Raw genomic sequence first — 88994 nt, forward strand, 5'->3', positions numbered from 1 at the left:
TACTAACGAAAAAATAAGAAATCATTTTCCGGATCCATTTTCAATCTAAAAAAAGAGGAGCGTTTAAACGCACCTAAATCCAAAATATACTATAACTACAAAAATCTACGAACAATTTTCCAAAAGGATGGGGCTGAACACGCCGCCAAAACAAGTACGATCCACCACATTATATCAGGTATTCTATTTTTAATAACTTCTACCGGGTAAGGAACTTGTATTTCTTTTTGTTTAAATTTTAGCAGCGAATCGTATTTAGCTTTTAAACATGAATAATCCCTTGTAAGTTCTTTGTAAGAATCACGATACCGGTAAAGTTCAGTACGCAACACGTTACCTTTATCATCAACGATTATAACAGTAGAATCTTTCAAAACGATCGAATCCTTAATGCTCGCTTTTTCTTTTATTACAACGGAATCCCTCTTTATAACCGAATCTCTTGTTATAACGTTATTCTCAACCGGGATATATTTTACCCGACCGCAGGCAACAAAGAGTAAACAAATGCAGAATAATAACAAGTAATTTTTCATAATCCTATCCAAAATAATTTATCTTTTTACCGTTCAAATAGTCATAAATATCCAGATGTACCCAACTCACGCCACGCTCTATGCGTATTGGATAAGGCAACAAACACATATTTGCAGCTATTTTTGTTCGTACCTCCTCGGCTGTCATTCCTTTTACTTCAAAATCAACTCCGGCTCCATTACAATGCGCAGATAGATATATCTCTCCTCTTTCTGTTTTATCTTTAACCAGTTTACAGATATTACACCTTAATCCTCGTTGCGAAGACGACCCTCCCGAATCCCAGTTATTCACATATACTGGAACTTTAAGAATATCTCTCCGGACAATTAGAAGAGTAAGGAGCAATTCGGTATCTAAGAATTGCCAACTATTTTCTACAAATTTTCTATAAGTATGTGGGCAAACAAGCTCCCGGATATCAAAGAACCGTTTTAGTTCATTAATTATATCACTTCGATTCATCCGAAACCTCCTTTCCCAAATAATTATTCAAACCCGGAATTTTTTTTGCGAATTCGATACTCAAAACATCATACAGGAAAGCTATTGCTCTACTATTCGGAAATAATAATTTCAAATTACGAAGCATGTTCACCCCGTAAAAATAAAACACGGAATAACTCACGAAACTAACACATTGCAAAGCTCCATCTATATTACCTTTCTGCTTACCAATAAAAAAGATAGCACAAACAAGCAAAAAGAATATCGTCGCCTCGGAAACACAGCGAAAGGCTTTTTTAAATTTAAATTCCTCGTCATTCACAATTATTGCGGCTAACAAACCAAAACAAAAGTTCAACAAAAAAATTACTAACATAGAAATCAAATCTCCCGATATTGGGTTTAAATATGCCATAAGCCCCGTGAAAACACAAACAACTAACGCTTTAAAATTTTCCATTTTGCACCTCCTTATCTTAAATTTATACTTTACCGCGATACTTTAAGAATGCAAGGAATCTTCGTGAATTAAGATAAAGAAGGTTATTTTCATTCCTATACGCTTCCTTCTCGAAACTTATGTTTTCATAAGCGATTTTGGCATCACGAGAGATAATTAAGCGCATAATAAATTCTATTCCATATAGGATATAATAAAGAATAGGAACAAAAAACAGGAACCACCACGAGAAATAATCAGTTACATGCAATAACAGACACACAACAATACCCAAGATTATACACTCGATCCATTGCCGAACATGAATCCGTTCATGATAAATTTCTTCCGTGTTTAAATAATCCTCCTTTGTAAAACAAAAACCCAATAGCATAATACGATTACATCTCGAAACTAAAATATTTTTAGCCAACCAATTGTTGTAAAACACTTTCATATCTTTATAATTTTAAAAGTTCAATAAAGTTTATACCAAAATATTTCGACTTCTCGGACCAGATTTTGATTAACAACTTACCATCAGTCACGGCAATATTTGTAAATTCAAACCAATTCACCGAGTTGTTCGTTAGCGAGAAAGCCGGAGTCGGCAGGGTTTGCTCCACGCCGTTTATCGCGACATGACCGTTCGCGCTCGATTCGTCCCTTGAAGTAGAAGATAAAATTTTAATTCGATAAGTTCCGTTAGGAACTTTAAGCCCATACACGGGATAAGTTGTTCCGTTATACTTGTAAGCGTGTTGATAGAATTTAAAATACTCTATATCGTACGGTAAACCGGTAACTCCTGTCAGATCAGGCCCGAAATTTTGAGTAAAATTTTGGTACGCTTCCCCGGTAGCGGCGGCCCTCTCCTCTTTTGTCATGATTGAAAAATCGGTAAGAAGATTCCCTCCTGAATCGTACAATTCTGTTTGTCCTCCCACGGTGACCCCGTTCACGTTACCGGCGTTAATCGTTTTTCCTGTAACGGAATCCGCTTCGCATGTTCCGCCTCCAACTAACGTGTTTCGCATAGCGATGAGAATTTCAACACTCCCTATAACCGAACCAGCTGGTTTAACCTGAACGGATTTTGTGGCGACAACGGCAGAGTTCGCAAGAGAACGAGCCGTTATGGTTACATTTCCTTCCGCGACACCTCGAACGAGTCCCGTGTTATCTATCGTTGCGAATGCGATATTAGAAGAACTCCAAACTATTTCTCTCTGGGTCGTGTCGGTGGGGGTGTAGGCTACAGACAGTTGCAAGTCTTCCCCTGTCTTCACGTTTGCATTTCCGGTTATGTTTAGAGCCGTCACTGGAACTTCACCTGCAGGAGTTTCTATGTACTCGATTGTATCGGACACGATAGAACTTTCCCCGATGGAATTTTTAACCTGGACATATACAGTTTTAATCCCGAATCCGGATGAAAGAGAGTAGGAAATGTTCCCGGTATACGTTATCCAGTTTGCCGTTGACAAATCCGCCATTTCGCCTATCCTGTAATGCGATGGTGTTCCTGTTAAAGCTAATGTCATCGTAACGTTCTGATTCATTGTCGTGGGATTTCCGGCGTTAATCATGGCAGATGTTAGAGCAACCGGATCCGGTTGTTTATTTATCCGGTTTAAAAACGATTCCTTTAATTCCGGCTTAAGCTGATTAACGAAATACAGGGCGTTTGTTTTATCCCAGTTGTCCTGGCTTCCTTCAAATTTGGCCGTAAATTCTTCGGCATATTGAAGTAGGTTAGAATTACAGTTAAGATTTAACAATAATTTCCCGGCGTTGATAGCGTGAGAAACACCCTTTACAACATCATTAACAACGATATTCACGATATTAGAAACATTTGTTATTCCGGACAATAATAGACTGAAATCCGGGTAATAAAAATACTGTCCGGAGGGAATATACATGTCTAAATGTAACGTGCTGCCCGTTACAGATTTTCGTATAACGGAATTTGTTCGAATGTAATAGTACTCGTAAAATTCGTCCGGGGTGCAAAACCAAACGGAATCGTCCCCGTCTTTACCGTACATGTCGTTCATCCATTTTAACCATTCGACCCAATCCGTATTTGTTCTATGTGCTCCAACGGTACACCACTTACGAGCCTCTAAAGCGGCATTACGAATCCCTGTAACGTAAGTTTTTAAAGTCGGTATGTCAGCCGGGAACAAGCGATGTATATTTTTCTTGTATAGACTTCCCGCGAAAGTAGCCGGAAAAAATTGATTGTCGGCATTTCCACCTTCCGAAAGTACAAGTAAAAAAGGATCAAATCGTTTTGCCGCCTCGACATAATTATCATTCCCGTCAGGCCTATACATAATTTTCATCCCCCGATTTGCTAAACGATTTATACATGTCGTTTCGTCTTCCTCGTAGCCACTCATAATGTTGCTAATCGAATTTATATCCCACTTGTCGGCATTTATGTTATGTTGTCCAACACTACAACCAAACTTTAGCATCGGCTTGATATCATCCCAAACCATTGCGGGCTGCATGAAACGATATTTGTTGGTCGTGTTTCCCTGGTCTACAACAATTTTCGTGTCCATGTTCGGAACCCCGTTTTTTCCCACGTTTGGCCAAATAGCAATAGCATGGGCGAACCTTCGCTCGTTTCCGGCTCCGTCCGTGTAGCCTAACGTTTTTCCCGTCCGGGGTAGAGCGGATTGAGGAAAATCGTTTGCAGCTGCTTGGGCTGCATGGTAGAAGTCTTCCGTGCAGACGGGTAAATCGTTTATAGCCGCAAAAGTGGCACAGTAAGAACTTGCATTCGCGTCGTCCGTGATCAATGAGACAAGCATGCTTTTGTTATATTTCAACTTTGGAAATTCGACCTGAACCGCGTTAGGATCCACGCCCCCGGCAAGTTCAATATCTACCGAAACTCGTTCCCCGAAGTATTTAACGTACTCTATTAATACCGTGGCGTTTAAGTCCAGAGTAGTTGTCTCCTTGCATTTTATAACAATCCTTGTCGAGAAATCAGGGGCGACAAATACTTTAACAACATCGTATAGATTGTAAAAGAATTCCGAATCGATCTTCGTGTTAGTGCTTACTACAAAGGCCGAGATATTTAAATACATGTTGTTACCGAGAGGTTCGGTAGACAGAATAAACTCTTTTGTGGCCCCGGTATTTTTTGGTAAACTCGAAATTTTTGCGGTCCGTTGAAAAATTTGGGAATCGATAATCCCGGCCTCGTTCGAGTATCCCAGACGCCCGATTCGTTTTTCTTTAGTAGAAATAACGAGAGGATTCGTTATAGCATCTTGCACCTCGGCGGCGACGAGATTCTTTATCGTCCCTTTTAATTTTTCTGTTTCGTTCGTTACATATTGTTCTAACGCAGGGATTCGATCGTTAACGTTATTTTCAACGTACGTTTTCCAAACCGACATGGGGACAATATATGTTTTACCGTTTATAACCGCTAAAACCTTTTCTTCTCCTGTTACGGGAGAAGATGATACCGGTAAATCTGGAATTCTTATTTCTGGCATAAATTATCAATTTTATAAAAAAGACTTTTATTTAACCCGGTTACGCATTTTTGCTCGTCCGCGAAACGTATAACAACATTCTTTAATGTCGTCGATTCGATGTCAACAAGCTCGATTTCTTTCTCGAAATCTTTTTCCTTGTTATAAAGTTTTCCTTTTTTGTAAATATCTGCCTGTTGTATTTCCAGATTGGAAAATTCGATTTTAGGGAGAAGATTATCTAAAACTTTACGTTCCTGCAATCCAGATTCTCCAACTTCTAAAATTTTTAAGAGATTAATTCTCTCCATCACGTTCAATTTTAATTTTTCCATGATATTCATTTTTTATTTTTTGTAAAATATTTTTCTATACTGGTTATTACCGACATGTTGTATAATTAAAAATGAATCGGCATTTGTTAGTTCATAAGCACTACTTCCAGCATAAACTACCGGGTTACTCGAGTCAAGATTCGAGAAGAAATAAACGTGTCCTTCTTTTACTCCAGCGTTAGGAACGTAATAGTTTCTTGATCCCGAATCTCCCAATCCAAGTTGAAAATAAACCACGGAAACATCCTTTGGTATTGGCCGACTATCATTTATTATCGCAGAATAGCCAAGCGAGAGGATATCCGTTTTAAGCCCCCCGATCGCGCGCATTCCGAAATGTCTACTTTCGTCTATATTAAAGCAGGATCCCCCGATTCCAACAATGCCAGCCACGTCTGTTGTCCGTCCCGTGAAAAGTGCTTCCCCTATAATTGTTCCGTACACGGGAGAAGTGATACAAGCATCTGCAGAAACAACTTGTTCCGGATTGTTTGAAAATATCTTGATACAATTAGGTTTGATACCGCACTCGCTTATTATAGAAGAGGACCCCGCGGGATTCTTTATTTTTAATATTCCTTCCTGTATTTCGAGGATTCCAATCGTTCCGGAAAGAGCGTCTATGCTCCCCCGAAATGACCCATCCTCGGCAACCATTCTGCCATCGATATCGACCAAGAATTTTCCGTTATTAATATTGAAAACCTCCCCGACGGTACCAAAAAAATCGACCTGCATTCCGGCTTTATTACGAATTATAGTGTTCCCGTTTATCTCGATTCGATCGGCATCGAGACGAAGTTTCGAGCCGTTAAGGGTTTCTGCCGAGGCATTAATGGAGGCAATTATATTGTCTTTTTTTACAGTTAAATCCAGTTCGGCAGTTGCATTCGTTACTCGTTGCGAAATGGACGATATCGACACCGTGACACTATCCGAGAAAGCATCGTATTCTGTTTTAGAGACAGTTAATCTTAAGCTTGCTTCAGTATTCGAAACTCGTTGAATTATAGAAGAAATACTTTCAGAAGCGATCTGAGAGAAAGAATTAAAATCTGTTTGCGAAACGGTAAGGTTTAACACACTCTCGGCATTCGATACCCGCTGTGAGATAGAAGCAACACTCTCGGATATCTTTTTGTTAAAAACATCGTATTCACCCCTCGAAACAGTTAAATTTACCGCTGCTTCCGCTTCTGTAACCCTCGTGGAAATCTCTACAAGGGAAACACTAATTCCGTCGATCTCGCTTTTAACGTTTTTGCCATTACGAAGATAAAAGTCCCCGACCAAATAGACATTTTCCCCGTATAAACCGGCCCCGGACATTCTTCCTACAACGGGAGAGATAAGACCGCTTAAATCGCCCATTTGCACCCGGATATTTTCGAAAGCGATATCTTTTCCAGTTACATTATCGAGCACCCGGATATACTTGTTAATTCCGTCAGCATAGATTGATCCCTGACGTGTCGTGTCGGTCGTGTTACCTTGCCGTGCAAGGGTCATAAATCTTTTGGGGCCGCCCGGAACATTAACGAGCAAGTAATCGCCATTCTCCGTCACGTATAAATTTCCCTCCGGATCCGCCAAACTAGCTTCCGATTCTCCAGCATAGATCGATCTTAAATACACGTTCCCGGCATCGATACTCTCGACCTCGAAGAATACCGAATCGAACCCGTTTGCGGTATCGAAATTTCCCCGTAGCACGTCCCCGGCTCGAAAAGGAACTTCGATAATATCCTTTTCTTGTTTAAGCGTTACCCGGAAAAGATTACCGGAAACAGATTCTACACTATCTATTACCCCGCCTGCCGAGAACCAAAATTCGTCCGACATTATAAGGATTTTATTTTTAATAATTTCAGGCGTGTAGAGATATTCCCTAAGGCGTAAACCGGTTAGTTCGCCATAACCATTTTCGAACTTAAATCCAGATCCTAACAACCCGGATGAAAAGTCTGGAGAAGATATCGATGGCGTGTATAAATCTTCTTTAACCCTTACAATATTAAAACTAACATCATCCCCGGTTCTAAGTGGCTGATCTATATAATCTGTAAATCTTTTGCCATTCCACAAAACCGAGTCCTCTGCTTTATCAGCGTAACCGGCAGAGATTTTTTTATCAAGAAATTTTAAATATAAATCTTCACGTACGAGTTCTGTTTTTTTCCAGTAGTTTGTTAGGTCGATTACCGTCTCTATATTATCAATAGCATACCCTAAAACATACCGAGTTATTGCATCGACGGAAATTCGACGCCAAGTATTTTCGAAGGCATACTGAACTGGTAATACAAGATCGTCAGCTATCGCGGCAAGAGGAAACTCGTTCAGCCGGGGGGCTAAAAAAAAAAGTTCGTCAGCAACGGGGAATTCTAACAGTTCAGGAAGAGGTTCCCGGTTCCGTATAATATTATTATATTTTGTCTCTTTAGCGTACCGGAACTCGAACTCGTAAGCGTTAAGATTATCCGTTTCAAATTTATTTTCCGATTCTTCTATAAAAATTCTTCGGGCTGAATCCGCCACGTGGAAACGTTGCGGAGAAACAAAAAAATCACGTAGCCACTCGGCGTAATCTTTAGAAGGCAAAAATCCCGTGTTTTGCATATAGACGCAAGACATATCTATATCGCTATCCGTCGTCTCGTCTTTTATCGTGCTTAGATTACCTTCCGTTTTTAAAATGGCAGAAAATAACCCGGAAAACAAAACCGTATCAATTCCCCCGACTGAGTTCTGAAATAAATAAATTTGCTGATTATCTTGTTTAGGAGACAGCACGTAACGTTGTATATAGCTTAACCGGTTTCCGGCCGGATCTTCCACCCAAACATCGTAGTATAGAACTTGTTTAGAAAAATAACCATTTACGATACCCCAATTGAGATTAAAGGTGTAAAATTTAGAACCCTCCAGAACAATTGTATGAATATCGGATGTTTTGTCAGAAAAATAACCTTTTATCTTTAAATTACCGGACGATTGAGTATAGTAAGACAAAAACTCGGGCAGAGTGGAAGTCAAAAATTTTTGTTGTGGCTGCCATGTCAAAAAGTTACTCTTAAGAAAAACAGGAGAAGATTCTAAGGCAGAAAATCCCCCCTTTATGACGGTAAAAGTTATTGTTTGTGTATCAACCAGAGCGGAAAATGTTTTAACCGCATTCGTTTGCTCATAAGTGACAATATCAAAATTCGGTATGGAAATCTTCAACAATTCATCAATTACCAATTTCACCGGTATTTCTACTTTTCCGCCAATAGGTTCATAGTTTTCTCTTAAAATCTCGACAGCATCGCACGTTAAAACAAATTCAACGCTTTCAGTTAATCCCGAAAGAATAAAATTTTTAACGTTTCCAGATAGGCTTAATGATTCCGGCTGCTGTATAATCTCCATAGTTCAATTTTTCCGAAAAGTAATAGACGAGTACACGATTATAAAGGACAAACTATAACGGATAACCACGATACACGAACTCCACGACATTATCTTTGCCGAGTTTTATCTCGACCTCTTTCGTTACATATTTTTGCCCCGATATCACGACTGCACGACACAGTAGATCCTTAACGCTTCTTATGTACTCGATTTTCCTTTGTACCTTAATTTCGTGCAAAATCCGACTTTTAACAAGAAAGTTAACTTTGTCTCTATGTAGCGTCGAAAGACCACGCACCCAAGTTAAATTAATAGGAGTAGATTCATCCCACTCCGGCTCGGGTGACATGTACGGCTCCGTGCTTGCCGGCAAACCATTTCTTTTATAATAACCTCGATATACCGCGAGACGGAATTCCGAAACAACACTTTTATCAAAAAGCGGGTAGACGTTCACGTTACTATAATTTATAATCGCGATATTGTTCTGGTTCGCTCCTCGATTAATTCCATCATGAATGGTATTAACAGGAGTAGAAATGCAATCAATTTGTTTAAAATCTCCTTCCCCCACCTCCCATTCAAGCGAACTTTTAATACTATCGAGTGTCGAATCCGAAATGTCTTTATCTTTAAACCTGTAACCCGTTTTATTATCATCATCGAATTTTTTATCAACACCATCCTCGACAAGAATAGAAAAAGGTTCGCCTGTTAAGATGCTATTAAAATTCTCTATCGATATCTCTTTCCGGTTTACATCTACCCAGAAGACGAGATTAAACTTTTTTTCAATATCGGCGAAAAAGTCCTTCACGGAAATGTAAGGTAAACAATGTCTAAAATTAAACAGTCTGGGTTTCGGGTTCATGCCTGATCTGTTTACTATAAGTATATCTTGAAAACCTTCTATATAATTTAAACAATTCTTTCCAACACGATAACCGAACCACTTTATTAGTTCTTCTATAACAAATTTTAGTCGCATAAACGGGAGATACACGCATGTTTTACCATCAAGTACAAAGGAAAATTGTTTTGTATTTATATTATATGGATTAAATACCTTCTGAAATAAAGCCTCGGCAGGCGGCAATAACGTCGTTTCAGTAAAGTTTTCATCAAAAAGCGGGCAGGTAACGTAATTTTTCTCTCCCTGCAGGGATCTGTTCATAGCCATTACCGCCTCGGTCTCGTTCGCGAAATCCTCGGAACCTATATTACAATCACGGACCATTATGTTAGTCGCTTTTCGCCAAAACGACATCTTAGCGGTACTGATATACAATTCGACCTCCTTCGATGTTATATCTGTTATTGTTGCGAATCCTCTAAGAAGCTCGTAAGGACCGAATAACACGACAGAGGGGAACTCGGGATTAAAAGAATTCTGCACGATCCGATCAATATCCCCGAATATATTTCTATTTACCTTTAACGGGATCGTGAACGGGTACGTTACATCATCGTTTTTATCTTCCAATAAGCTATTTTGGAATTTTAAAACCAATTCTACATCGAGAGGCAACGCAACATCCAAACCCGAAATGACAACACGCAAATTCATCTTCCTATACTTGTATTTTTATCGTACATATTCGATTTATCTAACTTTTCTTTAAATCCCCCGGACCCATACCATTTAAAAACGATCTCTTTGTTCGCGAGAATTTTCATCATCCGGATATTCTCTTGAAGAAGTTGTCTAATCTCCGGATCCGAACCGACCACCATGATATCAGAAGAAACCGAAGACGTTGCTGTCGGATATTTCCCATCATCATATTGCGGGACCCGGCCGTGAGATATATCCATAATACTCTTGTATATCAGCGGGTAATCAAAAATAAGTTTTCGTGTTGTGGCTCCATCCACCACCATTTCCGGTTCCTTTTCCGAAAACAATCCTAATGTCGCTTTCTCGTACACCCCGGTTTTCAAATTGTCCCCGGCATATTCTGCCTGGTACAACCTCCCATCATCATCACCGACAACCGGGTATTTACCTTTCGCATACTGTGCTGCCTGAATTGTCGCAATCTGAACCGCACCCATTGCAGCAACCAAAGCGGCCATAATAGGACCGACAATCGGACCTAACTCCCACGCTTTTGCAATACCAACTGCCGTACTTAAAATTGTAGAAAAAAGTGCTTGTTTCCTCTCCCTTTCTGCCTGCTTTTGTTGTAATTCCTCCCTCTTGGTATCTAAATCCGCATCCAACTGAGACACTCGAGCATTGTATTGTTCCTGTGAAATCTGTCCCGAATCCAACTGGGCATTAAGAGCAGCCTTTTCTTTTTTTGTTTTCGTCTCGTATTGTTTCAGTTCCTTCTTTCCCTGCTCATTCCGGAGTTTATTGTAAGTGTCCCAAGCATTAGAAAGAGCATTTGCGGCAAACTCCAAATCATTTATTCCTATCTTGCCTTTTTCTAAGTTAGAAAAAAACTCTTCCCATTTACTTGAAGTCATACCAAGCAAATCAAAATCCGTTCGCCCCGAAGCCGTCAAGTCTTTAACCTCGACACCCATTTCTGCCAAAGTAGCTTTCAGCGTATCTATACGTCTTTGAAGCTGCAATTTCTCTTCATCGGTAAGTATTTTTTTACCAAGATCAAATTCTTTTTCTCCTAAATCAACAAAAATACCGGACACGAGGTCCATCATCTCATTCACCTGACTTTCAGTTAGAGCAATCGCTTCAAGTTGATACCGTTTTTGCAACTCTTTTCTTTGAAATAAGGTTCCGGAAAAATTCGACAGTTCCTCGTTTTGCTGCACCTTCAACTGTGCCATCTCGATCGAATGTGCTGTCTCAAGATTCTTTATTTTGATATTAACCTCCTTCATGTAATCATCAGATCGCTTCTTTCGTGTATCCTTGTCGATTTTTTTCAAATTTTCCTGATGTTCCTTCTCCATGATCTCAAGAGCCTTCAACTCCTTATCGGTTAGTTTTTCCCTATTCTTCCCGTATATCCCGGCCTGACGTAACCGGTTATTGAAAGCTTTATTCTCTTTAAACACGGCAGATTCAGCGGAAGCAAGTACCGTATCCACGTATTCTTTTTGAGTACTCGTTTCTACTTTTTTCTGTTTTGTCGCAATCTCTACCATTTTATCTGCAATCTGTCCCCGAAGTTTTACCCGATCTGCTTCCGTTTGAGCCTCGTTTGCCAACCGGTAGCGAAGATGCTCCAACTCTAATTTATCAAGCTGCTCCTCGTATGCTTTTTTATCAATCAACTGCTTCGCATATTTTTCTTTCAGCAACACAATCTCTTCATCAAGATTCCGAGGCTTTACTTCTTTAGTATTTCCACCGCCTTTCCCACCACTTTTATCAACAGGGGAAGTAAAAAGTTCTTTTATTCGAGCCATCTCCTGCTCGTAAATTTTTCTAGCGTCCCGAATCTCCTTTATACCATCCTCTAACCCGGCAGTTTTAATCACAAGTTTCATATGCTCAGAAAATTCGCCACCACTATCCAATTGTTTACGTAATTCTTCAAAAGCCCCCTCCGGATTCAAGTATCTAGCCTGATGCGATAAAGCCCTTTTAATCTTCTCAAGATTTTTCAATTCTGTATCAATAAGAGATTCCACTGCTTTTTCCCTCGCTTGAGACAAAGCCTTATCCATTGCCGCATCCTTTATCGACTTCGACAATGCCCTATAAGCTTTCTCTGCATCATCCAATGTACTTATTTCTAAATTCAGATTTTCCAGATATCCCCCGTATTTATCCGTTATTTCCCTCCGGGCACGTTCCCACTCTTTTGTTCCCTCTTTCGCATTCTGGAGATTTCCAAACAAATCATCCAGCGTCCTCTGTTCCATTGCAACTTCCTTGTTAAACTCCTTCTCTATAGCGATAATCCTCTCCATAGACTTTTGCCACTCCGTCTTTCTCTTCACTAAAGTAGCAATAGCGAATCCCAAAGCCACGATTCCGGCAATAAGTAAAGCATAAGGATTCGTCCCAATTACCCGGTTAAAGGCTTTCCAGGCTATCATTGCCCTTTGTACTTTCCCGATAAGTAACGCCTGTGCCGCAATGAGCAAATACGTTGCAGCTGTCTTTGCTTTCGTCCAAAAAACGGATAACTCATCAAGAATAATCTTCGCCGATATCGCCGTACCCTCCGCCTTCGTCCACTTTACAGACAACTTTTGAACCGCTAAATAAGAAAGATAAATCACAGTTAATTTCACAAGCGTTGAGCCATATTTCGAGAAGAACGACAACAAGGCTCCCAACACTTTCACCAAAATACTCATCGCATTCATCCCGCTAATCATCAACGGTTGCAATTTCTCTCCAAGGAGTTTTATTCTCTCGTTCAACTGATTCTTCGCTTTCTCTCTTATCGCTGCCAGGTTATTATTTTTAATATTAAACTCTTCAGTCAACGATATCCCTTCAACAAAAGACTTATTAGCCAATGCTTGTTGCTCCCGGAGTAATTTCGTATTATTCGCCAACGCTCCCATGACCGACACAGCCCTCACGTTGTCCATCCCGATATTACCCATGTTTGCGACCAACTTCTGCATCTCCGAATTGTTACCTTTCAGGCCATCAAACAAACGTATCAGAGCCTCATTCGCATCCATTTTCATCAAATTGGAAAAATCCGTCACGGACATACCGGCTACTTTCGCATACTCTGCCGTGTTCTTAAACATCCCGGATACTAACTTCGAGAAAACGGTACTGCTCACCTCCGCAGTCTGTCCCAACTGATCCAACGTCGCAGCTAATCCCATTACCTGATCTACCGATATCCCGATTGACGGGGCAACTCCCGCTACTCGTTTCGTGAACTCGACAAGGTATCCCTCGTTCGCCGTACTCGCCGCCCCTAACTCGTTTATCACGCTACCAACCTTCAACAATGCCTGCTCTATACCGAAATCATCTTTCAATTTAAAAATATCCACAAGTTTACCCACCTGCCGGATAGATTCCTCCACGTCACCACCGAGATCCTCTTTCAATGCGATATTAATTTTATCGGCAGCCCTCACGAATCCTTCAAGGTTCTCCTTACCTTCAATTCCCAACTTTCCCCCAATCCGGGCAAGCCCCATTAACTCCTCCTGACTCGATCTCGTGTCAATCTTCCGGAGAGCATCATTCAACTGCAACACCCCCGTTTCCGTCAAACCGGTTGTTTTTCGCACATCTGCCAATACATCGGTAAACTCTACGTACTTGTTTATCGCACTTTTTATTCCCAGAAACACACCGGTCAGAGAAGCCAAACCGGATACCACGAAATTCCAATATTTATTTATACCATCAGCCATCCGGCATAGAATGCTTTGCGTACTCTTCCCCTGCCGAGTCACTTCTGCCAATCGCTTCTGCACTTTCACGAGTTGGGCATCAAAATTTTTCCACTGCTCCGTTCCGGGACCGGCAGTATTCCTCAATCTTGTCAAACGGGTTATCTCCCTCCTCAAATCGGTTACACTCATTTTCGTTATATCCATTCCCTTCCGGATATTTTCCATACGTTGCTTTGCCGTATCGATCGCCCTCGAATTACTATCAAATGAATTTTGCAACTGATTTAATTCCACTCGCAAATCCTTATACTCGACACTATTACCCTTGCCAGCACGTTGCAAATCATCCATCTTCTGCTTTACACTCGCCATTTTATTAGCCAATCCCTCGTTGGCAACGTTTAAATCCTTTATTGAACGTTCCAGTTTCAGCAGTTCCGATTTACCCTTATCACCGTTGATAATAATATTGAGGACCATATCCTCGTCCACGATCCTTTTAGCCATGTCCTTCCGTATTTAATTCGTTCCTAATGCCCTCCCTTAATTCATCGGTAAGGTCATTCATTAGCCTCATGGCAATCGCATGATAAGTCCCGTAAGTAAAACGATTGTGAATATTGTACCCTTTTCTTGTTCTATCTTCCCCTCGTTTATTCTTGACCTTGCGTTTCATATCAAGGAATCGTTCATAGTCAACATGTTTAAATGTCAACTCCCCATCCATGGTATCTCCATCCCGCACGGAAATACCCCGGCTATTACGCAGAACTCCCTCCCGGAACGTCAAACGCTTGTACAAGATCGTTCCTTGGTTCCGGATCAGTCGCTCTCCTTCCTCATGAAGAACCTTACCGACAAATTTCTTTTTAATTAAATCCATGGTTTGAAATTACCATGGCAATGGACAAAAGGAAAGGACAAAAAAAGGCGCAACCCCACAGTTACGCCCTATATAGTCACATAAATCTACCTATAAAAAACCTTTTTTCTGTTTGTCTTCCCGGACTTCTCTCCGGATTCTCATCGTCGTTTCGATGTAACGTTCCAGATCCACCGGATTCTTGTAATTATCTTTCACGGCATCACGGATCGTTTGTTCAAACTCCTTATCATACTTGTCATAATTAATCTTTCCGGTTCCATTATCCTTTGAACGGAAGAATATCACGATGATAAAAACTAATATGGCAACTCCGATAAAAAACATACTTTGATTTTCAACAAATATACAACTATTTTTCCTCTTTTTCAACTCGTGGCGGTACGATATCCAGCTCTAAGGATCACTCCCACCAATCGCTTCAGTTCCACCTCGGTCAAATCTGTATTATTTGTTTGAGTAAAGTATCGAAACGAGCTTTACGAAGTTCCATATTCTTAATTTCACATTGCCAAATAATAAAATCCAATTCATTATTATTTTTTGAAGCTAAATACCAATGAATAACCATTATACCCCCCCGCAATATTCCATTCCGGTTCAACCTCCAAACTTCCTCTTTCCAATTCTCGGAGCAATGGATGATTTTCGTCAGCATCAGCGATCAGTTTCGATTTAATACCATCAATTACCTCCAGCAAACGCTCGTACATTTTAAACTCCATTTTCTCCGTCATTCCGGATTTCGTCCCATTTTCCAACACGTAAAGCAAACAAATATTCTCATCCACCGTGTTATCTGCCGATCCTGTACCCATGGCAGAAGGGTAAACCAAAGCCATAATTGTACCTGCTTTACCTTGCAATTTTTTTCTGAGATGTTCTTCCATTACCACCATTAAGAAACACAATCCCATTTCGTCTGCCAACACCTCGAAATACCGCTTAAAATCATTCAGTTTTACCATTTCTATTATTCTTTTGCTCCATTCGTTTATGTTCCAAATGCCAATGATAGAGCTTTAACAAAACCGTGTATAAGTTTGTCCGATTCACGTCCTCCAACGTCCCGAACGTCCCAGACTCCGCAACGCTCATCAATACTCCGGTCAAACCAAGATCCTTCTCCCCCAATTCATCACCTCCAGACTGTTTAAAAAGTCCCCGGAACGAGATCCGATTACCGTCCACCTCAATATCCCCGGTTTTAAAAAAGTTATCACACGCCGCAAACCATGAATAAATAATAAATCTATCCACTAACGCAACCCGTCTCCACCATCTTGCCCTCCGGACACATTCATTTGCATTAAATTCTACTCGGATATCGTTATCCATTTTTCCCTTTCGCCTCGCCCTGTAAAGCACAGCACACAACTTATTCAAATCATTCTCGTCCTTGTGTTCCACGTAACGCCGGAAGAAATCGAACGCCACAATGTACTCCCCGAATGTAATATTAAACAAGGCTTCCGATGGACCGTACACTCGCTTCATGCCCCTCCGGATTACCGGTATCACGTTTCCTATCCTGTTATACTCAAAAAGCTGCTGTCCACTCTGTTCCTGAAACATGAAATTTATCGTGTCTGCCGCCATAACCACATTCAAATACTTTTGCGCAAGTTGCTCCTCCGTCAACATTCTTTCCTTTCTCTCATGCCTCTTTTTACGCTTTATCCCGGTTAGAAAATACAACACCCGAATCTTAAATTCGGTCATACCAATATTACCCCCTATTAGCCGGAGGACTTGCCTAAAAATAAAACGGATCTGCTCCCGGTTACACTCGTCCCATGACGCCGGATACGCCACCTTTTTTCTTATCTCCGGGATCTCGATCGTGTTCATATCGAAAAGAATTTTTCCCGGCGATAATCCGTATCCTTCTTCTTGTAACTCGATGCTGGATTCCGAGATGCGATATACCCCTGCAAATCGACAGCCAACGCCTCGGCGTCTGCCTCGTAAGACATCGATACAAACCTAATCATTTCCATCGTTGCCGGGGTACTCGCTTTCAACGTCTGCCTTTCGGACGTGAATTTCGTCACCACGCCATCCGGCAACACCTGCACGGGAAAACGCTTCACAGCCTTCGCCATAACTCTTAAAGGAATTATCTGCCGGCAAAGCTCCACGATCTTCCGATCATCCGCCTCCGGCTCCCCTTGTATTATACTTTCCTTTATAGATTTATACCGATCATTTCCAAGGTAAGATATCAAGTTCCGATCCTCCAGCTTCACCATGGGCAACACACGCAAGTAAAATACCCGGCTATTATCAATCGGCACAACCTCGTTAAACTCCTTTGCGTTTTTCACGAACAAGGAATTTATATCCTTCCTCTGCTCGCTATCTTTCCATTCCGGAACACTATCAATCTGTTTATCCAGGTAAGAAATCAAACGATCTATCGCTTTGTTTGCTTTCTTCCGGAGGGCAGCATCATCTCTCGCTATTTGCCATTCCCACGGCAGGCTCTCGGAATCCTTGTCGAGTTTCACCTTCCGACCGGACTCCTCATGGCTCACATCCGTATTTTCCGCATACGATAGATAGGCTAAAAGCCCGATCGCACGCTGAAAAAACGGAATTAACCCCACATACACGCCCTCGCTTTCTCCATCCACGTAAGCTTTACTAACTTTTTTATAAATTTCATCTCCCACGATCTCGATCAACTCCTCGGTTGCAATTTCGACATCAGACAACAAGTTATTAAAATCTGCCGTGGCATAAAGAAAACTAACGTGTTTTCTAAGTTCCCCTGTACTCTTAAACAAAATATCCATACTAAATATTATTTATCGTTCGCTTACCCGGTGCAACTTCTTCCTCCCGGAGAACCACTTTATGGTAAAAGCCTATCCGCCATTCCGTCTCCGGAAAATTAATCTTAATCGCTTGATTTATCGACTGCAAAATAATCTCTTCCGGAATCGACGTGTCCGAAGCCAGATAAAGCTTCAGTGCATACAACATTTCAGATCCGGACGAAAGCTTTCCATCCACCATAATATTACTAAGAGCCGGATGCAACCCGATCCCCGAAGTTGTTGCGCTATCCGCCTTCTCGCTCACCTTCAACTGTGCCTCTATATAATCCCGGATTTTTTGGTCGATCGGAGTAACTTTCCACTCCCACGCTTTCCCGTCATCATCCCGCATTGTGATCGTGTGAAAAAACTTCCCGACATTCCGCTTCCCGGACAAAGCCTCTGCCAACTTTCGCATAACCTCGTCTTTGTGATCTTCCAACATATCGGAATGGTACTCGACATTCTCCCTCGTGCATTTCTCTTTCAGTCTCTCCTCCCACGTGTCCCAATATTGCTGCGGAGACTCGATATGAAACGCTACATTGATCGAATTATCAGTAATATGTTTCAGTATTACCGGCACGTCAGAGCTGCGCCGGATCCAGTTCAACGAGCCATAAAACGAGGGTATTGAATAAAGATTCCTTGCGTACGAGTAGCTATTATGATATGCCATTGATACCGGGTACCGGAATGGGGCACGCACATTGAACACGGAATAAGAAGTAATCCCTTTCACGCACTCGTTCTCGAAATCTCCTACATGTATCTGTCTAACATCCTCCAATTTACGGGATTCTACCCACCCCAAACGGGCATCAATTCCCGGTACGATTTCAAGTTTAGCAATACGAGCAGCCCTCCCGATCCGTGCCCCCTTGGTTAAAAATATCTTATCAAAATACCCGTGCAAATACTTGTACTCGACCATCGCCATTTCGATATATCGTAATACATCCCAAGAGTTAAGCCAATTCCATATCTCCCGATCGTAGCCCCATTCCCGTGTTACATCCCCACCTTCGTATTTCTTCCGGTACAATTCAGGTCCCTGCCCGTATAACAACCCCTTCTCACGTTCCAGAATACCAGGGGCAAGATTATTTTCGTCCATTATATTCCGGATCTCCACCGGCAGGTTATTCCCCACCCCATACGGCACAACCTCTTTACCGCACACGATTTGCGGATCAGCCTCCCATACTTTCGCATCAGGAACACCCGAAGCCCCCCAAGAAGACATTCCAACATACATACCGGTACCCACTCCAGGAATACCGACTAACCTCGACTTACCCACTCTTTCAATAGAAACACCACTCATCTCATCGTTATTTTTTCACCGTTAAAATTCAGCAAACAAGGCAAATAGAACTGTCTCGCCTTGCAAATATCATAGTCATAATAAGGTATTAACACATCTGCATTACGGTAGGATTTAGCGTCCGCTTTCTTTCGCAATACAGCTTTATGCACGAACACGACTCCCTCCGTCGTGTTCGTGCTGCTATTGTAACTCATAAAGGAGAAACTAAACGCCCGCCCCTGGGCTGTCTGCTTTCTCATCCTCGCTATTGCTTCGTATAGTTTCATACACAATAATACTTTTTATCCTATCCCATGGAAAGGACAAAAGATAATCTCACGGCTACACACGAAAAGGTATCCGACAAAAAGTCGGCTGTCTGGTTAGAAAAATCACCCCACTCCCGGAAAAGCGGTAAACCAATGTTTTATTTTGCCGCACCGCCCCCATCGGGGGCTGTCATATATCAACTTTCATATAGGCATTTGCGATCGCAAATTAAGTTGAGGGCGGTCGGGGTCTTCTTTGTGTTATTTGCGTTTTGTTTCTTCAAAAAAACGCAAAATATTGATTTTCAATACATAATTTACACACATTCTAAATAACGGCTTCATTATTTGCCTTTAGAGAAACTCAATACACCCGAAATAACAAAAAAGAGTAAAAAAATTTATTAAGCATTTTATCACGGTCTTTGGTATATTTTCGCCCACATTTACACGCAATTCACTAAATATCAATTCATTATCATCATAAATCACTTGCTTAGAATATCATTTTTTCGTATATTTGTATAGTGAAAGTCACTCACTAACAGAGTTTTAATATTAAAAATTTAAGTCATGGAAAAGAAAAATGAAAAAAAGGAAGAAGCTAAAAATTTAGCTGTTGTAAAAGTTGAAAACCAAAAGGCAGAAACCCCGAAAAAGGAATTTACAACTGAGGAGATTAAAAAAATTATTGCCGAAAACGAAGCGTTAAAAAAGAAAGCAAGTAATGAACCGCAGAACTTTGAAGAAAAAATCGAATATTTTCTTGACAAAAAGGAAAAAATTTACCAGTTAAGCAAATTAGACACTACGCATTTGAAATTAACCGAGCATTTAGATGAAATTCAAGGGCTTACGACAGAGGATGAATTTACATGTCGCGAGTACATTTTAAGTGTAGCGAAACCAAACGCTTACCGCAACGACGAAGACGTTTTCAAAATGAATAATCCTGTGATTATCGGTGACGTGATTAAATTCGTTTTGAGCCGTATCGAGGAAAAACAAGAAACTTTAAAAGCTGCAATCGCTTTATAATAAAAAAGGGGGATGAAGTCACCATCCCCCCTTACAGAGTTTTAACTTAAATAATTAAGTCATGAGCAAAGGTAAACAATTTCTTGAAACAAGAAAAAAACTAATTGAAGCTTCACGCTTAGCGCAGAAAATAAGAAACGAAAGAGAGTTAGAAATGACTATTAATCAAATATTATTAGAAATCATTTACGACACGGACGGAGCAATAGAATTTAATACATTCAACCAGTGGCAAAAAAAAGGCTACACGGTGATTAAAGGTATGACATCATACAAGGTTTGGGGGCAACCTCTCAACAAACAAGAACAAGAAAAAAAGAAACAACAAGAAAAGGAACAGGGAAAAGAAAATGACGAAGGTGAATTTATGTTTTTTCCCGTCTGTTATTTGTTTTCAGACAAGCAAGTGCACAAGTTAGATAAATCTCCCAAGGAAGAAAAAGAACCCGAAAATAATGTCAAAGAAGTCGAATTTTTAGAACTATAACACGCACACCCTGCGAAGGCGGGGTATTCGTGTGTCCGTGCTACTTTTTATTATTCAGATGCCATAACAAAAAGTAGCAAAAACTAAGCTTCTAACCCTGCATAAAAAAATCATCCGGCTCCCACCACGGAACCACCTTGCCGCACCTTCGTGTACTTCAGCCATTTTTTTCTCATCACCAAATATTTAAAGGAATCAGAGAAGTTTGTTGATTCATACAGCAAACGGCTAACAGGCAATCCCTCCGATCGTTTGTCTTTACTAATCCGTTTCTTACCCTTGTATTCTACAATTTTCACAGGAGCGATTTCCAGAGAACATTTTAGCGGTTTCGCATGATACATATCAATCAACACACGAGGTAGATTCGGGTTATTCCCGGAGAATAGTTCCATCATAAAGTCATACTCGTCCCAAGTGTAGATTGTCCCTTGGTTACGGCTCTCCAAAATCACAGTCCACCCCGTCGATTTATCGTTCCGGTCTTTCTCGATCGCTTGCTTTACTTTAGCCGCCAGATCCTGTTTTACTTTCTCGTATTGATTACCGGCACGATCGTAATACAAACGCAATTCTTTTTTCTCGTGAAGCTTAAAATAAGCCAAGAAGTTATCAGCCAATTCACGGATCCACTCCGGGGGTAAAGTATGCAAACACTTCAAAACACGATAATCTTTACCTTGCTCCTGCCCAAACGTCATGGATATCATGTTTCCAAAGTCCATCCCTGCTTCAATGGGTTCATCCATCCGGAGATATTTCAATATCCTGCAATCCTCCCGGTCACGCACACCAAATTCAGCACTGTATTTCTCCGTAGATCCGTCAGAGTAATAGTTTTCCGATTTTATCGCCGGATAAAATTTATTACCCTGGCTAAGGCGGGGTTTCGTCGAAAGTATAGCTGTCAACACGTCTTCAAGATCGCCCTCGAATTCGTCCTCGAAATATTCGGGGCGAAGGATTGCCGCATTAATGTAAGAGGACGCCACGTAGAAAAAAGTTGATTTCTGCCGGATGGCATTATATCTCTCTTTCCAACGATCATAAAGCCGTTGTTTGTTCCGAATCTCTTTTTCATCCCCGGACTCCTTTGCTATAATTAGTTCTTCTGTCACCTCGTTCATCACAAACGCCACCCGAAGGATATCCATTACCTGCTTTTTATCCATTCGCTTGGCTTGCTTTAATATCCAGTCGTACTCGTAGGCGTTATTTGGGTTCGGCATATCCGTAATAAAGGTCTGTCCCCGGTAATAGACGCTTTTTCCATACTTCACGTAATATCCGCGTAAAGCCTTAGTGAGCTTTGCGATCTTCGCTTCCTGGAAATACTTTGATTCGTCACCGAACACGTGTACAAACGAGTTTCCGGCAGCGGCAGAAGGACGATCCAAGCTTATAAAAGTTATATTTAAACCAGTGAAGAAAATCATCCTGTGCTTCCATGACAATATTCTGTTATACGGTTTCCAAAATTGCTCCCGAAGATGCTCCGGACACGCCTTGAGCATTTCGGGGGTAACCTCCGGAGGCTCCTGCTCGACGACGTAATGAACACCCTCTCTAAACCCCTTCCGATCCAAGCCATCCAAGAGTATCGGAAGAATGTTTTTTGTCAGATTATTATACGTGTCTGACACCAGAGCTACCGGGGCACCAGGCAACTCGTAAATCATATCAATCAGACGCTCTGTAAAAAAATCATTCGTTTTCCCGGATCCACGACCAGCAATCAAAAACAAATTCCTCGGTTTGATTAGCGCAACTAACTGTGCTAACCAGTTTGAGTACAATATTCCAACCCGCTTACTTTTTATATCAAGCTTCTTCTTCGTTGCCATATAGCATTTCTTCAAATGGTATAATATCCTCAATGTTAGCCTCCCGCTTTGCTTTTTCTTTCTCGGCTTCAGTCACCCCTTTTATACTATCAATCTGCCGGGCTAGGACAAGACGATCCGGACGATCAATCCCGATCTTTTCCGGTTCAAGGGTATAAACTTGGTAAGGACGGTCATAAGTTCCCTTGGGTACCTCCACCGGATCCGGAAGATGTAATTGTCGAATATCTGCGGATAATTTTATTAATTTCGCATATACCTCGTAATCCGAAGGTTCTTTTGCTACCCGGAGAACCATATCGGCCGCATCTTCCAATTGTTGCGCTTTCAGCTCCCGCATAGCTTTCTTCTCGACCTTAGAATCCACGTAAAAGAGATTTATCGAGTGTTCATACATAGCCCTTGCCTGGCTATAATTTAAACTAAAAGGAGACTTACAGAAAAATTTTATTGTTTTCACTCGTCCGTATTTCCGGCGCATACCGTTCATCAACGCCAACAACTCGATATAAAGTGCCTCGTCCGGATGCAGATTAGAAAGTGAACCTTTTTCCACGTAAGCTTCCAGACGATGATACAACCCCTCGTCAATCTCGTCATTCAACAATATATCTTTACGTGCCGCATTAAAATCTTTTCGGTACCGGATCTTACTTAGAGCCTGTATCGCTTGCACGTTCCCCCCCTCTGCACTACTCATTACTCCCATTTGTTCACGTGCTTGGTTAATCAGAATTCCCCTCCGGATATGATAATTTATTTTTGACGCAGGATCTGCAGCGATTTCAATAAATCGTTCGATATTCACATCAAAATACATCGCCATTTCCGATTCACCGTACCCCAAAGCCGCCAGGCGTTCAAGTTCCTCAAGCTTTTCCTCCGTCAAAACAATCGCGTCTAAACTCATAAACCTTTCTGCTATTTAAAAATATATATTGTTCATTCGCCGCATTCTCCGAGAAGTTCCCGGATCCCTCGACCACGAAATAATTAACCCCGCTTTTTAATAACTGCACCTTGGAATGATTCCACGCGTAAATTATCTCGATTTGCCGTTGCTTTGCTTGTTCTTCAAGTAAAGTTACCACGTCCGGCATTCGATATTTTATCGAGTCGGCTATGTAGATCGTAACCGACAGAATGACCCCCTTATCATACCACCGGATAAGTGCCTCGACTATCCTGGAATTAATTGAATAAGTTGAAAAGCATAATTCCTCTATCAACCCGGAATACTTTATCACGTAGGGGATAAAAGTAAAGGTATTAAAGCTTTTACAAGCCCATAAAAAGAATATCTCATTCCCGGAGGGCAATTCCCCGCACAAGTTTTTAATATTCTCTATTCGCCGCAAATGAGCTTCCTCGAAACGAATACTTTTCGCTCGACTTTTATCGATCGGTGTAGGATCTTTCGCTTTCTCCAGTTCCGATAATGAAAATAAATTACTCATTCAATCTTTTTTCAACCATTGCCAGTTCGTCCAGTTTTTCTTGCAAACGTTGCTCCCGATAAGAGAGTAAATGCGGCTTATCGCCTTTTGCAATTTCCGCTTTGATCCGCCATATATTTTCACGAAGTTGCCGTTCTTTCCGGAACAACTCCTTCACGCCCATGGAGCGAACCCTCTCGATAGCCTTCAACCGTTCAAAAATCCGATGTTCTCCGAGTATTCCCTTGTGCTGCTTGTAGTAATCAAGTTCACGTTTTATCGTTTGATCTTCAATAAACGCATTTACCAGTTCCCGAACAACCAAAAGACATTCCTCGTTTTTGTGGCAGGAAAATAATTTCTCATGCAGTTCCACGCACGTCCAGTAAGTCGTAATTTTATCACTCGCAAGGATTTTAAGTTCTGCCGGACAATCTCGATCAGCCAGAAAGGGGTACATCTTTCTGAATTTATCCCCCTCTTTTTCTCGTCCCGTCCCGGAATAATCCGAGATTTCAACTTCGGCGAAACGAGCCAAAAGCAATTTCAAGCGTCGTTGATATATAACCGGATGAAGAGATAACAACGCTTTAAAACGACGGTTTTCACCATGCTTTAAATAGAGTGCAACACCTTGCTCGATGTTGCACGCCCCTTTAAACCATTCAAGTATCTCTTCCTCGCGAGTCATTTCAACCTATCTTCAATAATTTTCTGTAAATCTTCACTCCAACCCATTACCGAGTTATACACCCAAATCTTGCGAGGAATTAATTCTTTCAATCTCCGTAAATTTGCATCCGGACGACATACTCCCACCTTAAAATTATCATACTCCAGGTGATGAACAAGAGGAACACGACCGGGGAAATAAGTATTAAAATACAACGAGGTAATCAAATACGCCTCGGTATCCATATTGTACTTCTCGAATAGCGCAAGCAATTTTTCTATTTCGAGGAATACAGGTGTATGAGTTCCATAATCATACAAAGATTTTTCTTCTTTTTTGAGCAAATCAACCGTGCGTTCTCTATTCGTGGAATAAAGTCTATCCGTATTTTTCCTATCTGTCAACAAACCATCCACCCGGAGTAGTTCCACCTCCGTTAAAGTAAAATCATTCACCGGATAAATATCATCATTTGTCAAAATAATACTTTCAACCTGGGGAAAATGTAGTATAACCTCACGTAGTTTCGACACGATATCCAATGGAGGATTATCAATTATGCACTCGTGCGGTACATGAATAACATCTTTCGGCAAATACTCCTCGTTATCCCCTACAACAACGATCTGGAAATCTTCCTTAAAGTGTTTTTTCCAGCCTTTCACGGCCAACTCCAATTCGTTTCCCTGAACTTCCTCTTTGCGATAAGGAATCACAACGAGCAAAGGCTGTGCCACTTCGTTCAACATCGCCTTGTATTCATCCCGGAGTTCCACGGCAACTTTAAAATCCTCCAGAAGCTTTTTATTTTCCGCTTTCAACTCTTTAATTTCTTTTTCGGAAGTTTGTTTAGCTATTACCACGGGATCCTCCCGGATAATTTCATTCTTTGTTTTCTTTATTGTCATATTCTTACTTGATTATAATCAATAAAAATCAACATTCATCAAGTATTATTCAAGGACAAAAAAAGTCGGCCAAACGACCGACTTCCACTTTAACAAGCCATACTACACACCTTCTCCACCGGATCCGACTACCGCTTCACCTTGCACCGGAGGTAAAGCTGCCTCGTAAAAACAAGCTCGCCGACCTCTCAGTGATTGCGTTAAAGTTAATTTATTAACATCACCCTCGTTATTGTCAGTCGTTTCGACCGCCATTTGGAGAGGATTATACCTGCTACCGAATAGCTTTTTCACGTTCTGTTCCGGGTACTGCACGATCGCAAAAAGGTCTTCATTCAGATTATTCTCGACAAAAGCCTCAAATTCCGGCTCCAAGCTGCCCGGGCGAGAAACCTCAATCGCGGGAATTGAACCTTTGTTATCCGGATCACCTTCCGTCGGCTGAGAAATACTTATACTCGCAGCCGTCACCTCGATAGCCACCATTGATTTACCCGCAACCATTCCAATCGGTTGCGAGATAATAATACCCTTTTTATCCGGAACCGGAAAAGTTACCACATCTCGAATCCTACCGATCAAAATTCGCGGATCCTTTACTTTCGTCCGTCCACCGTTCGATTCTTTTGGAATCGATACTGGGGAATATACCTCTTCATTTGCCATATAACTCAATATTAAAAATTAAACACCTTCTTCTGACCCGGATCCGGAACCAACCACGTCAACAGGAGGCACGTATCCAAATAATAACTCTGCAATTGCAAAACCAGTCGCTTCCCACCATTCCGCAAAAATCTTCACGTCATAGTTTTCTCCCTGCATCCAAATTTTCGTCGTTCCCTTATTTTTAGAAAGCAAGTGAATAAAATTATCTTTCGGGGTAATGAAAAAACAACCGGTACCAACCATCCCATCCAAAGGAATAAACTCGAAATTCGTGTGTTGCAAACGACGTTTCCCCTCGTCCTCGTTTTTCGAGTTCGGAAATTTATCATCACGAGCGAGATCATACGTGTTCAACAAATCCGGATCTATGAAAAACGACAATTTCTTTGTCCGGTACTTTTTCGGGATTTGTTTATAGATCTCATCGAACTGATTGTAGATATTTGCCCTGGTCAACTTCACATCCTTCAACAGGCGGACCATCTTACACGCCGCATTACCATGCAGACTCTTCAAAACCGTAACATACCCATCCATGGAGCCGCCTTCATCGCCCTCGTCTCCATCTTTTTTATTCTTGTTTTTCGTTTCGTCGTACACGCCGATAGCGATTTGCTCGTCACGTTCTTCCTCCACTTTCGGCTTCAGTAACACGTCTATAATGTAGCGAACAATTGGCATATCTTTCGGCTGTAATCCTTCATCGTACAGATAACCGATAACGTCCTCCATGATCTCTGCCGGTTTCACCGGTAAATTAATCTTGTGTTTCCGATTTTTGATAACGATCGGGGTAAACTTAACCTGTCCGGAGGGAGTCCAATACGGGGTAAACTTTTGCATCAAATTTGTAATATGCGATTGAATCGCCTGCCACTCCGTCTTTTCTGTCATTTTAGTGGTCATGTATTGCGTTGCTTGCAATTTCCCAAAAAGCAACGTGATGATCTCGTAACGCATATCGGAAACATATTTCCCGAACTCCGTTTTCAATTCATCCGTCACAATAGTATCGGCAGCCATAGCTTGCAGACCGTCCCCGTTTGCAACATTATCCAAAACTTTGTTATGAAGAAACCCCATGTTCAAAGAAAATTTCGGCTTACTTCCTCCGGAAGATAAACTCTCGGCACCCCGATCATCTTCCGCTGATCCGCTCAACGTTTCAATCAAACCGTTAAGATTTTTTTCTTTCTCCTCCGCAGAAGCTTTGTACTCCTCAAACTTTGTTTTCAAATCATTGTACTTCTGTTGTTGTCCCTCCAGCGTCGCTCTCAAATTAGCAACATCTTCCCCGGAGGCATCGCCTCCCCCTTTCTCGAAAGTTTCGAGATCTTTCACAAATTGCTCAACGAATTTCTCCCCGTACTTTCCTGTCAGAGTCGCACGCTGTTCCTCCGTTAGCGTAGATTTTCCGTCCTTTTTCTCTAAAGCGGAAATACCGAGTATTGAATACACGGCCGATAAAACATTTTTAAAATTCATAGGCTAAGAATTTATATAATTATTAATTGTATTCTCTGCTTCAAGCTTTTTCGCCATGGAGACAGCTTTAGACAAAGTACCGATATCATCGATAAGACCATACTCCAAAGCTTGTTTGGCGTAAAACATTTTACCCGATAAAATACCCGGAATCTCAGCGTTTACCCCCGGTCTATTCGCTTTTACCGTTTCCTGAAACTGTATTGCCAAGGGATTCAGACTCTCTTTCCGAATCTTGTCATACTCGCCCTTCAATGCAAGGTTAAAAGCTTCGTTTTTATCACCCGACGGATCCGCATAAATCTCGTGGAAAACATAACCCATTTTTTCATAAACAGGACGCACATCGGCGAAACTACACATCACCCCGATCGATCCGAAACTACTACTGATATTATTATCGGCAATAATTCGATCACAAGCCGTCGCGATCCAATATGCTGCGCTTGCCGCCATATCACACGATGCAACGACAGGCTTACCCGTTCCTCTGGTATCCTCGATCGCTTGCACAAGAACCGCAACGGAATCACAAGCACCTCCACCGGAATCAATACTCAGAACAATAGAAGAAATATTCTCGCAATTACTCGCCTGCCGGATAATTGCAGCAATTTCATCCGCACCGTAACTGCACCAGGTGCCATACTTGATCATAGTACCATGAATAGGAATTATTGCGGTACTTCCCCTGGGGGCTTTATCGTACTTATCTGAATCCAACCCATAAACAGACTGTGTAATAGGTTTCGACTCGGATAAGATTTTGGAATACTTTTCATTGCTAAAACCTCCATCCAAAAGTTTATGCACAAGCACGTGACCTGCCATGATGTCTTCCGGACGGAGGAACCAATTTCCGCGAAGTATTTGAGATAGTAAATGTGGATACATCTTGTTTTTTATGCCAAGATATGACCAAGATCACCATTTCAAAAGGACGAAAAAAAAGCGGAACCATTATCGATCCCACCCTATCTATCAGCTTGATTTATCCACTTTTATTGGAGTTATACCTACATTTTCCTCTATCTCTTTCACAAGCTTATCAAGATTCTCCCTGGAGATATTCTTAAACAAATAAACAACCACGTAATTACTATTCTCTTCCATAATGTACCTCCATTTCTATCAAATGACCATACAAACCGGTAAGCGAGGAATAAGTTTCCTCCAGATGTTGCGATAACTCGTATACTTCCCGATCCATCTCTTCATCAATCTCCGGGAGAATACTTTCGTCAAAACATTCTTTCAAAAACAAACGGATCTTCACGTTATCAACGAGTAAATCGTTGACAAATTTTTTATCCGACTGAATAGCGGACATGATTTCCTCTTTCGAGGGTGTTTCTTTCTTTTTCATATGTGTAATTTTTGAACATATAGGTACAAAATACAAAAACGGTGTACCTGTCCCGTTGTTCAAAGTCTTACACAAGGCTCGCCAATACAATTACGATATTGGCACGGGGGTATACACCGCATATCTTTATATTTTCTTCACTGATAGATATAAAAAATCCACTCTTGTGAATCCAAGGGTGGTCTATCTCCACCTTGCATAATAACTTTGAACACTGCGAAGATGAGAATTTATTCCGAGAAAACAAAATAAAAGCGGGAAAACTCCCGTTTTACCACTATTCAAATTTACTATCCAACAACTTCCAATTATTTATATCATTCCATTCTTTCCCGTTCCACTCCAATTTAAGTTTATAATGAGTACGTATTGTAGCCCCTAATGAATTCTGAGCATCCACATACGACAATGCAGTATAGACGTTCGGCTCCACTTCCTCCACAACGCAATCACTACAAAAATCAGCCGTTTTAGGTGATTTCAATTGTCTTTTTACAAAATTCTCTGCAATGATTGAAACTCTTGTTCTCATTTGTCCTTCAATCTTCTTGGACTTACTAATTACTGTTTTAATATATTGTTTTTCATGACGAGGCTTATATGTAGCCACGGTACCAAACATAATTACACCATATTCTTCTCCATGTTCAATATAATTAGGTATATGAAAATAAACAACCTTTTTGTCTATTTTTAATGAATCTGCAACCAATTGTAAATACCTTCTATTCAAAGTATCAGAAGTCAATATTCTTACATATTTTTCTGATCGCTTATAAATACTACAAGTAATTCCATTAATACTAACTTCCGCTTTAGATTCACTTACAATGCTTTCTTTTGATTGTGTTTTAACTTTATTTTCACACGCTACAAACATACATCCCAACCATATAATCATAATCATAAATAAGACTTTCATCACAACTCTCATCTTTTAATTAAACATAGATAACCTTTCCAAACATACAACGATTTGCTAACAATTCAAAAAAAACATCAATAAAAAAGCCCCGGTAACTATTCCAGGGCTTTTCACGTGTGATAAACTTGCTTTACATTCCGGTAAAGCGTATATTACTCAATTCTACTGCAAATTCTTTCAATCCGTTTTCGATTCTCTCTTTTACTTTTCTACCCGGCTTTTTTATACCGGCAACATATTGCCGCATCAAACTTTCATTAATTCCTGCAATTCGAGCCAAAAGACTTTGATTCAAAGTACCGTTAAAACTATCAATCAAAGCGGAAATATCCTCAAAAATAAAATTAAATGAATACTCCTCACTCATCCAGTCCTGACGTTCCTCTTCGTACAATCCCTCAAAATGAAACTCTAAACCGGAACGCAAATCCCTTTTAAGTTTATCGAAAGAAGGGCGAGAAATCACAAAACCATCCACATCCCGCAAATGAGCCGATACAGATTTTTCATTCTTACATACTATTACGTCCAATACTTTCATAATACCAAATTTAATTTATAGTGTGTGCGTGCGATTACGCGGATTTTACTCCGCGTAATCTTTAAACTTGATCCCAGCTTGTTTTTCCATGCTTTTTAAATTATTCATGGAAACATCTTCCGATAATTTACCATCGACAGTAACAGTCCTCCTAATAGTCGGATGTTTAAACTGCCTATGGCTAGTACCGTTTTGTCTGGCGAGGTACCAACCTAAAGAGGTCAGGATTTTAATCACCTCCCTGATCGTAAACAATCTTTTCATAGAACTAAGTTTATCACACATCACAAAGGTAACTATTTTCGTTACCTTTCCAAAATAATTTGACATTATTTTTCGACTAATTTCAATAATCGGTGTATTGTTTTACAGACAAATTCGAATTTATAAACCGAACTATTATCAATATTTATGTTTGCAGTAAGGAATACGGGAAACACCGATGTTCCCATGATCTCAATTTCCCCGGTAGAATACTCTATCTTCACGATCAAACGAGAGCATTCAAGGTTATTAATCAATTTATTATTAGACTCTTGAACGGTTACATTACAAGACAATTTCTGCTCGTAACTTGTTCCGGATTCACTATTTTCCGATTTCTCTGAAAATTTAATTGTTTTTAAAGTCGGCTTCAACTCATAAAACGACTCATCCGGTAGCAATTCGATCCATACCGAGGATCCACTGACTTGGAACAAATTTATTGCCCGAAAAGCGACTACTGAAATCCCAATTATTTGCCTTAACATTGTAAATTATTTGTCTTTTAGTTACTATAAAACAATTCGAAATTCATTATTTCTTTCCCAAAAGCTGAAATTAATCATAACTCCATATCAATCAACAATTTTAATATCATCAAATATGATTTTTCTTGTTTTTTTCTTGTAACGGTAGTCGGATTTTTTCACTGCTTCATAACTTACAGCCGTATTCTTAATATTATAAGCATCCAGAATAGCTTCAATGATCTCCTTTTGCGTGTATTTTTTCCGGTACCCCGCCTCAAACAATAATCGCATCCTCTGGTTAAACTCCGTCTCAATATAATCCTTAATTTTCTCTTCTCCCCATCGAGAAACATACAAAAATCTCGAAACGAGCGTATAACGATTTGCCGCTGTCACCGGGATAACGAATGCCACGGCATTTGCCATGCTATTCGATCTAACCGGCAAGTCAGAAACTAACATGTGAGAATAAATGTGCTTTCCGATATCGTGCCCCCGTTTCAAAATTACACGTCCTTGCTTATCACAGCCCAACTCGTGCCGACAATAGTCAGATAAATGAGCAGGCAAATTCACGATCAAAATTGTTTCTCTTTTCATATCCCAACTTTTTCTCAAAAATATACTTTTTGACATGAAAGTCAAATTATTCACATTTAAAAGTTATATTATTAATTCATTTGATTGATTTTTCAACAAAGAACAAGAAAATTTGACGGAATAAGTATTCAAACACACTTAATTATCTGTTTACCAACACTGTAAATCTCCGTCAAACTCCGTCAAAGTTCAAATACACGAATTTACAAATCTAACGGAGCAAAAAAAACAGAACTACAAATAATTATAAATCAAATAATTGAATCATTTTTTTACTCCGTCAGAATATAAGACTACTAAAACTCAATCCGTCAAAGCAAATATATTGACGGAATTTTGACGGAGCATTTGACGGAGATTAACAACCTGATTATCTTTTATTTATTATTTACTCCGTCAACTCCGTCAAATAAAATGAAAAAATAATATCATAAATAAATAGTATATGGAAGGCGCAAAAAAAAAGCTGTATCAAAACGGCGTATCCGGTTCTTCAATTTCAATCCGTGAACCGTCAATTTTTTGCTCTTTTTTATCGTTTTTTTGGGGGTGTGGGGAATTTCGTTTAACAAGACGGACATGGAAACAATAAACATCCTTCCCGTCCCGGTACTCGCGTATATCGTCTCGCTTTCTTTCCGTTTCGGTCTTAAATAGATCCACAGGATTAAAAATGTATTCCTTCTCTTTATTAGATGCAAATCGACAATACAAGCGCAAACGTTCTTTAAATGTATTCATCTTCAAACTACCGCGGAATTTCTCCGGCATTGTTTGCTGATAGGCATCATAAGCAACCTGTTTGTCCTGGTTACAATTCAATCGCTCCGGAGTGAACCATTCTTCGGCCCACCAGATGAACTCGTCCGTGATCTCTCTTTGGATAGTTCTCTTCTCTATCGATTCCATGGGCGGATTGATTCGACAACGAAATTTCAAATACACGTGGAGACATTGCGCCATAAAATTATAGAACTTATTCATTTCGTCTGTAGTGTAATCCGTCAATAAGTTCTTTCCAAATTCCGTATACGGACTACGCTCCATTATCCCCATGGTGCGGTCCTCCGGATGATAATAGTCCGAAAACGCACTGAACCAGGTGCGTCTCCGGAGGGAGCTATCAAACTTCTTAATTCCGTGGTTAGACGTAAAACTAAGCTTCGGGGCTTCATCAAACGGTATGATCTGCGTGTCACTATACAACGAACGGACCTCGAAATCTCCTGTGACTTTCGGCATGAACCGGTGCAGATCTACCGTCTCCTTCACGTCATCGATGTACACCTGTTCCGTTCTCCCTTTCTGTACACCGTCAAAAAGTTTTTCAACGTCGTCCATGGCCTTGCTCTGACCATCTCGGACATACTGCGCTCGCACCTTCCCCAGCGTCTTCATGGACAAAGATTTTCCCGTACCTCCAAGATGCTTCCCCTCCTGACTGATCTCCGTTTCCATACAATAAACCATGTACGCCTTACCTTCTTCCTTGTATCGAAACATCAAATACCCTAACGCCGCAACCTTTGAAATAAAATGCAGATCCTGCTCCTGTCGTTCATCCTCCGAAAGCGGCTTTCCGGCTTCTTCTTTTTTCCAATACACTCGGCCGGTATTATAAAAATACTTCAGCATGGAAAAATCCCGATCGTGAATTGTCAAGCTATATTTTTCAGCCTCCGGAAGACCGTCAATTTGTTCTTTCAATTCCTTGTACACGGGGGAAGCAGGGGGGCACTTAGCGAGCTTCTTTTGCAGATTCTGGTACTTGTCAGAATACTCGACATCAAACGATGGACTCTCAAGAATGAAATTATGCTCTATTATTTTCTGATCCAGCACGTATTTGCCAATCTTCTCCAGAGCCACTTTCTCGAATCCCTCCCTTGTAACCCGCACGGCCGTGTTCTGAAAAAACAAAAAATCGAAGTCTGGCCCGTAAGTTTTAAAATCAAGATTAATGACCTTGATTCGATCAAGACTAGACAGCTTCACCTGGTTACTCCGGTGAATGGCATTCAGGAGATTTATATCATAATAGTCCGGATTCTTTTTCACCCAACGAATCAAGAAATCATTCACGTACTTCACGAAATCATCCTCCGCGATAATTCGCACGATATTATCCTGTATCTGGATGTACGTTATTTTTCTCCGTCCGGAAGGCATATCAAGACAATAAAATCCGTTCGCCTGGAGAAAGCCGTAAAGACACTCGTTATTAATATCAAAACCCGTGAAATTACCTTTCTTATCGAACTTTTTGTTCCAAAATCTTAGCGGTTGAGATATCTTCACGATATTTTTGAACGCCTTTCTGGGATCACGCACCTCACCATTGCGATAAAACATGAAGAAATCCTTAACATCTTTACTTGGCTTACCTTTAGAAGTTCTAAATCTTGCAAGATCCTCCGGCAATGCTATCACGTAAATATCCAAATAACGAAGTGCAATTCTATACATGGCTTGCAAACCCGTGTAATCTTGATCGTAAAGAATGTATAGATTTTTTGCAATCTTCGACAATATCCTGTACGTGGATAAATTTAACGGCTCCGTTTCCGAATTTAGCCAACAAACAGCAAACCCGGAAGCGTAAACATTCAACGCATCAGATCCTCCGGAACAGATCACTAGATCCTGTATTCTCTCATCAATTCCCCGATCTTCATCCACCTCCGGATATTTCCCGGACCTGGCATTCAAGATTAACTTTTCAACCTTCCGATCCGCAAAAACAAAATCTTCCGGTTTCTGTTTATAATACATGAAACGAACATCACCGAACGGCTGGTAAATCTTTCCCCAATCCTTGTAATCCCAAAAGAAAATAGGATAATTTTCGGTCGCCGAAATAATCCAGGATTCCCCCTTGTCATTTCTAGCCGTGATATAATAATCAAGCGGACACAATCCCATGTTATCACAATCTTCTTGTGTGATCTTATACCCTAAACAACGTAGCTCAACATCGGTGAATTTACCTCCTTTCCGAAGTCCGATCTGAATCTCTTCTGACGATTGTGGAGCCTTCGAGATTTCCGGCTGCCTTAAATTCTTTTTTTCTGAACTTTCTTTTATCAGCTCCGAGGCAAATCTTTCAGCGATCCATCGAATTGCAGAAACAAAATCAAGTTGGTATTCAGTGATTACAAGCTGTACCGCATTTTTAGCTGTCGTGTCGGTCCCTCCCTTGTCCTGGAGCAACCAATATTTTCCACTTTTATGCTTAAAAACCGAGCACGAAGGAGATTTATCTTCTGATTCCGGACGGATCCGAAAGTTTCGTTTTTTCTCAAATCCAATTTTTGATTCCGGGTACAGCTGCTCGATCACAACTCGACCGCCGTCAGTAGCCAACCACAATTCTTCAAGTTCGATTCTATTTTCACTCATAATTCTATCGTTAAAACCTTTTCATCCTGGGAGAAAAGATCTACATGCACAAAGCCTGTCCTTAAAAATAATTTTTTGTTAAAGTACCGGGCAACGCGTTGTATTTCATCGATATCCGGAGACAACTCTCCTTTCATCAATAATCCCCATCTCTTCTGCTTTATTCCAATCGATCCATAAAACTTTCTGGTTAAGACAACCTCTCCACCTCCAACGGCAGCCGTAACAAATACACGAAAAAAAAGTGGGGAAATCAAGCCCGGCTTGGGACGATTCGGTCCTCTAAGTTTTACTTTTTTTATTATTACCCTATCATTCATTTTACTTTACATTTACGTAACAGTAATAATTCTATTTCTGAATCTTCCCGCAAACAAGGAAATTTGTTCATCAAAGCCTGAATCAACCTCTCTTTACTCATCCCGTAAGCCCAATAACAATTACTTTCCGGAAGTTCCTTTAATGTATACACGAACATATCTAACAACTCAGCATAAATCTCATTCTCCCCGTCATTTGCCAACTTGTAAAGTTCTCCTTCCCGTCCATTAACCAACCGACATCGAATCGCATAATTACCTCGTGCCGGCAGAACAATCGCAAAACAAGAATGTTTTGGGATACTATGTTTTACCGTAATAATATCCATACTATTAATTTACTGAATATAAGTCTGCACGACAAAATTAAACTCCGTTAGAAGTTGTCTAATCTGGAGTATCTCATATGGATTTTTTCCGAACGGATAAAAGATAGTCCGTTCCCTAGTTATGCATCGTATACCATTTTTTCGTAAACGGTATAGGATATTACTTTTTCGCTTGTATTTCTTTGCATCCATGCTCCAAGTTGTTTTCTTTCAGTTATTTCAAATAAGTTAGTAATTCAATAATACATTCGGGGACCTCAGATAATTGTATCTCTGGTATATACTTAAAACAGAAAGCATTATTTGTATGAATTTCTATCTCAGACAAGCGAGATCCCGACGGAGAACCATTCCCAAAATCCCATTCAGAATTGTAATCGACGCATAAGCAATGTTTTTCATCCTTTGTAAAAAAATAGGTTTGATCACCCGGTTTACGAGTTAAACAATGTACCTTAATTTTTAATTGTTGTTCTTCCATGCTTCAAATTGTTTTCGATTAGTTTTTATTTATTTGTCCTCTCTTTGTTCTATAACATGTTGAACTGTAAGTTGATTAACGATGTAACTAAATTCTAATAGTGTTTTTTTATCGCCTGTTATTTGATTGTACATGTTACAGGTGGCCATATTTATAGCTGTAAAAAATTCGGTTACATGCTCTTCCCAGTCTTCCAGATGGTTCATACATTCTTCATCTTGTAGCATTTCAGACAGTTGCGTCTGTATAGCAGCCGCATATTGAATTTTCTTACAATTTTTTTTGTTCATATCTCAATAGTTAAAGTTTTGTATTGTCTAAATCAAATTCATACTCAGTATCAGGATATCCCACCTGCTCGTACCACACAGCATAATTCTCACGATCCGGGGCAATTGTTAGGACGTCATTATTTACTATACGCTGGAATTGTAATCCTTCAACATAATCGCATTCGTTAACCATCACATTGTAAGCTACTTCTTTTGCAAGGTTCAAATACGGGTAATTATTTTCATCGATACGATCAAGTTCCTCTAAACAAAGCTCATCAGGCTCCCCTGTAATGTCGTTCATGTGTTTAGACCAAGCTTTTATAAACTTATTATCTATTTTATTTTCGTCAAGCTCAATCGTGTAGGTTTGTTCTCGTTTTACTGTAATTGTAATTTTTTTCATAGTTCAAATCGTTTTCAACTTAATTTATCCATAAAACTTTCGTAATCCGGACACGTGCCCCGGCAAACCATATCATACTGCCTTGATAATTTGCACATGACGCTTTCCTTGTTCATTTTATCACAAAACGCCTTGGATGCTTTATCTTTTACTTCCTCGTTCGCTCTGTTATGCCCAGCTCTATATGCATTAGTTACCAGTTTAAGAACATCCATGCGGTCAATGCAATTAGGCTGCGAATCGCATATTCTCTTTGCATAAGCTAACGCCAATATTGTCACAGTTTTCTTTTTCATATTCTTATTGTTTTCTAATTAACTTTTAATGTTTTAGATATATGTACTGGGTACCAAACTTTAGCTTTTGTAACTGTGTCAATGCCATTAAACCAAATCTTTCCTTTTTCTACCGTTTGAAACGATGTTATTTTTGCAAGTTTTATATTGCCTTTTGCGTTTCGATAAGGAACTACATCACCTATTTTGTAGTCATTTTCCATACTTTAAATCGTTTTCAATTAATCATTTAACTTTTCAATTAATTCTGTTCCACATGTCATAATACCATCATATAACTTATACATCAATTCCGGTTCCCCCCCCAAACCTGATAAACATAGACTTTTTTACCAGCTCCCTTCATCCATCCTGCTTCTGAATGTGCAGAACGTCCACAGGGTAGAAGCAATATGCAAACGTCTGCCCATTTCATCGCATCAAAATCAGACTTAAAACCAGCCTCTGCAATCGGATGTTTTAAAGCATTCTTAAATTCAGAAGTTTTCCATTGTTGCCAATTTTCATCAATACTCGACCATTGAAACCCGCCATTCCCGTGAGGAGGATTTTTAAAGTCATATACTTCATGTCCATTTTCACGAAGGAAATAAATCATATCCCGATGATATTGATTCCTCCAACTACTTGCTACATATATTTTTGCCATACTTCAAATTATTTAAACTATCAATTAAAAACTTCTTGCGCACACAATTCCAAATTATTCAAAACATCATTCAAAGCCGATACGTCTGAAATTAAAACAGGTCGAGCATTTACACCTGCTCTCGGTCCAACAATACCGCATTCTTCCATTAAATCGAGAAGCCGATTCGGAATTTTATTTGAATACCTGCCGTCCTTGCGCTTTGCTTTGTTACAACAAATTCGGAGATTGCTTTAAAAAGAGAATCATTTATTACTTTCATATTCAAATTGTTAATATTAAATCAAAATCCTTCGCACGAGATCCTTGAACGAAAGCTCGTCCAATACAATCCCAAGTAACAAAAATCCTAAAACATTCTGTTTCAACTATTCCACTTACTCTATCCACGAATAACGATTTTGCTTGATACCTAAACTCTGAAAACAAACATTTAAAACCTCGTTCTTTTGTTTTCAATGATGCCTCCTCATACTCATGAACCCGATGCATTGCATGTACAATGGGCTTCTCTAATTGTTTTTCATCTTTTTTCATACTCTCTTATTTTTAAGTTGGGGTGCGGAGAGAACGGGATTCGAACCCGCATGAGCGACTTCTGTTAGCACGTACCGGCATGACCTCGCTCTCACATTTTACTTAAACCGATCAGATCCTCTCCAGTACCGGGCTTTATTCTTCCCGGCATTTATGTAATGGCTGAATACCCAAAACGACAGCTTTTGCCGCTAAAGCAGCTCCATTCGATGCTGAAAGTTTTTCTTTTAGTCTCTCCACTCTACTTTTTACGGCCGCTTTAGACAAACTAAGATGATCTGCAATTTGTTTAACTGGATAACCAGCAACAAACTCATGTAAAGTTTCCACATCACGACTCTTTAATCCGGAAGATTGTCCACAAAAAATGCCACGCCCAGGACAGTTTATTTTTAAACAAGCAGAATTATATTGATCCGGAGTAATTCTTCCGTCAATACAATCGGGATCTCCATCGAGCGATCCGAACTTACAAAACAACCATCTTTTAAAACCACTTTCAAAACCCGTTATACCTAATATATCACGGATAAAACGCTGTCCCTCTTTATCCATGATATATTGATCTACAAACAGTCTTTTTTCCATACTTGGTAAATTTTGAAAAAGTAAACATTGCCCCTGATGCATTGCATAAATTTCATAACCTTTCACAAAGACTTCCGTCCCCGTAAATAAGCCAGCAGGAAATTTGTTATTTCCTTCATCAATAACTACATTTGTTCCCATAATCGTAAAGATTAGGATCCCGCTGTAAGTTTTCCAGACCTGAAGCGGGATCTTTTGTTTAACTTATTTTGTTAGATACTCAGCAAGAGCCAAACGGACAACAACCGATTCTTTCATATTATCCTTTTTAGCTCTCTTCTTTATTTCTTCTTTCATCTGCTTAGAGATCAACACATACAATCTTTCCGTCGATTGCATAAATGCCAAATTCATACTTTTTACCGTTTTTTCTTCCATATATTCTACGTATATTTATACCACAAATATAAATATATAACTTTTAAAAAGGCAAATATTTTACATGAAAAAGTCAGAAAATTGCAATATTTCTTCTATATATGTGAAAATAAAAGAGTTACTTAAGACAAAAAAAGTTACATATAATGAACTCGCCGACATGGTAGGGTTTACTCGTCCAACAGTTGCGAATTGGTTTAAAGGGACCTCGAAAATTGATGTGGACACGTTACCTATCATTGCTCAAAAATTAAATGTTCCTGTATCCTATTTCTATGACAATAGCGAAAATAATACAATACCTAATTCCACTTCTGACAGGGAGCAACTTTTAAAAGAACTTGTCAAAGAAAAGGATGCGCGCATAATTCTATTGGAGGAAAAAATAAAAATGTTAGAACTAATAGGCAAAAAAACGTCTGTCCCTCCGGAAGAAGATGTAGAATGTGCAGATGCCGTTGGATAGGTGAAATGAAGAAAATTATTAAATATTAAAATGATCATTATGGACAAATTGCCCAGCCCTATAAATAGATAATAATCAATCAATTGTTCATCTTTCGCAGCTTCCCTGCTGCTCCACAAAAACATTGATTACCTACAAAAAACACTCAATTCCTCTTTTGTGAAAATAGAGTTGAGTGTTTTTTATTCGAAATGATTATTTTATAACTTTGTAATAAATATAATATTAAAAAGCAGGAAACAAGAATTTATGAACATCGAAGAATTCCGAGAAGTTTGCCTCTCCTTTCCCCACACGACAGAAGAGTTTCCATTTGATGAAACCACTCTGGTGTTTAAGGTATTTAACAAAATGTTCGCCTGTACCGACATTCTACCTTTTGAATGGATCGCTTTAAAGTGCCATCCAGAAAAAGCGATTATTTTAAGGGAAGAATATAACGAAATTGTCCCGGGATATCATTTCAACAAGAAACACTGGAACACCATATATATGCACGGTTCGTTATCGGACAAATTGATCGAGGAACTGATCGAACACTCCTACCGGGAAGTTATTCTAAAGCTACCCAAAAGCTTTATAAAAGAACATTTTAAGGAATTTTCATTGACGGAATCCAATCGAAAAAAATAGGGTAGCCTTTTAAAACTACCCATCTTTTATTATGTTATTACCCATCCATCAAACATTTTGGGGTTTTCGAACATAATGCGGCATTTCAAAAGGTATCTCTAAGGAAAATTCTACCAATCCCCGGTATTCTCCGTTTTCATACCAAGGAGTCTGGTAGATCAATTTCTTAACCCCATTTTTTTCAATTGTATAAGCATTTGTAGAACGATTCTCCATTAAACCGAGCAATTTCGTTCTGGCCGGCTCCGGATGACAATCCAACACGTTTTGTCCAACCAGATCCCCATGATTTGTTTTTTGAGATTTATCATTCATCATTAAGATGTTTCCGTCTTTATCACATACCGTGACAGCCACGTTTAACTCTTTCATATAATCCATAGCTATTCTTTTTTATTTGTGCCACAAATCTACAACATTTCAATAGGATTTCATTTATTTCATTCACCTGATTATAAAAATAATCCTTTTGAAACTCCCGCTCCTGTTGATTTTTTCAAATTATTTCTTCCAAAATATTTTGCAAGAACCAAACAAATCCATATATTTGCATCGCTTTTGAGAAAATTCCTTAGTAGCTCAGTTGGTTAGAGCGGCGGACTGTTAATCCGTAGGTCGTAGGTTCAAGTCCTACCTGAGGAGCTCTAAAAAAGCCTTACAAAGTTTGTAAGGCTTTTTTTTATTACCCTTTTCCGGGTATTAATCCTCTTTCGGATCCTATCGTCAAGAGAGATGTTTCTTCAAAATAGAGTGTATCGTCACCGATTTTATGGGTTTACTTATAAAATCCGTACATCCTGCCTCCCAACATTTTTCCCGATCTACATCGAAAGCGTAAGCCGTTTGAACAATAATAGGGATCTCAGAAAATTTACGAATCTCTATCATCGCTTCCAAACCATCCATACGAGGCATTTTCAAATCCATCAAGATAGCATCGTACTTATTCTTCTTAAACATTTCCACGGCCTCTATTCCATCCCGGGCCCGATCTAACATATAATCTTTTTTCAACAATGCTTTTAACAACAGATAGTTGCTATCCGTATCTTCGGCTATTAAAATATGCTTCTTATCATCATTTACTACGACAGACAACTCTTCCGGCTCATTAGAGATTCCAAAAACAAAATGTCCCTTCTCTTTATCCGAATAGACAGGTATACGAAAATAAAAAGTCGTACCTTTCCCCCATTCCGATTCGACACGAATATCTCCTCCCAACAAATTCATAATAGCTTTACAAATAGACAATCCCAAGCCCGTCCCCGGCTTAAATTCATTCACTCTATAAAATCTATCGAAAATATAGGGCAAACTCTCTTCCGGAATTCCTTCTCCCGTATCCGCAACAGAAAACTCCAACCACTCCCGATCTTCCGATATCCGGGCTCCCAAAGTAATTTTCCCTTGTAAAGTAAACTTCTTTGCGTTATTAATAAGATTCGCAAAGACCTGTGTAAGTTTCACCCTATCTGTTTTTACCCGTAAACCTACCGGAGTCTCCCCTTTTAGCAAAACAATCTGTTCAGGCATCATAAACCGATGAGTTTCAAAAACAGAATTAACCATTTCATTCACATCGCACTCTTCTACCTGACATCCGACCGAATTGGACTCAATACGGGAAAGATTTAATATATCATCCAGCAAGGACAAAAGCAACTTACTATTTTTATTAATAGCAGCACAGAAGGTCTGTTTTTCTTCGTCGGAATAATCCTTTTCACATATCAGGTTTGCAAAACCGACAATTCCATTGAGAGGGGTCCGTATTTCATGAGAGATATTCGCCAAAAAGGCCGACTTCAAACGATCGGATTCTTCGGCTTTCTTCATGGCATGTTTCAATTCCTCCTCTATTCGCTTATGCTGTTCTATATTGATATCTAATCCGTATAAATACTTTATTTTCTTATCTCTACCTAAATCGATCGTTTGGACAACACCCCGGCATTCCCACCAACTGTATTGACCGTTTCCCTTGTAATCCACACGGTAAGCCGCCGTAAATTCGCCGCTATCCTGTTTCTGTACCCTTTCGAAGAACTCACTAAACCCGGCACGATCCTCAGGATGAACATAGAGAACAAATTTCTCCAATGTATCAAAAGGCTCTTTTTGAGCTCCCGTCTCCCCGAATCCCTCTCCGTATTCAAAAACTTGTTTATCGATATTAAATACCCAGGTATAAAAACGCAATACCCCTATCGAAATTTTCAGGAATCGCTGTTGTTGTAACTCGTCGGTCATATCTCTGAAAATCAACACAGCCCCGACAACACCATGCAAACTATCGAACAAAGGAGATATGCTTCCCGTCACATGCTTTACTTCCCCTTGTGTAGGAATCAATAATGCATCCGTATTCAACACCTGTCTCTCTCCTTTCTCCATGACTTTCCGTATAACACGTTGCATATATTTTTCATCCCCATCCGCACAAATAGTACATACCTCATTCAAACGTTTCCCGATTTCATCTTGTCGGCATCCCAGATTTTTACAGGCAATACAATTCATTTCCAACACTTCCATCTCCCGATTCACGACCACAATACCCTCCTCCATCGAAGAGAGAGTATGGGACAGGACTTCCGTTTTCCGTTCCAGATTTTTTGCCATTCCTTTAGCCGCCGCTTCCAGCTTTTGACTCCGGTGGAACATTTTTCGGTAACGTAAATAGAAAAAAAGAAATAATACCAACAACGTCACGAGAAGAACAAGGAAAACAAGGAAAGAGAATATATAATTCCGGTAAGTCACAAACACGGACTCCGGTTCATTCATAATAATACTCCCTGATGGCAAACTCTCCCGCTCTACCCGTCTGCGTTTCAATTGTACATCATCGAACATAAAAACACCCCTTGCCGTATCAACGGGTATGGTCCGGACATCTTCTCCTTTCAACACCCTTACGGCTAATTTCCCAGTCCGTGTCCCCTGATCTTCTGCTCGAAGCAAATACCCACCTAAAATACCGTTTCCCATGGCAAAATCCAGCGAAGACAATATAGGGGCGGGAGCCTCTTTTGAGAAAACGGGATAATAGATTTCAGCAGACCGATACATTCCCCGTTGATCTCGTTGCCAAGTCGAAAGAATAATAAAAGAGAGAGGATCAAAATCTTCCATCCTTTTTATTAAATCATCTACCGTCGCCTCGTGTTCTCCTACATATTCTATCGAAATATCAGCTTCATACTTCGACAACTGTTTTTGAGCCAACATTTTATGCATTCTTCCAGGTTCCGTACTATCCGATATCACATATACCTTATGTGCCTCCGGAAACAATCTTAGCCCGACTAAAAAGATTTTTTCATAATCCAATATACTAACCACTCCCGTCACGTTTTCCCACCCCTCCTGCTTTCTATAATCAGATACAGCTACTGCACAAAAGACAACCGGAATCTTTTTTATCATCGGAATATCCAATGAAAAAAAGATTTGATTGGCCTCCTTATCCGAAACAATAATCAAATCCTGCCTTCCCCGAATCTCACTCAACGTCCGATGTAGGATTTCGCCTTGCTTATCTTTATCTTTTGTCCTTTTAGAATCCAAATGAATAATTCTCAGGTCAACCTTCAATCCGGCATCCTTCAATTGCCGTTTTACCGCTCTAATGATATTTCTCGTCCATATTTGTTCTTCATGATAGGAACTGATAAACAAAACCTGTTTCACCGAATCTGCCATAGGGAATACCCCCGTTTCCGCTTTAACTGAAACAATACCAATCATCATCCACACTAACAGTATCCCCCATTCTTTCCCTAAATAAGCTATTTTCTTCACTTTACAATGAATTTTAACTGAAATTTGAGATAAAGATATAGCTTTTATTTAAAATAATCTCTTCTTGTAAGCATTAATAAAAAATAATTTAAAACTTAAATCTAATATTACCTCATATAAATATTCATCTTTTTCCACGAAAGAAATAAAAACTTACGCCATCACGATATTTAGTCTTTTTTAAAGAAACGATTCAAAATATCACATTTCTTATATGAAAGATAATCACACATTTATAATAGGCTTATAAAGAAAATAGCATTAAAAAAAGGGTGTCTGGATTAAAAACACGATTATTTATTTTTAAGTGGATAATAATCAAAAATTAATTACTTTTGGGGTCATTAAAACAAACAAAAAATTTAGCTATATGTACGGAAAATTTCAAGACTTTTTAAAGACTGAAATCCAGTCAATAAAAGATGCCGGCTTATACAAAAGCGAAAGAATTATCGTTACACCGCAAGGTGCAGAAATCAAACTTGCCACGGGTGAGACAGTATTAAACTTTTGCGCAAACAACTATTTGGGTCTCTCTTCTCATCCTGCCGTAATCGAAGGAGCGAAAAAGGCTTTAGACAGTCACGGTTACGGGATGTCATCTGTTCGTTTTATCTGCGGAACTCAAGATATTCACAAAGAGTTGGAAGCCAAAATCTCCAAATTCTTTGGAACCGAAGACACCATTCTTTACGCGGCTTGCTTTGACGCAAACGGAGGTGTATTCGAACCCCTGTTTGGACAAGAAGATGCCATCATCTCCGACGAACTGAACCATGCTTCTATCATTGACGGTGTTCGTCTGTGTAAAGCCGTTCGTTACAGATACAAACACGCCAACATGGCCGATCTGGAAGAGCAATTGAAGATCTCCCAGGCTCAACGTTACCGCATCGTCGTTACCGACGGAGTGTTCTCCATGGACGGAGATATCGCTAAAATGAACGAAATCTGCGATTTAGCTGAAAAATATAACGCTCTGGTTATGGTTGACGACAGCCACGCTGCCGGATTTATCGGCAAAACAGGTCGCGGTTCTGCCGAACATCACCATTGCATGGACCGGGTAGACATCTTCACCGGAACCCTCGGTAAAGCCTTGGGAGGAGCTATGGGAGGATATACCACCGGTAAAAAAGAGGTGATCGAAATGCTGCGTCAACGTTCCAGACCTTACCTGTTCTCCAACTCTTTGTCTCCGGCAATCTGCGGTGCTTCCATCGCCGTATTCGATATGCTGAGCAAGAGTACCGAATTAAGAGACCGGGTGATGGATAACGCGAACTATTTCCGGGCGAAACTGACGGAAGCCGGATTTGACCTGAAACCATCCGAATCCGCCATTTGCGCCTTGATGCTTTACGACGCAGTTCTCTCGCAGGAATTTGCTGCCGAATTACAAAAAGAAAACATCTACGTTACCGGTTTCTATTATCCGGTTGTACCGAAAGGACAAGCTCGTATTCGCATCCAACTCTCCGCCGCTCACACGCGCGAACAATTGGATCGCGCTTTGGCTGCCTTTATCAAAATCGGTAAAAAACTAAACGTGATTAAATAAAACACTTGCCATAAAAAAATCTCTCTTACCCTGTGTGGCTAAGAGAGATTTTTTTAAAATTGATATTTTGTTCATTTTCCAATACAACACCGACATTGAAAAGGAATGTTACAAGGTATAGCTCTTTATTTACCAAAATACTCATCCATTTCCTTATAGTTCTACTGAAAAACAGTAATATCCCTAATCACGCCAAAAGCCAACACAATTTTCGATGTAAAATCAATTTACATTCATAAAAACTACAAGCCAAACTGTATTCATCCGTTTCTATTTTAGAATAAAGGCCCCCAAACCTATATCATCGCCCCAAAGACATGGAGACATTAAACAGGAAACCGCGATTATACATTTTTCCTCCCGAATAGTCGGAAATATTATGTAACCCCCAATTATATCCGATTTCAAATCCGAAAGAAGACAATTGCAAGTTTACCGACAATTTGGTTCCATAATCCCATTTGCTCGTCTTAAACCATTCGTCCGGATAAAGCTTCTTCCCGTTTTTCAATTTCTCTCCGACACGTATGGCTCCGTAAGGAATTAAATTCAATGAAGCGAACCAATTATTCATGGGTTGCCAGAATATCCAACCCGCCTTAACCGGCAATTCCAGGTAATTCTGCCTCAAGGTGATATCCTTATGATCTCCTCCTCGGGAAACAAATAGAAGTCCCGGGGCAAAATAGAAACGACGCGTTTCATAAGCCAACGCAAGCCCGAGTTCGTAGCCGACCCGATAACCGAAGTCAACTCCCGACAAAGCACCTGAAGTCTTTAGGGTCATCACGTTTATTCCGCTATTTATATTTAATTTCCACAGGGCAACGTGTTGCTTATAGAGCAAACGATCGACCTCCCGAACTTTAAAAGTAACATCTTTTTCAGGCATAATCGCCAAGCCCGAGGATTGCACGGTATCCGTATGCAAAAATGCCATAAAAGCCAGAGAATCCATATATCCGGCCTTTTTATTCACGATGACCTCCTGCGGCGTGACGATTACGAAATAAGGGATTACGCTATTTCGATTATAATAGCGCATGCAAAGCAAACGATCCTGAGCATTATCTACGTTGAAATAACCTATTACAAAATTCTCCCGAACAAACTCGATAACCCGAGGATGCTGAAAAGTCGTTTGTGCCATCTGATGACAAGGGCCACAATTATCCGAAGAAAAATACAGAAGCATAGGTTTATTCTCCTGTTTAGCTTGAGCTACAATCCGGGTATAATCCGTCCGATCCCGAAACAATTGCGCCTTAATCGCTTCTTCATTCTCCTTCTCTATGGGAAGAAGAGCCCGAATCGGTTTTACGTTCGGATCGAGAGCCAAAAACTTCATCATCCCATTAAATGAAAGCGCCCCGCTTTTTTCTTTCAGTACCTTTTCCTCCGGAGTCAATATACACATGTAAGGAACAACTCCTGAATTATTTCCACGAATCCTTGCATACAATAATGAATTCTCTCGAAAATCTATATCCAAATGAACAGCCACGTAGTGTTCATCCACGTATTTTATCACCTTCTCCTTCGGGAAAACAATCTTTTCCATCAACTGGCAAGGTCCGCACCAACTTGCCGAAAAACATACAAAAAGATTTTTATTTTCAGCTTTAGCCTTTTGCAAAGCGGCCTCGTAAGTTCCGTCAAAGAAATGAATCGCTTTTCCATGTAAAGAGAGAAAAAGACATAAAATCAGAAAGGAATATTTTTTCATAACACATTTTTCTACAAATTTATTTATATATTTTATTTATAAAACAATCAGGCCTTTTATTTTATCAACTCCCTCCCTTTTTTTGCTGATAAAAAGTACAATATCGGTTTAAAACACATTCGTCACAGAACGGGTTCTTTTTTCGACAAACAAAGGCGGCATAATCCAATATAGCCCAATTTAATTCCTTACAACGTCTGACCTCTATAATATCATTCGCCAATTCCTGAATCTCTTTATCAAAACGAACATCTATAAACTCTCCCGGTTTAAAATAACGTTTCAACAAACGGGACATATTTACGTCCAAGAGAGGCTTTCGATTAGACAAAACGAACAGTTCATAGGCATTTGTCACGTACAATCCGATAAAACCGGAATCAGCCAACTGGTTGGAATCCTCCGGCAACTTTCCTTGTTTTTGCTTGAGATCCTGTCCCAATTTATACAAACGTTTCGCCCGGTGATGATACAAGCCTAAAGGATGCATGATCTCCTCCAACTCTTCCAGAGTCGCATTCGACAAAGCCTCCCAATCCGGGTATTTGGAAAAGAACGTATCGTAGTAGGCGGCAACCGTCTCGGCCTTCGTTCGCTGTAACAATATCTCCGAGAGTATCTGTTGGTATTTCGTCGCACCCGGCTCCCGCCAGGGAAACGAACGTCGATTCCGATCGAACCACTCCAACAGCCTTCGCTGTAAATATTGTACCATTACCTCTTTCATTATTCATTTACGTCCTAAAAACCGCCTTTCATGAAAAAAAACATAAGACAAAACTAACAAAAAATTCTTCTTGATATACCTGAACCCGTCGGAGGAATAAAACCAATTCATCAATCTCCACTACAATATTTGCTATTTATATTGCATTATTAGAATAAAATCTTATATTTACACAAAACACCGAGAAGAATTTTAGTTTACAGGGAAACCGAGAAACCGTTGAATTGGTAGATGTTACTTTATTAAAGACAAGAATAAGTTCCCACGATTTTTTTTCAGGCACTAATTTTCGCAATTGATACATCAGAAGTACAATATATTATAAAGAATAAAACTATGAAAACGATCATCGACATTATTCAATTTCTAAAAAGACCTGATTTTGAAGCCACTCAGGATAAATCATGGAATAAAATAAAACTATTCTTCGTCATATTTTTATGGTTATTATTGATTGTGTATGTGGCAAATCTACTGGCAGCCATATTAGAGTCCTTTATTTTTAATCATCCTATGATACCTAACACAGCCCTCTATCAAATTTACCCGGACAATGGACTATATCTATTCCAAATGGTCCTATTGGGTCCTATCATAGAAGAATTTAGTTACCACTATGCGCTCGGTCGATTTAATCTCACTAAAATTAAAATCTCGTTAAGCCTGATCATCTCGTTTTATATCTCTTATTTTCTATACGTGTATAAATTCAGAGAGCTTTGTGGATCAAGTTATATCTGCCATTTTCTTGCTCTATACGGCACTATTCTTTCAATCGCAACCATTCTTTTCTTTACCATGAGTCTATTGAACAAGCAACTCGCCTTATTCGAAAGCAAATGGGATAAGTATTATACCGTCATTTTTTATTTATCGGCAATTCTTTTTGCTATTTACCATTTCAATATGCCAACCCGGTTTTTGTTTGCCTTTTTTGCCGTAGCTTTACTATTCGGATATACAAGAACCCGTTTGGGATTCGGTTACGTTATCGCACTCCACATGTTGTGGAATACGTTAACCGCACTCGGCTTCTTGGCATATAGCACTTGGGGACGGGGCTAAAGTGCTAAATTTAGCATTTCAATAATGAAAAAAGCCCTCAAAGAGACTATACACGAGGAGTCGACAAAACTTTCAAATAACTTTGCCCACTTCTCAACAGAGTATTTTCAAGTTACTAACAGCCAACCCTGTTTTTTTCTACTTCTAAAACACAAACCTTCAAAATAATTCAACAAAAATCAATCCTCTGGTTTATAAATTTATTAACTTTAAGGCCGACGAGCAGAAAGAATAGCAGAAAAATATCTTTAATTAAATATAATCATTCTGTATAATGAGATTCGCAAAAGATTTTGTTGGAAATATTTCATTTATACCTTAAAACGATATAAATTTGACAAATCAATGCGAATGTGTTAAATATTTAACAAAACAATATAAAATGCTTCCTATGGATAAATTCATTTCAATCGAAGAAGCCGTATCTAAAGTAAAAGACGGTATGACCATCATGGTAGGTGGTTTTTTGGCCAACGGAACCCCCAACAAAATTGTTGATGCATTGGCGAAATCAGGAGTTAAAAATTTGACGTTGATTTGCAACGACACGGCATACCCGGATAAAGGAGTAGGTCAGTTAATTGCCAATAAACAAGTAAGTAAATTGTACGTTTCTCACATCGGGACGAACCCGTGTACCAGCGAACAAATGAATAGCGGAGAGCTGAAAATAGAGTTCTGTCCCCAGGGAAGTCTCGCCGAAAGAGTTCGTGCCGGAGGTAACGGACTGGGAGGTATTTTAACCCAGACAGGCTTAGGAACGATCGTAGCAGAAGGAAAAGAGATCATTCGGGTAGACGGGAAAGAGTATTTGTTGGAAAAACCTTTACGTGCCGACGTGGCTTTGATTGGAGCGAGTTTAGGAGACAAATCCGGCAACTTGGTTTACAGAGGTACTTCCCAAAACTTCAACCCATTAATGGCTGCTGCCGCCGACTTGGTCATTGCAGAAGTTGCAGAGTTAGTTGAAGTAGGTAAAATTGCAGCAGAGAACATAAAGACCCCGGCCATCATGGTCGATTTTATGATAAAATAAAACAAAGCATACATACCTTAACTCTAACAAATTAATAAAAAAGATATGGAAAAAACAATGATACGTTTAAGAATGAGTGCCAAAGACGCTCATTACGGTGGAAATTTAGTAGATGGAGCTCATATGGTACATTTGTTCGGCGACGTGGCTACGGAATTATTGATCATGCATGACGGTGACGAAGGACTGTTCGTGGCTTATGACAACGTAGAGTTCCTTGCTCCTGTTTACGCCGGAGATTATATCGAGGCTACCGGAGAGATCGTGAAAGTAGGAAACTCTTCCCGGAAGATGGTTTTCGAGGCAAAGAAAGTCGTCGCTGCCAGACCTGATATTTCTGCTTCGGCAGCAGACGTGTTAGCGGAACCGATCGTGGTTTGTCGTGCAAGCGGAACCTGCGTGGTGAAAAAAGAAGATCAACGAAAAAATCAATAATCACATGGAGAAATTAATTATCACAGCAGCCATTTGCGGGGCAGAAGTAACCAAAGAACAAAACCCCGCTGTTCCTTATACAGTAGAAGAAATCGTCAGAGAAGCTAAATCTGCTGTAGATGCAGGTGCGGCTATTGTTCACCTTCATGTCCGTGAAGACGACGGTACTCCGACCCAGAGCAAAGCACGTTTCAAAGAGTGTATTGATGCTATTTACAAGGTATGTCCCGATGTAATTATTATCCCCTCTACCGGTGGAGCCGTGGGAATGACTGCAGAAGAGCGTCTTCAGCCGACAGAGCTATTCCCTGAAATGGCGACCCTCGATTGTGGTACTTGTAACTTTGGAGACGATGTATTTGAAAACACGATGCCCATGATGAGAGATTTCGGGAAAAGGATGTTAGAAAACAATATCAAACCGGAATACGAATGTTTTGAAATGGGACATTTAGACACGGTACTAAACATGGCCAAGAAAGGTCAGGTTCCCGGTGCTCCCATGCAGTTCAATTTCGTTCTCGGCGTTCCCGGATGTACCCCTGCCACGGTACCGAATCTTTGTTGGCTTGTAAACGCAATCCCCGCTGGTTCTACCTGGACAGCAACCGGTATTGGCCGCCATGCGTTCACCCTTGCTGCTCCTGCTATTGTCATGGGTGGTAACGTGAGAGTCGGTTTTGAAGACAATCTCTACCTGGAAAGAGGCGTACTTGCCAAATCCAACGGCGAATTAGTAGCTAAAGTCGTTCGTCTGGCGAAAGAATTAGGCAGAGAGGTTGCAACCTCGGAAGAAGCAAGAAGAATTTTAAATTTAAAACCATTAAAATAAAAGTTTTATGCAGAAAAAAGGAAATAAATACGGAACACACCGCGTGATCGAACCGAAAGGGGTTCTGCCACAACCGGCCAACAAAATCGACAACAACATGGATGAAATCTACGACAACGAGATTTTAATCGATGTTCAAACTTTAAATATCGATTCTGCCAGCTTCACTCAAATCGAAGAACAAGCCGGTGGCGACAAAAAGAAAATTGCCGAAATCATGATGGGTATTGTTGAAAAACAAGGAAAACATCGGAATCCGGTAACCGGTTCAGGCGGAATGTTACTTGGAACTGTAGAGAAAATCGGCGATGCTTTAAAAGGCAAAATCGATTTGAAAGAGGGAGATAAAATCGCAACCTTGGTTTCTCTTTCTTTAACTCCGCTTCGCATTGACAAGATCAAAGATATTCGTCCGGATATCGATCAAGTAGACATCGACGGTAAAGCTATCCTGTTCGAAAGTGGCATCTATGCTAAAATTCCGGCTGACCTTCCCGAGAACTTAGCACTTTCTGCCTTGGATGTTGCCGGAGCTCCGGCACAAACGGCTAAATTGGTAAAACCGGGAGATACGGTATTGATCATCGGAGCCGGTGGTAAATCAGGAATGCTGTGCTGCTACGAGGCTAAAAAGCGTGCAGGAGTAACCGGTAAGGTAATCGGTCTTTGCCACAGCCCCAAAAGTACGGAACGTTTACAGAAACTCGGATTCTGTGACTACGTATTCTCTGCCGACGCCACACAACCGGTTCCGGTAATGGAAAAAATCAGCGAGTTGACTAACGGAGAAATGTGTGATGTTACCATCAACAACGTAAACATCACCGATACCGAAATGACCAGTATTCTTTGTACGAAAAATACCGGTATCGTATACTTCTTCTCTATGGCTACCAGCTTCACGAAAGCAGCCTTGGGAGCAGAAGGTGTTGGTAGCGATGTAACCATGATCGTCGGAAACGGATATACCAAAGGACATGCCGAAATTACTCTTCAAGAGTTAAGAGAGTGTGAAGCTCTAAGAAAAATCTTTACTGAACTTTACGCTTAAAAATAATGAAACTGTGGTCTGCAAGGTTTTTTCCATTGCAGATCACAGTACTTTTACTATAATCAAAGACTCGATGAAAAAAGGATGTAGATACGGGACACATAGGGTAATTACCCCGGAAGGGACTCTACCCCAACCGGCCTTAAAATTGGACAACACGATGGAGATATACGACAATGAAGTCCTCATTGACGTACAAACTTTAAATATCGATTCCGCCAGTTACACACAAATCAAACAAGTATGTAACGGAGAGGCTTCCCGGATGGAGGAGATGATCCTCTCGATCGTAAAGGAGAGAGGAAAAATGCAAAACCCGGTGACGGGCTCCGGAGGGATGCTTATCGGTACCGTGAAAGAGATAGGGCCAAACTTTCCGGACAAAAGCCTGAAGGTAGGCGATAAAATTGCTACTCTTGTCTCCTTATCTTTAACTCCTTTAAAGATTCATCGCATAAAAAAATTAGATCCGGCATCCGACCAAGTGGACGTCGATGCGGAAGCTATTTTGTTTGAAAGCGGGTTGTATGCCATACTACCCCATGACATCCCGGAGAAATTGGCATTAGCCCTTCTGGATGTTGCCGGAGCTCCGGCACAAGTGGCCCGCCTTGTAAAAGAAGGAGATACGGTTTGTATCATCGGAGGCGGTGGTAAATCCGGTATTCTGTGCTGTTACCAGGCCATGAAAAACGTGGGACCTTACGGAAAGGTCATTGTCGTGGAATTCTCTGAAGAAAATGCACGACGGATAAAAGAGATGAATTTAGCCACTCACGTGATTGTCGCCGATGCGACAAAAGTGATGGACGTATATAAAAAGGTGACGGAAATTGCCGGAGAGAGAGGATGCGAGGTAACCATCAACAATGTCAATGTTCCCTCAACCGAAATGACCTCTATCCTAATCACCAAAGGACAAGGATGCGTTTACTTCTTCTCTATGGCAACCAGTTTTACCAAAGCAGCTTTGGGAGCCGAGGGAGTGGGCAAAGATATAAGCTTAATCGTGGGAAACGGTTATGCAAAAGGACATGCGGAACTAACCCTGAATATCGTTCGGGAGTCAGCATGCATCCGGGAGTTATTTGAAAAACTGTACGTGAAATAATTTTAGGAGCGAATTTTTCAATCCATTATATAGAATCAAACTAAAACTAAAATAAAAAAGTGATGTCAGAAAGCAGACGAAAAGAATTTTTTCCGGAAGTTACCGATGAGCAATGGAATGACTGGAAATGGCAAGTGAAAAACAGAATCGAGACTGTCGATCAATTGAAAAAATATCTCGAATTAACCCCGGAGGAAGAAGAGGGCATTCGTGAATCATTAAAGACGTTAAGAATGGCGATTACTCCTTATTATTTGAGCCTAATCGACAAGAACGATCCTTATTGTCCGATCCGTAAACAATCCGTACCTTCTGTTCTGGAACTACACAAGGCTGCTGCGGATCTGGAAGATCCCTTACACGAGGATAGTGATTCTCCCGTTCCCGGACTGACCCATCGTTACCCGGACCGGGTATTATTCCTGATCACCGACCAATGCTCCATGTATTGCCGTCACTGTACCCGCAGACGTTTTGCCGGTCAGCACGACTGCGCTTCTCCGACTGAAAGAATAGACAAGTGTATCGACTATATCGCCAGAACACCACAAGTAAGAGACGTCCTATTGTCGGGAGGAGATGCTCTCCTGGTAAGCGATGATCGTTTGGAATACATTATTAGTAAACTAAGAGCCATTCCGCACGTGGAAATTATCCGTATCGGTAGCCGTACTCCGGTCGTTTGCCCTCAACGTATTACTCCGGAATTGGTAAATATGTTAAAAAAATACCATCCGGTTTGGCTGAATACTCACTTCAATCATCCCAATGAGATTACGCAGGAATCAGCAGCAGCATGCGCTCGTTTGGCTGACGCCGGAATTCCATTAGGAAACCAAACCGTATTATTAAGAGGCATAAACGACTGTACTTACGTGATGAAAAAACTAATGCATGGTCTGGTGAAAATGCGTGTTCGTCCTTACTATATCTATCAATGCGACCTCTCCACGGGTATTGAACATTTCCGTACCCCGGTATCCAAAGGTATTGAAATCATAGAAAATTTACGCGGTCATACCTCCGGTTATGCTGTTCCGACCTTTGTTGTGGACGCTCCCGGTGGAGGAGGTAAAACTCCGGTAATGCCTAATTATGTTCTTTCTCAATCTCCGAAGCGGGTAGTATTAAGAAATTATGAAGGCGTTATCACGACCTATACGGAACCGACAGATTATCAAGAAGAGTGTCATTGTCCGGAATGTGAAAAAGCTCGCAGAGAAGGTATTGCGGCTCTTTTGCATGGAGATCAACTCTCTATTGAACCGAAAGTTCTGGCTCGTCACGAAAGAAATAAACACTAATACTATTTAAATCGACGATGATGAAGAATATTCTTCATCATCGTCGATAATAATAATAATCGCCTTGCCTTTTATTGAAGAGATATTAAAATATAACAGTATTTCTATCGTCGGGTTGGCAAAAAATGCCGGAAAGACGGAATGCTTAAACTATATTCTTAATCGAGTTAAGAATACAGGAAAGCGATTTGCCCTAACTTCCATAGGCATTGACGGAGAAGACCGGGATCAGGTTTGTCAAACTCCCAAACCGGAGATCGAATTGTATGAAGGCATGCTCTTTATCACCTCTGAAAAACACTACAGGGAAAAGAGGCTGATAGCTGAAATCATGGATGTAAGCAATCGTCAGACCTCTTTAGGCCGCCTGATCACAGCCAAAGCTGTTTCACAGGGAAAAGTATTGTTATCCGGTCCTCCGGATACGGCTTCCTTACGACACCTCATCGAAGGGATGAAACGCTTTAACGTGGATACGACGATCGTGGACGGAGCTTTATCGCGTCTCAGTCTCAGCTCTCCGGCTGTAACGGAGGCCATGATATTGGCAACGGGAGCCGCTCTTTCTTGTAATATTCCTCAATTGGTCAGGAAAACAAAGTACGTGTACGACCTCATCTGTCTGGATACTGTAAATGCAACGACTGCACGTCAATTGGCAGACATTGAAAACGGAGTCTGGTCCATAGATGAAGCGGGAATCATTCACGATTTGAATATTCCCTCTGTTTTTATGTTGGAACAACATAAAGAAGATATTTTCCGTCACGGAAACACTCTTTTCGTTGCCGGAGCAATTAGTGATAAATTATTACAGTTTCTGAGAATACAAAAGCAAATTAAAGATATAACGCTGATTATTAAAGATTTCACTCGGGTATTTGCATCCATGGAATCTTATTACGCCTTCGTGAAAAGAGGAGGACAATTGAAAGTATTGCAGAAAAGTAAGTTACTTGCCGTATGTATCAATCCCCTATCTCCCGATGGTTATTGTTTAGATCCGGAGGAGTTAAGGCTTGCTATGCAGGAAAGTCTGCAAATACCGGTATATAATGTAAAAAGAATTTGAAACGAATATGTTTTTATTAAGGAATGCCATAGAAGAAGTGAACGGATTCAGGTTTATGATCGACCAGCTGGAAATACAATCCGGTCTGGCGAAACGGGTTCTCTATGCAACTCCCTATCGGCAACACCCGGAGGAAATTATTAGTGAACTAAACCGGGTAGAACGGATGTGCTTTTACCTTCGGGACACCCAGTATGCTGACAGCTTTTCCAAGATCGGCATAAAACTGATGCAAATAAAAGACATTCGGGGTACGGTTTCCCGGCTGGAAGAACACCAGGGACTGGATGATATAGAACTATTCGAACTAAAAAACTTCTCCTTGCTGGCTACGGATATCCGTTCCTTATTAGAGGCGGCGAAAATCGATATCATTCGTATTCCTGATCTCGAACCCGTCATTGATATCCTTGATCCGGATAAGATGCGTATTCCTTACTTTTATATATACGACACTTACTCTCCCGAGCTGGCTGGTTTACGAAATGAAATAAAAAAACTGAAACAATCGGGGAAAGCAGATGAGAAACAAATAGAAAAAATATATTTCCAAAGTGTCTCGCTGGAGGATGAAATACGGGAAAAACTTTCCGGACAATTACAGAGCTTTGTTCTCTCTGTTGCGGAGGCTCTAACGGGTATTGCAACGTTGGATATCCTTATCGCCAAAGCCAAACAGTCCATCAGTATGCATCTCTGTAAGCCTGAACTTTCAGAATATACCACTTGTTACCGGGGCATTTTTAATCCCCAAGTCAAGAAAGTTTTGGAAAGTGAACAAAAAACATATCAACCGATTGATATCGAAATGGAAAAAGGAGCCTGTCTGATCACAGGAGCCAATATGGCCGGAAAAAGCGTCATTCTTAAAACCGTTGCTTTGGCCCAAACCCTTTTTCAATTCGGATTTTTCGTACCGGCTGTTCAAGCCGGGATCGCTCCGGTCGATGAAGTTCTACTATGTATCGGAGACGAACAATGTGAACTCAACGGATTATCCTCGTTTGCTTCCGAGATGCTCCGGATCAACCGAATCATCCAAGATATAAAAGCAGGTAAAAACGCCCTTATTCTCATCGACGAACTGGCACGTACGACTAATCCCACGGAGGGAAAAGCGATAGTGAATGCCGTACTCGATTTTCTCACGGAAAATAAAGTCCGTTCCCTGATTACCACTCATTATAGTGGTATCCAAGCTTCTTGCCGGAAATTAAGGGTAAAAGGATTTATTAAAGAGAAAGTAAAAGGAACATTAACCATAAATAATATAAACGAATACATTGATTACTCCTTGATAGAAGATAACGACACATCCGTTCCGCAGGAAGCGATGCGTATAGCTCGTATATTAGGAGTAGACGAGAATTTGCTGGATCGGGCAGAAAGTTATCTGCACCGGGAATAGAAAAGAAAATATTAAATTAAAATAAAGTTCGAATACGGGGAAATAAAGAGAAGAAATCAAGATCAAGGCAAGAGAGTCTTTTTTCCTCTCTCCCGGAAAACGGACATGAAATTATAACAAAAAGACTATGCAGAACAGTAAATTAGGGCTGGATTTTAACAAAGTGGCACACGCGAAAAAAGTGTCCAAGAAAATAGCCGAAGACGTACAAAAATTCGTGGAACATTACTCCACTGTTGCCGTAGAACGGACTCTCTGCCGTCTATTAGGTATCGATGGTGTGGATGCAAACACCGTCCCCCTTCCCAATGTTTTGGTAGACGAGCTCAAGGAACAAGGGGTATTGAATCAAGGTATTCTTTTCTTCCTCGGTAATTCGATTGTCGAAACAGGCATGACGCCCCAGGAAATTGCAGAGAAGGTAGCTGATGGTCAATTGGATATGACAAAACTTCCCGTCCATGCGAACGAAGAGATTCACTTGGCCTTAAAGCCTTATGTAGAAGCCAGTATCAAACGCATCAGTGATCGTCGTGCAAAGAAAGAGCACTATCTAAAAACGATAGGTGAAGGTCCGAAACCTTACCTTTATGTTATTGTTGCGACCGGAAACATTTATGAAGACGTAGTACAAGCCCAAGCAGCCGCACGTCAGGGAGCCGATATCATCGCCGTTATCCGTACGACCGGACAAAGTCTTTTGGACTACGTTCCTTACGGGGCAACGACAGAAGGCTTCGGAGGAACTTTTGCCACTCAGGAGAACTTTCGGATCATGCGGAAAGCTCTGGATGAGGTAGGCGAAGAAGTAGGCCGGTATATCCGGTTATGTAACTACTGCTCCGGATTGTGTATGCCCGAGATTGCAGCCATGGGAGCACTGGAAGGACTGGACGTGATGTTAAACGATGCCCTTTACGGTATTCTTTTCCGTGACATCAATATGCAACGTACCCTGGTCGATCAATTCATGTCACGCGTTATTAACGGTTTTGCCGGTGTTATCATCAACACGGGAGAAGACAACTATTTAACTACCGCAGATGCGATTGAACAAGCTCATACGGTATTAGCTTCCGACTTGATCAATGAGCAACTAGCACTCATTGCCGGACTTCCGGAAGAACAAATGGGCTTGGGACACGCTTTCGAAATGGATCCGATGCAGGAAAACGGTTTCTTGTTCGAGTTGGCACAAGCCCAGATGACCCGCGAAATTTTCCCGAACGCCCCGCTAAAATACATGCCTCCGACCAAATTCATGACTGGTAATATTTTCCGCGGCCATATTCAGGACGCTCTATTTAACATGATCGGTATCTGGACGTCACAGGGCATTCAGTTATTAGGAATGCCGACAGAAGCTATCCATACTCCTTTCATGTCGGACCGTTACCTCTCTATTGAAAATGCAAAATACATTTTCGGTAATATGAAAAATATCGGAGATGAGGTAGAATTTAAGACGGACGGAATTATTCAAAGCCGGGCAAAAGAGGTCTTGGATAAAGCTACCGCTCTCGTGGAAAGTATCGAGAAAGAGGGGCTATTTACCGCTCTGGAAAAGGGAATTTTTGCGGATATCAAACGTCCGAAGAACGGAGGAAAAGGATTGGATGGAGTGGTAGAAAAAGGCAAAAACTATTACAATCCGTTCATTGAGCTGATGCTCAAAAAAAATTGAAATTCGAGGACCAGATATTATTTCAAATCCCAAAGTTTCAATGAACGTGTAAATTAAATAATAACAACAAATGATCTATTGAACCAGTTCAATTTTTCATTTTCAATTTTCAATTCGTATGAGTGGTGGATTATATTCAACGGAAAAAAATGATTTTGATCAGACCTTAGATCTGAAAAAAATAAAACCATATGGCGATACAATGAACGACGGTAAAACACAATTAAGTTTTACCTTACCCGTTCCTGCCGGAGAAGAGGCCATCGAGGCCGCAAAACAACTACTGAAGAGAATGGGGTTTGAAAACCCCCAGATTGTATTCAGTAAGGAATTAACCGAAGGTTATACCTTCTTTAATTGTTACGGAAGTTGCACACACACGGTTGATTTTACGGCAATTCATGTTCCTAAAGTCGAATCTACAAAATGGGAAATGCACGAGACAGACGAGTTTATCCGTGAACACATCGGACGGCCGATCGTCGTTGTCGGGGCCAGTACCGGAACCGATGCTCATACGGTAGGTATCGATGCGATCATGAATATGAAGGGTTTCGCCGGACACTACGGTCTGGAGCGTTACGATATGATAGAGGCACACAATTTGGGGAGTCAGGTGCCCAATGAAGAGTTTATCGCCAAGGCTATCGAACTCCACGCGGATGCCTTACTGGTGTCACAAACCGTAACCCAGAAAGACGTCCATGTTAAGAATTTGACGGAATTAGTGGAAATGCTGGAAGCCGAAGGGCTCCGGGACAAAGTAATTTTAGCTTGCGGAGGCCCTCGCATATCACATGAATTAGCAAAGGAATTAGGCTACGATGCCGGTTTCGGCATGAATACTTATGCCGACGATGTGGCCTCTTTTATAGCGCAGGAACTGGATAAAAGAATGAACAACAAATAAATCCAAAATCAATATAGCTATGGATAAAGATCAAATCAGAGAAGTCATTGCCAAACGGGTTGCTCTCGAATTAAAAGACGGAGACGTGGTAAATTTAGGAATCGGATTGCCGACTCTAGTACCAAACTATTTAAAGAAAGACGTACACGTTATCTTACAATCGGAAAACGGTTTATTGGGTATGGGCCCTAAACCTGAAGCAGGTAAAGAAAATCCGGAACTAACGGATGCAGGAGGCGGTTTCATCACGGCCATCGAAGGGGCTTGCAGTTTCGATAGTGCGACCTCATTTGGTATCATCCGGGGAGGCCATGTCGATGTAACCATATTAGGAGCTTTACAAGTAGATGAAAAAGGAGATTTGGCCAACTGGATCATTCCCGGGAAAAAAGCTCCGGGCATGGGAGGAGCTATGGATTTATTAGTAGGAGCTAAAAAAGTAATTTTAGCCATGGAACATACGGCAAAAGGAGCTCCTAAAATCCTGAAAAAATGCACCTTGCCGCTGACAGCTGCCGGACAGGTAAACCTGATTATAACGGAGATGGGAGTAATTGAAGTAACCCCCAAAGGATTGGTTTTACGTGAAATCCATCCTGAATTTACGGTAGAACAAGTTCAAGCTGCCACAGAGGCTCAACTCATTATCTCCGATGATCTAAAGCCTATGGCTCAATAAGATAGTTATAAATATTCATACCGGATCATTTGTTGGATGATCCGGTATGAATACAATGACTCATTCAATTTAAAATCATTAAATCTAAAATTATAAAATGGATTTTTCATTAACCAAGCAAGAAGAATTATTTCTGCAAATGATCAGAGAATTTGCGGAAAAAGAGGTAAAACCTCTTGCGGCAGAAGTAGACGAATCAGAAAGATTCCCTATGGAAACCGTAGAAAAAATGGCTAAGTTAGGTATTATGGGTATTCCCTTCCCCGTTGAATACGGCGGAGCTGGTGGAAATAATGTTCTTTACACGATGGCTGTAGAAGAACTATCCCGTGTATGTGCGACAACAGGAGTTATCGTCTCGGCTCACACCTCTTTATGCGGTGCCCCGATCATGGAGTTCGGAACTCCCGAACAAAAGGCCAAATATCTTCCCAAGTTAGCTTCCGGCGAATGGATCGGAGCATTCGGGTTAACCGAGCCTAATGCCGGTACGGATGCCTCTGCACAACAAACAATGGCCGTGAAAGAGGGAGATCATTACGTACTGAACGGATCTAAGATTTTCATCACGAATGCCGGATACGCACACGTGTATATAGTTATGGCTATGACCGACAAGTCCAAAGGGACAAGAGGAATTACTGCCTTTATCGTGGAAAAAGATTTCCCCGGTTTTTCTATCGGTAAAAAAGAGAAAAAAATGGGTATTCGCGGATCGGCTACCTGCGAACTGATTTTCGAGAACTGTATTGTTCCGGCAGAAAATCTACTGGGACAAGAAGGTAAAGGATTCGGCATTGCCATGAAGACATTGGACGGAGGACGTATCGGTATTGCTTCTCAAGCTCTTGGTATTGCACAGGGAGCTATGGATGAAACGGTAAAATACGTGAAAGAGCGTAAGCAATTCGGTAAAGCTCTCGGACAATTCCAGAATACCCAATTCCAGTTGGCAGATCTTGAAACAAAGATTCATGCTGCACGTCTATTGGTTAGAAAGGCTGCTTTCAAAAAAGACCGGAAAGAGAACTATTCCGCAGATGCCGCAATGGCAAAACTGTTTGCTGCTGAAACAGCTATGGAAGTAACGACTAAAGCGGTACAATTCCATGGAGGATACGGTTATACCCGCGAATATCCGGTTGAAAGAATGATGAGAGACGCCAAAATCACTGAAATATATGAAGGAACTTCAGAAGTTCAGAGAATGGTCATTGCAGCTAATTTATTAAAGTAAAAAAAAGTCAACATGAAAATAGTTGTTTGCATTAAACAAGTTCCGGATACCACGGAAATTAAACTTGATCCGGTAACCGGAACCCTGATTAGAGACGGGGTTCCCAGTATCATGAATCCCGATGATAAGGGAGGTCTTGAATTTGCCCTTCAATTAAAAGATCAATATGGAGCCCATGTAACCGTTATCACGATGGGACCGCCACAAGCCGAAGCAATCCTAAGAGAGGCTTTTGCCATGGGCGTCGATCGGGCCATTTTATTAAGCGACCGTAAATTTGCCGGTGCCGATACGTTAGCGACCTCCAATACCATAGCCGGAGCCCTGAGGGCCTTGGATTACGATTTGGTAATTACCGGACGTCAGGCTATAGACGGAGACACGGCACAAGTAGGACCACAAATCGCAGAGCACTTGGACTTACCTCAGGTAACCTACGTTGAAGACCTGAAATTTGACGGAAAGAAAACTTTTACCATAAAAAAATCTACGGAGGAAGGTCATCAAATCGTAGAAGTAGATGCTCCCTGCGTATTAACGGCATTGGCATCAGGTGTAAAACCCCGCTATATGTCCGTGAGAGGTATAGTGGAAGCCTACGACCGTGAAATCGAATTATGGAATTACACGAACATCACCGTAGATGAAAAGAAAATCGGATTAAACGGATCTCCTACCCGGGTGTACAAATCATTCACAAAGGGAGTGAAAGCTGCCGGACAAATCTACGAGGTAGAGCCAATGGAAGCTGCCGATATTATTATCAATAAATTAAAAGAGAAATTTATTATCTAATAAGAATTTAGAGTCTTTCTCCAAATTCAAAATTAAAAAGTCAGATGGATAAATCACAATACAAAAATGTTTACGTCTTTGTTGAACAAAGAGAAGGCGTAATCCAAAATGTGGGTCTGGAGTTATTAGGTAAAGCCAGAGAATTGGCAGATGCTTTAAATGAAAAAGTATATGCCATATTATTAGGGCATAACTTATCTACTCAGGCCCAAGAGTGTATCGCTTACGGAGCCGATACGGTTTTACGCGTAGACGTTCCCGAATTAGAGACCTATGTAACAGAACCCTATGCTCAAGCGATCTATCAAATTGTAAGAGACAACAAACCCAGTATCGTTTTAATCGGTGCTACCACCATCGGACGGGATCTGGGTCCGCGTCTGTCAGCCCGTATAGAAACCGGTTTGACGGCAGACTGTACCGGATTGGAAATTTCAGAAGAGAGAGATTTATTGATGACTCGTCCGGCATTCGGAGGAAACCTGATGGCTACCATTATCTGTAAAGACCATCGTCCTCAAATGTCCACCGTTCGTCCGGGAGTAATGCGGATCGGTCACCGGGATACAAATCGTCAAGGAACAATCGAGGATGTTACGATCCATTTTGACAAATCCAAATTCCGCGTACGAGTAATCGAAACCGTAAAAGAGCAGAAGAACCTGATCGACATCACGGAGGCTCATATCTTGGTATCCGGAGGACGAGGAGTCGGAAACACGGAAGGATTCGACCTTTTGCGGGCCATGGCCGGTACCATAGGTGCAGAAGTATCGGCTTCCCGTGCTATGGTGGATGCCGGAGTTCTCGGACATGAACGTCAAGTAGGACAAACCGGTAAAACGGTTCGCCCGGATGTTTATTTTGCCATGGGAATCTCCGGAGCTATCCAACACTTGGCAGGAATGGAAGAAGCAGAATATATCATTGCAATCAACAAAGACAAGTATGCGCCTATTTTCAATGTAGCAGACTTGGGTATTGTAGGAGATGTACGGAAAATCGTTCCCCTACTTACCGAACGATTGAAAAAATCAGAATAAAAAAAAACCGGGAAATTTTCCCGGTTTTTTTATCCTTATCATTTACGATAGTCATAGAAACCGATTCCGGTTTTCCGACCCAGCAAATTAGCCCGAACCATCTTACGCAACAAGGGATGCGGCCGATATTTGGAGTCTCCGAATTCATGATACAATACTTCCATAATAGCCAGACAAACATCCAAACCGATCAGATCTCCTAATGCCAAAGGTCCCATCGGATGATTTGCTCCCAACTTCATCGCTTCATCGATCTCCTCTTTGGAAGCAACGCCATCGGCATAAATGCCGATACCTTCGTTAACCATCGGGATCAAAATCCGGTTTACGACAAATCCGGGAGCTTCATTCACACTCACGGGAGTTTTACCGATTTCTGCGGCAATCGTCATGATTTTATCATGTACTTCTTGAGAAGTCAACTGTCCCTTGATTACTTCAACTAATTTCATCATGGGAACGGGATTGAAAAAATGCATCCCGATAACCTTTTCCGGACGATTGGTCATCGCCGCAATTTCGGTAATCGAAAGAGAAGAGGTATTGGTTGCCAATATGGCCTCAGGTTTACAAACTGCATCCAACGTTTTAAATATCTCATTCTTGGTATTCATATCTTCAGCCACAACCTCAATCACCAAATCGGCCTCCTTACAATCTTCATAAACCATGGTATCTTTAATCTTGGCAATGATTGCCTCTTTCTGAGCAGCTTCCATCTTGCCTTTTTCCACCATTTTGGAAAGACTCTTATCAATGGCCTTATGTGCTTTTGCCAAAGAAGCCTCTGACCTCCCCTTTAACAATACATCGTGACCAGCCTGCGCAAATGTCTGGGCAATACCATTACCCATTGTACCTGTACCTACGACACAAATTTTCATATTAAACCTCCAATTCTTTTATTAATATATTATTATTTCTTTTGAAAAGTCGCTCCCCGTTTTTCTATAAAAGCTCTCATCCCCTCCTTCTGGTCTTCCGTGGAAAAACAAAGTCCAAACAGATCGTTTTCAATAGCAATACCGGTCTCTATATCCGATTCTATTCCCCGGTTTATTGCCTCCTTCGAGTATCGTACCGCCAAAGGAGCTTTTGAAGCAATCTTCTTAGCCATACTCAAACTCTCCTCCAATAACCTTTCAGGCTCAACCAGCTTATTCACCAATCCGATCCGGTAAGCCTCTTCGGCATGAATAACATCGGCCGTATAAATTAACTCTTTCGCCTTTCCGATCCCTACAATTCTGGCTAATCGTTGTGTTCCCGAAAATCCGGGAGTAATTCCCAAGCCGACTTCCGGTTGTCCGAATTTCGCCTTCGAAGAAGCGATCCGAATATCACAGGCCATCGCCAGTTCACACCCTCCTCCCAGAGCAAATCCATTCACGGCAGCTATAACCACCTTATTTAACAATTCGATTTTTCTGAAAACAGCAGCTCCCAACTCTCCGAATGCTTTGCCTTCAACGGCGTTCAAACCGCTCATCTCCGAAATATCGGCACCGGCAACAAAAGAACGTCCTTCCCCCGTCAAAATGACAACATCCGTAGCCTCATCTTCACCCAAAGCAGTAAAAACAGCATCCAACTCCTTCAACACAACAGAATTCAAAGCATTCAATGCCTCCGGATGATTGATTTTTACAAGACAAATATTCTCCTGTTTTTCGACAATTAACTTCGTATATTCCATAAATATCTTTTCTTTATCATTTATATTTTTTGAAAGAATCCTATGATTCAGTATCTTTGCCCGGATTTTTACGTATCCATATCATCAATATGGATAGGATTCAGGCAAAAATAATACTTTTATTTGGTATTTAATTCATCCTTTTCTGACAAAAAGAGAAGAGATCATAAAAAGATATGATTTATAATTTCAAGTGGATAAATGATTTAAAATATGGATATTTCAATACTCAGCATACAGGAAATTGTTAGTGCCTTTATGGTCTTATTTGCAGTAATCGATATCACGGGATCCGTTCCCATTATCATAGATATTCAAAATAAACATCATAAAATAAACGCGGCAAAAGCAGCTTTATTTTCATTCCTTATCCTTTTCAGTTTTCTCTTTGTCGGAGACGCTCTATTAGGTCTGTTCAGCGTAGACATCTCCTCTTTCGCCGTCGCGGGGGCTTTGGTCATCTTCGTGTTAGCTGTCGAAATGATCTTCGGTATAGAGATCTTTAAGAACGACGGTCCCGCCGATACGGCCACGATCGTACCTTTGGTTTTTCCTCTCATTGCCGGAGCGGGCACTCTAACTACCCTATTGGCTCTAAAAGCGGAATACCACACTGTTAATATTATTATCGCCTTGATTCTGAATATTATTGTTGTCTATTTGGTTTTAAAGAACGTTTCATTAGTAGAAAAAATATTCGGAAAAGGCGGAGTATACATCCTGAGGAAATTCTTCGGAATCATCCTGCTGGCAATTTCCGTAAAATTATTTACCAGTAACCTGACCTCATTGATCGAGACTTTAAATCCATAATAAAACAATTGGAAGAAAACAACCGTGTATCTCCTTCAAATGTAATTTATTATCTATTTACAATACCGGCTCAAATACTGTCCGACACTCGTCACCCCGAGGGTTTTGGCTTTTTTCCAATCACGGCAAGCTTCTGTCTTTTTCCCGGTTTTAAAATAAGCAATCCCCCGATTGGCATATAATGCTCCGCTTTTATCGTTCAATGACAAAGAGTAAGTATAATCCTGAATGGCTTTCTGAAATTCATTTCGCTTTAAATAACAATTTCCGCGATTCAAATAATAAGCATACGTCAGATCAAACTCTTCGCCATTTATTTTAGCGTATTTGATAGCTAAAGTATACTCTTTTATCGCCTCAACGAAATTATTCTCGTTTTGATAGACATTCCCCAAATAATAACAAATTTCATCATCTTCAATAAAAATAGTTTTTGCTTTTTTCAGGTACTCCTTTAATACTGAGATTTGATTGGTTTGAGGGCAAGCCTGGTTCAATGAAATGTAAATATCTCTCAATTTCGGGTTCAATCTGGCTGCTGCCAATAATTTGGGAACAGCTTCTTTATATTTACCATCCTTAATATCCGCATTCGCCTCATTCAATAATTCGATAGGTTTGTTTACTTCACGCACATCAACCTGACCGAAAGATCCTTTAGTTGCAACCCAAAAGAACAATAAAATTAAGCCGACTATTTTCATATTTCAGTAATTGATATAGTTTATAATTGACATTTCGATGTCAAAAATAAAAAAAACAATTGTTAATAAAAACTCTTGTGCTCAAAAAATATAGAAAATATATAAAATTAACCCGTTCTGTTTTCTCAAAAAAAAGAGGATGACTTGAGTCATCCTCCTTTCTTACAAACCTACCTATCATTAGAAAGAAACCATTAACCGCAATTGCAGCTGGTGGAAATTTTTATCATTGGGAAAATAAACATTATCCAAATTAGCATATTGGTACTCTCCCATCACTTTAACATATTGATTGAATGAGTAATTCAACCCCAAAGTAACGGCATGCATTCTACCTCCACCGATACTGGTTGAAACCACCGGATAATCTTTTATCTCTCCATTCGGATAGAACTTATGATTACCGATCAAGAATACATCGCCTTTATTGATATCATTCAAATTCGTGTAGCTATAACGAGCAACCACTTCAAGTCCGCCTTTATCGTTCATTCCTCCCAACAAAGCGTATTCGTCATCGTAGGTATAAGCCTTACCGCACAACAAATAACCTAACTCAACATAAGCAGCATCAAACTTGGAAGCACGAATCGGGTTTCCATTCTGCCAAGATTCCAGCGTTTGCCAGCTTTGCTGACCACCCAATTGATTTTCGAATAACGTCAAATCATCCCGGTCTTTCCAGATTTTTTTGAAAATATATTCTCCGCGGAAGAAGAAACGATCTGTTCTGAACAATAATTCAGGATTTACATTCAACGTGTTCTTTGCCCAAGCAACATCAGCATTCAGGAAACGGGTGGTAGCATCCACATAGGTCTGCATATTAGCCTCGATTTCCAGGTTAGTCTTAAACACGTTATCATTAATGACTTCACCGCTGTTGATCCTTCCGTAGCGCATACCGATACCGAATTGCAAGGTCATATCGCTATTATTGATCGGTTTGTATAACCAACGGCCACTCAAACTGAATCCTTGGAATCCGGCAATCTGATCGTTGTATTTGTTTTCAGCAAAAAAACCTTGATCGGCAAAAAAGCTTTTATCAAAATACTTGTAAGTAACCCCCAAGGCACGTCCTGGAGACAACGCATTTACTCCGGCAGGACGAGAAATAAAGTGATAATTATACAAACTGGTATTCAAACTCATCGTGGAAGGTTCATTATAATAACCGGCTTTCACGCTGTGAATACCATTCACAGACTCTTTAAAGTTATACCTCACAAAAATATTTTTCTGTTTAAAAGTTCCCTTGGAGAAATCGAAATCAGCATAGAAATAGAGATTTTTCCACGTCAAAGAGGTACGAATACGGGCATCGGTAATTGCAGCTCCCGATTTCATAGGAGTAAATTCCGTATGGTAATAAGCGAAATCAGCAAAAAGACGACCTCCAGCCGTAAGTTTAAGCCCATTTTCCTTATTAATATATTTCAACAAAGGCTCTACATCCTGATCCTGAGCTTTTATCACGTTAGAAGACAGCATGGCAGCTACTAACACAAGAGGGAATAATATATATTTCTTCATTTGTATATGCAATTAAATGTGATTATTTTTCGTAACCCAACTCTTCCAGTAATTGACGTGCATCCGGTACAGTTTGAGGAGCATCTTTACTTCTCCAATTAAAATTAATCATGTATTGAAGAGACATATCCGAGTGGTTGGTGAACAATGCATCCAGATAAGGAGCTTTAAACATGGCTCCACCCTCTACACCGTAATTATACTGGCCAAAATATTTAGCCATCTGGTCGTAAGTATCAAAAGTATACGGATGGTTTTTCATTTTTGCCCGGTGAATCAAATGATTCTGCCAAGGTTTGTTCAATTCCGGATAATCATTGGGAGCTCCGCCGATACACGGTCCGATGAAATGAGCCTTATATTGTACACCCAAATTAATGAACGAAGCGTATCCAGTAGGATCGTCATAAGTCAAATCCGTAGCGCCACTTCCCAACCACAACAAGAAACACATCGGAACTTTTCCTTCAAATACTTTACTTACCTGTACCAAACTTTGCAAAGAGAAAGTTTGAAGAACCACCTTACCGTTTGTATTACCTACATTCACTTTATGATCCTTGTAAAAAGGCTCGTTTTCGTTTGCAGGCTCGGTAATAATATTCATATGCAATTCCGATAACTCGTCATATACCATTTGTTCAAATCCAGCCGGATTCAACCACGGCTCCTTAAATTCGATATAGATACCCGGAATATTTCCGCTAAGTGCACTTCCGTCAGCTTTTGTATCTATCACATACTCAAAATCATATTTAACAATCTTATCGACCGTAACAAAGTTAATGGGATTGGTAATAGTCTTGTTCGTGGCCGTCATTCCGGTTACGACACGTTCTCCTTCCGGATTCTTCCAAAGTCCAAAAGGATCCGTCTCTCCTGCTTTATATCTTTTCAAGCGATATCCTTTTGAATACATCACCAAATCTTCCAAAGTAGAAATATACTGATGCTGTTCCACGAATCCGGCACGAGCTTGCTCCAAACTGCTCTCGTTAAACCATCTTCCGGCATCCAAATGCATCAACTCGTAATAGGTATAAGAAGAAGGATAATTGGGAACAAAATTTTTCGTGTCCACAAGCAGTAAACTATCGATTTGCTCGGCAGTATATCCCAATTTCTCGTAGTACTCCTTCCTTAGTGCCGTGGGAAGTGTTTCTCCGAAAACATCCGCGATATTAGTGGTACGCTTTAAATCCGTATCGTGCAAAGCCAATACCACACCATCTTTCGATACCTGCATGTCGCATTCCAAATAATCGGCTCCAATCTCCCTCGCCCAACGATAAGCAGCTTCCGTCTCTTCCGGTGTCCAAAACGTAGAACCTCTGTGAGCCATCACGGCATATTCCGGAACGTAATCCCGAACTTTTTGCATCTCTTCAGACAAAGTCGCCACGTGTACGCGGTCGACATCAACTGTCACATCATTAAATTTTTGATCTTCACACGACATCACGGAGGCTACTAACCCGCATGCCCATGCGACATGAAATAGTCTTTTAATCATAATTTCGATTTTTAGGAATGTTAATGATTATTTTTAACAAGATATTGTTCCTCTTTATATGTAAATCCGATAAACAGGAATGCTAATGCACAAGCCAAGAGTAAGACAATGAAGTTCCAATTCCAACCGAAATGTTGAACGACATATCCTAAACCGATATTAGCCAATAAGGCCGTTCCGAAGAAGTAACCGAAAAATCCGGTTAACCCGGCCGATGTTCCGGCAGCCTTTTTAGGTGCCAGATCCAACGCGTGCACCCCAATAAGCATGACAGGACCATAGATCAAGAATCCTATGGCAATCAAACAAATACTGATAGCCATCGGAGTTCTGGCAAATTGCCAATAAACAAAGATGAACACAGCCACCAATGCCATATAAATCATAGTGGTCAAAGCACGACGTCCTTTAAACACCCGGTCACTCAACCAACCGCAAACAATCGTACCGGGAATAGCTGCAAACTCATAAGCAAAATAAGCCCACCCGATACTCTCTATATTAAAATCCCGGGCCTCTTTCAAATAGGTCGGAGCCCAATCCAAGACACCATAACGTACCAAATAAATAAAAGCATTAGCAATGGCGATAAACCACAACGTTTTGTTATTCAATACATATTTGAAAAAGATCTCCTTCGTTGTCAACTCCTCCTCCGATTTGGCACTGTAATTCTTCGGATAGTCGTTCCGATACTCTTCTATAGGAGGTAAACCGCAGGACTGCGGAGTATCCCGGATCAACAGGAAGCTGATCACGACAACAAAAAGAGCAACGACCGCCGGAAACCAAAAAGTACCGGCTTGCCAAGAACCGAACCAAACCATACCGACAGCAGCCATAGGACCGATTGCAGCTCCACCCACGTTATGGGCACAGTTCCAGATAGACATTTTAGTTCCCCGCTCGTTCTGAGAAAACCAATGGGTCATCACTCGTCCGCTGGGAGGCCATCCCATTCCCTGGAACCATCCGATCAGGAATTGCAATATAAACATCGACACGATGGAAGAAATTCCTAAACCCGTTCCCAAAATAATTGTCACCAAAGCTGAAAGGAGTAACCCCAACGGCAAAAATTTCCGGGCGCTGCTACGATCGGAAACACCCCCCATTAAAAACTTGGAAAGACCATACGCGATAGCATTGGCCGAAATGGCAACGCCCAAAAGTCCTTTGTCGAATCCCATCTCCACAAGATATGGCATTGCAAGTGCAAAATTCTTTCTAACAAGATAATAACCAGCGTATCCGATAAAGATACCAATGAAAACCTGCCAACGTAATCGATTGTACGTCGGAGCTATTTCTTCCTTTGGAAGCAAGGGCTTATGAGGCTCCGGTTTCAAAAAACTCCACATGTGATTAGATTTTAATTATTTACAATTAATTTATTTCTACCTGTCATTCTACTCCGTCCCAGAGAGTAAAAATTCATCTGTTTCTTCCAATCTTCGAACGAATCATCTGATATCGTATGATTTATTGTATACCGATCCCCGTTTATTTCCGAAACCGGTAGAAAAAATTGTCCTGCAAACACAGTTCCTAATTCAACGTAAAACGAAAATCCATCCCTCCTGCTTTCTCGGTTCATAACTCTCGTGTTTATATTTACAATAACAGATAAATTCAATTTCAGAATGAACTCATACGAAATCGTTTGCTTGCAAATTCGAAACAATTTAATTTCAATTCGCACCAAAAATAGAGAATAACATTTTTAAATCAAAATAAAATTCAACAAAATTTAGATTAAAATTTCGTTTTAACATTTTATATTTACGAAATAAAACATTTCCTCTTTCAAAAATACGACAAGCGTGCTATTCCAGAACGCTTGCCAATATTGATATTGGATGCTCACAACGTTTCGTTGTAGACATTTCAATCTGCCATTTACATGTTTCACAATCGGTAACAACGTAATCGATATCGCAAGACTCTATTTGCCTAAATAACGAATTACCAATATCTTGTGATGTTTTATAATTTTCTTTTTTGAAACCATAAGTTCCTGCAATACCGCAACACTGTGAATCCAATACGATTAACTCTATATTGGGGATCAATTTCAATAGTTCGATCGAATAATAAGACCAACCTAACTTTTCCATATGACAAGGCGTATGATAAGCAACCCTTAATTTCTCTCCTTTTTTAAAATTCAACTTAACTTCCCGTTGACTTAACAATCGATATATATAACGCGTTGCCAATTCCACTTGATCCCGAACATCCGAATTCTCGATATCCAGCAAATGCGGATATTCATCACGAATAGTAAATGTACAGGTTGAAGAAGTAGCAATTACCGGCATTTTTTTCTCTATCACAGACTCACGTATGGACTTGATATTTGTTTTCGCCTGCTTTTGGGCTTGTTTAATAAAACCATTGGAGATCAAAGCAACACCACAACATTTTTCTTTTTTCAATAATTGTACGCCAATTCCAAAAGCATTCATGACCTTAATCAAATCCTTTCCCAACTGCGGATTATTATAATTCACGTAACAACCGTGAAAATAACTTACTTGTTCCGGATAAGCTGCTTGTTTTTCCGCTTGCTTCTTATACCAACTTTCAAAAGTACCAAAAGCGTACTTGGGGAATGAACGCCTATGATCGATTTTCATGACACCGTCCAAAACCGCTTTTACAGGTTTCATTCCCAATGTCACATTCACAATCGGAGCCAGAGGAGTCGACAAACTACCGATTAAATCCGTATTAGCTAATATAAAGTCACGAAGTTTCGGTTTTTTCTCGCTATATTTGATACGGGCTGCTTGAATAATATCCCCTATTTTCACATTAGAAGGGCAAGCCACCTCACATCTTTTGCAATTGATGCAATATTTCAGTGCTTCATCATAAAAATTAAACTTTTTCAAACGCAATCGTTCCTCGTCGGGACCGGCCTGCTTCGGGCCGGGAAAATCCGGATTTACCGCTGCGACAGGACAATATACCGTACAAATCGTGCATTTGATACATTGTTCAAAATTATTATCACTTACATTATGTTGTTGAAGATTCATGACATCCATTTTATTTGCTTAAAATTCGCTCTGCTACATACAACGAGCTCAAAATAGAGACTCCGGCACCACACCCTTCCTTCATCGCATTATAACCTTCCAATACCGCCCCCGCTACATATAGATTATCCAAAGGCTCTCCTCGATACATACCCTGGAGTTCGGTATTCGTTTTTACGCCAAAAGATTGATAAGGTTGCACCTCGAATACATTACGACGATACCACTGCTCCCGATCTTGCACATAGGAGACATCCAAATCGAAAATAGGTTCATATATCCGGTCCGGCTCTGCGATCAGCCCCTGGCTGAAATAACTCCCCGTCGCCAATACTACCTGCTGCCCCGCGAAGGGAATATCTCCATGATTGGAAGAGTAGAGACGAGTGATCCGGTTTCCTTCCCTATCCGCCCCCAACACCGTATCTCCCAGCATATAAACTCCCCCCGCCTGGTGAAAACTTCGACACAACTGCTGTTGTGCCCGAATCCCAGGTACGGAAGGCGGAAGCGTGGATATCAAACGAACAGGCTTTTTTATTTCATTTTGCACGTATTCCAGTACATGATCTCGCCCTAAACCAAGAATTGCCGGTAAAACAACCGCTTCGCTATCGGCACTCTTTTCCCGAAGTATACGAATCAATTCGTTCAAATTTTCCGAATGGTCAAATACGCGGGCAATATTCACGGAACGCATCTCCGTCGGATTCTTCCGCAAATTCTCCAGAGCGGGAAAATGAACGAGATGAACACTACACTCCGTCCCCATCTCACGAAATTCATCCACAATGAATTGCGTGTAAAAATCCAAGAATCCGGTAATATTAAAAATAGCTATTTTTTTCCAGGGCAGCCGATCTCTTTCCGTTGATATCAATTGCTCTTTTAAAGTAAGCCAAGTGGGTTTCATCGTGCCCATAGGAGTGATCCGGTAATGGTTCTCCCGTTCACTTCCGAAAACCGGCACGCCGGCATCTTCAAGAAATGATTTGGCCTCTACCGTCAAGGTTGAAAATTTTTCAGCCCCCAATTTTGCATAAGGATGATCCGGAGCTTGCACAATCAACTCCTTTACCGCCTCCAAAGGATGATTCACCCCGGTTCCATCGGGCAAAGCATTCAGCAAATCAAAAGAACCGGAAGAAAAATGCAGGGCACTTTGGCCCGAAGATATAATAACGCAACGTTGTCCTTTTTTTGACAAATAAATACCGCAGATCAATCCGGACAAGCCGCCACCGATAATAATCGTATCAAATTTCATATTACTCTTCTTATTTTTGAGACCCTGTTAAACCACATACACTTTCATAAACCCAAGACGTGTACTCACTTTCGCGCAAAGTATCTCCCCAGGCAATCGGCGCCATCCCTTTCCATCTCTCATTCAGGAAAGAAGAGAGATCTTCTTTTGCTCTCTTCGTACAAGATTTATGCAGATCACTCATCAGTCCAGCGGCACGACAAGCACAAAGTTCTCCCTGACAAGTACCCATGCCGACACGCGTTCTCCGTCTTAAATCGATCAAGTTATTCACATCCAACTCATTCAACGCGTACTTTACCTCACCCACAGAAACCTCCTCACATTCACAGACCAAACTGTTATCCAAAAAGGTATTCTCGGAAAACTTCCCGGCCATATCACCATGCCGGGAAATCGTAGCATTCCGCTGAGTCAGGGGTATGGAAAGAATCTTTTTACTAATTTCTTCTATATTCTCCCGGGAACCGGGCAATTTTTCCGTGGCCGTGGTACAAACAGCCGAAACATTCAATTTTTTACAAACCAAATCACTCGTCCATTCAGCCATCAATCGATAGGTCATCAATTTACCTCCCGTAATCGTGATAAATCCTTCCAATCCATCCCGGACGGCATGGTCCAATAACACGATACCCCGGCTTACACTCCGTCCGCTGGGATCATTATCCGACGCTACCAAGGGACGAACCCCCGCGTAAGCCCGAAGAATTCGGGTCTGGGCCAGGATAGGCGACAACTTCTCCCCTTCTCTCAGCAATAAATCGACTTCTCCCGACGTAACACACATATGATCGATCTCTTCGAAAGGCACCTTGCTCGAGGTCGTTCCAATCAGACAAATAGTGTCCCCCGGCACAAGAATATCCGCATCCGCCGGTTTCCGGCATCTATTCAAAACGATATTGTTCACCCGGTGCCCGAAAATCAACAAAGCGCCTTTTGAAGGCAACATATTAATATTAATTCCCGCCAACCGGGCAATATTATGTCCCCAAATTCCTCCCGCGTTAACAACCACCGAAGCATAATACTTCCTCTCCTCTTTCGTCTTGTGATCCAACACCTTTACCCCGACAATACGGTCCTGTTCCCGTAAAAGTTCCGTCACCTCGTGATATGTCAACACCTTAGCCCCGTGATTTTTTGCATCCATTATATTGGAAGCAGTCAAACGGAACGGATCTACGGCACCATCCGGAACACGAACAGCTCCGATAATATCCGGATTAGCCGCCGGTTCCAACCGCAAAGCTTCTTTCGGATCAATAACATCCGCCCGAATTCCGGCTTGGCGACAAGCCTCTACGAACTTGGCCTGATAGGCGATATCATCCTCCGGCAAACTAAGGAACAGACCATCCGTCTCCTCTACACAATGACTGGCTATTTTGCGCAGAATCATATTTTCCTTAATACACTCTTCCGCCGACTCTTTATCCGTCACGGCATAACGAGCCCCACTATGCAATAATCCATGATTCCTACCCGTAGCTCCCGTTGAGATATCGAACCGCTCAACCAACAACACCCGCAATCCCCTCCGGGAACAATCCCTTGCCGTCCCTGCTCCGGTAGCTCCCCCACCGATAATAATGACATCAAATGGCTTTGTAGTATCCTGTTTCATATACAGAAATTTTTAGTTTTGTTACAAAGAAACAAACAAAACGAAATAATTCAAAACAAAAACGCAATTATTTTCACTTAATTCGAAACAAAACGAAACAATAAATCAAAATAAATGTTTCTAATCACAACAAGATGTCATTCCCAAAGCAGATTTATTTACGGTACAAAGATCTTTTTCTTTTAGGAATATTCGATGTATCCAGCCCCCTGTTTAAACCAAAATATAATTCGCAGCTGTTTTTTCAAATTGCTCTATTTGTGATTTTTCCCAAGCCTTATCATATCCCAACTCCTTTGCGACAATTTCAGCGACTTTCGGGGCTACCGCAACCGCAACCCGGGCATCGAGAAACAACAACCGAACCCTTCTGGCCAGAACATCCTCCACATTTCTGGCCATCTCTTCCCTGACAGCCCATACCACTTCCGCTACCGTATAATCGTATTTAGGGCTTAACTTCTCTTTCATTGCCGGATCGCTATCCATCAATTCCTTTATCGCATCCACATCAGACCCATAGACATATAAATGATCCGAAAGATCCGGTTTCAAATGATAACCGTGAATATGATACGTTTTTGTCATGCATTTCCGATCCTCCAGTAGTTGCATTTTTATAGCCTGATCTACGGTATCTTCTGCCATTCGCCGATAAGTCGTCCATTTTCCTCCCGTAATAGTAATCAGATTATTCGGAGAAACGATAATTTTATGGCTACGCGAAATCTCTTTCGTACTCTTCCCCTCTTTTTTAGGAGCAGCTAAAGGACGTAAACCCGCAAAAGCGGATAACACATCCTTACGGGTAGGCTTACGTGTCATATACTTCCCCGCGGTATTCAATATGAATTCAATCTCTTTCTCCAAAGGCTTGGGTTCAAATTCCGGTTTTTCCCGCAATGTATCCGTTGTCCCGACAACAACCTTATCGTGCCACGGTACGGCAAAAAGTACCCGACCGTCATCCGTTTTCGGAATCATAATCGCGTAATCGCTTTGCAGAAACGATTTATCCAAAACCAAATGAACTCCCTGACTGGGACGCACCATATGCTCTCCCGTGGGAGTATCCATTTGCATAATATCATCCACAAATACACCTGCCGCATTAATAACAACTTTCGCTTGCACCTTATAAGACTTTTCGGTTTCCATATCCATCACTTCAACACCTTTCACTTTCCCTTCCGTACTATGGATCAACCCCGTAACCTTCATATGATTTATGGGACATCCTCCGTTATCTATACAAGACTGTACTAAATTAACAGCCAGACGGGAATCATCAAATTGTCCGTCGTGATATATAACACCTCCCTTTAATCCCTTTTCACGGAGTACAGGAATATGTTTTAAAGATTTTGATTTGGATACATACAAAGAACGCCCTAATCCCAAACGTCCTGCTAAAAGATCGTACAAGGTCAAACCGACCGTATACAGAATATTATCCCAATACCTATAATTAGGAATCAAAAAAGATTGATTCTTCACCAAATGCGGTGCATTCTTCTTCAATAGCCCGCGTTCATAAAGAGCTTCCAGCACAAGCCCTACATCCCCTTGAGCCAAATACCGTACACCACCGTGAACTAACTTCGTACTCCTGCTGGAGGTACATTTCGCAAAATCATCATATTCAAATAAAGCGACACTAAATCCTCTAAGTACCGCATCGACAGCAACCCCAAGTCCTGTTGCTCCACCCCCTATGACTACAACATCCCAGGTCTTAGATGTATCTGTAATTTCCCCGATTAAATCATTACGTTTCATCTGTTTATAATTTATATCCATACCATGTGATGCTCGTCAATAAACCACGGACATCTAAGTTAACATACGAAATAATATAATAAAAGTTCTCTTTTTTTAAAGGAGCTTCATCCGGCCTTCAAAATAAATTATTAACTTCGTCCAACTTAATTTATAAGTCTCAGGTGTATATATCATTACAATAGACGACATTTATAACTAAAAAGGGATGAAAACATTATCCGTAAAGGAAAGGCATAATTATATTCTGGAAGCTTTACGTCAACAAGGCTCCATTTCCGTTGTAGACTTGGCCAATCAATTAAAGGTCTCTTCCGTCACCATACGAAAAGATTTAACATTATTAGAGGAAAAAAAGATGCTGTACCGTACTCACGGTAGTGCCATCCTTATCAACCCGTATATTAACGACCGGCATGTTAGCGAAAAAGAAAAATTCTACACGGAAGAAAAACGTTTGATAGGAATAAGTGCCGCCCAACTGATTACCCCTAATGATTCTATCTTAATTGCATCAGGAACGACCATGCATGCCCTCGCCAGACAAATTCAGGCACAAGGGCATCTCACCGTGATAACCGCAGCAATAAACGTAACCAATATACTGGCTCGTAATCCGAACATCGATATCATTCAATTAGGAGGTTTCGTTCGAAACAGCGCACTCTCTGTTGTAGGGAATTATGCCGAGAATATGCTTGAATATTTTTCATGCAGCAAATTATTCATGGGCGTCGACGGAATTGATCTGGAGTACGGATTGACTACCACCAATATGATGGAAGCCAATTTAAACCGAGTGATGATGAAAGCTTCACAGAAAACAATCGTATTGGCAGATTCTTCTAAATTCGGTCGACGGGGTTTTAGTAAAATCTGTGACCTGGATGCCATTGATCATATTATCACGGATAATAATATTCCCTCTAAAATTTTAAACGCTTTGCAAGAAAGAGGAATCGAAGTGACGGTAACCGACACCCATTCGTCCAACATATAACACAAGCCCATTTCGTTCCAATGGATTGGATCATAAATTTAATCCCATTGTTTTAAACGCAATATATTCAAAATATATCGTGGGAGATAATCGTATGCAATATTTTATTATTTTTACACCAAACAAATTATTTAAACAATTAAACATGAAACTATTCCTATTTTTCATTTTTATTACCTCTATGTTGAGTATTTCAAATGCATCTGCGCAACAAGAGGCATTATGGATGCGTTATCCCGCTATCTCCCCAGACGGGAAAACCATCGTATTCTGTTATAAAGGAGACCTGTTTACGGTAGACAGTAAGGGAGGAAAAGCTACGCAACTCACGACGAATCCGGCCCACGACACTCAACCGATATGGTCCCCGGACGGAAAAAGCATCGCATTTGCGTCAGATCGGGAAGGAGGGCTGGATGTTTATATTATACCGGCAACAGGAGGTTCTCCTACCAGACTTACATTTCATTCCAATGCCGAAACACCGGTATGTTTTACACCAGACGGTAAAAGCATTATTTACAGAGCAGCAATTTTACCTGACGTTCATTACACACAGTTTCCCAATAGTGCACAAATGTATCGTGTTCCCGTAACAGGCGGAAGACCGGAACAATTTCTGACTTTTGAAGCTAACGATATCCATTTTAATAAAAAAGGAGACCAGATCGTTTACCATGATCGAAAAGGTTATGAAGACAATTGGCGCAAACACCATACCTCTTCCGTTACTCGAGACATCTGGTTACACGATCTGAAAACAGGTAAATTCACCAATATTACGAACAAAGAGGTGGAAGACCGAAATCCTATTTTCACGAATGATGAAAAAAGTATCTATTTCCTGAGCGAACGCTTCGGGGACTTCAATGTATGCAAATTATCATTCGAAAATCCTTCGCAAGTAAAACAATTGACCAAACATCGTAAACATCCGGTACGTTTTCTTTCCATGTCCGATAACGGTACCCTGTGTTATTTTTACAACGGAGAGATTTATACCTGTAAAGAAGGAGAACAACCTCAAAAACTAACGATCCAAATCATAACCGATCAAGTAGAACCCCATTCAATTCTACAAAATTTAACCCACGGAGCAACAGAAATGGCATTATCTCCCAATGCAAAAGAAGTTGCCTTCATTCTCAGAGGAGATATTTTTGTCAGTTCAGTAGAATTCGGAACAACGAGACGGATCACCAATACTCCGACCCAAGAACGTTCCGTGAGTTTCTCCCCGGACGGACGATCCTTAGTGTACGCCGGAGAACGAAACGGAGGATGGAACATCTATGTCTCCTCCCTGGTCGATAGTACGGATCACCAGTTCACATACGCGAGAGAGATCAAAGAATCTCAAATCACGAACAGTAAAAATGCCTGTTTTCAACCGGCTTTTTCTCCAGACGGAAAAGAGATCGCTTACCTGGAAAACAGAACTGAAATCAAAGTGATCCAGCTTAAAAACAAAAAAACAAGAACCGTACTGGACGGGAAATACAATTACTCGTACTCAGATGGCGATCAATGGTATCAATGGTCACCGGACGGGAAATGGATATTGGCTCAATATTTCGAAAAAGGAGGTTGGCAATACACGGACATCGCTCTTGTGAAAGCCGATGGTAGCGGAGAAATTCATAACCTGACCAATAGCGGTTATAATGACAGTAACCCTAAATGGATGATGAACGGTAAAGTGATCATCTGGTCCACAGACAGACAAGGTTACCGTAGTCACGGGAGCTGGGGTTCCCAATACGATGTTTATGCCCTATTCCTGGATACGGAAGCTTGGGATGAGTTCAAAAGAGACAAGGAAGAATCTGTCTTAGCCAAAGAGATCGCCCAAAACGACAAAAAACAAAAAGAAGAAAAGTCAACGGAGAAAAAAGATAAACTCCCAGAACTGAATATCGACTTTACGAATCTGGAAGATCGTATAGCACGTCTCACGATCAACTCTTCCAATTTAGGCGATGCTATCCTGACGAACGATGCGAATAAGCTCTTTTACATGAGCCGCTTCGAAGGAGGCTACGACCTATGGGTAAGAGATCTCAAAGAAGGCAGTACCCGTATTCTATCCAAATTAAACAGTCGGTATGCCAGCATGGAAATGGATAAAGAGGGTAAAAACATTTATATGTTGTCAGGCGGACGCCTCAGCAAGATTGATGTCAATTCCGGAAAAGTAACTCCATTGCAATTCAATGCCGAATTGGAACTTCAAAGAGCAGCCGAACGCCAATACATATACGAACACGCCTGGAGGCAAGTAAAAGATAAATTCTACGATCCGGACCTTCATCAGTTGGATTGGAATTTTTATAAAAAAGCCTATGAGCGCTTTTTACCGCACATCAATAACAATTACGACTTCGCGGACCTACTCAGTGAATTATTAGGCGAACTAAATGCCTCTCACACGGGTGCAAGATATTTCGGATCATACAGTAAAATTCAAACAGCCTCCCTGGGGGCCTTTTATGACTCCAAGTACAAAGGGAACGGCTTAAAAATCGAAGAAATTATCGAGAAGGGCCCGCTTGTCTCTGCCGACACCAAAATTAAAGCAGGAACCGTCATCGAAAAGATCAACCAGCAAGAAATCGAAGCAGGAAAAGATTATTTTCAACTATTACAAAATTTAGCAGGGAAAAGGGTTCTCCTTTCTCTTTATGATCCGACAACCAAAACACGCTGGGAAGAATACGTGAAACCGATTTCTTCGCGTCAAGAAAGTGCTCTATTGTACGGACGTTGGGTAAAACAACGCAAAGCTCTGGTAGACAAATTATCTCAGGGCAGAATCGGCTATATCCATGTCAAAGCCATGGACAGCCAAAGCTTCCGGGAGGTTTTTTCCGAACTGCTCGGACGTTACCGCAACCGGGAAGCCATCATTATCGATACACGTTCTAACGGAGGAGGCTGGCTTCACGAAGACCTGCTCACGCTATTAAGCGGTAGCATATACGCTCAATTTGTCCCCAGAGGGCAATACATCGGACGGGATCCTCTATTTCAATGGGCAAAACCTTCTGCCGTTATTATGAGTGAGGACAATTACAGCAATGCACACGGCTTCCCGTGGGCTTATAAAGAGATGAAACTCGGTAAATTAGTCGGAATGCCGGTTCCCGGAACCATGACTGCCGTATGGTGGGAACTTCAACAAGATCCGACTCTTGTATTCGGTATTCCCCAGGTGGGCATGAAAGATAACCAGGGACGCTATTTGGAAAACCTTCAATTGGAACCGGATATAAAAGTCAATAACGACCCGGCAAGCGCAATAAAGGGAAGAGACCTTCAGGTCGAGGCTACCGTAAAAGCCTTACTGGAAGACCTCGATAATAAATAAAAATAAAAGAGCAACTCACCATCAGAGTTGCTCTTTTTACTATTTCAAAATGCAAATAGCATCCGGGCTTTTACTAATTCTACAATTTTTTGCCGAAGATTTTGTGCATTAATAGGTTTAGAGGCATAAGCATCAAAACCACTTTCCATAACACGTTGCTCATCAGAAGCATAAGCATATGCGGTAATCGCCATAATGGGAATATCTTCTGAAATCTTCCGAATCTCCGCCGTCGCCTCATAACCATCCATAACAGGCATATTAATATCCATAAGTACCATATGAGGTTTATCACTCTTAAACAATTCCACGGCTTCCTGCCCATTCCAAGCATGTATGATACGATAATCTTTTTTCAGTATAGATTCGAACAACTTATAATTACTGGCATTGTCTTCTGCTATCAGTAAAGTCAACTTATCATCCTCCACCGGTATCATGTGATACTCTTTTCCTTTTATATCGACAAACTTTTCCACGATCCGATAAGGAATGGTAAACCAGAAAGTAGCTCCTTTACCCTCTTCAGAACTTACCCCGATATCTCCACCCATCGTTTTAACGATCATTTCACATATACTTAATCCCAATCCGGAGCCTTGCTCAAAATGATTCAATTTCACAAAACGCTTAAATACGCTTTTTTGCTTCTCCTCAGCAATCCCACATCCGGTATCCGTGACAAAGAAATAGAGAAAATCATCCGACAAGAGCCGATAACCGAACTGTACTCCCCCCACTTCCGTGAATTTTATCGCATTCGTAATCAAATTTGTCAAAACCTGGCTTAATCGACTCTTAACTGTATTTACATGACATTGGGGCAGATGTTCCGTGAAACAAACCGTTAGATTTTTGGAATTCGCCTTCAATTGGGAAGAGGTTTCGATCTCTTTCAACAACTCATTCAAATTAATATCGGAATAAACAAATTCCAATGATCCCGCCTCAATCTTCGATAAATCCAAGATATCACCTATTAATTGCAACAATAAAGCATTATTACTTTCAATAATATTGACGTATTCTCGTTTCTCATTTTCGTTCTCCGTAAAAGACAATATATTCGAGAAACCGACAATCGCATTCAAAGGTGTTCTGATTTCATGGCTCATATTCGCCAAAAAAGCCGATTTTAAACGGTTAGACTCCTCTGCCTTTTCCTTAGCCGTAAGCAAATCCAATTCCATCTCTTTTCTTCGGGTAATCACCAAAGAAGAGCCTACCAATGTTTTAGGTAATCCATCCTCATTCCAGGAATCTACCGTAGCTTTTGCCTCTACCCACTCGTATTTTGAATGATGATCCTGATGTTCCAGAATACGATACTCCTCTACCACCTTATCCGATTTACCTTTTATCAGATCCTGAAAAGCACTCCAGACTTTATCCCTATCCTCCTTGCATATCTTAGAAAAATATTCTGTATAAGGTACTGATATATTTTCTTGTTCCACATCTGCACCTCCCGGGGCAGTAGCCCGATTAATATCACATAGGATAGTTCCTTTTTCCAAATCCCATTTCCAAGGAATGACATTAGCAACCTCTAACGCGACGGAAAGTTTATGATTGGTCGTACGCAATTGCTGTTGCGTCTTATTCAATTTCGTATTATCAATCATAAAAATATTCAAAATATCCTTCTGTTTGGAAGGGGCAACCAAGGTATCATAATATTTATCTGACTCTACATAATAATGGGGATAAATCAAACTACTGTTCTTTTTTAAAACATAATCACAAATCTCAATAAATTCTTTACAAGAAAAGTTTCCATACCCGCTTACCCTTTTCCCGACAACAGATCCCTTACCTTTGAACTCTTTTTCAAATCGAGGATTTACATCTATTACCACCCCGTCATATGTAGTTCCCTTATCATCCCTCAATAATTGAAACTGTAAAAAAGCAATAGGCATTCCTTCAAATAAATCCTGGTATTTAGAGAGTAAATTTATCTCTATCGTTTTACCTCGCATCCGCACCAGCAATACAAGTAAGACACACAGTACGCAAAGGCCTATAATCAGTATTCCATATTTATATCTTTCCCATATACTCTCCGCCTTATGATAATAAAATGCATTCTTAGGATACAACGATTCTGTAATCCCTTTTACCTGCAGATTATGATAATTAAGAACAGGCCGTGGCTTATACATATCCTGATTCTCAATTCGTTTTACTCGTTGTCCTGTTAATATTGCCCTCATTTCTTGTCCCAATTTATCCGGAACAATATTTAAAGGTAAGACATATCCTCCGGTCAATGTAAATCCATCTCCTACATCATACAAAGTAAAAATAGGCTGAGAGGTAAAACTTTCTAACGTCAAGTTCAAACTAACAGAAATAAAATGCTCCCCCAGCCGTTCTGAATGAACAAACCAAAACAAAAATAAAACTCCTGTATGAGAGTCTATATCTTTTAAAGTCACAAGTAAAGAATCCGTACTTACTTTACCTTCTGTCAAAAATCGAAGCTTCAAATCAGGAAAATCATTTTTAACAAGCTGCTCTACCTCTTTTCTTGTTTCTGCCCCAATATACCGCTGATCCGAAATAAACAATAACTCCTCCATATCCGGCAACAAATGTTGCATCATCGAAATCGTCTCCTTCACGTAACGAGGATAATAAACAACGGTTACATTACGTCCTTTCACGTCTTCTGCCAACGGGATCTTATCGTGATCAGCAACGGCTTTTTTTTCCAAATAATTCGTCACAGGACCGACAAACTCATATTCAGCACAAAGCAAAACCGGAACATCCTTCCAATGTGCATAAATATCATCTTTAAATACCCCCCAAGCAGTATTACCAAGCAATACTATAGCTGAAGGAACTTTTTCTTTATATTGGTCAAACAAATGATTTTTATAATCCGTTAGCTCCTCTTCCGTTTCAATCAGTAACATATTCATATGTTCCGTATATACCCTTGGCAAATCGTGCAGGACAAGAGAAGCCGCCAACCTCTGAATAATAACACCACTCCAAGGATCACTCTCCGTATAAGTATTAATAATTAATACATAATCCTCTTTAGCAAATACATCTTTGGCAGCAACTGTCGATATACCCCCTGCTATTTGGAGAAAAAAGTACAATACGATTATACTTTTTCTTGCAAACCAATTCATGCTTACAATACCCATAATAAAAATCATACAAAATTCAAGAATTCTTGCACCTTCTCTTTTAATACACCAACCCGGATAGGTTTCGTGATGTAATCATTAAAACCACTATGATAAACCCGTTGCTCATCTTCGGCAAAAGCAAAGGCCGTCACGGCAACGATAACGACACTATCGGATAACTTACGTATCTCTCCTGCGGCCTCGTAACCTCCCATCTCCGGCATTTTTAAATCCATTAATATCAAAGACGGAAGATATTCTTTATACAATTGAACAGCCTCCTTACCGTTAAACGCATGAAGAAGATTATAATCTCTCTGTAATACGGTTTCATATAATTTATAATTATCCGAATTATCTTCCGCGATGAGAATGGTTGGCTTCTGATCAACCGAAATGTCTGATAAACAAAAATCAGACACCTCCGGAGATTTAATAGAGGTTGTCGATTCTACCGGAACATACGGAATGGTAAACCAAAATACGGATCCTTTACCTTCGGCAGACTCCACTCCGATATCTCCACCCAAACGTTTCACTATGGTTTCGCTAATTGCCAATCCTAAGCCGGTTCCTTGTGCAAAATTATTCAATTTCACAAAGCGTCCGAAAACCTGCTCCAACTTATCTGTCGGAATACCACAACCGGTATCTGCTACATAAAAATATAAATACCCATCTTCCTGCAAACGATACCCCAAACGAATCTCTCCTTGCTCCGTAAATTTAATCGCATTCGTAATAAAATTATTAATAACTTGAAGTAGACGATTTTTTTCCGTTCGAACGATACACAACGGCATCCGCTCGGTAAAGACAACAGAAACCAAACCGCTATTCACCCTTAATTTAGTCATCTGTTCTACACCTTCAAGCAACTGATTTATATCTACATCGGAATAAATAAACTCCAGGGTCCCGGCCTCAATTTTCGATAAATCCAAGATATCTCCGATAAGTTGCAATAATAAAGTATTATTGTGTTCAATAATACTTAAGTACTCTTGTTTTTCCTCTTCGTTATCTGTTTGAGCCAAGACGTTCGAGAAACCGACAATTGCATTCAAAGGAGTCCGGATCTCGTGACTCATATTCGCCAAAAAAGCTGATTTCAATCGATTACTCTCTTCAGCCTGTTCCTTGGCCAATAATAAGTTTTGTTCCATTCGCTTCCGTCCGGTAATAACTACGCTTGAACCAATAATAGTCTTGGGTTTTCCTGACAAATCATACTCGTAAACCGCCCCCTGTTTTTCGATCCATTCATACTCTCTATCGTTGTACCAATGCACTTGATAAATCTCATGAAAATCCTTCCGCTTCCCATTCAATAAATCAGTAAAAACAGACATCATATGTTCTCTGAACTCCGGATGAATGGAATTGATATATTTCTCTACCGAGCAATAATACTTCCCGTTAATCGGTTTCGATTGACTTTCATGATGATAAATAAAATAATCACAAGAAAAGATCTGGGAAGGAACATCACAATCCCAAGGCAAAACATTGGAAAGACTCAACACGGAAGATAAAATAGAATTGGTTATTTCCAGTTCTTCTTTTGCCTCCATTAATGAAACTTCCATTTTTTTATGCTGATCGACCGAAGCTATCGTACCTATTAATTGGATAGGCATTCCGGATGAATCACATTTTTCAACAGAAGCATGTATCTCCACCCATATATAAGATCCGGTTCTCCGAAAATCAGCTCTCACGGTTTCTTGCACGTTATGCATTTTACCTTCAGACAAGCGTTTAAAATCTTCCTGAATATTTATTCGATCTTCCGGATGGATCATATCAAAAAAAACTTGAAACGGAAGTTCGATATCCTTATCCGATGCCTCTCCATAAATTCCTTCCAAATGTTTAGAATCCATAACAAAGACCTGTCTCTTCATATCAAAAAACCAAAGCATTAACTTAGCGATGTGTAAAGCAAGCATTAATCTCTGGGTAACAGATTCTATCTGCATTTGTTGTTTTTGCATATCCGTGATATCCAATGCGCTACATACTAACCATTTGGATTTCCCATACAAAAATATATTTTTGGTTACCATTAAAGAATGTTCCATACCATCGGCCAATATCATTTTTTCAACACCTTGATAATGACCATTTTCATCTGCCAACTTACGATCAAATTCCTGACGTTCCTTGGTATCCTTTTCACTCATAAACAACTCCTCCGAACGTCCTATCACTTTTTCCGCCGGCAATCCAAAAATAATCGACTGGTTACTCCAAAATATATACTTCTCTGTTTCCATATCTTTAATGGAAGTAGGAATAGCTATACTTTCAAGAGCCCGGCTTAAAAATGTACGCAATTTCTCTGCTTCGATTCGATGTAATGTATTTTCCGTTATATCTCGAAGAAAAGTAACCACTCGATTCTCATCCAAATAGGCCGTACAGACTTCAAAATAGACAAGCCTGTCATGTAACGGTAAATTAAATTCAAAACGTTTTGGCTGGCGGGTTTTCAAAGATTCTCTCAAATAAAACATATAAGTCTCTGCCATCTCTTTATCCTGAATGATCTCCCGCACATTCATTCCCTCCATATCCCGCGAAGGAAAAGGCAAAAGAGAGTCATCAGCATTTAATACCTTCAGGATATTCAACCTTTCATCATGAATAAACATCATATCCGGAATCAACGAGATCCATTTATCACTCCATACTTCCGATTTATTACCTATCAATTCTTGTGAAAAAGATCCGGTAGATTTTTTATTACGAGAAATAAATATGTTAGAGAATATGCCCATGATCTTATATATAAGTCATCCGTATAACACAAAAGCCCTCTAAACAGATTTAAATTCCATCTACATAGCTATCGTTTGATACATCACTAAAATAATCTCCAAATGTATTTATAATAAAAGAAAAAACATCAATTATTTACCTTATAATTTTCAATAATTTAATTCTATGTAAATTTTCTTTAAATTGGAATTATTTTTCATTTATCAAAGCAATCAAATGGGGATTGACACGCTTTTTGAAACACTATCCACTATCACTATCGATTGTAAATTGTAGATTGACGATTCCGCTCGTGAGCCTAATTTACAATAAAAAAAGCCACGATCTCTCGTGGCTTTTACTTCCTTTTTAGCTTGTAGCGAGATCCGGGATTGAACCGGAGACCTCATGATTATGAATCATGCGCTCTAACCAGCTGAGCTACCTCGCCAGAAAAATCGCTCTAACTTATTAGAACGATTTTTGGAAATTCGGCATCGACCTACTCTCCCACCTGGCGGCAGTACCATCGGCGCTAACGGGCTTAACTTC

General features: G+C 40.5%; 80 protein-coding genes, 2 tRNA genes and 1 pseudogene (1 of these 83 only partly in view). 25 read left to right on the forward strand and 58 right to left on the reverse strand.

The window, feature by feature from the left end; translation table 11 throughout:
• Positions 1-49 carry the final stretch of a site-specific integrase gene (locus QZR76_RS06665; RefSeq protein WP_294141558.1) on the forward strand. The gene continues 1157 nt to the left of window position 1, outside the view, so 49 of the gene's 1206 nt are visible here — the last part of the coding sequence; its start codon lies beyond the left edge, outside the window; the stop codon is at positions 47-49.
• Between the two features lie 491 nt (positions 50-540).
• Here the strand turns inward: QZR76_RS06665 and QZR76_RS06670 are convergent, their stop codons facing one another.
• From QZR76_RS06670 to QZR76_RS06740, 15 genes are all read right to left on the reverse strand, one after another.
• A complete protein-coding gene (locus QZR76_RS06670; protein WP_294141560.1) occupies positions 541-831 on the reverse strand; it encodes a hypothetical protein in 291 nt (96 codons plus the stop codon).
• Between the two features lie 157 nt (positions 832-988).
• Positions 989-1360 carry a hypothetical protein gene (locus tag QZR76_RS06675; RefSeq protein WP_294141562.1) on the reverse strand — a complete coding sequence of 124 codons (372 nt, stop codon included), beginning with the start codon at positions 1358-1360 and terminating at the stop codon, positions 989-991.
• Positions 1361-1466: 106 nt separating this feature from the next.
• On the reverse strand, positions 1467-1880 hold the full coding sequence (locus QZR76_RS06680) for a hypothetical protein (protein WP_294141563.1): 414 nt from the start codon (positions 1878-1880) through the stop codon (positions 1467-1469).
• Between the two features lie 4 nt (positions 1881-1884).
• Positions 1885-4953: an Ig-like domain-containing protein gene (locus QZR76_RS06685; protein WP_294141565.1), complete on the reverse strand. Its 3069-nt coding sequence runs from the start codon at positions 4951-4953 to the stop codon at positions 1885-1887.
• Positions 4941-5267 carry a hypothetical protein gene (locus QZR76_RS06690; RefSeq protein WP_294141567.1) on the reverse strand — a complete coding sequence of 109 codons (327 nt, stop codon included), beginning with the start codon at positions 5265-5267 and terminating at the stop codon, positions 4941-4943. Before QZR76_RS06690 ends, QZR76_RS06685 begins: the two co-directional genes overlap by 13 nt.
• 12 nt (positions 5268-5279) lie before the next feature.
• Positions 5280-8678, reverse strand: a complete 3399-nt coding sequence (locus QZR76_RS06695) for a hypothetical protein (RefSeq protein ID WP_294141569.1) — start codon at positions 8676-8678, stop codon at positions 5280-5282.
• Between the two features lie 52 nt (positions 8679-8730).
• Positions 8731-10227 (reverse strand): hypothetical protein, encoded by a 1497-nt coding sequence (locus tag QZR76_RS06700; protein WP_294141571.1) that lies wholly within the window; start codon positions 10225-10227, stop codon positions 8731-8733.
• Positions 10224-14462: a phage tail tape measure protein gene (locus QZR76_RS06705; protein ID WP_294141573.1), complete on the reverse strand. Its 4239-nt coding sequence runs from the start codon at positions 14460-14462 to the stop codon at positions 10224-10226. Before QZR76_RS06705 ends, QZR76_RS06700 begins: the two co-directional genes overlap by 4 nt.
• Positions 14455-14838: a hypothetical protein gene (locus QZR76_RS06710; protein ID WP_294141575.1), complete on the reverse strand. Its 384-nt coding sequence runs from the start codon at positions 14836-14838 to the stop codon at positions 14455-14457. The genes QZR76_RS06705 and QZR76_RS06710 overlap by 8 nt, the downstream gene beginning before the upstream one ends.
• Positions 14839-14928: 90 nt before the next feature.
• Complete coding sequence (locus QZR76_RS06715; RefSeq protein WP_294141577.1) at positions 14929-15165, reverse strand: hypothetical protein; 237 nt, start codon at positions 15163-15165, stop codon at positions 14929-14931.
• 209 nt (positions 15166-15374) lie between these two features.
• Positions 15375-15806 carry a hypothetical protein gene (locus tag QZR76_RS06720; protein ID WP_294141579.1) on the reverse strand — a complete coding sequence of 144 codons (432 nt, stop codon included), beginning with the start codon at positions 15804-15806 and terminating at the stop codon, positions 15375-15377.
• Complete coding sequence (locus tag QZR76_RS06725) at positions 15790-16689, reverse strand: hypothetical protein (RefSeq protein ID WP_294141581.1); 900 nt, start codon at positions 16687-16689, stop codon at positions 15790-15792. The genes QZR76_RS06720 and QZR76_RS06725 overlap by 17 nt, the downstream gene beginning before the upstream one ends.
• On the reverse strand, positions 16686-17636 hold the full coding sequence (locus QZR76_RS06730; protein ID WP_294141582.1) for a DUF6712 family protein: 951 nt from the start codon (positions 17634-17636) through the stop codon (positions 16686-16688). Before QZR76_RS06730 ends, QZR76_RS06725 begins: the two co-directional genes overlap by 4 nt.
• A gap of 1 nt (position 17637) precedes the next feature.
• On the reverse strand, positions 17638-18987 hold the full coding sequence (locus tag QZR76_RS06735) for a hypothetical protein (RefSeq protein ID WP_294141584.1): 1350 nt from the start codon (positions 18985-18987) through the stop codon (positions 17638-17640).
• Positions 18984-19256, reverse strand: a complete 273-nt coding sequence (locus QZR76_RS06740; RefSeq protein WP_294141586.1) for a hypothetical protein — start codon at positions 19254-19256, stop codon at positions 18984-18986. The genes QZR76_RS06735 and QZR76_RS06740 overlap by 4 nt, the downstream gene beginning before the upstream one ends.
• A 555-nt stretch (positions 19257-19811) precedes the next feature.
• On the opposite strand from QZR76_RS06740, the gene QZR76_RS06745 reads away from it, so the two are divergent.
• Complete coding sequence (locus QZR76_RS06745) at positions 19812-20276, forward strand: hypothetical protein (protein ID WP_294141588.1); 465 nt, start codon at positions 19812-19814, stop codon at positions 20274-20276.
• A 61-nt stretch (positions 20277-20337) separates the two neighbouring features.
• Positions 20338-20763, forward strand: a complete 426-nt coding sequence (locus QZR76_RS06750) for an ArdC-like ssDNA-binding domain-containing protein (protein ID WP_294141592.1) — start codon at positions 20338-20340, stop codon at positions 20761-20763.
• Positions 20764-20873: 110 nt separating this feature from the next.
• Here the strand turns inward: QZR76_RS06750 and QZR76_RS06755 are convergent, their stop codons facing one another.
• The 26 genes and pseudogenes from QZR76_RS06755 to QZR76_RS06880 form a co-directional block, all read right to left on the reverse strand.
• Positions 20874-22607 carry a hypothetical protein gene (locus QZR76_RS06755; RefSeq protein ID WP_294141593.1) on the reverse strand — a complete coding sequence of 578 codons (1734 nt, stop codon included), beginning with the start codon at positions 22605-22607 and terminating at the stop codon, positions 20874-20876.
• Positions 22585-23517 carry a hypothetical protein gene (locus QZR76_RS06760; protein WP_294141595.1) on the reverse strand — a complete coding sequence of 311 codons (933 nt, stop codon included), beginning with the start codon at positions 23515-23517 and terminating at the stop codon, positions 22585-22587. Before QZR76_RS06760 ends, QZR76_RS06755 begins: the two co-directional genes overlap by 23 nt.
• Positions 23477-24064 (reverse strand): hypothetical protein, encoded by a 588-nt coding sequence (locus tag QZR76_RS06765; protein ID WP_294141598.1) that lies wholly within the window; start codon positions 24062-24064, stop codon positions 23477-23479. Before QZR76_RS06765 ends, QZR76_RS06760 begins: the two co-directional genes overlap by 41 nt.
• On the reverse strand, positions 24057-24734 hold the full coding sequence (locus tag QZR76_RS06770; protein ID WP_294141600.1) for a hypothetical protein: 678 nt from the start codon (positions 24732-24734) through the stop codon (positions 24057-24059). Before QZR76_RS06770 ends, QZR76_RS06765 begins: the two co-directional genes overlap by 8 nt.
• Positions 24731-25624: a hypothetical protein gene (locus QZR76_RS06775; RefSeq protein WP_294141602.1), complete on the reverse strand. Its 894-nt coding sequence runs from the start codon at positions 25622-25624 to the stop codon at positions 24731-24733. The genes QZR76_RS06770 and QZR76_RS06775 overlap by 4 nt, the downstream gene beginning before the upstream one ends.
• A 102-nt stretch (positions 25625-25726) precedes the next feature.
• Entirely contained in the window at positions 25727-26290 is a 564-nt protein-coding gene (locus QZR76_RS06780; RefSeq protein ID WP_294141604.1) for a hypothetical protein, read from the reverse strand.
• Positions 26291-26308: 18 nt separating this feature from the next.
• On the reverse strand, positions 26309-27778 hold the full coding sequence (locus tag QZR76_RS06785) for a hypothetical protein (protein WP_294141606.1): 1470 nt from the start codon (positions 27776-27778) through the stop codon (positions 26309-26311).
• A gap of 3 nt (positions 27779-27781) precedes the next feature.
• Positions 27782-28672, reverse strand: coding sequence for a S49 family peptidase (locus tag QZR76_RS06790; protein WP_294141608.1), 891 nt, complete (start codon positions 28670-28672; stop codon positions 27782-27784).
• Positions 28673-28759: 87 nt separating this feature from the next.
• Positions 28760-28891 carry a hypothetical protein gene (locus tag QZR76_RS06795; RefSeq protein WP_294141610.1) on the reverse strand — a complete coding sequence of 44 codons (132 nt, stop codon included), beginning with the start codon at positions 28889-28891 and terminating at the stop codon, positions 28760-28762.
• Positions 28878-29144, reverse strand: coding sequence for a hypothetical protein (locus QZR76_RS06800; protein WP_294141612.1), 267 nt, complete (start codon positions 29142-29144; stop codon positions 28878-28880). The genes QZR76_RS06795 and QZR76_RS06800 overlap by 14 nt, the downstream gene beginning before the upstream one ends.
• A gap of 277 nt (positions 29145-29421) precedes the next feature.
• The gene (locus QZR76_RS06805) at positions 29422-30069 is read right to left on the reverse strand and encodes a hypothetical protein (RefSeq protein WP_294141614.1); all 648 of its coding nucleotides are present in this window, start codon (positions 30067-30069) and stop codon (positions 29422-29424) included.
• A 130-nt stretch (positions 30070-30199) separates the two neighbouring features.
• Positions 30200-30610, reverse strand: coding sequence for a hypothetical protein (locus tag QZR76_RS06810; protein ID WP_294141616.1), 411 nt, complete (start codon positions 30608-30610; stop codon positions 30200-30202).
• 45 nt (positions 30611-30655) lie between these two features.
• Entirely contained in the window at positions 30656-30874 is a 219-nt protein-coding gene (locus tag QZR76_RS06815; RefSeq protein WP_294141617.1) for a type II toxin-antitoxin system HicA family toxin, read from the reverse strand.
• Between the two features lie 65 nt (positions 30875-30939).
• Positions 30940-31362 carry a hypothetical protein gene (locus QZR76_RS06820; protein ID WP_294141619.1) on the reverse strand — a complete coding sequence of 141 codons (423 nt, stop codon included), beginning with the start codon at positions 31360-31362 and terminating at the stop codon, positions 30940-30942.
• An 87-nt stretch (positions 31363-31449) separates the two neighbouring features.
• Complete coding sequence (locus tag QZR76_RS06825) at positions 31450-31944, reverse strand: transcriptional regulator (RefSeq protein WP_294141621.1); 495 nt, start codon at positions 31942-31944, stop codon at positions 31450-31452.
• 471 nt (positions 31945-32415) lie between these two features.
• A complete protein-coding gene (locus tag QZR76_RS06830; protein WP_294141623.1) occupies positions 32416-35343 on the reverse strand; it encodes a hypothetical protein in 2928 nt (975 codons plus the stop codon).
• Positions 35340-35663, reverse strand: a complete 324-nt coding sequence (locus QZR76_RS06835) for a hypothetical protein (RefSeq protein WP_294141625.1) — start codon at positions 35661-35663, stop codon at positions 35340-35342. The genes QZR76_RS06830 and QZR76_RS06835 overlap by 4 nt, the downstream gene beginning before the upstream one ends.
• A complete protein-coding gene (locus QZR76_RS06840; protein WP_294141627.1) occupies positions 35660-35992 on the reverse strand; it encodes a hypothetical protein in 333 nt (110 codons plus the stop codon). The genes QZR76_RS06835 and QZR76_RS06840 overlap by 4 nt, the downstream gene beginning before the upstream one ends.
• Positions 35993-36502: 510 nt before the next feature.
• The gene (locus QZR76_RS06845) at positions 36503-36763 is read right to left on the reverse strand and encodes a hypothetical protein (RefSeq protein WP_294141629.1); all 261 of its coding nucleotides are present in this window, start codon (positions 36761-36763) and stop codon (positions 36503-36505) included.
• Between the two features lie 10 nt (positions 36764-36773).
• On the reverse strand, positions 36774-37151 hold the full coding sequence (locus tag QZR76_RS06850; RefSeq protein WP_294141631.1) for a hypothetical protein: 378 nt from the start codon (positions 37149-37151) through the stop codon (positions 36774-36776).
• Positions 37152-37165: 14 nt separating this feature from the next.
• Complete coding sequence (locus QZR76_RS06855; protein WP_294141632.1) at positions 37166-37432, reverse strand: hypothetical protein; 267 nt, start codon at positions 37430-37432, stop codon at positions 37166-37168.
• Between the two features lie 29 nt (positions 37433-37461).
• Positions 37462-37650: a hypothetical protein gene (locus QZR76_RS06860; RefSeq protein WP_294141634.1), complete on the reverse strand. Its 189-nt coding sequence runs from the start codon at positions 37648-37650 to the stop codon at positions 37462-37464.
• A gap of 18 nt (positions 37651-37668) precedes the next feature.
• Positions 37669-38096: pseudogene (locus tag QZR76_RS06865) on the reverse strand (hypothetical protein).
• Between the two features lie 264 nt (positions 38097-38360).
• A complete protein-coding gene (locus QZR76_RS06870; RefSeq protein ID WP_294141636.1) occupies positions 38361-38633 on the reverse strand; it encodes a hypothetical protein in 273 nt (90 codons plus the stop codon).
• A gap of 135 nt (positions 38634-38768) precedes the next feature.
• Complete coding sequence (locus tag QZR76_RS06875; RefSeq protein ID WP_294141638.1) at positions 38769-39362, reverse strand: LuxR C-terminal-related transcriptional regulator; 594 nt, start codon at positions 39360-39362, stop codon at positions 38769-38771.
• Positions 39363-39425: 63 nt separating this feature from the next.
• A complete protein-coding gene (locus tag QZR76_RS06880; RefSeq protein ID WP_294141640.1) occupies positions 39426-39599 on the reverse strand; it encodes a hypothetical protein in 174 nt (57 codons plus the stop codon).
• Between the two features lie 64 nt (positions 39600-39663).
• Between QZR76_RS06880 and QZR76_RS06885 the strand changes: the two genes are divergently transcribed.
• Both QZR76_RS06885 and QZR76_RS06890 read left to right on the forward strand, forming a co-directional pair.
• Positions 39664-40065 (forward strand): helix-turn-helix transcriptional regulator, encoded by a 402-nt coding sequence (locus QZR76_RS06885; protein ID WP_294141642.1) that lies wholly within the window; start codon positions 39664-39666, stop codon positions 40063-40065.
• Positions 40066-40314: 249 nt separating this feature from the next.
• On the forward strand, positions 40315-40698 hold the full coding sequence (locus tag QZR76_RS06890; RefSeq protein ID WP_294141644.1) for an MmcQ/YjbR family DNA-binding protein: 384 nt from the start codon (positions 40315-40317) through the stop codon (positions 40696-40698).
• Positions 40699-40746: 48 nt separating this feature from the next.
• On the opposite strand, the gene QZR76_RS06895 is transcribed toward QZR76_RS06890, so the two are convergent.
• Positions 40747-41079 (reverse strand): diguanylate cyclase, encoded by a 333-nt coding sequence (locus tag QZR76_RS06895; RefSeq protein WP_294141645.1) that lies wholly within the window; start codon positions 41077-41079, stop codon positions 40747-40749.
• Positions 41080-41266: 187 nt separating this feature from the next.
• Between QZR76_RS06895 and QZR76_RS06900 the strand changes: the two genes are divergently transcribed.
• Positions 41267-41340 (forward strand) — tRNA-Asn (locus QZR76_RS06900).
• Positions 41341-41421: 81 nt separating this feature from the next.
• Here the strand turns inward: QZR76_RS06900 and QZR76_RS06905 are convergent.
• Positions 41422-44505, reverse strand: a complete 3084-nt coding sequence (locus QZR76_RS06905; RefSeq protein ID WP_294141647.1) for an ABC transporter substrate binding protein — start codon at positions 44503-44505, stop codon at positions 41422-41424.
• 370 nt (positions 44506-44875) lie between these two features.
• Here QZR76_RS06905 and kbl point away from each other — a divergent pair, with 370 nt between their 5' ends.
• Positions 44876-46066 carry a glycine C-acetyltransferase gene (gene kbl / locus QZR76_RS06910; RefSeq protein WP_294141649.1) on the forward strand — a complete coding sequence of 397 codons (1191 nt, stop codon included), beginning with the start codon at positions 44876-44878 and terminating at the stop codon, positions 46064-46066.
• Positions 46067-46367: 301 nt separating this feature from the next.
• On the opposite strand, the gene QZR76_RS06915 is transcribed toward kbl, so the two are convergent.
• Together QZR76_RS06915 and QZR76_RS06920 are read right to left on the reverse strand one after the other, a co-directional pair.
• Positions 46368-47792, reverse strand: a complete 1425-nt coding sequence (locus QZR76_RS06915) for a thioredoxin family protein (RefSeq protein WP_294141651.1) — start codon at positions 47790-47792, stop codon at positions 46368-46370.
• Positions 47793-47856: 64 nt separating this feature from the next.
• Complete coding sequence (locus QZR76_RS06920; protein ID WP_294141652.1) at positions 47857-48507, reverse strand: hypothetical protein; 651 nt, start codon at positions 48505-48507, stop codon at positions 47857-47859.
• A 348-nt stretch (positions 48508-48855) separates the two neighbouring features.
• On the opposite strand from QZR76_RS06920, the gene QZR76_RS06925 reads away from it, so the two are divergent.
• The 15 genes from QZR76_RS06925 to QZR76_RS06995 all read left to right on the forward strand — a co-directional run bounded on the left by QZR76_RS06925 (position 48856) and on the right by QZR76_RS06995 (position 64181).
• Positions 48856-49584 (forward strand): CPBP family glutamic-type intramembrane protease, encoded by a 729-nt coding sequence (locus tag QZR76_RS06925; RefSeq protein WP_294141654.1) that lies wholly within the window; start codon positions 48856-48858, stop codon positions 49582-49584.
• Positions 49585-49975: 391 nt separating this feature from the next.
• Complete coding sequence (locus QZR76_RS06930; RefSeq protein WP_294141655.1) at positions 49976-50620, forward strand: CoA transferase subunit A; 645 nt, start codon at positions 49976-49978, stop codon at positions 50618-50620.
• 45 nt (positions 50621-50665) lie between these two features.
• Positions 50666-51055 carry a hotdog domain-containing protein gene (locus tag QZR76_RS06935; protein WP_041502667.1) on the forward strand — a complete coding sequence of 130 codons (390 nt, stop codon included), beginning with the start codon at positions 50666-50668 and terminating at the stop codon, positions 51053-51055.
• 4 nt (positions 51056-51059) lie between these two features.
• Complete coding sequence (locus tag QZR76_RS06940) at positions 51060-51887, forward strand: 3-keto-5-aminohexanoate cleavage protein (RefSeq protein ID WP_294141658.1); 828 nt, start codon at positions 51060-51062, stop codon at positions 51885-51887.
• Between the two features lie 7 nt (positions 51888-51894).
• On the forward strand, positions 51895-52938 hold the full coding sequence (locus tag QZR76_RS06945) for a zinc-binding dehydrogenase (protein WP_294141660.1): 1044 nt from the start codon (positions 51895-51897) through the stop codon (positions 52936-52938).
• A gap of 73 nt (positions 52939-53011) precedes the next feature.
• Entirely contained in the window at positions 53012-54049 is a 1038-nt protein-coding gene (locus tag QZR76_RS06950; RefSeq protein ID WP_294141662.1) for a zinc-binding dehydrogenase, read from the forward strand.
• Between the two features lie 62 nt (positions 54050-54111).
• Positions 54112-55353: a lysine 2,3-aminomutase gene (ablA, locus tag QZR76_RS06955; protein WP_294141663.1), complete on the forward strand. Its 1242-nt coding sequence runs from the start codon at positions 54112-54114 to the stop codon at positions 55351-55353.
• 64 nt (positions 55354-55417) lie between these two features.
• Complete coding sequence (locus QZR76_RS06960) at positions 55418-56425, forward strand: hypothetical protein (RefSeq protein WP_294141665.1); 1008 nt, start codon at positions 55418-55420, stop codon at positions 56423-56425.
• 7 nt (positions 56426-56432) lie between these two features.
• Positions 56433-57833, forward strand: coding sequence for a DNA mismatch repair protein MutS (locus tag QZR76_RS06965; RefSeq protein WP_294141666.1), 1401 nt, complete (start codon positions 56433-56435; stop codon positions 57831-57833).
• A gap of 127 nt (positions 57834-57960) precedes the next feature.
• A complete protein-coding gene (locus tag QZR76_RS06970; protein WP_294141667.1) occupies positions 57961-59517 on the forward strand; it encodes a lysine 5,6-aminomutase subunit alpha in 1557 nt (518 codons plus the stop codon).
• Positions 59518-59635: 118 nt separating this feature from the next.
• The gene (locus tag QZR76_RS06975; RefSeq protein ID WP_294141668.1) at positions 59636-60427 is read left to right on the forward strand and encodes an OAM dimerization domain-containing protein; all 792 of its coding nucleotides are present in this window, start codon (positions 59636-59638) and stop codon (positions 60425-60427) included.
• Positions 60428-60446: 19 nt separating this feature from the next.
• Positions 60447-61106, forward strand: a complete 660-nt coding sequence (locus QZR76_RS06980; protein WP_294141669.1) for a 3-oxoacid CoA-transferase subunit B — start codon at positions 60447-60449, stop codon at positions 61104-61106.
• Between the two features lie 97 nt (positions 61107-61203).
• Complete coding sequence (locus QZR76_RS06985) at positions 61204-62343, forward strand: acyl-CoA dehydrogenase (RefSeq protein WP_294141671.1); 1140 nt, start codon at positions 61204-61206, stop codon at positions 62341-62343.
• A 12-nt stretch (positions 62344-62355) separates the two neighbouring features.
• Complete coding sequence (locus QZR76_RS06990; protein ID WP_294141674.1) at positions 62356-63138, forward strand: electron transfer flavoprotein subunit beta/FixA family protein; 783 nt, start codon at positions 62356-62358, stop codon at positions 63136-63138.
• A gap of 44 nt (positions 63139-63182) precedes the next feature.
• The gene (locus QZR76_RS06995) at positions 63183-64181 is read left to right on the forward strand and encodes an electron transfer flavoprotein subunit alpha/FixB family protein (protein ID WP_294141676.1); all 999 of its coding nucleotides are present in this window, start codon (positions 63183-63185) and stop codon (positions 64179-64181) included.
• A gap of 38 nt (positions 64182-64219) precedes the next feature.
• Here QZR76_RS06995 and QZR76_RS07000 read toward each other — a convergent pair whose 3' ends face one another.
• Together QZR76_RS07000 and QZR76_RS07005 are read right to left on the reverse strand one after the other, a co-directional pair.
• Positions 64220-65065 (reverse strand): 3-hydroxybutyryl-CoA dehydrogenase, encoded by an 846-nt coding sequence (locus QZR76_RS07000; RefSeq protein ID WP_294141677.1) that lies wholly within the window; start codon positions 65063-65065, stop codon positions 64220-64222.
• 32 nt (positions 65066-65097) lie between these two features.
• Positions 65098-65877, reverse strand: a complete 780-nt coding sequence (locus QZR76_RS07005; protein WP_294141679.1) for a short-chain-enoyl-CoA hydratase — start codon at positions 65875-65877, stop codon at positions 65098-65100.
• A 213-nt stretch (positions 65878-66090) separates the two neighbouring features.
• Between QZR76_RS07005 and QZR76_RS07010 the strand changes: the two genes are divergently transcribed.
• Positions 66091-66690, forward strand: a complete 600-nt coding sequence (locus tag QZR76_RS07010; RefSeq protein WP_294141681.1) for a MarC family protein — start codon at positions 66091-66093, stop codon at positions 66688-66690.
• Positions 66691-66743: 53 nt separating this feature from the next.
• Here the strand turns inward: QZR76_RS07010 and QZR76_RS07015 are convergent, their stop codons facing one another.
• From QZR76_RS07015 to QZR76_RS07050, 8 genes are all read right to left on the reverse strand, one after another.
• Positions 66744-67394 carry a tetratricopeptide repeat protein gene (locus tag QZR76_RS07015; RefSeq protein ID WP_294141683.1) on the reverse strand — a complete coding sequence of 217 codons (651 nt, stop codon included), beginning with the start codon at positions 67392-67394 and terminating at the stop codon, positions 66744-66746.
• Positions 67395-67574: 180 nt separating this feature from the next.
• A complete protein-coding gene (locus tag QZR76_RS07020) occupies positions 67575-68930 on the reverse strand; it encodes a porin (RefSeq protein ID WP_294141686.1) in 1356 nt (451 codons plus the stop codon).
• Positions 68931-68952: 22 nt separating this feature from the next.
• Positions 68953-70443, reverse strand: coding sequence for a glycerophosphodiester phosphodiesterase family protein (locus QZR76_RS07025; RefSeq protein ID WP_294141688.1), 1491 nt, complete (start codon positions 70441-70443; stop codon positions 68953-68955).
• Between the two features lie 20 nt (positions 70444-70463).
• On the reverse strand, positions 70464-71804 hold the full coding sequence (gene glpT / locus QZR76_RS07030; RefSeq protein WP_294141689.1) for a glycerol-3-phosphate transporter: 1341 nt from the start codon (positions 71802-71804) through the stop codon (positions 70464-70466).
• Positions 71805-72269: 465 nt separating this feature from the next.
• On the reverse strand, positions 72270-73487 hold the full coding sequence (glpC, locus tag QZR76_RS07035; RefSeq protein ID WP_294141690.1) for an anaerobic glycerol-3-phosphate dehydrogenase subunit GlpC: 1218 nt from the start codon (positions 73485-73487) through the stop codon (positions 72270-72272).
• A 10-nt stretch (positions 73488-73497) separates the two neighbouring features.
• On the reverse strand, positions 73498-74754 hold the full coding sequence (gene glpB, locus QZR76_RS07040; RefSeq protein WP_294141693.1) for a glycerol-3-phosphate dehydrogenase subunit GlpB: 1257 nt from the start codon (positions 74752-74754) through the stop codon (positions 73498-73500).
• Positions 74755-74764: 10 nt separating this feature from the next.
• Positions 74765-76384: an anaerobic glycerol-3-phosphate dehydrogenase subunit A gene (gene glpA, locus QZR76_RS07045; protein ID WP_294141695.1), complete on the reverse strand. Its 1620-nt coding sequence runs from the start codon at positions 76382-76384 to the stop codon at positions 74765-74767.
• Between the two features lie 213 nt (positions 76385-76597).
• Positions 76598-78163: a glycerol-3-phosphate dehydrogenase/oxidase gene (locus QZR76_RS07050; RefSeq protein ID WP_294141697.1), complete on the reverse strand. Its 1566-nt coding sequence runs from the start codon at positions 78161-78163 to the stop codon at positions 76598-76600.
• A gap of 208 nt (positions 78164-78371) precedes the next feature.
• On the opposite strand from QZR76_RS07050, the gene QZR76_RS07055 reads away from it, so the two are divergent.
• Both QZR76_RS07055 and QZR76_RS07060 read left to right on the forward strand, forming a co-directional pair.
• Positions 78372-79163, forward strand: a complete 792-nt coding sequence (locus QZR76_RS07055; protein ID WP_294141699.1) for a DeoR/GlpR family DNA-binding transcription regulator — start codon at positions 78372-78374, stop codon at positions 79161-79163.
• 145 nt (positions 79164-79308) lie between these two features.
• Positions 79309-82530, forward strand: a complete 3222-nt coding sequence (locus QZR76_RS07060; RefSeq protein ID WP_294141701.1) for a S41 family peptidase — start codon at positions 79309-79311, stop codon at positions 82528-82530.
• Between the two features lie 44 nt (positions 82531-82574).
• Here QZR76_RS07060 and QZR76_RS07065 read toward each other — a convergent pair whose 3' ends face one another.
• The 3 genes from QZR76_RS07065 to QZR76_RS07075 form a co-directional block, all read right to left on the reverse strand.
• On the reverse strand, positions 82575-85706 hold the full coding sequence (locus QZR76_RS07065) for an ATP-binding protein (RefSeq protein WP_294141703.1): 3132 nt from the start codon (positions 85704-85706) through the stop codon (positions 82575-82577).
• The gene (locus QZR76_RS07070) at positions 85703-88462 is read right to left on the reverse strand and encodes an ATP-binding protein (RefSeq protein ID WP_294141704.1); all 2760 of its coding nucleotides are present in this window, start codon (positions 88460-88462) and stop codon (positions 85703-85705) included. Before QZR76_RS07070 ends, QZR76_RS07065 begins: the two co-directional genes overlap by 4 nt.
• 357 nt (positions 88463-88819) lie before the next feature.
• A tRNA-Met gene (locus QZR76_RS07075) sits at positions 88820-88893 on the reverse strand.
• Between the last annotated feature and the right edge of the window lie 101 nt (positions 88894-88994).

The sequence above is a fragment of the uncultured Sanguibacteroides sp. genome (assembly GCF_900543425.1).
Classification (GTDB): Bacteria; Bacteroidota; Bacteroidia; order Bacteroidales; family Marinifilaceae; genus Gabonibacter.

Bases quoted from the DNA above. Each gene is read 5' to 3' on its own strand.
- QZR76_RS06675 (WP_294141562.1), bottom strand. From the start codon at position 1,360: ATGTTAGTAATTTTTTTGTTGAACTTTTGTTTTGGTTTGTTAGCCGCA.
- QZR76_RS06710 (WP_294141575.1), bottom strand. From the start codon at position 14,838: ATGGATTTAATTAAAAAGAAATTTGTCGGTAAGGTTCTTCATGAGGAA.
- QZR76_RS06850 (WP_294141631.1), bottom strand. From the start codon at position 37,151: ATGAAAAAAATTACAATTACAGTAAAACGAGAACAAACCTACACGATT.
- QZR76_RS06795 (WP_294141610.1), bottom strand. From the start codon at position 28,891: ATGGAAGAGAATAGTAATTACGTGGTTGTTTATTTGTTTAAGAATATC.
- QZR76_RS06985 (WP_294141671.1), top strand. From the start codon at position 61,204: ATGGATTTTTCATTAACCAAGCAAGAAGAATTATTTCTGCAAATGATC.
- QZR76_RS06735 (WP_294141584.1), bottom strand. From the start codon at position 18,987: ATGAGTGGTGTTTCTATTGAAAGAGTGGGTAAGTCGAGGTTAGTCGGT.
- QZR76_RS06930 (WP_294141655.1), top strand. From the start codon at position 49,976: ATGGATAAATTCATTTCAATCGAAGAAGCCGTATCTAAAGTAAAAGAC.
- QZR76_RS07065 (WP_294141703.1), bottom strand. From the start codon at position 85,706: ATGATTTTTATTATGGGTATTGTAAGCATGAATTGGTTTGCAAGAAAA.
- QZR76_RS06920 (WP_294141652.1), bottom strand. From the start codon at position 48,507: ATGGTACAATATTTACAGCGAAGGCTGTTGGAGTGGTTCGATCGGAAT.
- QZR76_RS07010 (WP_294141681.1), top strand. From the start codon at position 66,091: ATGGATATTTCAATACTCAGCATACAGGAAATTGTTAGTGCCTTTATG.
- QZR76_RS06695 (WP_294141569.1), bottom strand. From the start codon at position 8,678: ATGGAGATTATACAGCAGCCGGAATCATTAAGCCTATCTGGAAACGTT.
- QZR76_RS06885 (WP_294141642.1), top strand. From the start codon at position 39,664: ATGAAAAAGTCAGAAAATTGCAATATTTCTTCTATATATGTGAAAATA.
- QZR76_RS06925 (WP_294141654.1), top strand. From the start codon at position 48,856: ATGAAAACGATCATCGACATTATTCAATTTCTAAAAAGACCTGATTTT.
- QZR76_RS06730 (WP_294141582.1), bottom strand. From the start codon at position 17,636: ATGGATATTTTGTTTAAGAGTACAGGGGAACTTAGAAAACACGTTAGT.
- glpC (WP_294141690.1), bottom strand. From the start codon at position 73,487: ATGAATCTTCAACAACATAATGTAAGTGATAATAATTTTGAACAATGT.
- QZR76_RS06800 (WP_294141612.1), bottom strand. From the start codon at position 29,144: ATGAAAAAGAAAGAAACACCCTCGAAAGAGGAAATCATGTCCGCTATT.
- QZR76_RS06810 (WP_294141616.1), bottom strand. From the start codon at position 30,610: ATGAAAGTATTGGACGTAATAGTATGTAAGAATGAAAAATCTGTATCG.
- QZR76_RS06790 (WP_294141608.1), bottom strand. From the start codon at position 28,672: ATGTATCCACATTTACTATCTCAAATACTTCGCGGAAATTGGTTCCTC.
- QZR76_RS06875 (WP_294141638.1), bottom strand. From the start codon at position 39,362: ATGGGAACAAATGTAGTTATTGATGAAGGAAATAACAAATTTCCTGCT.
- QZR76_RS07060 (WP_294141701.1), top strand. From the start codon at position 79,309: ATGAAACTATTCCTATTTTTCATTTTTATTACCTCTATGTTGAGTATT.
- QZR76_RS06775 (WP_294141602.1), bottom strand. From the start codon at position 25,624: ATGACAATAAAGAAAACAAAGAATGAAATTATCCGGGAGGATCCCGTG.
- QZR76_RS06765 (WP_294141598.1), bottom strand. From the start codon at position 24,064: ATGAGTAATTTATTTTCATTATCGGAACTGGAGAAAGCGAAAGATCCT.
- QZR76_RS06895 (WP_294141645.1), bottom strand. From the start codon at position 41,079: ATGGATTATATGAAAGAGTTAAACGTGGCTGTCACGGTATGTGATAAA.
- QZR76_RS06830 (WP_294141623.1), bottom strand. From the start codon at position 35,343: ATGAGTGAAAATAGAATCGAACTTGAAGAATTGTGGTTGGCTACTGAC.
- QZR76_RS06785 (WP_294141606.1), bottom strand. From the start codon at position 27,778: ATGAATTTTAAAAATGTTTTATCGGCCGTGTATTCAATACTCGGTATT.
- QZR76_RS06745 (WP_294141588.1), top strand. From the start codon at position 19,812: ATGGAAAAGAAAAATGAAAAAAAGGAAGAAGCTAAAAATTTAGCTGTT.
- QZR76_RS06715 (WP_294141577.1), bottom strand. From the start codon at position 15,165: ATGTTTTTTATCGGAGTTGCCATATTAGTTTTTATCATCGTGATATTC.
- QZR76_RS06870 (WP_294141636.1), bottom strand. From the start codon at position 38,633: ATGAAAAAAGATGAAAAACAATTAGAGAAGCCCATTGTACATGCAATG.
- QZR76_RS06975 (WP_294141668.1), top strand. From the start codon at position 59,636: ATGAGTGGTGGATTATATTCAACGGAAAAAAATGATTTTGATCAGACC.
- QZR76_RS06770 (WP_294141600.1), bottom strand. From the start codon at position 24,734: ATGACTCGCGAGGAAGAGATACTTGAATGGTTTAAAGGGGCGTGCAAC.
- QZR76_RS06980 (WP_294141669.1), top strand. From the start codon at position 60,447: ATGGATAAAGATCAAATCAGAGAAGTCATTGCCAAACGGGTTGCTCTC.
- QZR76_RS06760 (WP_294141595.1), bottom strand. From the start codon at position 23,517: ATGAGTTTAGACGCGATTGTTTTGACGGAGGAAAAGCTTGAGGAACTT.
- QZR76_RS06915 (WP_294141651.1), bottom strand. From the start codon at position 47,792: ATGAAAAAATATTCCTTTCTGATTTTATGTCTTTTTCTCTCTTTACAT.
- QZR76_RS06755 (WP_294141593.1), bottom strand. From the start codon at position 22,607: ATGGCAACGAAGAAGAAGCTTGATATAAAAAGTAAGCGGGTTGGAATA.
- QZR76_RS07050 (WP_294141697.1), bottom strand. From the start codon at position 78,163: ATGAAACGTAATGATTTAATCGGGGAAATTACAGATACATCTAAGACC.
- QZR76_RS06890 (WP_294141644.1), top strand. From the start codon at position 40,315: ATGAACATCGAAGAATTCCGAGAAGTTTGCCTCTCCTTTCCCCACACG.
- glpA (WP_294141695.1), bottom strand. From the start codon at position 76,384: ATGAAACAGGATACTACAAAGCCATTTGATGTCATTATTATCGGTGGG.
- QZR76_RS07055 (WP_294141699.1), top strand. From the start codon at position 78,372: ATGAAAACATTATCCGTAAAGGAAAGGCATAATTATATTCTGGAAGCT.
- QZR76_RS06965 (WP_294141666.1), top strand. From the start codon at position 56,433: ATGTTTTTATTAAGGAATGCCATAGAAGAAGTGAACGGATTCAGGTTT.
- QZR76_RS06750 (WP_294141592.1), top strand. From the start codon at position 20,338: ATGAGCAAAGGTAAACAATTTCTTGAAACAAGAAAAAAACTAATTGAA.
- QZR76_RS06815 (WP_294141617.1), bottom strand. From the start codon at position 30,874: ATGAAAAGATTGTTTACGATCAGGGAGGTGATTAAAATCCTGACCTCT.
- QZR76_RS06685 (WP_294141565.1), bottom strand. From the start codon at position 4,953: ATGCCAGAAATAAGAATTCCAGATTTACCGGTATCATCTTCTCCCGTA.
- QZR76_RS06860 (WP_294141634.1), bottom strand. From the start codon at position 37,650: ATGGAAAATGACTACAAAATAGGTGATGTAGTTCCTTATCGAAACGCA.
- QZR76_RS06835 (WP_294141625.1), bottom strand. From the start codon at position 35,663: ATGAATGATAGGGTAATAATAAAAAAAGTAAAACTTAGAGGACCGAAT.
- QZR76_RS06700 (WP_294141571.1), bottom strand. From the start codon at position 10,227: ATGAATTTGCGTGTTGTCATTTCGGGTTTGGATGTTGCGTTGCCTCTC.
- QZR76_RS06950 (WP_294141662.1), top strand. From the start codon at position 53,012: ATGAAAAAAGGATGTAGATACGGGACACATAGGGTAATTACCCCGGAA.
- QZR76_RS06845 (WP_294141629.1), bottom strand. From the start codon at position 36,763: ATGAACAAAAAAAATTGTAAGAAAATTCAATATGCGGCTGCTATACAG.
- kbl (WP_294141649.1), top strand. From the start codon at position 44,876: ATGTACGGAAAATTTCAAGACTTTTTAAAGACTGAAATCCAGTCAATA.
- QZR76_RS06880 (WP_294141640.1), bottom strand. From the start codon at position 39,599: ATGGAAGAAAAAACGGTAAAAAGTATGAATTTGGCATTTATGCAATCG.
- QZR76_RS06970 (WP_294141667.1), top strand. From the start codon at position 57,961: ATGCAGAACAGTAAATTAGGGCTGGATTTTAACAAAGTGGCACACGCG.
- QZR76_RS06725 (WP_294141581.1), bottom strand. From the start codon at position 16,689: ATGAACACGATCGAGATCCCGGAGATAAGAAAAAAGGTGGCGTATCCG.
- QZR76_RS06990 (WP_294141674.1), top strand. From the start codon at position 62,356: ATGAAAATAGTTGTTTGCATTAAACAAGTTCCGGATACCACGGAAATT.
- QZR76_RS07070 (WP_294141704.1), bottom strand. From the start codon at position 88,462: ATGGGCATATTCTCTAACATATTTATTTCTCGTAATAAAAAATCTACC.
- QZR76_RS07025 (WP_294141688.1), bottom strand. From the start codon at position 70,443: ATGATTAAAAGACTATTTCATGTCGCATGGGCATGCGGGTTAGTAGCC.
- QZR76_RS07020 (WP_294141686.1), bottom strand. From the start codon at position 68,930: ATGAAGAAATATATATTATTCCCTCTTGTGTTAGTAGCTGCCATGCTG.
- QZR76_RS06940 (WP_294141658.1), top strand. From the start codon at position 51,060: ATGGAGAAATTAATTATCACAGCAGCCATTTGCGGGGCAGAAGTAACC.
- QZR76_RS06825 (WP_294141621.1), bottom strand. From the start codon at position 31,944: ATGAAAAGAGAAACAATTTTGATCGTGAATTTGCCTGCTCATTTATCT.
- QZR76_RS06780 (WP_294141604.1), bottom strand. From the start codon at position 26,290: ATGGCAAATGAAGAGGTATATTCCCCAGTATCGATTCCAAAAGAATCG.
- QZR76_RS06705 (WP_294141573.1), bottom strand. From the start codon at position 14,462: ATGGCTAAAAGGATCGTGGACGAGGATATGGTCCTCAATATTATTATC.
- QZR76_RS06945 (WP_294141660.1), top strand. From the start codon at position 51,895: ATGCAGAAAAAAGGAAATAAATACGGAACACACCGCGTGATCGAACCG.
- QZR76_RS06680 (WP_294141563.1), bottom strand. From the start codon at position 1,880: ATGAAAGTGTTTTACAACAATTGGTTGGCTAAAAATATTTTAGTTTCG.
- QZR76_RS06820 (WP_294141619.1), bottom strand. From the start codon at position 31,362: ATGTTAAGGCAAATAATTGGGATTTCAGTAGTCGCTTTTCGGGCAATA.
- QZR76_RS06740 (WP_294141586.1), bottom strand. From the start codon at position 19,256: ATGAAACTATACGAAGCAATAGCGAGGATGAGAAAGCAGACAGCCCAG.
- QZR76_RS06690 (WP_294141567.1), bottom strand. From the start codon at position 5,267: ATGGAAAAATTAAAATTGAACGTGATGGAGAGAATTAATCTCTTAAAA.
- QZR76_RS07015 (WP_294141683.1), bottom strand. From the start codon at position 67,394: ATGAAAATAGTCGGCTTAATTTTATTGTTCTTTTGGGTTGCAACTAAA.
- glpB (WP_294141693.1), bottom strand. From the start codon at position 74,754: ATGAAATTTGATACGATTATTATCGGTGGCGGCTTGTCCGGATTGATC.
- QZR76_RS06995 (WP_294141676.1), top strand. From the start codon at position 63,183: ATGGATAAATCACAATACAAAAATGTTTACGTCTTTGTTGAACAAAGA.
- glpT (WP_294141689.1), bottom strand. From the start codon at position 71,804: ATGTGGAGTTTTTTGAAACCGGAGCCTCATAAGCCCTTGCTTCCAAAG.
- QZR76_RS07000 (WP_294141677.1), bottom strand. From the start codon at position 65,065: ATGAAAATTTGTGTCGTAGGTACAGGTACAATGGGTAATGGTATTGCC.
- QZR76_RS06720 (WP_294141579.1), bottom strand. From the start codon at position 15,806: ATGGTAAAACTGAATGATTTTAAGCGGTATTTCGAGGTGTTGGCAGAC.
- QZR76_RS06935 (WP_041502667.1), top strand. From the start codon at position 50,666: ATGGAAAAAACAATGATACGTTTAAGAATGAGTGCCAAAGACGCTCAT.
- QZR76_RS07005 (WP_294141679.1), bottom strand. From the start codon at position 65,877: ATGGAATATACGAAGTTAATTGTCGAAAAACAGGAGAATATTTGTCTT.
- ablA (WP_294141663.1), top strand. From the start codon at position 54,112: ATGTCAGAAAGCAGACGAAAAGAATTTTTTCCGGAAGTTACCGATGAG.
- QZR76_RS06840 (WP_294141627.1), bottom strand. From the start codon at position 35,992: ATGGATATTATTACGGTAAAACATAGTATCCCAAAACATTCTTGTTTT.